The sequence below is a fragment of the Flavobacterium collinsii genome (genome assembly GCF_902804485.1).
GTDB lineage: Bacteria > Bacteroidota > Bacteroidia > Flavobacteriales > Flavobacteriaceae > Flavobacterium > Flavobacterium collinsii.
Genome location: NZ_CADCST010000082.1, coordinates 1 through 115343, shown reverse-complemented (window position 1 = coordinate 115343; position 115343 = coordinate 1). Strand labels below are relative to the sequence as shown.

109 protein-coding genes and 3 tRNA genes (1 of these 112 running past the window's edge) are annotated in these 115343 nt (G+C 35.2%); 59 read left to right on the top strand and 53 right to left on the bottom strand.

The annotated features are described in order from the left end of the window. The 13 genes from FLA105534_RS11100 to FLA105534_RS11040 form a co-directional block, all read left to right on the top strand. Positions 1–213 carry the 3' portion of a GyrI-like domain-containing protein gene (locus FLA105534_RS11100; protein ID WP_246253218.1) on the top strand. 336 nt of this gene lie to the left of the window's left edge, so only the last 213 of its 549 coding nucleotides appear in the window; the start codon falls outside the window, past its left edge; it ends in the stop codon at positions 211–213. Positions 214–402: 189 nt separating this feature from the next. Beyond that, entirely contained in the window at positions 403–1830 is a 1428-nt protein-coding gene (gene hisS / locus FLA105534_RS11095; RefSeq protein WP_173966182.1) for a histidine--tRNA ligase, read from the top strand. A 162-nt stretch (positions 1831–1992) separates the two neighbouring features. Next, positions 1993–2063 (top strand) — tRNA-Trp (locus FLA105534_RS11090). Between the two features lie 365 nt (positions 2064–2428). Beyond that, positions 2429–3007 (top strand): nucleotide exchange factor GrpE, encoded by a 579-nt coding sequence (locus tag FLA105534_RS11085; protein ID WP_173966181.1) that lies wholly within the window; start codon positions 2429–2431, stop codon positions 3005–3007. A 108-nt stretch (positions 3008–3115) separates the two neighbouring features. Further along, complete coding sequence (gene dnaJ / locus FLA105534_RS11080; protein WP_173966180.1) at positions 3116–4228, top strand: molecular chaperone DnaJ; 1113 nt, start codon at positions 3116–3118, stop codon at positions 4226–4228. A 168-nt stretch (positions 4229–4396) separates the two neighbouring features. Then, entirely contained in the window at positions 4397–5326 is a 930-nt protein-coding gene (locus tag FLA105534_RS11075; protein ID WP_173966179.1) for an ABC transporter ATP-binding protein, read from the top strand. A 77-nt stretch (positions 5327–5403) separates the two neighbouring features. Beyond that, a complete protein-coding gene (locus FLA105534_RS11070; protein WP_173966178.1) occupies positions 5404–6720 on the top strand; it encodes an ABC transporter permease in 1317 nt (438 codons plus the stop codon). 110 nt (positions 6721–6830) lie between these two features. After that, positions 6831–7994: a sigma-54-dependent transcriptional regulator gene (locus FLA105534_RS11065; RefSeq protein ID WP_173966177.1), complete on the top strand. Its 1164-nt coding sequence runs from the start codon at positions 6831–6833 to the stop codon at positions 7992–7994. 117 nt (positions 7995–8111) lie between these two features. Further along, positions 8112–8768, top strand: coding sequence for a DEAD/DEAH box helicase (locus FLA105534_RS11060; protein ID WP_173966176.1), 657 nt, complete (start codon positions 8112–8114; stop codon positions 8766–8768). A 52-nt stretch (positions 8769–8820) separates the two neighbouring features. Further along, a complete protein-coding gene (locus tag FLA105534_RS11055) occupies positions 8821–9606 on the top strand; it encodes an alpha/beta hydrolase (protein ID WP_246253217.1) in 786 nt (261 codons plus the stop codon). A gap of 29 nt (positions 9607–9635) precedes the next feature. Then, positions 9636–9854, top strand: coding sequence for a putative signal transducing protein (locus FLA105534_RS11050; RefSeq protein ID WP_173966174.1), 219 nt, complete (start codon positions 9636–9638; stop codon positions 9852–9854). Between the two features lie 162 nt (positions 9855–10016). After that, a complete protein-coding gene (locus FLA105534_RS11045) occupies positions 10017–10820 on the top strand; it encodes a Cof-type HAD-IIB family hydrolase (protein ID WP_173966173.1) in 804 nt (267 codons plus the stop codon). A 5-nt stretch (positions 10821–10825) separates the two neighbouring features. Beyond that, positions 10826–11353 (top strand): GNAT family N-acetyltransferase, encoded by a 528-nt coding sequence (locus tag FLA105534_RS11040; protein WP_173966172.1) that lies wholly within the window; start codon positions 10826–10828, stop codon positions 11351–11353. A 110-nt stretch (positions 11354–11463) separates the two neighbouring features. On the opposite strand, the gene FLA105534_RS11035 is transcribed toward FLA105534_RS11040, so the two are convergent. Next, positions 11464–11979 (bottom strand): hypothetical protein, encoded by a 516-nt coding sequence (locus tag FLA105534_RS11035; RefSeq protein ID WP_173966171.1) that lies wholly within the window; start codon positions 11977–11979, stop codon positions 11464–11466. Positions 11980–12481: 502 nt separating this feature from the next. On the opposite strand from FLA105534_RS11035, the gene mtaB reads away from it, so the two are divergent. After that, a complete protein-coding gene (mtaB, locus tag FLA105534_RS11030; RefSeq protein ID WP_173966170.1) occupies positions 12482–13816 on the top strand; it encodes a tRNA (N(6)-L-threonylcarbamoyladenosine(37)-C(2))-methylthiotransferase MtaB in 1335 nt (444 codons plus the stop codon). Positions 13817–14078: 262 nt separating this feature from the next. On the opposite strand, the gene FLA105534_RS11025 is transcribed toward mtaB, so the two are convergent. The 10 genes from FLA105534_RS11025 to FLA105534_RS10980 all read right to left on the bottom strand — a co-directional run bounded on the left by FLA105534_RS11025 (position 14079) and on the right by FLA105534_RS10980 (position 24342). Next, the gene (locus FLA105534_RS11025; RefSeq protein WP_173966211.1) at positions 14079–14588 is read right to left on the bottom strand and encodes a hypothetical protein; all 510 of its coding nucleotides are present in this window, start codon (positions 14586–14588) and stop codon (positions 14079–14081) included. Between the two features lie 113 nt (positions 14589–14701). After that, positions 14702–15418 carry a 3-ketoacyl-ACP reductase gene (locus tag FLA105534_RS11020; protein ID WP_173966169.1) on the bottom strand — a complete coding sequence of 239 codons (717 nt, stop codon included), beginning with the start codon at positions 15416–15418 and terminating at the stop codon, positions 14702–14704. Between the two features lie 111 nt (positions 15419–15529). Further along, positions 15530–16066 carry an LURP-one-related/scramblase family protein gene (locus FLA105534_RS11015; RefSeq protein WP_173966168.1) on the bottom strand — a complete coding sequence of 179 codons (537 nt, stop codon included), beginning with the start codon at positions 16064–16066 and terminating at the stop codon, positions 15530–15532. Positions 16067–16250: 184 nt separating this feature from the next. Then, positions 16251–16571, bottom strand: coding sequence for a TonB-dependent receptor plug domain-containing protein (locus FLA105534_RS11010; protein ID WP_173966167.1), 321 nt, complete (start codon positions 16569–16571; stop codon positions 16251–16253). Positions 16572–16767: 196 nt separating this feature from the next. Further along, positions 16768–18933 (bottom strand): VWA domain-containing protein, encoded by a 2166-nt coding sequence (locus tag FLA105534_RS11005; RefSeq protein ID WP_173966166.1) that lies wholly within the window; start codon positions 18931–18933, stop codon positions 16768–16770. A 92-nt stretch (positions 18934–19025) separates the two neighbouring features. Next, positions 19026–19982: a hypothetical protein gene (locus tag FLA105534_RS11000; protein ID WP_173966165.1), complete on the bottom strand. Its 957-nt coding sequence runs from the start codon at positions 19980–19982 to the stop codon at positions 19026–19028. 2 nt (positions 19983–19984) lie between these two features. Then, complete coding sequence (locus tag FLA105534_RS10995) at positions 19985–20485, bottom strand: RNA polymerase sigma factor (protein WP_140505632.1); 501 nt, start codon at positions 20483–20485, stop codon at positions 19985–19987. A gap of 198 nt (positions 20486–20683) precedes the next feature. Continuing rightward, complete coding sequence (locus tag FLA105534_RS10990) at positions 20684–22840, bottom strand: prolyl oligopeptidase family serine peptidase (protein WP_173966164.1); 2157 nt, start codon at positions 22838–22840, stop codon at positions 20684–20686. Between the two features lie 165 nt (positions 22841–23005). Next, the gene (locus tag FLA105534_RS10985) at positions 23006–23494 is read right to left on the bottom strand and encodes a hypothetical protein (RefSeq protein ID WP_173966163.1); all 489 of its coding nucleotides are present in this window, start codon (positions 23492–23494) and stop codon (positions 23006–23008) included. Between the two features lie 11 nt (positions 23495–23505). Then, positions 23506–24342, bottom strand: a complete 837-nt coding sequence (locus FLA105534_RS10980) for a DUF6929 family protein (protein WP_173966162.1) — start codon at positions 24340–24342, stop codon at positions 23506–23508. Positions 24343–24450: 108 nt separating this feature from the next. Here FLA105534_RS10980 and FLA105534_RS10975 point away from each other — a divergent pair, with 108 nt between their 5' ends. The 6 genes from FLA105534_RS10975 to FLA105534_RS10950 all read left to right on the top strand — a co-directional run bounded on the left by FLA105534_RS10975 (position 24451) and on the right by FLA105534_RS10950 (position 31660). Further along, a complete protein-coding gene (locus FLA105534_RS10975; RefSeq protein WP_173966161.1) occupies positions 24451–25332 on the top strand; it encodes a PPK2 family polyphosphate kinase in 882 nt (293 codons plus the stop codon). A gap of 194 nt (positions 25333–25526) precedes the next feature. Continuing rightward, positions 25527–26978 (top strand): PhoX family protein, encoded by a 1452-nt coding sequence (locus tag FLA105534_RS10970; protein WP_173966160.1) that lies wholly within the window; start codon positions 25527–25529, stop codon positions 26976–26978. Positions 26979–27072: 94 nt separating this feature from the next. After that, positions 27073–28845, top strand: coding sequence for a cytochrome-c peroxidase (locus FLA105534_RS10965; RefSeq protein ID WP_173966159.1), 1773 nt, complete (start codon positions 27073–27075; stop codon positions 28843–28845). Positions 28846–29021: 176 nt separating this feature from the next. Further along, the gene (locus tag FLA105534_RS10960; protein WP_173966158.1) at positions 29022–29615 is read left to right on the top strand and encodes a porin family protein; all 594 of its coding nucleotides are present in this window, start codon (positions 29022–29024) and stop codon (positions 29613–29615) included. 124 nt (positions 29616–29739) lie between these two features. Further along, positions 29740–30789, top strand: a complete 1050-nt coding sequence (locus FLA105534_RS10955; RefSeq protein ID WP_173966157.1) for a sensor histidine kinase — start codon at positions 29740–29742, stop codon at positions 30787–30789. A gap of 157 nt (positions 30790–30946) precedes the next feature. Further along, on the top strand, positions 30947–31660 hold the full coding sequence (locus tag FLA105534_RS10950) for a LytR/AlgR family response regulator transcription factor (RefSeq protein WP_173966156.1): 714 nt from the start codon (positions 30947–30949) through the stop codon (positions 31658–31660). Positions 31661–31835: 175 nt separating this feature from the next. Here the strand turns inward: FLA105534_RS10950 and FLA105534_RS10945 are convergent, their stop codons facing one another. Together FLA105534_RS10945 and FLA105534_RS10940 are read right to left on the bottom strand one after the other, a co-directional pair. Further along, positions 31836–32771: a DUF6268 family outer membrane beta-barrel protein gene (locus FLA105534_RS10945; protein ID WP_173966155.1), complete on the bottom strand. Its 936-nt coding sequence runs from the start codon at positions 32769–32771 to the stop codon at positions 31836–31838. A gap of 169 nt (positions 32772–32940) precedes the next feature. Then, positions 32941–33444, bottom strand: coding sequence for a hypothetical protein (locus tag FLA105534_RS10940; RefSeq protein WP_173966154.1), 504 nt, complete (start codon positions 33442–33444; stop codon positions 32941–32943). A 189-nt stretch (positions 33445–33633) separates the two neighbouring features. On the opposite strand from FLA105534_RS10940, the gene FLA105534_RS10935 reads away from it, so the two are divergent. From FLA105534_RS10935 to FLA105534_RS10925, 3 genes are all read left to right on the top strand, one after another. Next, positions 33634–35019, top strand: coding sequence for an MATE family efflux transporter (locus tag FLA105534_RS10935; protein WP_173966153.1), 1386 nt, complete (start codon positions 33634–33636; stop codon positions 35017–35019). A gap of 113 nt (positions 35020–35132) precedes the next feature. Continuing rightward, entirely contained in the window at positions 35133–35360 is a 228-nt protein-coding gene (locus FLA105534_RS10930) for a hypothetical protein (protein WP_017495128.1), read from the top strand. 57 nt (positions 35361–35417) lie between these two features. Then, positions 35418–37361: an LTA synthase family protein gene (locus FLA105534_RS10925; protein ID WP_173966152.1), complete on the top strand. Its 1944-nt coding sequence runs from the start codon at positions 35418–35420 to the stop codon at positions 37359–37361. A 55-nt stretch (positions 37362–37416) separates the two neighbouring features. Here the strand turns inward: FLA105534_RS10925 and meaB are convergent, their stop codons facing one another. The 5 genes from meaB to FLA105534_RS10900 form a co-directional block, all read right to left on the bottom strand. Continuing rightward, positions 37417–38511, bottom strand: coding sequence for a methylmalonyl Co-A mutase-associated GTPase MeaB (gene meaB, locus FLA105534_RS10920; protein WP_173966151.1), 1095 nt, complete (start codon positions 38509–38511; stop codon positions 37417–37419). Positions 38512–38682: 171 nt separating this feature from the next. Next, entirely contained in the window at positions 38683–39324 is a 642-nt protein-coding gene (locus FLA105534_RS10915) for an NAD(P)-dependent oxidoreductase (RefSeq protein WP_173966150.1), read from the bottom strand. A 57-nt stretch (positions 39325–39381) separates the two neighbouring features. Next, a complete protein-coding gene (locus tag FLA105534_RS10910; RefSeq protein ID WP_173966149.1) occupies positions 39382–39789 on the bottom strand; it encodes an Rrf2 family transcriptional regulator in 408 nt (135 codons plus the stop codon). A gap of 128 nt (positions 39790–39917) precedes the next feature. Beyond that, on the bottom strand, positions 39918–40397 hold the full coding sequence (locus tag FLA105534_RS10905; RefSeq protein ID WP_173966148.1) for a DoxX family protein: 480 nt from the start codon (positions 40395–40397) through the stop codon (positions 39918–39920). Between the two features lie 53 nt (positions 40398–40450). After that, positions 40451–41017, bottom strand: coding sequence for a Crp/Fnr family transcriptional regulator (locus FLA105534_RS10900; RefSeq protein ID WP_173966147.1), 567 nt, complete (start codon positions 41015–41017; stop codon positions 40451–40453). 56 nt (positions 41018–41073) lie between these two features. Here FLA105534_RS10900 and FLA105534_RS10895 point away from each other — a divergent pair, with 56 nt between their 5' ends. After that, positions 41074–42036 carry an AEC family transporter gene (locus FLA105534_RS10895; RefSeq protein WP_317168192.1) on the top strand — a complete coding sequence of 321 codons (963 nt, stop codon included), beginning with the start codon at positions 41074–41076 and terminating at the stop codon, positions 42034–42036. A 112-nt stretch (positions 42037–42148) separates the two neighbouring features. Continuing rightward, positions 42149–42787 carry a peroxiredoxin gene (locus FLA105534_RS10890; RefSeq protein WP_173966145.1) on the top strand — a complete coding sequence of 213 codons (639 nt, stop codon included), beginning with the start codon at positions 42149–42151 and terminating at the stop codon, positions 42785–42787. A gap of 167 nt (positions 42788–42954) precedes the next feature. Here FLA105534_RS10890 and FLA105534_RS10885 read toward each other — a convergent pair whose 3' ends face one another. From FLA105534_RS10885 to FLA105534_RS10875, 3 genes are all read right to left on the bottom strand, one after another. Next, positions 42955–45192, bottom strand: a complete 2238-nt coding sequence (locus FLA105534_RS10885; protein WP_173966144.1) for a cation:proton antiporter domain-containing protein — start codon at positions 45190–45192, stop codon at positions 42955–42957. 231 nt (positions 45193–45423) lie between these two features. Then, positions 45424–46770, bottom strand: coding sequence for an adenylosuccinate lyase (gene purB, locus FLA105534_RS10880; RefSeq protein WP_173966143.1), 1347 nt, complete (start codon positions 46768–46770; stop codon positions 45424–45426). A gap of 198 nt (positions 46771–46968) precedes the next feature. Then, a complete protein-coding gene (locus tag FLA105534_RS10875) occupies positions 46969–47667 on the bottom strand; it encodes an SIR2 family NAD-dependent protein deacylase (protein ID WP_173966142.1) in 699 nt (232 codons plus the stop codon). Between the two features lie 178 nt (positions 47668–47845). Between FLA105534_RS10875 and cysC the strand changes: the two genes are divergently transcribed. The 4 genes from cysC to FLA105534_RS10855 all read left to right on the top strand — a co-directional run bounded on the left by cysC (position 47846) and on the right by FLA105534_RS10855 (position 50904). Beyond that, positions 47846–48379, top strand: coding sequence for an adenylyl-sulfate kinase (gene cysC / locus FLA105534_RS10870; RefSeq protein ID WP_173966141.1), 534 nt, complete (start codon positions 47846–47848; stop codon positions 48377–48379). Between the two features lie 127 nt (positions 48380–48506). Continuing rightward, positions 48507–49190: an aspartyl/asparaginyl beta-hydroxylase domain-containing protein gene (locus FLA105534_RS10865; RefSeq protein ID WP_173966140.1), complete on the top strand. Its 684-nt coding sequence runs from the start codon at positions 48507–48509 to the stop codon at positions 49188–49190. A gap of 9 nt (positions 49191–49199) precedes the next feature. Continuing rightward, on the top strand, positions 49200–50168 hold the full coding sequence (locus FLA105534_RS10860; RefSeq protein WP_173966139.1) for a sulfotransferase family protein: 969 nt from the start codon (positions 49200–49202) through the stop codon (positions 50166–50168). Positions 50169–50232: 64 nt separating this feature from the next. Beyond that, entirely contained in the window at positions 50233–50904 is a 672-nt protein-coding gene (locus tag FLA105534_RS10855; RefSeq protein ID WP_173966138.1) for a TrmH family RNA methyltransferase, read from the top strand. 208 nt (positions 50905–51112) lie between these two features. Here the strand turns inward: FLA105534_RS10855 and FLA105534_RS10850 are convergent, their stop codons facing one another. From FLA105534_RS10850 to FLA105534_RS10800, 11 genes are all read right to left on the bottom strand, one after another. Continuing rightward, a complete protein-coding gene (locus tag FLA105534_RS10850) occupies positions 51113–52711 on the bottom strand; it encodes a PepSY-associated TM helix domain-containing protein (RefSeq protein ID WP_246253216.1) in 1599 nt (532 codons plus the stop codon). A 185-nt stretch (positions 52712–52896) separates the two neighbouring features. After that, entirely contained in the window at positions 52897–55056 is a 2160-nt protein-coding gene (locus tag FLA105534_RS10845; protein WP_173966137.1) for a TonB-dependent receptor, read from the bottom strand. 92 nt (positions 55057–55148) lie between these two features. Next, a complete protein-coding gene (locus FLA105534_RS23810) occupies positions 55149–55352 on the bottom strand; it encodes a hypothetical protein (RefSeq protein WP_246253215.1) in 204 nt (67 codons plus the stop codon). A 208-nt stretch (positions 55353–55560) separates the two neighbouring features. Then, entirely contained in the window at positions 55561–56520 is a 960-nt protein-coding gene (locus FLA105534_RS10835) for a transporter family protein (protein ID WP_173966208.1), read from the bottom strand. Between the two features lie 419 nt (positions 56521–56939). Further along, a complete protein-coding gene (locus tag FLA105534_RS10830) occupies positions 56940–57980 on the bottom strand; it encodes a cytochrome-c peroxidase (protein WP_173966136.1) in 1041 nt (346 codons plus the stop codon). A 233-nt stretch (positions 57981–58213) separates the two neighbouring features. Next, positions 58214–59014, bottom strand: coding sequence for an MbnP family protein (locus FLA105534_RS10825; protein WP_173966135.1), 801 nt, complete (start codon positions 59012–59014; stop codon positions 58214–58216). Positions 59015–59129: 115 nt separating this feature from the next. Further along, positions 59130–59474 (bottom strand): hypothetical protein, encoded by a 345-nt coding sequence (locus tag FLA105534_RS10820; RefSeq protein WP_173966134.1) that lies wholly within the window; start codon positions 59472–59474, stop codon positions 59130–59132. A gap of 197 nt (positions 59475–59671) precedes the next feature. Then, positions 59672–63013 (bottom strand): preprotein translocase subunit SecA, encoded by a 3342-nt coding sequence (secA, locus tag FLA105534_RS10815; RefSeq protein ID WP_173966133.1) that lies wholly within the window; start codon positions 63011–63013, stop codon positions 59672–59674. Positions 63014–63100: 87 nt separating this feature from the next. Further along, positions 63101–63322 (bottom strand): DUF2795 domain-containing protein, encoded by a 222-nt coding sequence (locus FLA105534_RS10810; protein ID WP_007138072.1) that lies wholly within the window; start codon positions 63320–63322, stop codon positions 63101–63103. A 150-nt stretch (positions 63323–63472) separates the two neighbouring features. Continuing rightward, positions 63473–64042 (bottom strand): cob(I)yrinic acid a,c-diamide adenosyltransferase, encoded by a 570-nt coding sequence (locus FLA105534_RS10805; RefSeq protein WP_173966132.1) that lies wholly within the window; start codon positions 64040–64042, stop codon positions 63473–63475. Between the two features lie 155 nt (positions 64043–64197). Further along, the gene (locus FLA105534_RS10800; RefSeq protein ID WP_173966131.1) at positions 64198–64884 is read right to left on the bottom strand and encodes an ABC transporter ATP-binding protein; all 687 of its coding nucleotides are present in this window, start codon (positions 64882–64884) and stop codon (positions 64198–64200) included. Between the two features lie 297 nt (positions 64885–65181). On the opposite strand from FLA105534_RS10800, the gene FLA105534_RS10795 reads away from it, so the two are divergent. Continuing rightward, on the top strand, positions 65182–65841 hold the full coding sequence (locus tag FLA105534_RS10795) for a DUF6565 domain-containing protein (RefSeq protein ID WP_173966130.1): 660 nt from the start codon (positions 65182–65184) through the stop codon (positions 65839–65841). Between the two features lie 307 nt (positions 65842–66148). Here FLA105534_RS10795 and FLA105534_RS10790 read toward each other — a convergent pair whose 3' ends face one another. The 6 genes from FLA105534_RS10790 to FLA105534_RS10765 all read right to left on the bottom strand — a co-directional run bounded on the left by FLA105534_RS10790 (position 66149) and on the right by FLA105534_RS10765 (position 71350). Next, complete coding sequence (locus tag FLA105534_RS10790; protein WP_173966129.1) at positions 66149–66547, bottom strand: helix-turn-helix domain-containing protein; 399 nt, start codon at positions 66545–66547, stop codon at positions 66149–66151. Positions 66548–66675: 128 nt separating this feature from the next. Beyond that, positions 66676–67527 (bottom strand): alpha/beta hydrolase family protein, encoded by an 852-nt coding sequence (locus FLA105534_RS10785; RefSeq protein ID WP_173966128.1) that lies wholly within the window; start codon positions 67525–67527, stop codon positions 66676–66678. A 50-nt stretch (positions 67528–67577) separates the two neighbouring features. Beyond that, complete coding sequence (locus FLA105534_RS10780; RefSeq protein WP_173966127.1) at positions 67578–68369, bottom strand: O-methyltransferase; 792 nt, start codon at positions 68367–68369, stop codon at positions 67578–67580. 81 nt (positions 68370–68450) lie between these two features. Beyond that, positions 68451–68912 carry an FKBP-type peptidyl-prolyl cis-trans isomerase gene (locus FLA105534_RS10775; protein ID WP_173966126.1) on the bottom strand — a complete coding sequence of 154 codons (462 nt, stop codon included), beginning with the start codon at positions 68910–68912 and terminating at the stop codon, positions 68451–68453. A 120-nt stretch (positions 68913–69032) separates the two neighbouring features. Further along, positions 69033–69398: a four helix bundle protein gene (locus FLA105534_RS10770; RefSeq protein WP_173966125.1), complete on the bottom strand. Its 366-nt coding sequence runs from the start codon at positions 69396–69398 to the stop codon at positions 69033–69035. An 89-nt stretch (positions 69399–69487) separates the two neighbouring features. Beyond that, positions 69488–71350: an ABC-F family ATP-binding cassette domain-containing protein gene (locus tag FLA105534_RS10765; protein ID WP_173966124.1), complete on the bottom strand. Its 1863-nt coding sequence runs from the start codon at positions 71348–71350 to the stop codon at positions 69488–69490. A gap of 159 nt (positions 71351–71509) precedes the next feature. Between FLA105534_RS10765 and FLA105534_RS10760 the strand changes: the two genes are divergently transcribed. Beyond that, on the top strand, positions 71510–72652 hold the full coding sequence (locus FLA105534_RS10760; RefSeq protein WP_173966123.1) for a helix-turn-helix domain-containing protein: 1143 nt from the start codon (positions 71510–71512) through the stop codon (positions 72650–72652). A 60-nt stretch (positions 72653–72712) separates the two neighbouring features. Next, entirely contained in the window at positions 72713–73549 is an 837-nt protein-coding gene (locus tag FLA105534_RS10755; RefSeq protein ID WP_173966122.1) for an alpha/beta fold hydrolase, read from the top strand. A 51-nt stretch (positions 73550–73600) separates the two neighbouring features. Here FLA105534_RS10755 and FLA105534_RS10750 read toward each other — a convergent pair whose 3' ends face one another. Beyond that, a complete protein-coding gene (locus FLA105534_RS10750) occupies positions 73601–74566 on the bottom strand; it encodes a T9SS C-terminal target domain-containing protein (RefSeq protein ID WP_173966121.1) in 966 nt (321 codons plus the stop codon). 160 nt (positions 74567–74726) lie between these two features. Here FLA105534_RS10750 and FLA105534_RS10745 point away from each other — a divergent pair, with 160 nt between their 5' ends. Beyond that, the gene (locus FLA105534_RS10745; protein ID WP_173966120.1) at positions 74727–76145 is read left to right on the top strand and encodes an undecaprenyl-phosphate glucose phosphotransferase; all 1419 of its coding nucleotides are present in this window, start codon (positions 74727–74729) and stop codon (positions 76143–76145) included. Between the two features lie 6 nt (positions 76146–76151). On the opposite strand, the gene FLA105534_RS10740 is transcribed toward FLA105534_RS10745, so the two are convergent. After that, positions 76152–76889 (bottom strand): tyrosine-protein phosphatase, encoded by a 738-nt coding sequence (locus FLA105534_RS10740; RefSeq protein ID WP_173966119.1) that lies wholly within the window; start codon positions 76887–76889, stop codon positions 76152–76154. Positions 76890–77004: 115 nt separating this feature from the next. On the opposite strand from FLA105534_RS10740, the gene FLA105534_RS10735 reads away from it, so the two are divergent. Continuing rightward, a complete protein-coding gene (locus tag FLA105534_RS10735) occupies positions 77005–78195 on the top strand; it encodes a DUF5009 domain-containing protein (RefSeq protein WP_173966118.1) in 1191 nt (396 codons plus the stop codon). A 60-nt stretch (positions 78196–78255) separates the two neighbouring features. Beyond that, positions 78256–78897 carry a DUF4272 domain-containing protein gene (locus FLA105534_RS10730; protein ID WP_173966117.1) on the top strand — a complete coding sequence of 214 codons (642 nt, stop codon included), beginning with the start codon at positions 78256–78258 and terminating at the stop codon, positions 78895–78897. Positions 78898–78971: 74 nt separating this feature from the next. Here the strand turns inward: FLA105534_RS10730 and FLA105534_RS10725 are convergent, their stop codons facing one another. Further along, the gene (locus FLA105534_RS10725) at positions 78972–79361 is read right to left on the bottom strand and encodes a hypothetical protein (protein WP_173966116.1); all 390 of its coding nucleotides are present in this window, start codon (positions 79359–79361) and stop codon (positions 78972–78974) included. A 12-nt stretch (positions 79362–79373) separates the two neighbouring features. Further along, complete coding sequence (locus FLA105534_RS10720) at positions 79374–79955, bottom strand: hypothetical protein (protein ID WP_173966115.1); 582 nt, start codon at positions 79953–79955, stop codon at positions 79374–79376. 232 nt (positions 79956–80187) lie between these two features. Between FLA105534_RS10720 and FLA105534_RS10715 the strand changes: the two genes are divergently transcribed. The 13 genes from FLA105534_RS10715 to FLA105534_RS10655 all read left to right on the top strand — a co-directional run bounded on the left by FLA105534_RS10715 (position 80188) and on the right by FLA105534_RS10655 (position 89674). Beyond that, positions 80188–81351: a glycosyltransferase family 2 protein gene (locus tag FLA105534_RS10715; RefSeq protein ID WP_173966114.1), complete on the top strand. Its 1164-nt coding sequence runs from the start codon at positions 80188–80190 to the stop codon at positions 81349–81351. Positions 81352–81435: 84 nt separating this feature from the next. Continuing rightward, entirely contained in the window at positions 81436–82749 is a 1314-nt protein-coding gene (locus FLA105534_RS10710; RefSeq protein WP_173966113.1) for a dihydrolipoamide acetyltransferase family protein, read from the top strand. 217 nt (positions 82750–82966) lie between these two features. Beyond that, positions 82967–83737, top strand: a complete 771-nt coding sequence (locus FLA105534_RS10705) for a 3'-5' exonuclease (protein ID WP_029272720.1) — start codon at positions 82967–82969, stop codon at positions 83735–83737. 90 nt (positions 83738–83827) lie between these two features. Further along, positions 83828–84439: a fumarylacetoacetate hydrolase family protein gene (locus FLA105534_RS10700; RefSeq protein ID WP_173966112.1), complete on the top strand. Its 612-nt coding sequence runs from the start codon at positions 83828–83830 to the stop codon at positions 84437–84439. After that, the gene (locus tag FLA105534_RS10695; protein WP_173966111.1) at positions 84439–84783 is read left to right on the top strand and encodes an Hpt domain-containing protein; all 345 of its coding nucleotides are present in this window, start codon (positions 84439–84441) and stop codon (positions 84781–84783) included. The genes FLA105534_RS10700 and FLA105534_RS10695 overlap by 1 nt, the downstream gene beginning before the upstream one ends. 205 nt (positions 84784–84988) lie before the next feature. Further along, positions 84989–86242, top strand: coding sequence for a CinA family nicotinamide mononucleotide deamidase-related protein (locus FLA105534_RS10690; protein ID WP_173966110.1), 1254 nt, complete (start codon positions 84989–84991; stop codon positions 86240–86242). Between the two features lie 71 nt (positions 86243–86313). Then, complete coding sequence (gene rpmB, locus FLA105534_RS10685) at positions 86314–86550, top strand: 50S ribosomal protein L28 (RefSeq protein WP_008468080.1); 237 nt, start codon at positions 86314–86316, stop codon at positions 86548–86550. 27 nt (positions 86551–86577) lie between these two features. Further along, a complete protein-coding gene (gene rpmG / locus FLA105534_RS10680) occupies positions 86578–86760 on the top strand; it encodes a 50S ribosomal protein L33 (RefSeq protein ID WP_008253902.1) in 183 nt (60 codons plus the stop codon). Positions 86761–86878: 118 nt separating this feature from the next. Then, positions 86879–87031 (top strand): DUF4295 domain-containing protein, encoded by a 153-nt coding sequence (locus tag FLA105534_RS10675; protein ID WP_008468081.1) that lies wholly within the window; start codon positions 86879–86881, stop codon positions 87029–87031. A gap of 167 nt (positions 87032–87198) precedes the next feature. Then, complete coding sequence (gene ftsY / locus FLA105534_RS10670; RefSeq protein ID WP_173966109.1) at positions 87199–88152, top strand: signal recognition particle-docking protein FtsY; 954 nt, start codon at positions 87199–87201, stop codon at positions 88150–88152. Between the two features lie 303 nt (positions 88153–88455). After that, positions 88456–88896 carry a hypothetical protein gene (locus FLA105534_RS10665; RefSeq protein WP_173966108.1) on the top strand — a complete coding sequence of 147 codons (441 nt, stop codon included), beginning with the start codon at positions 88456–88458 and terminating at the stop codon, positions 88894–88896. Further along, positions 88877–89173: a DUF721 domain-containing protein gene (locus FLA105534_RS10660; protein WP_173966107.1), complete on the top strand. Its 297-nt coding sequence runs from the start codon at positions 88877–88879 to the stop codon at positions 89171–89173. Before FLA105534_RS10665 ends, FLA105534_RS10660 begins: the two co-directional genes overlap by 20 nt. A 78-nt stretch (positions 89174–89251) precedes the next feature. After that, the gene (locus FLA105534_RS10655; RefSeq protein WP_173966106.1) at positions 89252–89674 is read left to right on the top strand and encodes a hypothetical protein; all 423 of its coding nucleotides are present in this window, start codon (positions 89252–89254) and stop codon (positions 89672–89674) included. An 83-nt stretch (positions 89675–89757) separates the two neighbouring features. Here the strand turns inward: FLA105534_RS10655 and FLA105534_RS10650 are convergent, their stop codons facing one another. From FLA105534_RS10650 to bshC, 3 genes are all read right to left on the bottom strand, one after another. Continuing rightward, positions 89758–90177 (bottom strand): nucleoside-diphosphate kinase, encoded by a 420-nt coding sequence (locus tag FLA105534_RS10650; protein ID WP_017495185.1) that lies wholly within the window; start codon positions 90175–90177, stop codon positions 89758–89760. A 224-nt stretch (positions 90178–90401) separates the two neighbouring features. Then, entirely contained in the window at positions 90402–91673 is a 1272-nt protein-coding gene (locus FLA105534_RS10645; protein ID WP_173966105.1) for an acyltransferase family protein, read from the bottom strand. 147 nt (positions 91674–91820) lie between these two features. Next, entirely contained in the window at positions 91821–93410 is a 1590-nt protein-coding gene (gene bshC / locus FLA105534_RS10640) for a bacillithiol biosynthesis cysteine-adding enzyme BshC (RefSeq protein ID WP_173966104.1), read from the bottom strand. 344 nt (positions 93411–93754) lie between these two features. On the opposite strand from bshC, the gene FLA105534_RS10635 reads away from it, so the two are divergent. Together FLA105534_RS10635 and FLA105534_RS10630 are read left to right on the top strand one after the other, a co-directional pair. Continuing rightward, positions 93755–95032, top strand: coding sequence for an MFS transporter (locus FLA105534_RS10635; RefSeq protein ID WP_173966103.1), 1278 nt, complete (start codon positions 93755–93757; stop codon positions 95030–95032). Between the two features lie 126 nt (positions 95033–95158). Beyond that, positions 95159–97363: a B12-binding domain-containing radical SAM protein gene (locus FLA105534_RS10630; RefSeq protein WP_173966102.1), complete on the top strand. Its 2205-nt coding sequence runs from the start codon at positions 95159–95161 to the stop codon at positions 97361–97363. Between the two features lie 15 nt (positions 97364–97378). Here FLA105534_RS10630 and FLA105534_RS10625 read toward each other — a convergent pair whose 3' ends face one another. From FLA105534_RS10625 to FLA105534_RS10615, 3 genes are read right to left on the bottom strand one after another with little or no spacing between them, the layout of a single operon-like run. Then, the gene (locus FLA105534_RS10625; protein WP_173966101.1) at positions 97379–98143 is read right to left on the bottom strand and encodes an MBL fold metallo-hydrolase; all 765 of its coding nucleotides are present in this window, start codon (positions 98141–98143) and stop codon (positions 97379–97381) included. Between the two features lie 60 nt (positions 98144–98203). Then, the gene (locus tag FLA105534_RS10620; RefSeq protein ID WP_173966100.1) at positions 98204–98887 is read right to left on the bottom strand and encodes a response regulator transcription factor; all 684 of its coding nucleotides are present in this window, start codon (positions 98885–98887) and stop codon (positions 98204–98206) included. Then, positions 98884–100146, bottom strand: coding sequence for a sensor histidine kinase (locus FLA105534_RS10615; RefSeq protein WP_173966099.1), 1263 nt, complete (start codon positions 100144–100146; stop codon positions 98884–98886). The genes FLA105534_RS10620 and FLA105534_RS10615 overlap by 4 nt, the downstream gene beginning before the upstream one ends. A 154-nt stretch (positions 100147–100300) precedes the next feature. Here FLA105534_RS10615 and FLA105534_RS10610 point away from each other — a divergent pair, with 154 nt between their 5' ends. From FLA105534_RS10610 to FLA105534_RS10590, 5 genes are all read left to right on the top strand, one after another. Continuing rightward, positions 100301–100717, top strand: a complete 417-nt coding sequence (locus FLA105534_RS10610; RefSeq protein WP_173966098.1) for a DUF1573 domain-containing protein — start codon at positions 100301–100303, stop codon at positions 100715–100717. A gap of 153 nt (positions 100718–100870) precedes the next feature. After that, entirely contained in the window at positions 100871–102451 is a 1581-nt protein-coding gene (locus FLA105534_RS10605; protein WP_173966097.1) for a L,D-transpeptidase family protein, read from the top strand. A gap of 75 nt (positions 102452–102526) precedes the next feature. After that, the gene (locus FLA105534_RS10600) at positions 102527–103855 is read left to right on the top strand and encodes a sialate O-acetylesterase (protein WP_173966096.1); all 1329 of its coding nucleotides are present in this window, start codon (positions 102527–102529) and stop codon (positions 103853–103855) included. 78 nt (positions 103856–103933) lie between these two features. Beyond that, positions 103934–104890 carry an L-glyceraldehyde 3-phosphate reductase gene (mgrA, locus tag FLA105534_RS10595; RefSeq protein ID WP_173966095.1) on the top strand — a complete coding sequence of 319 codons (957 nt, stop codon included), beginning with the start codon at positions 103934–103936 and terminating at the stop codon, positions 104888–104890. A gap of 907 nt (positions 104891–105797) precedes the next feature. Beyond that, positions 105798–106871, top strand: a complete 1074-nt coding sequence (locus FLA105534_RS10590; RefSeq protein WP_173966094.1) for an outer membrane beta-barrel protein — start codon at positions 105798–105800, stop codon at positions 106869–106871. A gap of 288 nt (positions 106872–107159) precedes the next feature. Here the strand turns inward: FLA105534_RS10590 and FLA105534_RS10585 are convergent, their stop codons facing one another. The 5 genes from FLA105534_RS10585 to FLA105534_RS10565 all read right to left on the bottom strand — a co-directional run bounded on the left by FLA105534_RS10585 (position 107160) and on the right by FLA105534_RS10565 (position 112908). Next, positions 107160–108065, bottom strand: a complete 906-nt coding sequence (locus FLA105534_RS10585; protein WP_173966093.1) for an N-acetylmuramoyl-L-alanine amidase — start codon at positions 108063–108065, stop codon at positions 107160–107162. Positions 108066–108100: 35 nt separating this feature from the next. Then, on the bottom strand, positions 108101–108673 hold the full coding sequence (locus tag FLA105534_RS10580; RefSeq protein WP_173966092.1) for a hypothetical protein: 573 nt from the start codon (positions 108671–108673) through the stop codon (positions 108101–108103). A gap of 35 nt (positions 108674–108708) precedes the next feature. Beyond that, complete coding sequence (gene rimO / locus FLA105534_RS10575) at positions 108709–110022, bottom strand: 30S ribosomal protein S12 methylthiotransferase RimO (protein WP_173966091.1); 1314 nt, start codon at positions 110020–110022, stop codon at positions 108709–108711. A 217-nt stretch (positions 110023–110239) separates the two neighbouring features. Further along, the gene (locus FLA105534_RS10570) at positions 110240–111829 is read right to left on the bottom strand and encodes an OmpP1/FadL family transporter (protein ID WP_173966090.1); all 1590 of its coding nucleotides are present in this window, start codon (positions 111827–111829) and stop codon (positions 110240–110242) included. Positions 111830–111873: 44 nt separating this feature from the next. After that, entirely contained in the window at positions 111874–112908 is a 1035-nt protein-coding gene (locus FLA105534_RS10565) for a hypothetical protein (protein WP_173966089.1), read from the bottom strand. 101 nt (positions 112909–113009) lie between these two features. Here FLA105534_RS10565 and proS point away from each other — a divergent pair, with 101 nt between their 5' ends. The 4 genes from proS (at position 113010) to rpsT (ending at position 115159) form a co-directional block, all read left to right on the top strand. Further along, complete coding sequence (gene proS / locus FLA105534_RS10560; protein ID WP_173966088.1) at positions 113010–114488, top strand: proline--tRNA ligase; 1479 nt, start codon at positions 113010–113012, stop codon at positions 114486–114488. Between the two features lie 77 nt (positions 114489–114565). Beyond that, positions 114566–114637 (top strand) — tRNA-Glu (locus tag FLA105534_RS10555). A gap of 44 nt (positions 114638–114681) precedes the next feature. After that, positions 114682–114753, top strand: a tRNA-Glu gene (locus FLA105534_RS10550). A gap of 154 nt (positions 114754–114907) precedes the next feature. After that, complete coding sequence (rpsT, locus tag FLA105534_RS10545) at positions 114908–115159, top strand: 30S ribosomal protein S20 (protein ID WP_173966087.1); 252 nt, start codon at positions 114908–114910, stop codon at positions 115157–115159. The last annotated feature ends 184 nt before the right edge of the window (positions 115160–115343 follow it).

Here is a 115343-nt window from a genome sequence, read left to right as displayed (position 1 = left end):
AAAGGTTTCGTTGGGATTACAGTTGAAACCGGCTTGTATCAAAAGTACATTTCAAAAGGTAAAATGCCTGAAGCTGTTTTTAATACCTGGCTCGAAGTGTGGCAGGATAAAAGTTTGAATAGGGCTTACAAATCAGACTTTACTATTCATGGAAAAAAGTATTATGATGGAAATAGTGCTGAGGTCGAAACGTATATTTCAATACGAGATTAGCTATTTTTAATCTTTGATGGATTTTTACTGAAAATTTATTTTAAAAAATAAGATATTTGCAGTCGTTAAGAATTTATGTAAAAATGAGTTCTGAAAATACAATAATCCATAAGAAGGGTTTTAGAATTTAAGGTTTCAAAAAAAGAAATCGAAGAATTGAAGAATCCAGAAATCTAATAATCTAAAAAAATGGCTTCAAAACCAAGCATACCACAAGGAACAAGAGATTTTTCGCCTGCAGAGGTGTCAAAACGTCAATATATTATTCAGGTTATAAAACATAATTTTGAGAAATTTGGTTTTCAGCCGATCGAAACCCCTTCCTTTGAAAATTCAGATACTCTGATGGGGAAGTATGGAGAAGAAGGCGATCGCTTGATTTTTAAAATTTTAAATTCAGGTAATTTTTTCTATAACAAAAGCAAAATAGAATTACCAAAATCTATTGAGGAGCTTCAGGCTTCTTCTGCTGATAAAATTACTATTGCAGAAAGAATCGAATTGAATTCTTTTACAAAACAAATCTCTGAAAAGGCATTGCGTTATGATTTAACAGTTCCGTTTGCGAGATATGTAGTGCAACATCAAAATGAAATTGAGTTTCCTTTTAAAAGGTATCAGATTCAGCCGGTGTGGAGAGCTGATCGTCCGCAAAAAGGACGTTTTAGAGAATTTTTTCAATGTGATGCCGATGTTGTTGGTTCAAAATCGTTGTGGCAGGAAGTAGAATTGGTGCAGTTGTACGATACTGTTTTTACGGCTTTAGGTTTAGAAGGTGTTACAATCAAAATCAATAACAGAAAAATATTATCGGGTATCGCTGAAGTTATCGGTGCTTCGGATAAGTTAATTGATTTTACGGTGGCGCTTGATAAATTGGATAAAATTGGGGAAGATGGTGTGAAAAAAGAAATGATCGAAAATGGTATTTCTGAAGAAGCATTGGTGAAAGTGCAGCCTCTGTTTAGTTTTACAGGAACCTTCGCAGATAAAATCAACCAGCTTTCAGATTTATTGGCAACGTCGGAAGAAGGAATGAAAGGAGTTGAGGAGCTTAAATTTATTTGTGACAATGTGGCAACTTTAGGGTTGTCAACGGCAACTTTAGATTTGGATGTGACGCTTGCCCGTGGATTAAATTATTATACAGGAGCAATTTTTGAAGTAGCAGCTCCAAAATCGGTTTCGATGGGTTCTATCGGAGGCGGTGGAAGATACGACGACTTGACGGGTATTTTTGGATTGAAGAACATGAGTGGTGTTGGAATTTCTTTTGGATTGGATCGTATTTATCTCGTTTTAGAAGAATTGCAATTGTTTCCTAAAGCTGTTTCGGCAACTTCAAAAGCATTGTTCATTAATTATGGAGATGCTGAGGCATTGTACGCGTCGCAGGCCATTCAGAAATTACGACAGGAAAATATAAAAGTAGAGCTTTATCCGGACAATGTGAAAGTAGGGAAGCAGTTTCAATATGCAGATAAGCGTTTAATTCCGTTTGCAGTAATTGCGGGGGATCAGGAAATTGCTACAAATTCGTACGCGCTTAAAAATTTAGTGACAGGTGATCAGGTTACGGTTGATTTTGACGGATTAAAGAATGCTTTGTTGGGTTAATGCTTAATTGTTAAGAACATAAGGATTTGTGCTAGGTTCGTAAAGATTTTGTTTCACGCAGATTCGGTAGGTTTTAGCAGGTTGATTAAAAAAAAACTTCTTAAATCTGCGTGAAATAATTGTTTTGGAAGAAAAAATACTTTTAATTTGCCGCTCTAAATTACGGGCGTAGTTCAAGGGTAGAATAGCGGTCTCCAAAACCGTTGATGGGGGTTCGAATCCCTCCGCCCGTGCAATAAAAAATAACAATCGTTATTAAATATTTATCAGGAGCTTTCAAGGAATTTAGTTAAAGGTAAAAAGCATAAAAAAAAGCTTCGTCTGAAATAGGCGAAGCTTTTTTTAATATAAGGTAAACTTGAATTAATAATTATTTATGAAGCCGAGGCCAACCCTTAAATTCAATTTTGATTAGGTAATAATTTAGTTTTCAATTGAATTTCAAATATACCATAAACTATATCGTGTTAGTCTTAAAATTATACTAAATTTTAAAAGGTTGTTTTTACTTTTTAAATGACTCAGTCTTAAGAAAGTGACAATTTGACATTTTGAAAGATTTGGCAGTACTTTTGCAATCCAAAAGAAAGAATAAAAAATGAAGTTTAAGAATATTTTTAAAAATAAAAGTAATATGACTACTGAAAATACAGAATTCGATCAGGAATTAGATGATGTAACGTTAGAGAACAATGCCAACGGTGAGCAGTTAATTGTTGAAGAATTAAGTGTTGAAGAGCAATTGGCTCAAGACTTGGCAAAAGAAAAAGATAAGTTTTTGAGACTATTTGCCGAATTCGAAAATTACAAAAAAAGAACTTCAAAAGAGCGTATCGACTTGTTTAAAACTGCAAACCAGGATGTTTTATTGGCTATGTTACCAGTTTTAGATGATTTTGACAGAGCTATAGTAGAAATCAACAAATCGGAAGATGAAACCTTGACAAAAGGAGTTGAGTTGATTCATGAAAAATTAAAAAACACTTTAGTTTCTAAAGGTTTAGAGCAAGTTGAAGTAAGAGCAGGTGATGCTTTTAATGCTGATTTTGCAGAGGCAATTACCCAAATTCCGGCTCCGTCTGAGAAGTTAAAAGGGAAAATTGTTGATGTTATTGAAAAAGGATACAAATTAGGAGACAAAATCATCCGTTTCCCTAAAGTTGTTATCGGAAACTAAAAAGAGCAAATGACATATTCTGAAAGTCAATTTTTAAAGTATTGGAATTTGGAATTTTAAATTTGGACACAAGCGCTAGCGAACTGGCGAAGCAATTTAACCTAAATTATGAAAAAAGATTTTTACGAAATACTAGGCATTTCAAAAAATGCTGATGCTGCCGAAATTAAAAAAGCTTATAGAAAAAGTGCATTGAAATATCATCCGGACAAAAATCCGGGCGACAAAGAGGCAGAAGAAAACTTTAAATTAGCGGCAGAAGCTTACGAAGTACTAAGCGATCCTAACAAAAAAGCGAAATACGATCAGTACGGACATCAGGCTTTTGATGGTTCTGGCGGATTTGGCGGCGGTCACGGTGGTATGAATATGGATGACATTTTCAGCCAGTTTGGTGATATTTTTGGTGGAGGATTTGGTGGTTTCGGTGGAGGCGGAGGCGGTGGCCCTCGTCGTGCTAAAGGAAGCAATCTTCGAATTAAAGTAAAATTAACTTTAGAAGAAATTGCAAATGGTGTTGAGAAAAAAGTAAAAGTAAAACGTAAAGTTCAGGCAAAAGGAGTTACTTACAAAACGTGTTCAACTTGTAACGGTCAAGGACAGGTAATGCGTGTAACCAACACTATTTTAGGAAGAATGCAATCTGCGTCAACTTGTCCTGCTTGTGGCGGGTCTGGCCAGATTTTAGATAAAAGACCATCTGAAGCTGATGCACAGGGAATGATTTTAGAAGATGAAACCGTTTCAATCAAAATTCCTGCAGGAGTTGTTGATGGTATGCAGTTGAAAGTTTCTAATAAAGGAAACGATGCTCCCGGAAATAGTATTCCTGGAGACTTAATTGTTGCTATTGAAGAATTAGAGCATGAGTTTCTGAAACGTGAAGGTGAAAACATTCATTATGATTTATACATCAGTTTCCCGGAAGCCGTTTTAGGAGTTTCTAAAGACATCGAAGCAATCAATGGAAAAGTTCGTATCAAATTAGAAGAAGGAATTCAATCCGGAAAAATCTTAAGATTAAAAGGAAAAGGTATTCCAAGCATCAATGGATATGGAAGTGGAGACTTGTTAGTTCATGTAAATGTATGGACTCCAAAAACGTTGAACAAAGAGCAAAAGCAATTTTTTGAAAATGCCCTTAACGACGATCACTTTATTCCAAGCCCTGAAAAATCAGAAAAATCATTTTTTGAAAAAGTAAAAGATATGTTTTCATAATCAGAACTTTTTCTAAAATGGAGTAATAGTAAATTTTAAAACCCATTCTATAGTAAATCATAGAATGGGTTTTTTGTATGAATAGTACAAAATTTCGATACTATTTATTTACTTTTACACTCATAATGCCACAATAGTCAAACTGACGCAGAAAATCTTAATTATAGCATGAGCAACTTACTCGAAGTACATAAAGTCGTAAAACAATACGGTGATTATGTAGCGCTTAACGAAGTTTCATTAAATGTACCAAAAGGTAGTATTTATGGACTATTAGGTCCGAATGGAGCCGGAAAAACTTCCCTGATCCGAATTATAAATCAAATTACATTGCCGGATAGTGGTGAAGTAATTTTGGATGGAGAAAAATTGCAGCCCAAACATGTACAGCATATTGGCTATCTTCCCGAAGAAAGAGGGTTGTATACTTCTATGAAAGTTGGAGAACAATGTTTGTATCTGGCACAGATGAAAGGACTCTCTAAAGCCGAGGCAAAATTACAATTGGAATACTGGTTCGATCGTCTGGGAATTCAGGGCTGGTGGAACAAGAAAATTCAGGAACTTTCGAAAGGAATGGCCCAAAAAATTCAGTTTGTAGTTTGTGTGTTACACAAGCCTAAATTGTTGATTTTTGATGAGCCTTTCTCCGGATTTGATCCTGTAAATGCAAATGTTATTAAAGATGAGATTCTGGCATTAAAAGAACAGGGAGCTACCATTATTTTTTCGACACACCGTATGGAAAGTGTAGAGGAACTTTGCGATCATATCGCTTTAATTCATAAATCGAACAAATTGATTGAAGGTAAGGTGAGTGATGTAAAACGTCAATTTAGAACCAATAGTTTTGAAGTGGGAATTCTGACGGATAATGTAGAAGGCCTGATGTATGATATCACGCAAAAATTTACCGTTTCGCCTGCAAATTTTAAATCCTTGAATGATGATTTGAAATTAGATATTCAAATTGGAAATGCAACGCCAAACGAGTTATTGCATCTGTTGACGCAACGAGGACAGGTTACTCATTTTGTAGAGAAAATACCAAGCGTAAACGATATTTTTATTCAAACAGTTACCGAAAACAAAAATTAAACTTCAAAAATTAAATTCCAAATTCCAATGTTAGAGTAATCAAAAGTGGAATTTGGAATTTGAAAATTAAAATATTTATGAGCATCATTTCATTAATTATAAAAAGAGAATTTATTGCAAAAGTGCGCAATAAGTCTTTTGTTGTCATGACGTTTTTGAGTCCGTTGTTATTTGTGGCAATTGCAGGTTTTATTGGTTATCTGAGTTCAATGAAAGCAGAGACGAAAAGAATCGCAATCCATGACGAAACGGGTTTGTTTGCCCAGGATTTTGTAAAACAGAATAAAGAAGAGGCCGAGTTTAAGTACCTCAATGTATCTGAGATTGATACAAAAGCACTAAAAGACAGTATTACTAATGAAAGCTTTGATGGTTTAATTGTAATTCCAAAAACCAATAATTTAGCTGATTTAGAAAGTAAAATCGAGTTTATTTCGAATAACAGTCCGAGTATTTCTTTTATCGAAAGAACACAGCGTGTTATTGCATCAAAAATTACCAAAGTAAATCTTGAAACGGCAAAACTGGATACAGTGGCCATTCAAAAAGCACAGTCAGAGGTTAATATTCATTTAGTAAAAGCATCCGGAGAGGAAAGCTTAAAAGGACTGAATGAAATAAAAATTGGAATAGGTGGTGCTTTTGGTTATCTGATCATGATGTTTATTATCATTTACGGAAATATGGTGATGCGTAGTGTGATCGAAGAAAAAACAAATAGAATCATCGAAATTATTATTTCCTCAGTAAAACCTTTTCAGCTGATGATTGGTAAAATCGTGGGAACTTCTCTTGCGGGATTGCTTCAGTTTATTATCTGGGCGATCATTGGTCTGGGATTGATGTTTGCGGCTTCGGCCTTTTTTGGTGTTAATGTTGGTCCAACGGCCAGAATTTCACCTGAATTAATGCAATCTGCTCAGCATGAAATGTCGGGGACAGCTAAAATGTATATTAGTGAATTATGGAATTTGCCTATTGCCAGTATTATCATTGGTTTTGTGGTTTATTTCATCGGAGGATACTTTTTATATAGCTCTTTTTATGCAGCCATTGGTGCAGCAGTTGACAATCAAACCGATTCGCAGCAATTTCTATTACCTATTTTAATGCCGCTTATTTTAAGTGTTTATATAGGTTTCTTTACAGTGGTCAATGATCCTCACGGAACCATTGCGGTTGTGTTTTCTATGATTCCGTTGACCTCGCCAATTGTAATGTTAATGCGACTTCCGTTTGGAGTGCCGTGGTGGCAAATTGCAATTTCGGTATCATTATTGTTTGCTACCTTTTTTCTTGTAGTATGGTTCGCTGCCAAAATTTACCGAATAGGGATTTTGATGTACGGCAAAAAACCAACCTGGAAAGAATTGTATAAATGGCTTAAATATTAATTTTTTTAAGTTGCTAAGATACTAAGGTTCTGAGTTGCTAAGCTTTTAGTTTAGGCAGAAAAGAAGAACTTAGAACCTTAGTAACTCAGAACCTTAGAACCTCAAAAAGAATGAGTAAAATACTAATTATAGAAGACGAAGCATCCATTAGAAGAGTTTTGGTGAAAATTTTATCTGAAGAAAATGATACTTATAAGGTAGATGAAGCTGAAGATGGTGCGGCGGGTCTTGAGAAAATAAAAAACAATGATTACGATTTGGTTTTGTGTGACATCAAAATGCCAAAATTGGACGGAGTTGAGGTTTTAGAAGAAGTAAAAAAAATCAAACCGGAAATTCCGATGGTGATGATCTCTGGTCATGGCGATATGGAAACCGCGATTCATACGATGCGTTTGGGAGCATTTGATTATATTTCGAAACCACCTGATTTAAACCGATTACTGAACACGGTTCGTAATGCTTTAGATAAAAAACAACTCGTGGTTGAAAATAAAATCCTAAAGAAAAAGGTAAGTAAAAACTACGAAATGGTAGGAGAAAGCGAAGCAATCAGTCATATCAAGTTAATGATTGATAAAGTTGCTCAAACCGAAGCGAGAGTTTTGATTACAGGTCCAAACGGAACTGGAAAAGAATTGGTAGCGCACCAATTGCATGAAAAAAGTGAGCGTTCTAATTTTCCATTAATAGAAGTAAACTGTGCTGCAATTCCGAGTGAATTGATCGAAAGTGAATTGTTCGGTCACGTAAAAGGAGCTTTTACATCGGCGGTGAAAGATCGTGCCGGAAAGTTTGAAGCTGCTGACAAAGGAACTATTTTCTTAGATGAAATTGGAGATATGAGTCTTTCGGCGCAAGCCAAAGTGTTACGGGCGCTACAGGAGAGTATGATTACCAGAGTGGGAGCAGAGAAAGATATCAAAGTTGATGTGCGCGTTGTAGCGGCAACAAATAAAGATTTAAAGACTGAAATTGCCGAAGGTCGTTTCCGTGAAGATTTGTACCACCGTCTGGCTGTAATTTTAATTAAAGTGCCGCCATTGAATGAAAGACGCGATGATATTCCGGCATTGATTACGCATTTTACAGAGAAAATTGCTTCAGAACAAGGAAATTCGGTAAAAGTGTTTTCGCCACAGGCGATCAAATTATTGCAGGAGTACGATTGGACAGGAAATATTCGTGAACTACGAAATGTAGTTGAAAGATTAATTATTTTGGGAGGAAATGAAATTTCTGAAACCGATGTTAAAATGTTTGCAAGCAAGTAAGGGCAATAGGCTTTAGGCTATAAGCTTTAGGCTTTAGGCTTTTTGCTGGTGTAAGCATAAGAAATAAAATGAATTTTGGCTTAAGGCTTAAGGCTTAAAGCGTAAAGCATAAAAAAAATGAAACTAAAAAAAATAAACGAGAAGTTACAAGAGGCTCTAATTGAAAACGGTTTAACAGAGGCAAATGTTTTGCAGCAGGAAACTTTTTCGACTATTAAAAGTGGGGCAGATTGTATCATTCTTTCTCCGGCAGGGAGCGGAAAATCTACAACAATTGTATTGAATGTCATTCAGCAATTGGCAGGTCAGACAGAAGAATCGCCACGTGCGTTGATTTTTGTAGAGGACAAGGCCAAAGTGTTAGAAATGGAAGCGCTTTTTGAAAAATACGGAAAATATACCAACCTTGAAGTTTACGGAGTACACGACAAAGGTGATATGGATTACGATAAAAACTATATCTCTACCGGAATTGATGTTCTGATTGGGACGCCAAACAAATTGAGCGATATGTTTACAACGGCGGGCTACAATGTAAATCGATTGAAAATGTTTATCCTGGATGATGCTGATCCTATTTTGAAATTACGTCACGAAACTAAGATTATGCGTATTTCAAACAGTATTACCAAAACACAACGTATTATTTTTGCAGAAACCTTAACAGAACGCATCGAAATTTTAGCAGATAAAATGTTGCTGGAGCCTTATCTATTTGATATGGATGAAGAAGAAGAGGAACTTGAGGATGAGGAGGATATTGAAGAAGAATAAATTTGTGAAATAATGGATTTATATGGAGATTTTCAAAACATTTAAATTTTTAATGATTACACTTTTAGTTTTTTTTATTGTAATTTATGTTTTGATCGTTTCTTACGTATATTTCAATCAGACTGAAATGGTATTCCAGAGGGCGCAGCTTCCTAAAGATTATCAATTCAATTATCAGCAAAAATTTGAGGAGCTAAACATTAAGTCTTTTGATGGAGTAGAATTGAATGGATTATTATTTAAGGCTGAGAATTCAAAAGGTTTAGTTTTTTATCTCCATGGAAATGCGGGGACACTTGAAACTTGGGGAAAAATTGCAAAAATCTATACCAGATTGGGATATGATATCTTCATATTAGATTACAGAAGTTTCGGTAAGAGTGAAGGCGAAATTAATGATGAAGAGCAATTAAACAAAGATGTATCTGCTGCATATAAAACATTATCTAAAAGATATTCTGAAAGCAATATTATTACCGCGGGCTATTCAATAGGTTCCGGACTAGCTGCTATTTTGGCTTCTGAGAATAAACCAAAAGCATTGATTCTGCAATCGCCTTATTATAGTTTTACAGAATTATCAAGTAGTAAAGTACCGTTTTTTCCGAATTTCATGAAGAAATTCCGCTTTGAAACCTATGAATATTTGCCAGAAATTAAGACACAGATTTATATTTTTCACGGAATGGAAGATCGTTTAATCCCCTATGAAAATTCGGTTCGATTGAGTAAAATGATAAAATCCAATGGGCATCTTTATCTGTTAAAAGGGCAGGGGCATATTGGTATGAATGAAAACAGTGATTTTCAAAATCAATTAAAAAGAATATTAGAGTAAAAAATAAATAACAATAAAAGTAAGATGTCATGGGATTAATGAAAGTGTATTCAGGTAGTGAAGTGTTAGCAATTGCTTTACAGGAAAGATTGGAAGAGGCAGGATTGGAAACAGTAAAGAAAGATAACATTCAATCGGCTCGTATGGCTGGTTATGGCGGTTCAGATTTGGCAGTAGAGGTATTTATTCAGGAAACCGATTTTGCAAAAGCTAATCCGATTATCGAAGAGTTTAGAATGAGTCTTTAATAATTGTAGTTGTTTTGTGAAGTGTGAGATGTGAAGTGTGAAGTGTGAGATGTAAACTGTGACTGAGCACTGAGACTGAGACTGAGTACTGAGACTGAATACTGAGACTGAGTACTGTGACTGCGACTGCACACTAATAACAGGCAGCTGAAAATAAAAAATATGCAATATAAAATGTTAGTGCTTGACATGGATGATACCCTGTTGACAGACGATCATAAAATTTCAGACCTTAATAAAAAAGTACTTCTGGAAGCACAAGCAAAAGGCGTATACGTCGTTTTGGCTTCCGGTAGGCCTACATCAGCAATGACTGCTTATGCTAAGGAGTTAGAGTTAGATTTGTATAATTCCTATATCATTTCGTTTAATGGTGCAATCATAAGTACGGTTAAAGATGATGTGATTTTGTTTGAACAAAAGTTAACGGTGGAGCAAATTCATGAATTGTATGACTACAGTGTAAAAAAGAATACTCACATCATCACTTATCTGAACGGTGAGATTATAAGTGAAACCGATTCGGAATACATTGAAGTTGAAAAAGAAATTACCGGATTACCACACAATAAAGTATATAGTTTTAAAGAAGCTGTGACTGAAGCTGCAGTAAAATGTATACTGCTGGAGGAGCCTTCTTATCTGAAAGAAGTCGAAAGTGATTTAAAAGCAACAATGCCACATTTGAGTGTTGCGATGTCAAAACCTTTTTTTCTGGAAGCAGCACAGAATGGAATTGATAAAGCAGCCAGCTTAAAACTTCTAGCCGAAAAGTTAAACATTCACCAGAGTGAGATTATTGCCGTTGGAAATGCTGGAAATGATTTGACCATGATCGAATATGCAGGACTTGGTGTTTGGGTAGATAATGTAACGCCGGAATTAAGAGATAAGGCAGATTTAATCGTGGCTTCCAATAATAATGATGGTGTAGCTGAGGTAGTGCAACGCTATATTTTAAATTAAAGTTTATGAAAGACCCAATTGAAACTGAACGACTACTTTTAAGAGAATTACTTCTTTCGGATACTGATGGAATGTTTGAATTAGATTCTAATCCAAACGTGCATCTTTTTGTGGGAAATAAACCCGTGAAAGAAATTCAGGAAAGTGTAGATATGATAAAACATATTCAGGGACAATATGAAGCTTTTGGAATAGGCCGTTGGGCAGTAATTTCAAAAGAAACCAATGAGTTTTTGGGTTGGTCCGGAATAAAGTTTATTACCACGGAAATTAATAACCATAAAGATTTTTATGAAATTGGATATCGTTTCATCGAAAAACATTGGGGGAAAGGTTATGCTACCGAAGCCGGAATAGCATTTGTTAATTATGCTTTCAATGTGATAAAAGCAGAAGCTCTTTATGCTTATGCCGATGAAGGAAATAAAGACTCAAGAAGAATATTAGAAAAACTAGGTTTTTGCTATGTCAATTCTTTCGAATATGAAGGAGAGTTGGAAGTTTGGTATGAATTAAATAATCCAAACTTGTAAGTAATCCTAAGAAATGTGTTCCAAATCTTTGCAAACTCAACTCATTTAAGATTTGCAAAGATTTGGAAAACAACTCGAAGTTCTTAATACCTAAACTAAAGTATTAAATATTATTTTTTAGCTACAGAAACAAAATACTTATTTCCGTCACCCATTGTCAGTTTTACACGTTCGTCACAAAGATCGATTGCAAAATTGGCACTTTCGTAACAAGTACAGGTTGTATTTTTGTCTTTAGACATTTCGGTTTTGCAATTGTTGTTTTTAAAAGTTGACAATTGTGGCGTGTATAAGCTTACTAAATCAGTAGAAGCGGTTACCAACGAAATGATACTTGCTGAATTATTGTTTGTAATTCTGTAAACAATTCTGTCAGTATAGTTTACTTCGTTTACAGTTACTTTACGGATATAAGTGTAGGCTGTTGAGCCTTCACCCGGTTCTTTTACTTCAAATTTAAATCCAACCGCACGAATTGCAATATCAAATTGAGTTTGAGAGTTTAAGCTCGCCCAGGTTGTCAATGTGCTGATAGATGGAAATGGATTAGCAGCTGGAGCAGTTTGTGCCTGGGCGCTAAAAAGGGTTAAGAACATCAAGCAGATTGTGGGTAAAAATGCTTTCATATGGAGTTTTAATTTTTAATTTTTGCCTACTCTTTCTGGTTTTCGGCCTTCCCATTTTTTACTGTAACAAAACAACAACATAACGATGGAAAATCAAAATTGTTACGTGCTATTTATGATTTAAATAATACAACTTTCGCTCACTATTTTTTGGAGAAGTGAAAGTACTTCTAAAAACAATTCAAACAAAGCTAAATGTAAGAAAATTTCAATTTAATGGGTGTAAAATTGTACTTAATCGATATTATTTGCGTTTAATCGATTTGTTTGTCAATTTATTCCTATCGATTTGTTGTTTTACTTTTTTAGAGACACTTTTTTTAAACCTTTATTTTGTTTGATTTGTAGTTTTTTAAAATGAATTAAAATAGAGGTTTGTTGCAAAATATTGATATATAGTGTATTATTGATTTTATTTTAAAGAATATTGTACGTAAATTTGCAAACTCTTCAAAAGAGATGTAAATATAATATCTTACTACTTAAAACGTAGTTTATTCCTATGGAAAATAGAAAAAAAGTTGCCTTTTATACGCTTGGTTGTAAACTGAATTTTTCAGAGACTTCAACTATTGCCCGAAACTTTAACGACGAAGGTTTTGATCGTGTTGATTTTGAGGAAATAGCAGATATCTATGTCATCAATACCTGTTCTGTTACAGAGAATGCCGATAAACAGTTTAAGCAGGTGGTAAAAAAAGCAATGAAGCTTAATGAAAAAGCTTTCGTAGCGGCAGTAGGCTGTTATGCCCAGTTAAAACCGGAGGAATTAGCTTCTGTGGATGGAGTTGATTTGGTTTTGGGAGCAACAGAAAAATTTAAGATTACCGATTATATTCACGATTTGAGCAAGAATGACATGGGTGAAGTACACTCCTGTGAAATTGCCGAAGCTGATTTTTATGTGGGAAGTTATTCTATTGGAGATCGTACCCGTGCTTTCCTGAAAGTTCAGGACGGTTGTGATTATAAATGTACCTATTGTACCATTCCATTAGCAAGAGGAATTTCGAGAAGTGATGCTTTGGAAAATGTATTGCAAAATGCGAAGGAAATCTCGGCTCAGAATATTAAAGAAATTGTTTTAACCGGAGTTAATATTGGTGATTACGGGAAAGGGGAGTTTGGAAATAAAAAACACGAGCATACCTTTCTTGAACTGGTTCAGGCTTTGGATAAGGTTGACGGAATTGAGCGTTTGCGAATTTCATCTATCGAGCCCAATTTGTTGAAAAATGAAACGATTGAATTTGTTTCAACAAGCCGAACTTTTGTACCGCATTTTCATATCCCGTTGCAATCCGGAAGTAATGATATTTTGAAATTGATGAAACGCCGTTATTTGCGTGAAGTTTATACTGAACGTGTCAATAAAATTCGTGAAGTAATGCCTCATGCTTGTATAGGTGTCGATGTTATTGTTGGTTTTCCGGGTGAAACAGATGAGCACTTTTTAGAAACCTATCATTTTCTTAACGAAATGGATATTTCGTATTTACACGTATTCACTTATTCGGAAAGAGATAACACAGAAGCTGCAAACATGCCAGGAATTGTTCCGGCAAATGTAAGAGCGAAACGCAGTAAAATGTTACGCGGATTATCGGTTAAAAAACGCCGTGCTTTTTATGAAAGTCAGTTAGGATCTAACAGAACTGTTTTGTTCGAAAGCGAAAATAAAGAAGGATATATTCATGGTTTTACAGAGAATTATGTAAAAGTAAAAACACCCTGGAATCCAGAATTGGTCAATACCTTACAAGAAATAAACCTGACTAAAATTGACGAAGACGGAAGTGTTCGTCTCGAGTTTTTGAATAAACTGGCAGAGGCTTAAATCTAGTTTGCCATTTCAAGAAACGAGAATCGGGCGATAGTGAACAGACGAAGTAAATCACATTAGAAATTCGACAAAGAGTAGAGTTCTAGACTAAGTAACTCCAATCTTGTTATTTCGGGGTGAGGAGAAATCACACGAGAAACTCAACAAAGATTGGCGAATTTAGGAATGGAATTACTGCTGTGATTTGTCCTTGAGTCGAAATCACAGAAAAACAGAAAAACCCTTTGTAAAAAGGGTTTTTCTGTTTTTGAAATAATTAATTCTGATTTTCCGGAACGACCAATTTCAGCGAATTGATATAATCGGTATCAAATTCAATCACTCTTATTTTTTGCGGATTAAAGCTTAATTCTCCGCCAAACTGACCTTTTGTGTCCAAGAAATCGATGGTAAGTTCTTCATCCGTCAATTCGATTAATTTTCCTAAATAAGCCGATTTTGCTGATTTTTTAGAAATCTGGAAAATACCATACTTGTTGGTAATAAAATTTATAATGGAAGTCAAATCTCTTATTGGAATGATATCTTCGGCATTTGTTTTTAGTCCTTTTAAACGGATTATTTTTTCTGTAAATGCCAGATCCTGATCCCTGTGAATGGCTTCGATGTTTTTATTTTTGAGCACTACAAAACCATCCAGAATAAAATCTGCGGGATTGTTTCGCAATAAAATCCATTCATCTGAATAGTCAATAAGAAATCCTGTAAAAAGTTCTTTCTTATCTGTAAATTCTATTGCAATTAATTGTCTTAAATATTGTTCCATCATATATTTTTTTTGAAATCACAATACTGAAATCCCAAATTCCAAAACGAGTTGAAATTTTATAAAAATGTCAAAAATTGGAATTTGGGATTTAAGTATTGGAATTTATTTTTTTAAGGATTAGTAGACCAGATGCTGCTGTTTTTAATGAAAACGCGACGGTTTAATTTCAATTGTGCAATAATCAATTCGGCTACATCTTCGGCCTGCATTACTTTTTCCGGATTTCCGTCGGTTAATTTTAAGTCAATAGCTAAATCAGTTGCTACGGTACTTGGTGTTAAGGCAGTAACCCGAATATTATGTTTTCTCATTTCGTGCATTAAAGAATCTGTTAGTCCCAAAACAGCAAATTTAGAGGCACTGTAGGCACTTGTTAAAGCATTTCCGTTTAATCCGGCCGTTGAAGAAATATTGATAATCTCACCTGTTTTTCTTTCAATCATGTTTGGAACAACAGCACGGGTTGTATAATAAGTCCCCATTAGGTTTACTTTGATAATATTTTCCCATTCTTCCGGTTCCAGTTCCAGAAAATTACCAAATTTACCAGTACCTGCATTGTTGATCAGAATATCAATATGTGTAAATTCGGCTAAGGCATTTTCTACAGCACTATTTATAGAATTAATATCAGAAACATCGGCAGTTAAAGCCAGAGATTTTACACCCAAATTATTGGTTTCAATTGCCAGTTGCTCCACATCGGCCAGTGTTCTTGAGACTAAAATTACATTAACTCCTTCTTTTGCAAGTGCAAGAGCAATTGCTTTTCCTATTCCTTTTCCCGCTCCTGTAATTAAAGCATTTTTATTTTTTAAGTCTGTCATGATTGTAATGTTAGAAATGCCAAAAGCATCATTTTAGTACAACAAAAATAAGGCTTTTGCTTCCTAAATGATGCTTTTAAGTGTTTTCTTAATCTAAGTTTAACAACTTTTTTATTCTTTCAAAACCATGTCGATACACATTACTGCTGCCATGATTAGTTGTCTTTGCGAGCTGTCAGCAGCTACAGTTTCTTCAATTTGAAGGATATAATTATCGGCACTGGTGAAGAGTTCTTTTCCCATCCCGGCCCATTTTTTACTTACTTGCGCCAGTTGTTTATTTTCATGTGTAAACTTAAAATCCCAGCCTGTCCATTTTCCCTGAAGCGTAGCAACCGGTTTTTCATTCTTGTCTAAAATCTCAAATCTGCCACCAAAAGAAAAGAATTTTTGCTTAAACGTTCCTATCAGTCTGTCTTTCTCGTCAAAAACTTCAACAGTTGATCTGAGCCAGGCAATACCACGTTTAACTGTAATTACTTTCTCGCCTGAAGCCGTTGTAATTTCAATATTAAAAGGAGTCATTCTTTTGTAATCGGTAAAACGAAATACTTTGGTAAAAAATCCCAGATTATTTTCTCTGCAATTCAGGATGATCTGATTGTTTTCGGGATTGTAAATATCATAGTTGTTTGCTGCTTTAAACATGCCAACATGTTCTTTTACAAGAAATAAATTCTGATTTAAGATAGGGGGCCTTAAATGAAGTATGAAATTGATTTGTAAATAGTCCTTTAAAGATTGTAGTTTGAATTTTCTTTAAAGAAGATCAAATGTAAAAATAATTTTGTTAATAAGCCCCTGTTAAAATAAAATCCGCATCATTAAATCTTTAATTATTTTCTTTTGTTGTAATAATTATAGCGCCATTTATTCCTTTATTTCCATAGAGTGAAGTTGCTTCAGTTTCTTTTACAATTTTTATCTCTTTGATATCATTTGGATTTACTTTAGAAAATTGTTCCGAATTTATTATAACTCCGTCAATAATTACCAAAGGTGCATTGAGAAGAGATTTTTTTGATGGTGCACATATTATGATCCGATTATTAGTATTTACTGGTTCTACAGTAGAAATGGTTTTCTCTTGTGCATGTGTTGTAAAACAGAAAGATATAGAGAGAGCCAATGAAATAAGTTTTATATTTTTCATCTTAAAATTTTAAATAAGTATTGCCATTTATCTTTGTCAAAGTTTTTAGACAGGAGATTGGCAAATTTTATTAGTAAACAGGGGTAAATATTTAGATCGAGGATTCGCTTCAAATTAATAGAATCATTGTCATTCCAATCAAACAGGAATGACAATGATATTTTTTAAGATTTTAAAAAAAAGACAGGATTAGAATTTAATTGAATTTAGCAGCTTCAATCAAACGAATAAATTCTGCTTTATATCCTTCTGCATCATTAGAAAGTCCCTGCTTGGCTAATTTCAGAATCGCATCCGAAGATTTATCTGAAATGAGTTTTGAATCTCTTAGTTTTAATCCGAACCAGGCTACCGAAGAACTGAATTTAAAATCATCAGAAGCTTTCTCTAAAGTAACAGCTTTGTTTTCAATTACCTGCATCATTTCGATACTTTTGTTACCATCCGGTTTTTTGTAACGGAATTTTATAGTTGCAAGTTCATTGTTGTAATTTACACCGTCTTTTTCAACTTTAGTATACTTCAAATCATCGGGTTGCTGTGCTAAATAGTCGCTTTTCACTCCAGCAGGAATAATTTCATACAAAGCCGTAACGGTATGGTTGCTTCCTAGTTCTCCCGCATCAATAGCATCATTCTTAAAATCTTCCGGACGTAACTTTCTGTTCTCGTATCCAATTAAACGGTAGGCCTGAACTTGTTTCGGATTGAATTCGATCTGAATTTTTACATCTTTGGCAATGGCAAACATAGAACCTTTAAATTCTTTTCCTAAAAAACGATTTGCTTCCTGAATATTATCGATATAGGCATAATTTCCATTTCCTTTATCGGCCAGAGTTTCCATTTTACTGTCTTTATAATTTCCCATTCCGTAGCCCAGGCAAGTAAGGAAAACACCGGTTTTTCTTTTGTCTTCGATTAGTTTTTCCATGTCTGAATTAGAAGTGTTGCCTACATTAAAATCTCCGTCGGTTGCCAGAATCACTCTGTTGTTCCCGTCTTTGATGAAATTTTCTGCTGCGATTTTGTAAGCCAGTTCAATTCCGGCACCTCCGGCAGTGCTTCCTCCGGCATTTAAGTTGTCGAGAGCGTCAACAATTGTTTTTTTCTCATCTCCGGAAGTCGGGGGTAAAACCAGTCCGGCTGCACCAGCATAAACCACAATGGCTACTTTGTCTTTTCTGCGTAACTCATTTACCAATATTTTCAGAGATTGTTTGAGTAAGGGTAATTTATTTAGGTCACTCATTGATCCTGAAACATCAATTAAGAAAACGAGATTGGAGGCAGGCAAATTCTCTGTTGGAATATTTTTGCCTTGTAAACCAATTTTAAGCACTTTGTTTTTCGCATTCCATGGAGAATCGCTAAGCTCTGTATGAATAGAGAAAGGATTTTGATCCTTAGGTTGTGGATAATTATATTTAAAGAAATTCACCATTTCTTCTACTCGAACGGCATCTTTGGGAACCGTCTGTCCATTATTGATAAAACGTCTTACATTGGTGTATGAAGCATTATCAACATCGATGGAAAATGTAGAAAGAGGTGTTGTTTTTGGGCTCTCAAAGGCGTTTTCTACAAAAGTATTGTAGTCTTCCTCATTAGGTTCTACCGGTTGCGGAGCAGTTATTTTTTTCAGTTTGGTATTTAATTCTTTCTCTGTAAGGTTTTTGTAAATGCCGTTCTTTGTAGCAACAATAACAACTCCGTTTGAGGCTCTGTTTCCATAAAGTGAAGTAGCTTCTGCTTCTTTTATAACTTTTACTTCTTCCACATCATTCGGATTGATTTTTGAGAATTGATCAGATTTCACAGGAACACCATCGATTATATACAAAGGTTCATTTTTAGAAGAAATAGATGCAGTTCCTCTTATAATTATGTTTTGATTGGGTGAAGGCTGAACGTAATTGCGAGTGATTTGTGGTCCGGCAACTCTTCCCTGAAGTGTTGAGGTAATAGTCTTAGCAGCCATTTTCTTGTCACGACGGCTGTAATTTGAGCTTTTATGTTCAGTATTTGAGGTTCCATAACCCACAACGACTACTTCACTCAGGGATAGATTTTCGGCAATTAATTTGACATTGATAACATTTTGATAGTCCACTGTTTTGGTTTGGGCGTGGAATCCGATATAACTAAATGTTAGTACATCTCCTTTTTGTGCCTTGATGGAGTACTTTCCGTCAAAGTCGGTTTGCGCTGTGGTTTTAGTATTTTTAACAACCAAGGTTACGCCCGGAAGCGGAATATTGGTTTCGTCGGTAACTATTCCTGTAATTGTTTTCTCCTGTGCCGATGCTACGAAACATATAAGCATAGATAGGGCTAATGAAATAAGTTTTACGTTTTTCATGGTAGTAATTTTTAGATGAATAATCGGGTTGAGCGGGGTCAGAGCTTAAAGCCCTGACAAAGATTTTTTGAAATTAAATTGGAGTTTTGCCGTTAGTCTTTTGCTGCAGGTTTTCCTTTTCGGGTTGTAATGATTACCACTCCTTTTTTTCCTTTTTCGCCATACTTTGAGGTGGCTTCAAGATCCTGAAGAACGGTAATTGTTTTGATCTCCTGTTTGTTTAAAGGAGCATACGGACTGGTTGGGTTCTGACCAAATAAGTCGCTTTCAGAATAGTAAATTCCGTCAATAATGTACAATGGAGCATCTAGTACGACAAGAGAATCCACATTTTCAGGCTGTAAATTCGGAAGTTCTGTCTGCATCATTTGATCCCTTTTGGCATCGTCTTTGTGCGAAATTGGATTTCCGTTCAAAACAATTAGAGGAGCGCTTTTTCTGGCCATTGTTGCCTGCTTTTCTGCATAAGCCATTTTAGCTGACTCTCGCTGCATTGATCCGGCGTATCCATAAGTGGCAACGGCTTTGTCTTTTGTGACGCTGCTTTCCTCTTCTTTATTTTTATAAGATTCGGATTGTACAGCTACCGGAGCAGCAATTTGATCTGCAACGGCTGGTGGAGCGACTTCTGTGATTACAGCATTGTTGGGAGAAGATTGTATTTCCTGTAATGCTACTTTTTGCTGTTGTTTGATTTGCTGGTCTAAAATTTTTACCGCTTCTGCTTTCGGAACCATTATAGAATCTGAAGAAACAATTGCGTTCTCTTTTTCCAAAGCGGGCTGCTCTGTTTCGTTAACTACAACTTTTGGGGTTGATAGTGGAGTTGTTTTATCTGATTTTAAAAATTGGGCTCCTAAAGAAATGAGCAATAAAAGAGAGGCTGCGATGGCAATTTTTTTCCATAACGAAATGGTTTTTTTATCCTCTTTTTTGTCCAGTTTATCTTCAAGGCGCGACCAGACTTTTTCCATTCCCGGGAAATCTTTAGTTTCCGAGTTCTGTGCGGCCTCTTTAAATTTATCGAATACTTTATCTTGATTGTCCATGACTATTTTGCTTTTTGGTAATACAATTTATTGACTAACTCCTTTAGTTTGGTTTTAGCGGCATTCAATTGTGATTTCGATGTGCCTTCAGAAATGTTCAGCATAGCGGCTATTTCTTTATGTCCGAAACCTTCAATAACAAAAAGGTTGAAAACCGTTTTACAGCCGTCCGGAATATGGTTTAGTAAATTCAGTAAATCTTCTTCTTCCAATGCGTTCACCTCCTCGGTAAAAGGTTGCGAAAGCAATTTGACATCATCAAGATACATATTGAAATTGGTGTTTTTCTTGATGGTTGCCAAACAATGGTTGACGGTAATTTTTCGGGCCCATGCCTCAAAAGCCAAAACTTCTTTCAGTTGTTCCAGCTTTGTAAATATGGTATAGAAAGCGTCAGCCATAGCTTCTTCAATTTCTTCTTCCTTCTTAAGGTATCGTTTGCAAACGCGATACAGTTTTGGAGCCATATGCTCATAAACCTGACGCTGAGCATCGCGGTTCATTTTTTTGCAGTTGGATATGAGAGTTTCGTTTATCACAATTGTTGTCTTTATACTAAAGAGGGCTTAAAAGATAAAAAGGTTGGGAGGGGTGTAAAAAAAAATAAAAATAATCAATTTTGCTTTGTAGTGAAAACAAAAAAAATCTGTAGAAGTAAATTAGTGCATCTACAGATTTTTTATTAAACTATATTCGAGATTTTACTTTTTAAGCTGAAACTTAGTATTTCCAACCTGCCACAATGCAAATGCCCACATGTCTGCTTCATCACCGTAAGTAACATCTAAGTCACTTGAATGGTGACCGTTGGCATAGTTAACGTGTAATAAAATGGGATTTTCGGAGCTATTATAATTTTGCAATATTGCAGCAAATTTGCCTGGCTCCCATGGCGCAACTCTAGGATCATTAATTCCTGTGCGTATGAAAGTAGCTGGATATTTTTCGCCTTTTTTCACTTTGCTTTGCGAATCCATTTCTAAAATATATTTTACATCCTCTTCATTTTTTAAAGTTCCGATCTCTGGAATTTGATTTGCCCCATTTGGAGAAGTTTCCATTCTGATTGCATTGGTACAACCTACTTCAACAAGAGCTACTTTATAAAGATCAGGACGTTCTGTAATTGCTCTTCCAATCAATATACCTCCCATGCTTACTCCATTTCCAATAAGTTTTTCTTTAGAAGTATATTTTTCTTTTATCAAATATTCTGAACAAGCAATAAAATCTTTCCAAGTATTTGACTTTTTAGCTTTCATTCCGTCAGTATGCCATTTATTGCCTTTTTCACCTCCTCCACGAGGATGCGCAAAAGCCACAATAGTATTTTGTTCTAATAAAGTCATTACGCTAGATCCTACAAAATATGGATATTGACTAATCCCATAAGCGCCGTATCCTGTAATATAACAAGGTGTAGAACCGTCAATTTTAATGTTTTTAGGATAAATTATAGATAAAGGCACCATTACTCCATCGTGACTTGGTACTTCTACTTCTTTTACAACATAATTTTTGCTAAAGTCAGGAAAAGAACCATTTGCGGTTAATTCTTTACTTTTTCCTAATTTTCCAGTTTGGGCATCATAATCATAATCAGTAGAAGGAGTAACCCAGCCATTGTTAAAAAGCATCATGTTATCGTTTTGACGTGGACTTAATGGAAATGCTGAATTAGAGCCCGCTGGAAGTGGAATTTTTTTGATTTCTAAAGTTTTGGCATTAATTTGGAAAGTTTCCTGATTGATTCCGTCGCTCAAATTATAGTAAATGAAGTTTTTAGACTTTCTTAGTCTTCGTATAACTTTATCATTTTCTGGAACAAGAATCGTTGGATTATTAAAATCTGGATTTTTTAGACTTGTATATGCCAGTTTATAATTAGGAGCATTTTTATGAGTAAGGAAAAAAAGTTTATCACCAATAATTTGACTATCCGTTATATCATCTTCATATTTCACTAATGGTTTCCAATTAATTTTTGATTTTCCTAGTTCTGAAAATGGCGCATAAAAAGAAAATTCTTCATTTTTTGTAGATCCAATATCTAAAATGATATATGAATAATCATCAGGAAATTTAACATAAGGAAATTGTGCAGCTAGAATTTCTAATTCAGGATTGTTTTCTTTTGAAGCCAATATTTTATCTGTTTTTGGATCAGTGCCAATAACATGTAAAAAAGCTTTCATATTCTTCAAAAAAATGTCACTTGTATTATCTCTCGTAGCCATTTGTGTATATGTTATGGCTTTACTGTCCGGAGTAAATTCAAAAGGAAATTCGCTCCAAACAGGAGTAAGTTTATCTGAAAGGAATTTTTTCGATTCGAGATCCATAATTTTTAGGTCGCAAACTTCTGCACCGCCTTCAGATATGGTTACAGCTAGTTTTTTGTTATCAGGACTAATATTAAAATTGGTGATAGTGGCACCTTTAGTAATTGTATTAGGATCTAACAATAAAACTTCAGCTCCATTTCTGTTTTTACGGAAATACAACTTGTATATGTTTTCTTGCTTTTTATTTTTTGTATAGTAGAAAATATCACCAACCTGTATAATAGATCCGTATTGATCTCCACCCAAAGCCTGAATCTCTTTCATTCTATTAAAAAGAACATCGCGTCCAGAAATTGTTTTCACAATAGAGTTGGTATAATCCGATTCGTCTTTGAACCATTTTTGAACTTCAGGATTGTTCATGTCTTCAAGCCATCTGTATGAATCTGTGATTTTTGTTCCAAAATAATCATCTACAACAGGACGTTCAGGAGTCGTAGGATATTTATATTGGGCTTGTGTGGCCTGACTTGTAATAAAAATTAGAAGAGCTAAAGTGGTTTTCCGGATCATTTTTTTGTGGTAGTTTATAGTTTGTTGGGTAAAGTTAATTTATAAATCTTCGTTTCGAGAACTTCTGTGTCATTATCCTCACAAAGTAAAGTTTAATTTTAAGCGTAAAAAGAAATATATCAATATGAAAAGTCCCTTTTTAATGTCATTGAGTTACTTTTTATATTATTTAACAGATGAATTGTTTTTAAAGTAGGTCGTCTTTTTAAACCATTTTTCAATTTTTACAACCGACTCTTCATCTACTTTAGGATTGCAATTTAAACCTAGATTAATTTTAGTATTTGAGATATAAGAGTTAAGAAAAATTATTGCAAAACCACCAATCTCACCATTGTCGTCAGATAGAGTAGAAGAGAATATGTTTGTATATCCGCAACATTTTTCTTTAGATCTCATGATGGAAATTAGATAAGCTACATCATTTGGTTTTACCCAATTATCAGGAAACTCACCACTCATTGTTATGCTATTTAGAGGGGTTTTATTGTATTTCTCTTTAAAAAAGAGAATAAAAGATTTTGGGCTAAAATCTTTAGGCGATAAAGTTTTATAATATTCTTTTTTTATTTTAGTTGTTTTAAAGTCATAAAATAGATAACCGCCAGTCAAAATCATAAAAACGATTAATAGCGAAAGAATTATTTTTTTCATGAAAATTCGTTTTACTTAACAGGCAAACTCAATTTATAAATTTTCGTTTCTAGAACCTCTGTATCATTATCTTCGCAAAGCAAAAACTCGATTTTATCATTTGTTTTTTGATAAAAAGTCAGACCTTCGAATTTATTGGTTGCCGTAATTTTTTGAGTAAAATCGATTTTCATGGTTTTAAGGTCGATTCTTCCTATGAAGCTTCCCAAAATTTCACCGTCGTCATAAGTTGATTTAGTGTTTTCTACTGTAGAAAGGAAATAGATTTTATCTTCCACCAAAATAGCATCTGTAAAACTGGAGCGAATCCCTTTTATTTTTGGAAGCTTATAATTGGTTGCAACCAGAGCGAATTCTTCTCCCAGACTTTTAGCATGGATAGTAAAAATGGTGTTTTTGTTCGAGATTCCATTACCACGATTGAACAGGTACCAGTTCTCACCATCAAAAATAGAACCTTCCAGATTAAAATCTTCCGGTTTTATTTCGCCAAAACTTTGCATTAGTGCATATAAATCAACCAAATTATTTTTTTGCAGTATAGTTTTGTTTTTAAGATCGAATGCAATCATCTTGTTTCGGTTTTCGGTAGAACCGGAGCCAAAAACATAAAGCGTATCATTATGGTTGGTTAAAGACTCAAAATCGGGTTTAAGATTTTTTGCAATATTCTTTGTTGGATTGTCTATTAACGCATGCTCACTCAATTGCTGATCCTGCATGTGGTATTCGTATAAGAAGCCACTATTGTCACCAATAATATAAAGCGAATTGTTATTGAAAAATAATCCTGATGCCGACCCGATTCCGATGATTTGAAATAATATTTCTAAGGTGAATTTTTCCATGAATGTTGTTTTGTAAATAAAATTGCTGTCTCCGAAAGTATTACATGGAACAGCAGGAATATGCTTTGTAAAAATAGTATATTTACTATTACGAAAAAACTCATAAATATGAAATCAATAGATCCGAATGATTTTAAAATCACAGATAAAATAAAATTATCAAAGATTCCTACTTTGCTCGACCTTGATGCAGACAGTGAGGAAAAAGAGGCTAAACTCGATAAAGTTCAGGCTAAATTGAGTAAACAGCAAGATGCCATGTATGCTCATAACAGATATGGCGTTTTGATTTGTCTGCAGGGAATGGATACTTCCGGAAAAGACAGTCTGATTCGGGAAGTTTTTAAAGAATTTAATCCGCGTGGAGTAGTGGTACATAGTTTTAAAACGCCTACTTCGGCAGAGTTGGAACACGATTATTTGTGGAGACATTATGTGGTTTTACCCGAAAAAGGGAAATATGCGATTTTTAATCGTACCCATTATGAAAATATTTTGGTTACCCGCGTGCACCCTGAGTATATATTGAATGAAAATTTACCCGGAATTGAAAAGGTAGAAGATATTCCGAAGGATTTTTGGAAAGACAGAATGGAGCAAATCAATAATTTTGAAAAGCATATTACGCAAAACGGAACAATTGTACTGAAGTTTTTCCTGCATTTGAGTAAAGAGGAACAACGTAAACGTTTGTTAAGACGATTGGAAGAAGAAAAACACAATTGGAAATTCTCGGTTGCGGATTTGAAAGAACGTGCACATTGGGAGGAATATCAACAATATTATGAAGAGGCCATAAATAAAACCTCGACAAAAGATGCTCCGTGGTATATAATTCCGGCCGATGATAAAGAAATGGCCCGTTACATTGTGGCTAAAACCATTTGGGAAGAAATGCAGAAGCATACCGACATTAAAGAGCCTGAGTTACCGGAGAGTATAAAGGCTAATATTAAAATATATAAAGAGCAATTAGAAAACGAGTCTTAAATAAGGCTCTTTTTTTTGCTTTAATGTTACTGCAAGTTTATGAGTGTTTTGTAGTACTAATTTAATGTTAACTTTTTTTTGTTTTAAAGCAGTTTTTTTGCAAACTGTTGTTTTTTTGATAATATCTAAATCATTTTAAATTAAAGAGTAGGGGATTACTTTGTAAAAAAAAATAGAAACCAATTTTTAACTAAATGAAAAGAATTATTTTACCCCTAATTATGTTAGGTTCGTTACTTACATCTTGTAATAACGATTCTAAAGACGAAGCAGAAACAACAAGTGTTGTACTGAAGGATCAATCTGTAACACCAAGTTTAATAAAAGCTCAGGCAGGATTTGAAAGTTTGAAAATTTATTCTCTTTTTAGTTCAGATGATGTTTTTGCAGACAGTCCTAAATTTGTTTTTGGAGGTTCTGCTGATGGTTCGGGGCTATTGAAAAATACCGACGGAACTTTTACTTTCTTAGTAAACAACGAAGACAATTTTGCGGTTTCGAGAATTACTTTAGACAAAACATTCAAACCTACAAAAGGAGAATATTTGTTAAACTCTAGTGGAGGAACCTGGAGATTGTGTGGGGCTACTATGGCTACTAAAGAAGAACATGGTTTTGGACCGCTTTATTTAACATGCGGAGAGTCAGGAGAAGAGTCTCGTACACATGCCTTAGATCCGTACGCTAGTGCTGGAGGAGCATCAGTATCTAAAGAATTATCAGGATTTGGACGTTTAAGCGCCGAAAATGCTTTACCATTACGTTCTTCTGCTTACAAAGGAAAAACAGTTGTAGTAATTGGTGACGATGACTCTGGAACTTACGGAGGTCAGGTTTTTATGTATGTATCAAATATTGTTGGTGATTTAACAGGTGGATCTTTGTACATGTTAAAAAGAAATGACAGCAACCAAAGAGAAAGAGACATGACTGTGGATCAAACTTATCCTGTTTCTTTCGTGAAAATTGACAACCACACTACTTTAACAGGAGCTCAGATCAACGCATCTGTAAATACTTTGAAAGCAATCAAATTTGGTCGTGTTGAAGATTTAGATTACCGCAAAGGAGGTAACAATGCTGACCGTGAATTGTATTTTAACGTAACCGGACAAGATATCACAGGAACGAATGCCGATGCTTCAAGAACGAAATACGGTAGAGTTTACAGATTAAATCTTGATGCTGCCGATCCGTTAAAAGGAACTTTAGAATTGGTTTTAGATGGAGATAACCGCAGTGGAAAAGCAGGGAAATTTCAAAACCCGGATAATATTTGTGTAACCAGTAACTATGTTTACGTTCAGGAAGATGCAAACGGATACGGTGACGAAACACACGATGCTTATATCTATCAATACAATATCGCTACAAAAGAATTGAAAGTAGTATTAGAATTAGATCACCGTCGTACTCAGGCTGATGCTGCCAAATACAACGTAGGTAAACTATCAAAATTCGGAGATTGGGAATACGGTGCTATGATCGATGTATCAGATCAGTTGGGTATTCCTGATACTTTCATGCTAAGCATCCAACCTCATACCTGGACTGGCGAAAAATATAAAGGAGTTGACGGAGGAACAAATCGTCCGAACGAGCAACAAGCAAGTCAAATTGTAGTGATTAAAGGTTTAGCGAGATAAATTTTTAAAGCATTATAAAACAGTCATCCACTATTTCAATTTGAGGTAGTGGTTTCTGTTTTTCTGAATATTTTCCTTTTAATTTTTAATACACATGAAAAAAATATACGGTTTGTTTTTCCTGCTGGCATTGGTAGCCTGTCAGAAAAAAGACAAACATCAGGAAGTAAATGAATTGTTTCAGTCTGATATTACTTTACTGATTGAGAAGGTTGCTAAGCTTAAATATTCCGTGCAGTCAGATTCTACCGAAGCACAAATTCAGAGACAATTTCTGGAAGCACATCAAGGTTATAAAAAGGTCGAAATGATAAGTGAGTATTATTCGCCGGCCGTTTCCAAAGCAATAAACGGTCCTGCAATACCTGAGTTTGAGGAAAATGATAAAGTGACAGTTCCGCCTGAGGGATTTCAGGTTATTGAGGAATTGGTTTTTCCGAAGTACAACAAAGAGAGTAAAAAAGAACTACTTCAGGAATTGGGTATTTTGTCGGCTAATTTGGTTCGTCTGGAAAAAGTTTCCAATTCAAATCAATTAACGGACGCGCATGTTTTTGACGCCATGCGATTGGAAGTATACCGAATGGTTACTTTAGGAATTACAGGATTTGATTCCCCGGTTGTACTGAATTCACTTCCCGAAGCTTTGGTTGCTTTAGAAACCATCGAAAAATATTATCAGGTTTATGTTGAAAACAATGCGGTTTCCAATTCAAATCAGGTACTCGGGATATTGAAGAAAGGGCAGCAGTATTTAAAAACAAATACCAACTTTAACGCTTTTGACCGTGCTTATTTTATCAAAGAAATTGCCAATCCGCTAAGCAAAGGATTATTTCAAACCAGATCTGAATTGGGGATTCCGCTCATGAAAGAGCAACGAGGTTTAAAAGTTACGGCACAAACATTATTCGATCCGGAGGCATTTGATCCCGAAGCTTTTTCAGGTTTTCCGGATTATAAAACAACGCCGGAGAAAATTGCGTTGGGAAAAAAACTGTTCAACGATCCTGTTTTATCGGGTAACAACACTCGTTCTTGTGCTTCGTGCCATCATGCTGATAAAGCTTTTACAGATGGATTGGAAACAGCGGTTTCATTAGACGGAAAATCAATGCTTCAGCGCAATACGCCGACACTTAACAATATTGCTTTTCAACGCGTATTTTTTGCAGATTCAAGAGTAAGTTATCTCGAAGATCAGGCAGTGGCCGTGATTAAAAATGAAAACGAAATGCACGGTTCTTTGGAGCAATCGGCTTTAGTGCTTCAAAAGGATGCGAACTATGTGAGAGATTTCAAAAAAGCTTTTCCAAAAGGAGCAATAAATGAATTTGAGATCAAAAATGCTTTGGCTTCTTATATTCGTTCGTTAAGCAAGTACGATTCGAAGTTTGATGCTTATATGCAAAACAAAGAGCGTTTTACAGCGGATGAAAAAGCAGGTTTTAATTTGTTTGCTGGGAAGGCCAAATGTGCAACCTGTCATTTTATTCCGCTCACCAATGGAACTGTTCCTCCTAATTTTGACCGATCGGAAAGCGAAATTTTGGGTGTTCCGAATAAAAGTAAAAAACTAGACGGGGATTTGGGTAAGTTTGTAATTACACAGGCCACGATTCATAAAAATTCGTTTAAAACACCAACTATCCGAAATATAACACTTACCGCTCCATACATGCACAATGGTGTTTACAAAACTCTGGAAGAGGTAGTTGATTTTTATAACGAAGGAGGAGGTTTAGGCCTGGGATTCGATGTTCCGAACCAAACGTTACCGGAAGACAAATTAAACTTATCCGATTTGGAAAAAAAGCAGCTCATCGCTTTCATGAGAACTTTGACCGATAAAAAGTATCTGAAGTAAATAGTGGGGTATATCATCTAAACCCGACTGGTTTTTGAAACCTGTCGGGTTTGTTGTTTTTAGGAAAAGTCGATTAATAACTCCGTTAGTCAAAACGTAACTGTCGTTCATCAAACTAATTTTAATAGCGTTTCAGGTTTGTGCTCCTTTGCATCAAATTAATAAACATTATTATCATGAACACGTACAAATTATTATGGTTGGGAGTTATTTTTACATTAATCTCTTTTAAATCAAATGCACAATCTCCGCTTCCTATTCATGTTGGAATAAAAGCAGGATCAAACTATTCTGAACTGCCTGTTTCAAACGGTTTTGATTCAAAGTATGCCGCTGGTTTTTTCGGTGGTGCCATGGCCCGCTTTGACTTCAAACGTTTCTATGTTCAAAATGAAATTTTGTATAGTGAGAAATCTTCTAAAATTGAAAGAACAGCCCAGTCATCTTCTAAAAATGCAACCTGGAGAAGTCTCGAAATACCGCTGTTAATTGGTTACAAAGTAATCGATCAATCTACTCTGAATGTTAGAGTTTTTGGAGGAGGAGTTTATTCTTATGTGTTGGATGAAAATTTTTCTTCGCTGAACCAATTAAAAACGAGCTATGGGAAATTTGATAAATCGAATATAGGCTATCAGATTGGGGCAGGAATCGAAATGTGGAAGTTTACTTTAGATGTTACCTATCAGGGAGGATTAAATAATCTGAGTAAAGAATTTAGCTCGAAGCCAAATTCGTTTAACGTCAGCGTTGGTTATTTTATATTTTAAAGGTTTATTTATTGGTTGAACCTAGTTAGCAGCAAAGAATCTTTTAGGTTCTTTGCTGTTTGTTTAAAAAATATAGGGCTATTTTTGAGCCTAAATTTTCTTATGAATTTTTATTCCCTATTAGATGATTACAAAAAGTAAAAACAGACATTGGATATTTTTAGTCTTTTTTTGGTGCATACTCGGAATAACGATCTGGTCGCAGATGATAGATGCTTATGGCTTTTTATCGGCTGCTTTTCAGGCTTTTTTGGTTTTATTGTGTTCATGTCTTTTGGCACATTTTTTAAGTGATGTGTTGTTGCCAAATGCCTTGCGAAAAAGAAGGATGGCTTTATTTGCTGTACAAAGCGTCATTATAGTTTTGGTACTTTCCTTTTGTCTGGCCATTATCTATGCTGTTTTTTCCAATACCTATTCTCGCGGACGCTTGTATCCGGATGAAGCAAACATGACTTCGATACAGTTTTTATGGGCAAGGTTTTTTGGAAGTACTCCCGCAGCTATTTTAATCTGTGGTACCGCCTGCGGACTCCGATTTTATCAGGAACACAATGTAATAGAAAGAAATCATGCGCAGTTGCAACAAGTGCATCTCGAGGCACAAATCAGGATTTTGCAGGATCAGATCAATCCGCATCTCATGTTTAACGTACTCAATCATATCCATATTTTAATGCAGAGCAATGTAAAACTAGCATCGGATTTACTCGTTCAGTTCTCGGATATTCTGCGGTATCAATTGTATGAATGTAACAAAGAATATGTACCACTGCATCTCGAAATAAAATATCTCAAAGATCTAATTGCGGTCGAAGAAACAAGATGGGGTAATGAACTGGAAGTAAAATGCAAATGGAATATCGAAGACACTCAGCTTCAGATTGCGCCCTTGCTTTTGGTGCCTTTAATTGAAAATGCCTTTAAACACGTTTCAAGACTTCCCAATCAAAAGGGATATGTACACTTATCCTGCAGGCAAACTTCCAAGCAATTACAATTTAAAATCGAAAACTCCTATACCGAGCAATATAAAATCCCTTCCAAAAATCAGGGACTTGGACTTGAAAATGTCAAAAAAAGGCTCGCGATTCAATACCCCGAAAAACACCAGCTAAATATCAATAAAACCGATTCGGATTTTACAGTAACGGTGGTTTTAGATTTAAAGTAAAAGGGTGTAACGTTCCCGATAGCTCAATGTCATGAAGTTAAAAGATTTTAGATTGAAGATTAACGATTGCAGATTTTTGATTGGGTAAAAAGAAAGAAAAAATCTGCCTGATCTGCTAGATCTGCGAGAGAAAAAAAATAATAAAAAACAGCAAAATATGAACATGAAATGTCTGGTTATCGACGATGAACCTATCGCAAGAAACGGAATAGTAGATTTTGTCTCTAAAATTGATTTTCTTGAAGTTGCGGGTACCTGTGCCTCTGCACTAGAAGCCACGTCCTACATTCAGGAAAAACAGATTGATTTGTTGTTTTTGGATATTAATATGCCTTATCTCTCCGGATTAGAGTTTTTGGAATCGCTGGATAATCCGCCTTTGGTCATTTTCACTACAGCTTATTCGGAATATGCTCTGGAGGGGTACCGTTTGCAGGTGGTTGATTATTTATTAAAACCCATTACGTTTCAGCGTTTTTATCAGGCAGCTCTAAAAGCAAAACAATGGCATCAGATGACAGTTTCTCCGAAGCAGAATCAATTAGATCCTTATTTGTACGTGCGTCAGGAAGAAGGCTTTCAAAAAATTTCCTGGCTTGATATTCTCTATATCGAAGGCATGCAAAACTATGCAAAACTTCATTTTAAAGACAAGGTTCTTGTTATTCATCAGACAATGATCTCTTTAGAAGAAACACTTCCAACAGAGATTTTCTTCAGAATTCATAAATCTTTCCTTGTCAATATTACCCATATTGATTCTGTTTCCGGTGGGCGATTGTTCGTAAAAGGACAAGAACTGCCCATTTCAAGAACACGCCGCGAAGCTTTATTGAAAGAGGTAGTTTATAAAAACTTACTAAGTAGATAAACCGTTGATGTAATTTCTAAAAAATGAATTTACCTTCAAGAAAGATAGGTTTATATTAAAAAAACGCAAAAAATCTCTTCTATAAACGAACAAAGCCGGTTATAGAGGAGATTTTTTTAGGTGTTAAATTGCTGTTTCTTGCTGTTTATTTATTTCCAACAGTTAGAAAATAGCTTTAGAACTTCCATTTTAAAGCGACCGCTCCATAAAAGGTGGTCGTAAATCTTGGATTAGCAATATCCTTTTCTTTAAAAATGTCTTTTATTTTTCGGCTCGTAGTAGAAAAGTTTCGCACAATAGTCGTTCCGGCAGTCGGTTCTAAAGTCCAATGTTCACCAAACTTGATCTGCGGTCTTATTCCCGCAATAATTTGCTGATATCCCAATAACGAAGATTTGTTTCCAACCCTGGTTTCTGCAGTCATACCGCTGAGTTCTCCAACCGCTTTCAAATCAAAAGTGTCAGACATTCGATACCCAAGTTCTAAACCTTCAGGAAATGCAACTTTAAAATGCAGAGCACCTCTGGATTCCCAATTAAAATAAATTCCGGGAAGCACCATTGGAACACCAAAACTATTGGTTAAAACCGGCCCCATACCAAAAGCCAGATTGGGATTGAATTGTTTGATAAAAAGAACTCCACCCTGAATTAAAACATCATCTTTATTGATTTCGACCATGTCCGTATAAACACCAACGGAGAGCATAACCATTAAAGACCAGGAGGGAGAAATAGAGCGGAGGTGTTTGACTCCAATTTGCGCATTCAGCAGTTCATTAGGGAACCCGCCCTGGAATTCTACCGGAAGAGAAGGAATTTCATAATTTTTATTTTCCATTCGGGCATAACTTCCATCCATAAAAAGAGACCAGAGTCTTGGATGATTGTATTGGTCCATTTTTAAAGAAAGAGGCACTTCGAATGCGATCTGTGCCCTTTTAAAATTACTTTCGGCGCTTGTTTTGGTACTGTCCATTGGGCGTACGTAATTAGAAAACGGAACATAATCGACTTTAAATTCTCCTGAAAATTTTGATTGTGATCGTGCAGAAATGCTGATCAGAAAAAAGATAAAAAGCTGTGATAGATAAAAAACTGTTTTGTTCATGATTGGATTAATTTTTCAGCGAATTACCGCGTTCTAAACCAATCCGGAAAAATCATTTGACTAATGGCAGTTATCTTTTGACCAATGGTAAAAGACAAAACAAAACCCGATAGAGCTTACTCTCTACCGGGTTCATACCAAAAACAAAAAAATAAATTAAACCTAACTTTTATAAATCAAAACCATAGGCTAAACGCAAAGCAACCTGATTGGTTTTGAATTTGTTATAATCTTCGTAGCGGACACTAATGTCGATGTATTTAGTGGCATACCCAATTCCCGGAGCCCATAAAAAAGTAGTGTCGTTATAACCGTTAGTTACGGCAAAACCAGCTCCCACTTCTCCCAAAATATAAAACTGATCTTCCCAGATAAATGCTTTAAAACCTGCTTTAGCAGGAATAAATCCAAGATCTTTTGCTTCGTCTTTCATAAAAAGGTTTGTAAAACCTGTAGTTAAGGTCAACGATGTTCTTTTAGATAAATCATATTGCAGACGAACATCTCCACCAAGTGACCATTTGTAGTCATTATCGGTCGGGATACCACCATTTAAACCAAAGCCTAATCTAAAGCCCTGATTATAGTTTTTAACGGCACTGTCCTGAGCGAAAGTTGTATTGGCGTATAGTAAAGCGAAAGCAGCGAGGCATAACATTTTTAAATTTCTCATGACCATCTTTTTTAAATTTCTAATACTGTAAAAATACTTTTAAGACCTCAGGGGGCTGTTATATAATTTTTAGTAATTGTTATATAATATCTGTGTTCGTTAAAAAAGCCTTAATATTTGCTTATGTTTTTAATAGTATCAAAGAATCCAAAGCTTCTGATTATCTTTGCCGACTAAAAGAGAATAGAAGTGAATTTAAAGCAGTATACCAAAGAGTTTTCATATAATTTAAGATTAGCATATCCCATTATATTAGGAATGGTCGGGCATACCTTAATTGGTATTGTCGATAACATAATGGTTGGAAAGTTAGGAAGTACAGAATTAGCGGCAGTTTCATTAGGAAACAGTATGATTTTTATCGCTATGTCGTTAGGAATTGGTTTTTCTACCGCCATTACACCAATTGTAGCGGAAGGAGATGCTGAAAAAAATGATGGTAAAATCCGTTCTGCATTTCACCACGGATTGTTTTTATGCATACTCTTAGGATTATTACTTTTCGGAATTATTGTTCTCGCAAAACCGATAATGGAGTTATTGCAACAGCCTGCTGATGTAATCGCGCTTGCAAAACCTTATCTGGATTGGGTTGCTTTCTCTTTAATTCCGTTAATTGTGTATCAGGGCTACAAGCAGTTTGCTGACGGACTTTCGATGACCAAATATTCAATGTACGCCATGATTATGGCCAACGTACTCCACGTTGGAATTAACTATGTATTGATTTACGGAATCTGGATTTTTCCAAAAATGGGAATTATTGGGGCTGCTTTGGGGACTGTAATTTCAAGAATATTTTTGGTTATGTTCATGCATATTATGCTGTCGAGAAGAGAAGATTTGAAACGTTTCTTCAAAAACTTCAGCTTTGACGAAATTAAAAAAGAAACTCTGAAAAAAATAATCAGTATCGGATTTCCATCGGCAATGCAAATGCTTTTTGAAGTAGTTTTGTTTACTGCCTCTATCTGGCTTTGCGGTAACATTGGAAAAACCAGTCAGGCAGCCAATCAAATTGCTTTAAGTCTGGCGTCAATGACTTTTATGTTTGCGATGGGATTGAGTGTGACTTCGATGATTAGAGTGAGTAACCAAAGAGGTTTAATGGATTATAAAAATTTAGTTGTGGTGGCTCGTTCGATCTTTTTACTGGCGATTATAATTGAAACTTTTTTTGCTATACTTTTTGTGGCGTTTCATGATTTTCTGCCGCATATCTTTTTGAATATGGAAAACGGAGGTCAGCTTCTGGATAATAACGAGGTAATTGGCATTGCATCAAAATTACTTTTAATAGCGGCCGTTTTTCAAATTTCTGATGGAATTCAGGTTGTTGTTCTCGGAGCTTTGCGAGGCTTGCAGGATGTGAAAATCCCAATGTACATTACCTTTGTAGCCTATTGGATCATTGGTTTTCCAATTTCATATTATCTTGCTGAATATACCGAATTAAAAGCAGAGGGAGTCTGGATCGGACTTTTGGCCGGACTTACCACAGCAGCAATATTTCTTTATATTCGTTTTCATTACCTGACCAAAAAATTAATCAGAAATTCAGTTTCAAATACTTAAATTTGAACGGCAAAAGAATCAGCCACAGATAAAAAGGATTCGCTAAGTATCCTGAAAGCTCTTTAAATCATTGCAGTCTGTAAAACAATAAATAAAATAATAAATAAATAAAAATGGAATTACCTAAATTTTTACTCGGAGACAATACTGATTTTCCAGATGATATTTTTATCATTCACCTGGATTATCCAAGATTCATAATCAATTTAAAAGATGATGAGGTAGAATTCATGGAAGAAGCCGAAGATCTTGACGAAGCAGAGCTAAATGCAGAGATGGAAGGTTTAATTGTTTTAGCGAATGAGTTTTACGATCGGGAAATAAACCGTTACGAAGAGTAAAGTCATACAGTGTGTCTTTATGATAGGCCCCAATCCAAAAACATTTAAATCTTTCTAATGAAAAAATTAAGTTTTTTAAAACCCATCATCAATTTCATCTTAATTGGATTGTTGATTACTACTTTAAGCCGATTATTTTTGTTCTTTATTTTTAAAGACAGAGTAGTAGAAACGCCAAATTTCTGGTACATTTTCCCAATCGGACTTCGAATGGATATGATCTTACTATGTTATATGTCTTTCCTGCCGGCAGTTTTAATTACTTTTTTGCCCAATAAAGCATTAAAGTTTACCAATAAATTCCTTGTAGTTTACAGCTTTTTATTCCTGTTTCTGATTCTTTTTGTGGAGTTGGCAACACCGGATTTTGTAAAACAATACGACACACGTCCGAATAAAATTTTCTTAGATTACCTGATTTACCCTAAAGAAGTAGTCGGAATGCTTTTAAAAAGTTATCTGACCTCGATCATCGTGACTTTTTTAATTTTAGGAGTAGTGCTGTATTTTGCTTTCAAGAAGGGAAAAAAATACTTCTATACCAGCAGTGCTGACTATAAATTTAAATCGATGGTTTTTCCATTATTGGCTTTTTTATTGTTTTTTGGAGCTCGTTCAAGTCTTACTTCAAAACGCCCGATTAATGCGAGTAATGCTGTATTTTCAACAGATCAGTTAACCAATACTTTGGGATTGAATTCTTTTTATACGGTAGCTTTTGCAGCTTACTCAATTAAAAATGAGGGAAATACCAAGATGTATGGTAAAATGGAAGAAGCCGAGGCAATCGCTCGTGTAAAAAAATACATGTTGGCCGGACCTGGTGATTTTACAGACGCTGAAATTCCATTTCTGCATGTACAGCAACCGGACACGCTTTTGAAGAAACCATATAATCTGGTTATTTTTCTACAGGAAAGTTTAGGGGCGGAGTACGTTGGTATTTTGGGCGGAAAACCACTAACACCTGAATTTGATAAACTATCTAAAGAAGGTTTATTGTTCACCAATTTGTACTGCACAGGAACGCGAAGTGTACGCGGAATCGAAGCGGTAGTGACTGGATTTTTACCTTCACCTTCAGAAAGTGTAGTGAAATTAGGAAACTCACAGCAAGGATTTTTTACATTGGCCGACGCGTTAAAACAAAAAGGATATGACACCAGTTTTATTTATGGTGGAATGGCAAATTTTGACAATATGGCATCCTTTTTTAACGGAAATGGATTTCAGGATATCGTAGACCAGGAAGATTTTGAATCTGATGGGAATAAATATGCTTTTAAAGGAACCTGGGGATATTCAGATGAAGATCTGGTAACCAAAGCCAATAACTATTTTAAAGCAAAAGGAGACAAACCTTTCTTTTCTTTAATGTTTTCGACCTCCAATCATGAGCCTTTTGAATATCCTGCGGGAAGAATCAAACCTTATGATGCCAAACCGGCAACCGTAAACAATGCTATGAAATATGCTGACTTCTCGATTGGGAAATTTTTTGAAATGGCTAAAAAAGAGCCTTATTTCAAAAACACGATTTTTATTGTAATCGCAGATCACAACACCAGAACGTATGGTAAAAATTTAGTGCCAATTAATAAGTTTCACATTCCCGCTCTTATAATGGGACCTGGCGTTCAAAAAGGAGCCGTTTACAGTAAATTGGCCAGTCAGATTGATATTCCACCAACCTTATTGAGTTATTTGGGACTTCCGTTTGAAACACCTATGGTTGGAAGAAATCTAAACAAACTGGATGCGAAAACACAAGGAAGAGCCATCATGCAGTTTAATGATATCAATGCTTTTAGAGTCGAAAATCAAGTCGTTATTATGCAACCTAATTTGAAACCGTTACAGTTTGAAATTAAAAATGATACCACTCTAATTCCGGTTAAATTAAATGAAGACCTAGCAAAAGATGCTTTGGCACATGTAATTACAGCAGGAAATTTATATAAGGAGAATAAGTATAAGTTAAGAGGAAAAGGGACTAAGTAGCTAAGGTGCTAAGTTTCTAAAAATAAAAAAAAAACTCAGAACTTTAGAATCTCAGTTACTTAGTATCTCTAAAATACAATTCCAACAAATTTTGAGCAGCTGCAAAAGGTGAAATTTCATCGTTTTGCACTGCTTTTTTGTTTTGTTCCAACTGAGCTATAATTTCGGGCTGATTGTAAAAATTTAGTCGCAGTTGCTCGTTTATAGTTTCCATCATCCAGAATTGATTTTGTTCTTTTCGTCTTTCCTGAAAGAAACCTGATGCCGTGGTTGCTTCTGTATAATCGGAAATCGTATTCCAAATTTCTGAAATGCCATCTTTGGTAACAGCGCTGCAAGTCGTTACTTTTGGCTGCCAGTTTGATTTTTTTGGAGGAAATAAATGCAAAGCCCTGTTGAATTCGAGTTTTGCCTGATTGGCTTTTTTGATGTTGTCGCCATCTGCTTTGTTGATTACGATGGCATCAGCCATTTCCATAATGCCGCGTTTAATACCCTGAAGTTCGTCGCCGGCACCGGAAATTTTGAGTAATAGAAAAAAGTCGACCATACTGTGAACAGCGGTTTCGCTTTGACCCACACCAACTGTTTCAATAACAATTGTGTCAAAACCTGCAGCTTCACATAAAATAATCGATTCTCTTGTTTTGCGCGCTACGCCGCCCAAAGTATCTCCGGAAGCACTAGGTCTGATAAAAGCATTTTCGTCTTTTACCAGTTCTTCCATACGGGTTTTATCTCCTAAAATACTTCCATGCGAAATCGAGCTGCTTGGGTCAACGGCCAAGACGGCTACTTTTTTTCCTAAATGTGTCAGGTAGCTTCCAAAAGTTTCAATAAAAGTACTTTTTCCAACACCAGGAACCCCCGTGATTCCAATACGAATCGATCGATTGGCATGCGGTAAACAACCGTTTACAACCTCGTTTGCTTTCGCAACATGTTCCTGATTAGTACTTTCCACCAAAGTAATTGCACGACTCAACGCGGTAATATTTCCTAATAAGACACCTTCAATCAATTCAGATGAAGAAGGTTGTTGTCTTCTGTTTTTTTTGATTTGACGAATAGCGGTAACATTGGTGATTTCTGGAGGAGAAATTCCGGCTTTTTCGTGTAAACTACCTGATCGTTTTTCTGAAGCTGACAAAATATACTTTTTGGTAGTGTAAAAGTACAGAAAACAAAAACAGTTTCAAAAAGGATTTTTTTTGCAAAGGTGCAGAGGTACAAAGGTTCAAAGCTGCAAAGGTAAAAAGGTACAGAGAGGAAAACCTTTGCAGCTTTGCCTCTCTGTACCTTTGTCCCTTAAAAAAATGTCTTAATAAGCTGCTGTAAAACGAACCTGATGGTGTTTTGGGGTTTCGGTTTCGTCAGCAATTACAACTGCTAAATCTTCTACAGATAGAATACTTCTCTGTTCGTCATTAAAAACCGGATTTTCCAAGCCTAAGCGGTATTTTCCTGTTCTTCCGGTGGTAATACCCTGGTGCATTTCGAAAGCCGGACTAAAGAATGCCCAATCAAGTTCTTTTTCTTCTTTTAGAAAGTTTAAATAATCTCTCGCGGCAGATGCTCCGGCGTGGTATTCTTTTGGGAAGTCCGGGGTGTCAACAGCTTGTAAGCCAGGAGCTACAAATAAACTTCCAGCTCCTCCTATCGTAATGAAACGTTTTACACCGGATTTTTTTACTGCTTCCTGAATTGCTTTTGATCCGGAAATAAAATCGTCGTAGATATTTGGGTTGGTCCATCCTGAGTTGTACGCATTAACAACGACGTCATTTCCTTTTAAAATTTCTGCCAGAGCGTCTACATTAAAAATGTCTGCGCTTTTCCAGATCACATTTGCGTTGTCTTTTGGGTTTCTGGCAATGGCAGTAATCTCATGATTTCTGTTTGTAAGTTCGTTTAAAATAGCAGTACCAACAAATCCGGTTGCTCCAATAATTGCGATTTTCATAATATATAAATTTAATTAGTAATAAAAAATGTTACAGTTTTGTGAAAAAAAATAGTTTTAGAATTGATTAGAAAAATCTTCCAGTGTGATTCCGTCTAATTGTAAACTAACTTTTTGATTCATTTCAGCATACAAAGAACTCAAATTTTGATTGATCTTTTTTCCAACCGGACAATCCGGATTAGGCTGATTTTTGGCATAACCCAGATTGATGGTCTCAAAAGTCATTTCAAATATTTCTTTTAATGTAATTTTCGAAGGATCGACAGCCAGTTTTGTACCGCCGTTTTTACCTTCCTTACTTTCCACAATATGATGCGCTTTTAAATTGGCAATTTCTTTTCTCACCAATACCGGATTAAGATTAATACTTCCCGCAATAAACTCCGAGGATAAAAAATCATTCGGGAATTTAGTGAGTAAAGTTAAAATGTGAATCGTTATGGCAAACTTACCTGAAATCATACTGTAATAAAATATGTTACAAATTTAAGGTGTTTTTTGAATTAAAAAAAAGTTTTAACTAAAAATTAATTTTCTACACAGAAAAAACATAACCTAACTTTAGAACAAAATGTGGTAAAGGACTTGTTTTAGTAAGCGGTAACACGTTTATTGAGCATCTGATTTCTGATAGAAGAAAAATAAACCCAACCGATAAACAAAAGCTGAAGCGGTACTCTAAACCATAAATAGGAGAGGCCTTTACCGTTGTAACTGGCCGTTTGTAGATTGATACTATGTCTGGCTGCATAGATATTCGCGGGAAGCAAAACAATAAAAAAGAGGACAAGAAGTTGAGCAGTAAGCAATCTTGTTTTTGGAATCAAGAGCCCGACTGCTGCAACCAGTTCTATAATTCCTGTTGCATAAACAATTCCGGTTGGCCAGGGTAAGAAAGAGACCATCATAGCCATTCCTTTGGTGAATACAAAATGGCTTACAGCTGTAAATGCAAGCATGGCTGCCATGGCAATTCTGGCCGCCTTTGAGATTTCAAATCTTTTTGAAGTAAGTTTTACAAAGAGCAGTGCAATTGTAAAGACACCTAGTAACACAATTAAAGTTTCCATATCTTTTTTTTACAAAGTTGCGTAGTAAAGGGATCTGAAACAATGAACCAGGGTTAAGAAATACGTTTTCTTATTCTGCTCAATGCCTGTGGAGTGATACCAATATAAGAGGCAAGGTATTTTTGAGGAATCCTTTGTATGAGTTGTGGTTGCTCGGTAAAAAGGTTGAGATAACGCTGCTCAGCCGAGTCGTTAAGCAGTGAAAGTTCTCTTTTTGCTTTTTTAAGAAACAGCCCTTCGCTTGCAATGCGTCCAATGGTATTGCCAATTTTAGTTTCGGCATAGACATCCTGTAGATCTTCATAGGATATGCGCCAAAGAACCGTTTCTGAGAGCGTTTCGATTGTATAATTTACCGGTAATCTGGTGATAAAGGAATCGTAACCACTTGTAAATTCGCCATCAAACACAAAGGTAAAAGTGAGGTCATGATCTTCACCGGGAATGTAATATCTCACCAAACCTTTTTCTACAAATGAGAGGTAGTTTTCGATTGTGCCTGTTTCAAGTACTGACGTTTTCTTTGAAAATTCCTGACGTACAAGTTTGGATGAAAAAATATTCCATTCGGTATCCGAAAGCTTGGTTATTCGCTCAAAATTGTCTCGTATTAACTGCATTTGTTTTTTGGAATTAGAACTTAAAAGTAACAAAAAACTTAGAGAAGTGATTTAAAATGTTTTATACATCAGATAATAAATGTCTATTTTTGTCAGGACTCAACGATATGAACAACTTTATTCAAATATTTCTATTTCTTGCTTTGGGCTTGTTTTTGCAGCATATTAAGCAATTTCCAACTCATATTTATAAGGTTTTAAATAAGGTTGTCCTTTACGTTTGTCTACCCGCAATAACACTGTATCATATTCCGAAAATAAGATGGAGTAATGAATTACTGTTTCCGATACTATCAGGTTGGATTAGCTTTTTACTGGCTTTTGCGTTTTTTCATTTTCTAGGCAGAAGATTGGGCTGGTCTAACAGATTAATTGGCTGTTTGATTTTAACTGCCGGATTAAGTAATTCTTCTTTTTTGGGATACCCTATTATTGAAGCTCTGTTTGGGAAGAAGGGTTTAGAAACGGCAATTCTTGTCGATCAGCCGGGCACTTTTGTGGTGGTTTCGACGCTGGGGGTTTTTGTAGCCGCTTTTTATTCTAAAGGCAGTGCGGATTCTTTTAGCATATTCAAGAAAATAATTTTATTTCCTCCGTTTGTTACTTTTGTGACAGCCTGTCTGCTGAATGTCTTCGAATACGATTTAGATTTGAATGTTCAGTCTGTTTTATTGAAAGTGGGAAGTTTTGTAACCCCTTTGGCGCTACTCTCGGTGGGATTACAGCTTACTTTTGACCGAAAAAGCCAGCATTGGCAATTTCTGCGTCTCGGACTTTTCTTTCGACTTATTGCAGTTCCGTTTGTTATTTTGGTTTTGTACGTTTTTATTCTCGGACAACATTCTGAAGCCATTAAAATTACTATTATGGAAATGGCAATGGCTCCTATGATTACAGGTGCAATCTTAGCTTCGACTTATGGATTAAAGCCAAAATTGAGCAGTATGATGATTGGTTTCGGAATCCCAATTTCGTTTATCACCCTTGCTGTCTGGTATTGCATAGTGCATTTTATTTAGCTTTAAATACTAATTAGACAGACTAAATAGAACTTTAACGTTTTTTTAGAAAAACAGTGTTTTCTTTGTTCTTTTTTTGACTAATTTTAGAGAAACTAAAAAATATACAATTATGTCAACATTAAGATTAGGAGATATTGCTCCGGATTTTCATGCAGAAACAACCGAAGGGCCAATTAATTTTCATGAATGGTTGGGAGATTCCTGGGGTGTTTTATTTTCGCATCCATCTGATTTTACTCCGGTATGTACTACCGAATTAGGAACAGTTGCCAATTATCTTCCGGAATTTACCAAAAGAAATACAAAAGTTATTGCACTGAGTGTAGATGGTTTAGAGTCCCATTTAGAGTGGATCAAAGACATCAATGAAACCCAGAATACAACGGTTAATTTTCCTATAATTGCCGACGAAGATAAAAGAATTGCAACTTTATACGATATGCTGCATCCAAATGCAAGCGATAAATTTACCGTACGTTCTGTGTTTGTAATTGGTGCCGATAAAAAAATAAAATTGACCTTAACATATCCGGCTTCAACAGGAAGAAATTTTGATGAATTGCTTCGTGTGATTGACAGTTTGCAATTAACAGCCAATTATAGTGTAGCAACTCCTGCTAATTGGAAGGACGGAGAAGACGTTGTGATTACTCCAGCTGTTCCGGATAGTGATATTCCTGCGAAATTCCCAAAAGGATATACACCAATAAAACCTTATTTACGCATAACACCGCAGCCGAATAAGTAAGGGACTAAGCTTCTAAGGCACAAGATTTTTTCTTATGGATTTTTGTAAATATTACAGTGCTGAGAGACTAAGTGTTTTCAGTAAGTAAGTTAAAAGACTAAGGTTCTAAGGTAAGAAGTTTTATAACTCCAAACCTTAGAACCTTAGTACCTCAATGCCTTAAAAACTTAGAATTTCTTCATAAGCTCAGCCATTCGTTTTTTATCGCCAACAACCCAGATAATGTCATTTTTTTCGAGAATTAAGTGAGATTCCGGGTTTAATATACGATTACCGTTTCTTTCAATTCCCACAACAAGACCACCGGTTTTTCCTCTAAACTGACCGATACTTTTTTGTACAAAATCTTCGTGAGCAATCTCCAACTGGCGAAGTACAATTTCAGATTCTTCTACATTTTTACGAGCTTCAATTTCATTTTGATTGAGATATTTGTTGAATTCAGTAACCTGAGCATCTGTACCAATAACGCAAATTTCATCACCAGGAAACAAACGTTCGTTTTTAGTCGGAATTGGGATAGTGATATCTCCTCGTTTTATGTAAGCAATATTGATTCCCATTGATTCTCTAATACGCAATTCTTCAAGGGTTTTGCCCACTAAATTTGATTCTGTTCCAATATCAAAAAACGACATGTGACCGTCCCATGGCATTAAATTAGCATAACGTCTATCAATTTTTTTGTTTTCACGATCGTTTAGATTCTTTAGGAAGTGATTTTCAATTTTATGATATTGTTCGTTTAGTTTTTTAGGGAATATTTGGTAAACTACAACGGCAACCACTAAGGCAATCAGAGCAACCAAAGGAGAGAAGAATATGTTTAGCAAGAATCCAATTAAGAACAAACCAAGACTCATCCTAATTAGAATCAACATCAATATAGCACCACGGTATTTGCGCTCTTCCCATAAAGTATCAACTTCTTCTACTGCAACTCTTCGAAGGGAGAGTGCCCATAAAAACGGAGCGATAATGACGAGTGTAATAAGTGCTGCCAGTGTATTTCCGAATCTTGTTTCTGCAACCAAAGGCGCAACAAATTTTACAGATAATAAAATAATGGCCGTGATAATGATAGTGTGTAAAACGATTTGTATGATATAAGCATTTAGTACTTTTTGCCAGACACTAACTGATTTTATGGCCTGAGCATTGACACTGTAACGGTTGATGTTTTTAACCCATTTTCGAGGAAGTTTTCGTTCCAGAAAATCAGAAAAAGGTACGGCATATTTTACCATAAATGGGGTTGTAAAAGTGGTAATAGCAGAAACGGCAACAACCACAGGGTATAAAAAAGAACTTGTTACGTTCAGAGTCATTCCTAAAGTAGCAATGATAAACGAGAACTCCCCAATTTGCGATAAACTCATTCCCGTTTGTACGGATTGTTTTAAGGGCTGACCGGCCAGTAGCGCCCCAATAGTCGAACTTACAGATTGACCAATGATAGTTACAAAAGTTAAAATAGCAACCGGCAGTGCGTGCGTGTATAACATTTTAGGGTCGATAAGCATACCAACAGATACGAAGAAAATAGCCCCAAATAAATCTTTTACAGGTTTTATAAGATGCTCAATATGTTCTGCCTGTGTAGTTTCGGCGATAATAGAGCCCATGATAAAAGCACCCAATGCTGGAGAAAAACCTACGTTTGCAGCAAAACTTACCATTGTTAAACAAAGGGCAAGCGATATAATCAGCAGCATTTCGTCAGTCAGTAAATGTTTGGCCTTTTTAAGTAAGGTTGGGATAAAAAAGATTCCCCCTAGGAACCATACCGTCAGGAAGAAAATCAGTTTTAAAACAGACATCATTAATTCGCTTCCCGAAAATTGTTGACTTACTGCAATAGTTGACAGTAATACCATCATTAAAATGGCAACAAGATCCTGTACAATTAAAGATCCGATTACGATCCCGGCAAATTTTTGAGCTTTTACACCCAGTTCATCAAAAGTCTTTAAAATAATTGTTGTAGAAGAAATAGAGAGTATAACTCCTAGAAAGATACTGTCCATTTGCGCCCATCCCATCCAGCGCCCCACCATATAACCAATTACAACCATGGTAATAATCTGAGTAATGGCTGTTATAGATGCTGTACCTCCGACTTTCATTAGTTTTTTGAAACTAAATTCGAGACCTAAGCTAAATAATAAGATGATTACACCAATTTCTGCCCAGACTTCAACACTTTTCATTTCGGTAATGGTAGGAAAGAAATCAAAATGATTTCCTGCCAGAAAACCGGCAATTAAATATCCTAAAACTAAGGGTTGTTTGATTAATCTAAATAATAAAACAGCAATTCCTGCAGTCAGCAGGATTAGACCTAAGTCGCTAATTAAGGGTTGTAAATGGTGGGTAGTTTCTGCAGCGGCATTTAAGGCGATCATAGAGTAGTGTTTTTTGTTAAGAAAATCATTCAGCTTGTTGTTTCAGTTTTTTTGCTAAAAAAAACAGTTTTCTGAAAGAACAGCTTTTCAATGTAAATTATGTTCACTCACAACTCCTTCAGAAAATAAAAGAGAGAGTGAAATCGTCCGGCTAATTTTTTAGTACGATTTGTAAATAAAAAAAGCTATCGATAAAGATAGCTTTTTTTGCGAAAATATTATAGGTTTTCTTTAGATTCCTACATAGTTGCTAGGGGTAATGGCCATTAATTCGGCTCTAACAGCGTCAGAAACTTCTAAAGTTGCAATAAAATTATGAATGGCTTTTTTGTCAATTGCTTCATTTGTTCTGGTCAAACCTTTCAAAGCTTCATACGGATTTGGATACGCCTCACGACGTAAAATTGTCTGAATTGCTTCGGCTACAACAGCCCAGTTTTTTTCTAAATCTTCAGCAAATTTAGCCTCGTTTAGTAATAGTTTGTTTAAACCTTTTAAAGAAGCTTCAAAAGCAATAATTGTGTGTCCCATAGGAACTCCAATGTTACGTAAAACAGTACTGTCTGTTAGATCGCGCTGTAATCTTGAAACCGGTAATTTTGCTGCCAAATGTTCAAAAATAGCATTGGCAATTCCTAAGTTTCCTTCTGAATTTTCAAAATCAATCGGGTTTACTTTATGTGGCATAGCAGACGAACCAATTTCTCCTGCTTTGATTTTTTGTTTAAAGTAATCCATCGAAACATACGTCCAGATATCACGATCTAAGTCGATGATAATTGTATTGATTCTTTTTAAAGCATCAAAAAATGCAGCAAAATGATCGTAATGTTCGATTTGAGTTGTTGGGAATGAATGGTGTAAGCCTAAATCAGTTTCAACAAATTTATTACCAAATTGTTTCCAGTCGATTTGTGGGTAAGCTACGTGATGCGCATTGTAATTTCCGGTTGCACCACCAAATTTAGCGGCAAACGGAATGTTAAATAACAAACGCATTTGCTCTTCTAAACGCTCTACAAAAACTAAAATTTCTTTCCCTAAACGAGTAGGAGAAGCTGGCTGTCCGTGTGTGCGGGCCAACATTGGAATGTCTCTCCATTCTACGCTTAATTCTTTTAATTTAGAAATTAAAGCAATTAGCGAAGGCATATAAACCTGCTCAAAAGCTTCTTTTGTAGAAAGCGGAATCGCAGTATTGTTAATGTCCTGAGAAGTTAATCCGAAGTGAATGAATTCTTTGTATTGAGATAAGCCCAGTTTTTCAAAAGCATCTTTGATAAAGTATTCCACAGCTTTTACATCATGGTTGGTTACTTTTTCGGTTTCCTTAATCCAAAGCGCGTCTTCAGTAGAGAAATTTTTGTAGATATTTCTCAAACTGTCAAACAAATCAGAGTTTATGCCTGCAAGCTGCGGTAAAGGCACTTCGCATAAAGCGATGAAATATTCAACTTCAACCAATACACGGTATTTGATTAGAGCTTCTTCTGAGAAAAATGGTGCTAATGAAAGGGTTTTATTTCTATATCTTCCATCAATTGGAGATATAGCATTCAATTCGTTTAAAGTAGTCATTGTTATGTTGTTTGTTCGAAAGGCACAAATATAAACAGAATTTGCGAATTAGAAGTAGTCTACACGTCAATTGAGGGCATTTAAAAGGTAAAAGAAATACAAATTTCACTAATTTATACAGATCAATTAATTTATAAATAATCAATTGGTTTGAAAGAAATCATCTTCGTGTTAATTTGTGAAATTTGTGTTCAATAATTATACGCCTGGAATTGATTTTAGTTTGTCTCTTAATTCAGCAACGCCTTCTGAAGCAATTTTAGAAATTACTTCAACTTTGTTTCGAATATTCGGGATTGCAATTGGATTTGGATCAATATAAAAAACGGGAGTAATCGAAGGGGTATATGAAATTAATCCTGCGGCTGGATATACCTGTAAAGATGTTCCAATGACTGCAAAATAATCTGCCGTTTCGGTAATTTCGATTGCTTCTTCAAGGGCCGGAACATCTTCGCCAAACCAAACAATATGAGGGCGTAACTGATGCCCGTTTTTATCTGTGTCGCCAGTAAACAAATCGTCGGTCCAATCTAGAATTACATTTCGGTTGTATGTGCTTCGGACCTTTAGCAATTCTCCATGCAAATGCAATATTTTTGTACTTCCGGCACGTTCGTGTAAATCATCTACGTTTTGAGTAATAACATACACGTCAAAATCCTGCTCTAATTCGGCCAGAATTTTATGCCCGGCATTGGGTTCTACTTCCTTAAGCTGTTGGCGCCTTTTGTTGTAAAAGTCGAGAACTAATTCCTGATTTTTTCGCCAGCCTTCAGGAGTAGCGACCTCCATTACATCATGGCCTTCCCATAAGCCATCACTGTCGCGAAAAGTTTTTATTCCGCTTTCGGCACTAATTCCGGCTCCGGTTAAAACAACTAACTTCTTTTTCATCTTGCTATAATTAAAGGATAAAAATAGTGATTTACTTATTGATTTTTGGAGAAAAGCGACGTGGTTCGTAGAATTCTTTTAGTAGTTTAGATGTGCCATAAAAGCGTATTTATACTTGTTGTTTGGGTCTTGCAAATGATTTAGTTTTAGTGAGGAATATAAAGAAAAGAGTTTTTCAATGATTTTAATACAATTTACAGGATTATCGGGTTCGGGTAAAACGACATTGGCTGAAAATGTTCGACAGCTTTTATTAGAAAAAAAATATAAAGTCGAGATAATTGATGGCGATGTCTATCGGAAAACAATTTGCAAAGATTTGGGATTCTCTAAAGAAGACCGCTGTGAGAATGTGAGACGGCTTTTTAATGTCGGGCGAAATTTTGTCGTGTCGGATACGATTGTTTTGATGTCGGTCATAAATCCCTATGAGAATCTGAGAAATGAACTTAGGAATCATGAGTTTGTCAGAACCGTTTATTTAGATTGTTCGATTAACAATTTAATAAAAAGAGATCCAAAAGGACTCTATAAAAAGGCGTTGTTACCGGACAACGATCGGGACAAAATAAATAATTTTACAGGAATAAGTGATGTCTTCGAAGTTCCTGCAAACGCTGATTTAGTATTGAAAACCGATTTTGAAACGGTCTCTTTTTCAACCCATAAACTGTATGATTTTATTATAGACAGTTTGCCTGATTTGGCTTAACTTTTAATAGCTGCAGGTTTCCTAATTGTATTTGTTTTACTTATTTCTTTGATGATAAAGCTTTTGTAAAATTTATATATTTACAGGCCCCAAAGAATACTTACTAATTTAATTTTTTATAAAGCATATGAATCCTTCCTCTAGTAAACTTCCCGTTTCTTTTTCAATAGAACAATTGCAGAAAGAATTTGCTTTATGTGAAAATGATTTATGGACGCCCCATTTTAATACTGGCCGCTACGAAGGCAATTGGACAAGTGTGTCTTTAAGATCACAGTCTGGTTTGATAAACGATATAACTTCTTTTGCTAATACAGATTATAAGAATACGGAGTTGCTGGATCGGTGTCATTATTTTAAAGAGATTATGGACTGGTTTCAATGCGAAAAGGAGGCTGTGCGATTGCTTCGGTTAGGACCTCAAAGCGAAATAAAAGAGCATACCGATAATGATACTTCTTATGAAGATGGATTTTTTAGAATTCATGTTCCGATCATAACAAATCCTGACGTGTACTTTTATGTAGATAAAAAACGGGTCCCTATGGAAATGGGAGAGTGCTGGTATGCTAATTTTCAGCTTCCACATAGCGTAGCAAACAAAAGTTCTGAAGCGCGTATCCATCTTACACTGGATTGTATCAGAAATGACTGGTCAGATAAATTATTTACAGATATGGGGTTTGATATTCATTATTCCCGAAAAAAAGAACAGTATTCTGATGAGATAAAACAACAGATTATTGCAGAACTTTCCCGAAATCCATCGGCAGCAGGAGCTCAGATTATAGCCGATTTACAATCAAAATAAGCGCTGAAAATGAAAAATACAAATCATCCTTTATTCAATTGGATTCCCTATAAGCTAGTCGAGAAAGAAAATGAGATTTATCTGGAATGGCTGTACCTGGACGACAAAAGGTATGTTGATCCTTTTTTTGATGAAACCATTTCTAAATGTAAAAGTCATGCCTATAATTCGAGTTTAATTAAAGCCGTAAGTACCGTTGAAAATTTAATAGAGTGGTCTCAGGAGCTTGTTTCGGTTGAATTAAAGGCCTTGGTGTTTCATGTCTCCCGATGCGGATCTACAATGTTAAGTCAGTCTCTGGCCACTTCTACTGAAAACATTATGATTTCGGAAGCACCTCTTATTGATGAAATTTTAAGAAGCCATAATTTTGGCTTAGAGAAAAAAAATGTGCTTTTAAAGGCGACTCTAGTCTTTTTGGGTCAGAAAAGATTTCCGGAACAAAATAATCTGATTGTAAAACTGGATGCCTGGCATATTTTTAAAGCGGGCTATCTGAGATCGATATTTCCGAAATTGCCTTTTGCTTTGCTCTATCGAAATCCCACCGAAGTTTTAAAATCTCATCAAAAAATGATGGGAATGCATATGGTGCCGAATTTGTTACCACCTGAAGTTTTTGGAATTTCTGCTAAAGAAATCAGTGAGATTAGTTTTCAGCAATACGGAGCCTTGGTACTGGAGAAATATTTTCAGGGTTTTCTGGATTTTTATGAAGCAGATCAGAATGTTGTAAAACTCAATTATAACGATGGAATGAAAGGTGTTATAGAGAAGTTTATATCTTTTATTGATATTGATTATAGTGCTAGTGAACTTCAGGGGATGTACGAACGACTTAATACACATTCTAAAAATGAAAAAGCAGTTTTTAAAGGGGATTCTTTCAATGAAGAACCTTTAGAGATCGATTTGATATTAGTAAAGAGTTTACATGAAAGGCTGGGAAATATCCTTTTGGAAGATGTAGCGCATTGAAAATAATCCTGAATTTTTCTTTGTGTTTTATTTATAATGTATTTTTGCGACAAATAAGATTGAAATGATTGATTTAGATTACCTCGCTTTCCTTGAAAATATATTAACTGATAACCGAAAAGAAAAATTTCTGAAAGTACTCGGAAACCGTACAAAGCACTTTACAATTGTGGTAGAGGACGTTTTTCAGATGCACAATACAAGTGCCGTGATGCGCAGTTGTGAGGTTTTTGGAATTCAGGAACTTAATGTGATCGAACAGCGTTACGGGAAGAAAATTGATAAAGAAATCGCTATGGGAGCCCAAAAATGGGTAGATATTCATCAGTATGATTCTGTTAGTACTTGCATTTCTACGTTAAAAGATCAAGGATATCAAATTATTGCTACAACGCCTCATGAAAATGATTGTTTGCTGGAAGATTTTGATATTACAAAACCGAGTGCATTATTCTTTGGAACGGAGAGAGACGGATTGTCACAGGAAATTTTAGACAAAGCCGATGGATTTCTTAAAATTCCAATGGTAGGTTTTACTGAGAGTCTGAATATCTCTGTTTCGGCGGCTATCATCATTCAAAACCTAACAAATCGATTGCAAAAATCAGATATTGACTGGCATTTATCCGAAGAAGAAATTCTGGAGAAACGTTTGGCCTGGGCAAAAAATTCGATTAAAGATATTAAACGAATTGAAGCAAGGTACTACGAAGAGAATCCTAAGGACAAAGTATAAGTTTTTTTGAATCTCGCAAAGGCGCGAAGTCGCAAAGTTTTTCTCATTTTATGTCATTTCGAGGGATGAGAAATCTTCGCAAGGAACTCCGTAAAGAGATTCCAAGCTTCGTAGAGCTTCTAGCGGAGATTTCTCGTCCCTCGAATGACAAACTAGGCATCTAATTATTGCCTTTTAAAAACCTTTGCGACTTTGCGAGATTTTCTTTCTATTTCTTCAAAAACAAAATAAACCCCAAAACACTAACAATTAAAATAGTTAATGCGGCTATAACCATTGTTAGATCCCTAATATTCTTTCCTGCCCAATCCATAAATAAAAATTTGTGAAGAATGGCAAAAGAATATCCTTCGATCCTATCACCATTTTTAACGACGGCAGCTAATCTTGAGGTCGAAGTCTCAATGAAATAAGTTGTTTTTTCGGGTGTGTCATAAGCTAGTTTTATAACCGGTAATCTTTTGTTGACAAAGCCATATTCGCGACTATTAAAATCAGTTAAGAGTTTAGCATCCAGTAATTTTAAGTTTTCTAGAGAGATGTGGGTTTCATCTGAACTTTGATCCATTTCGCAACAAGCGGCTTTTGGAGCTCCATCTGTAAAATAATAAGCGAGAAATTCAGCGTATTGAAAATCCAAATCTGGTATAACTTTATTGGTTGCGGTATTAATATAAACGACTTCAGATTTTGGATCTTCTTTTTTGTTCCATTTTGAATTAGAATCTGATTTCGATGTTTTGAATTTTTGTTTTTCAAGCAATTGACAACGGAAATAGGTTGTGTCATTTAAAGTAATAATGCTCGCATTCTGAAAACGGCTCCAGTCTAAATCCAGATTAGTATTGGCAATAGAAATTTCTTTGGTTTTGAAAGTTGGTTCGTAAACCATTTGCGATAAAGTATACGGATTCCATTTTGTAGTGGCATGGTAAGCACCGCTAAAAGCAAATGTCAAGGTAAAAAGCGAAATCCAAATACCAATTTGGCGATGGTATTTTCTAATGCCTTTTTTAGGTTGTAAAGAGTCTGTTTTTTTAAATTGTTTCCATAATAAACCATAAATCACGATTCCGCTTATGGCCGAAAAGCCAATGATAGATAACAAAAAAATCATCGTTATAATTCGGATACTATTGTTTGATATTACATCGATAAACGACCAATTATGAAACGTATCAAAGAACCAGATAAACGCTTGTCTCGAAGTTGGGTTATAAGTGGCGAGTTTGCCTGATGATGTTTCGACATAAACCTGCATGGCATCCGGACGATCAAAACTTAGTTTGTATACGGGTAAATAACGATTGACATATTTGTATTGCGACGTAAATTCGGTTACGACTTCGCTTTGTTTAATGGCGCTTTTTTGATCGTCCAGAAAATAGCGCGAAAGCCATTCGGCATATTTTTGATCTCCGTTTTCCAGCTTCTTTGCATTCGAAGTATCGAAATAGATCAGTTCACCAAAGATTGTTTTTACCTGATAAAAAGTAGCGTTGTTGAATGAAACGATTCGGAAATTTTTGAATTGTGTGATTTCATTTTTTTGTAAAACTTCCTGAATTGAAAAGTGCAGTTGGGTTTTATCAATTATTGGTATTTCTAGTTTATCGCGTGCAATTTCGGGTTTAAAAAAATGCGCCATAAACGGATGCATTAATCCTGATAAAGTCCAGAAAATAACCGGAACAATGGTTATTAAGCCAATTGTTCGATGCCATTTGTACATGTGCTGCTTGACTTTCTTGACAAATTTTGAATCTTTCTTTTTAGATTTTTTGTCTTTGTTTATTTCTTTGCTCATTTTTAGGTTTTTTAGCCCCGATGGAGGCGATATCCTTTTTATGTCCGCCGCGGCGGACATAAAAAGATAAAGCCGAGAGCGGGATTAGCTTCTAATAATTATTATTTTGTGCCGCAGATTAAAATGATTAGAATGATTTTTTAAAATAATCTTTTTAAATTCTTTAATCTGTGGCAAAAAGGATTCTATTTTTTTAATGAAAAATTATACTGTATTCCAAACACAAAAGTTCTTGGAGCTGCTGCTGTATAAGTGGGCTGAGCGTTTGCGGTATTGGCTCTCGAAACATTATAAGCGTATAATTTATCGGTTAAATTGAGTACGTTTCCGTAAACTTCAATGCTTTTCCATTGATAACCTATTCTGGCGTTGAATAAGTTATAACCACTATATTTTACGGTATTAATCTGATCTTGGTAATAACTCCCAACCAATTGCCATTCGACAGAAGTTCGAAAATTTGGAAGCCAGTTTGGGTAATAACTTACCTCAGAATTTCCAGACCATTTTGGTGCGGCCGGCATTTCTTTCCCGTCCAGATTTTGAACAGGATCGCTTGGTTTGTCAGAAAGTTTAAAATCGATATAGGTGTGTTGTGCGTAAGTTCCGCCAAGACGAATGTTGAATTGTTTTGAAGGACTATACGAAGCGCCAAACTCAATGCCTTTATGACGCGTTTCTCCAGCCGAACGATAATCTGTCGAATTATCAGGAAGTTTAATGTTCAAAAGTTCATTTTTTCCTTCCATATAGTATAAAGCGTAGTCAAAATTTAATTTGTTTTCAAGAAAAGAAAGCCATCCGCCAATTTCGTAATTGTTGAAAGTTGCGGGATCGAGATTATAATAAAAGTCAGCAGGAACGCCAGTTGTTCCGCCAGTTCCGGGTTTGGTTCTAAAGATTGACGTAATTCCGGGAGGCGCAAAACCCTGAGAATAATTGCCATAAAAACCAGCAAATTCAGTTGGATTGTAATTGGCACCGGCTTTAAAAGTCATTTTATCATAAACTTTACTTCCTGTAGAATTGTCAAGCGCATTGTTGTAATTGACTTTCATATTATCGTAGCGTCCGCCAACGGTAATAATTAGTTTTTCGATCGGGTTAAAACTCAATTGCGCATATCCGGCGGAGTTGAAAATATCTGCCGTATAATTGGCTAATTTTGAGTCCGGATGTTGGGCAACAATCTCGTATGAACTAACGGTTTGTTTGCCAGCTTGTCCAGGATTTAGATTGGCTTTTAGATCGATAACATACGACCAATAGGTCACGGGGGAATAATCGTATAAAGCTCCTGCAACCAATTTGGTGTTCCAAAAATTGAATTTTTGAGTATGCTGCCCAATCGCGCCATAACTTTTAAAGTTATTCGAGTTAACTTCGCCTTTTGCCGTAGTAGGATTTACCGTTGGGCTCCATCTAATTCCGTAAGAAGGATTTTGTCCCAATTTATTATCGCGCAAATATGCTGTAATATAACTGCTCGAATTGCTGTTCCAGTCGTGTTCTAATGTTAATCGTGTTCTTAATGCGTCAGATTTTCTATAAGTGAAATTAGAGGTGCTTTGGTAAGTTCTGTTATTAAAAGCAGCTTCATTAACAGTTCCGCTCATGTCCGAATAATATTTTCCGTACATCGTATTGCTGATTAATCGGGTCGAAGAGGAGATGTTGTAATCAATTCTCGCATTTAGATTGTCTTTACTATAGTCAGAATACGTCATCCAGCCGTTTTCCTGCAAACTCGAAATTCCGGCAATATGAAAACCGACTTTTCCAATTGTTGCGCCGCCAGCCGCCTGAAATCTTCGATATCCGTAATTATCAGCCTGAACGCCAAATTTAAATTCCGGATCAACAGGAGGTTTTTGCGAAATTAAATTAATCGTTCCGCCAACCGCTTCGGGTCCGTACAAAGACGAAACAGGACCTTTTACAACCTCGATACTTTGTATATTAAACTGATTAATTTCTAATAAAGCATTGTGGTTAAAGATTCCCATTGGACGAATAGGCAAACCATCTTCGAGATATAAATAATAAGCATTGGTTGTCATAGGCTGACGAATAGACATCATGTGTTGCTCGTTACCTAAATTAACCATCAAAACTCCGGGTGTTTTGTTGATGATTTCATAAACCGCTGTCGCCTTAGTTTCATTGATCGTTTTAGCGGTCAATTTGCTTATGGCAACCGGAGTTTCTTTACGCAAGGTAGCGGTACGATTTGCGGTGATAAAAATATTATCCAGTTCCTGAGATTGTGTTGTATCTTGCTTGACTTTGTTTTGTGCTAAGACACATTGCCCTACAATGAATAGAGCGAAGTATATTTTCTTCATTTTAAATGATATAAATTTTAAAAAGTACCCGACATTTTCTTGACAGAATGCCGAAAAAGCTTTTCAAAAGAATTGAAAAGCGGGACTAAAATCTATATCAAATAAGACGGTGGATGAAAAGTAGTATTCGAAACCGAAACAGGTTTTTTATCCGTGGGAGCAAAAATTTTCGCTGTCGATTCTGTTGGTGGGATTATTTTAAAATCGGCTATAATGATATTCTGAATGTAGACTACCTCTGCTTTGTCTTTCAAATTGTCGTGCATTCTTTTTTCGTTATCATCATATTTTTTCAAGCTCTTCTGAAGTTCGCATCGACCATTACAACTATTAAAAAGCATTTTGCGTTGTACACAAATAGTCTTTGATATCTCTTCCTGATTGAGCTTAAATACCGTGTAAACGCAGAAACTGCCAAATGATGGCATTAAAAGCATGAAGGAAAGAAATATGATGACAATTTTTCTCAAAGCTTGTTTCGTTGTTTTTCTTCTGTTTTAAAAATTACAGGGTATAATTTAAGTTGATGCTCCATCTGTAATTTGCCTCCATATTACCGCTTGATAAGTTTTGGTTAATAGGCAACATCGCATTAATTCCTACCGAAAATTTATCTTTTCCGGCTTCGATGCCAAATTTGCCAAACAAAATATCACCGGCTGTATTAGGTAAATTCAATCCGTGTTGTTGGTTGGTTTGGTAGACCTCGCCCGCTAAACCTGCTTGCGGAACAATTTGAATTGATTTTAAATCGAACAAATAAAAGAACGTTCCGGCATAATTAAACTGATCGCCGTATTGGTAATTTTTACTATTTTCAGTTTTAAAAATGTAGTTTAGCGTTGTGTTTAAGCCTAAGTTTTTATGCTTTACCACATATTCAGAAACTAACGGAAAATCCCAGCTTCCGGTTCCCAACTGAAAACTCTGATTAATGCTTCCTAAATTATTTGCTTCTTTAAATTTTCCGGTAGGAAGTTTTATACCGCCACCCAAATTTATTTTATGCGTAAAAAAGGTGCTGTCTTTTTTGGTTTCAAAAACCGTATACAAAGCCATCACAGTAATATCACCTAATCCTTCGATGTTTTCTGTTCCGGCAGTTAATTGTCTTTCGTTAAAATGATACGGAACTAACGCCGAAATCTGAATTTTCTCCGTCACCGGAACTCGCGTCCAAGCCTGAATCGTATTGAAGTTTTCATCGATCCAAGGTGAATTGGCAAAGATTCCGTCGCGACTTGTATAGCTTTGTTTCATATATCTCAAGCCTACAAAATTATTGTTTAGCATCGAGCCAAAACCCATACTTCCACCACTTGCTGAACATCCGCACGCATCGCAATCAAAATCTTCCATCATTGCCAAACGCTGAAAAGTAAAGGCCGAAATGCTATCTTTTGCAGTAAAACTAAAGGCCGAAAAACCAACCAAAAGCATTAATATTACTATTGTTTTTTTTATTTTCATTTTTATTGTTTTTAGGAGCTGATCCCGCTTTTCGTTTCAAGCTTTTTTCAAAATCCAATTTTTCTATGTTTTTACAAAGCTTCCGCTGGTCGCTTTATAAACCCAGGAAAAATTAGGTCTTTTTTCAAAAAGACTTTTCACTTCAAATATAATTCACTGAACTCCTATGAAAATAAAAGTTAGGTGAAGTAATCGGGGCTAGGACTCCGGTTTTTATTTTAATTTTATTTTATGCCATTAGGTACAATTAATTTTAACACATAGAAACATAGAATAAAGTCTCTTGAAAAAGGTTAAAATAAATGACACATCATTTACACATAGCTATGTTTGTTAATGTAAGTGAAGCGCCTTTTGTGATTAAACGAATCTATGTTTCTATGTATTAAAAAAAAACGGTTTAATGTCTTTCTTTAATATTCTGCAAAACGCTTATCTGTCAAATACTGATTATCTGTTAGCGTTTTTAAAAACGCTATTATTTTTGTTTTTTCGGTATCCGTAAGTTGAATTCCAAACTTTCCATTTTGCTTTAATATCGGATCCAGTGTTGGCGAAGATTCTATACCACTTGCGTAGTGCTCCAGAACACCTTCTAAAGTGCCAAATCGTCCGTCGTGCATATAAGGTCCTGAAACTTCCACATTTCGTAAACTAGGTACTTTGAATTTGTAATAGTCGCTCGCTAACTCAGTGACTTTATATCTCCCAACATCGTTCACCATTGGGTTTACCGCCAGGCCGTTGTTGCGAAAAGAATTGTCTGTCTGTAAGTCGGTGGCATGGCAGGAGGCACATTTAGATTTGAATAAATCATATCCGGCCAATTCATCAGCTGTTAAAGTTCCACCGGGTTCTTTACGTCTGTATTTGTCAAACTTTGAATTAGAAGAAGTAACCATAACCATAAACTGCGAAAGCGCTTTTAGCATATTTTCGGTTGAGATTTCCCCGTCATTAAAAGCTTGTCCAAATAATTTTTTGTACTCTTTGTCGCCTTTCATCATCTTCAGAATAGCATTCAGATCTCCATTCATTTCTATAATGCTCGTTAAGGGAACTATAGGTTGCAGGTCTAAATGGTCTGCAGCTCCATCGTACATAAATATCGGCTGGTAAGCCAGATTCTGAATCGATGGTGTATTTCGTGTTCCCTGAGCATCATTCACGCCATGACTTACGGTGTGTCCGTGATGGGTGAAGGCGTTGGCCTGTATGTGACAAAAGCCACAGGAAACTACGCCGTCAGACGCTAAACGTCCGTCATAAAATAGTTTTTTGCCCAGTTCAAATCCTTTTTCAGTCGGAGGATTCTGCGCAATGTTATACGCTAAAGCAGGAAAGTTCGAGGGAACAGTAAATTCTAAAGGAATGTTTACGTATTCTTCTTCCTGATTAGAGCAACTCCACATCAGCGGAAGCAGTAACCATAGAAAATGTTTTATTTTCAGCATGATTTTTAAAGTATAAAAAGAGTAAAGAGAATTTTTCTACCACTACTTACACGAATTGATGCAAGTAGAACAAGTAGTTTTTTTATCGGGATTACTCTTTGATTTGTAGAAGCAGCAGTGTTGTTTTTCCTTACCAATATTCTTTTATGTCCATTTTGGCGGACACAAAAGATAAGGCATGTTGGAAAACTCAGGTTTTATTTCCCCTAAGGTTTGTACTTCTTAAAAATAAATTAGTCGTTATGTACGTGATCTACTCTAAACATTGTTGAAATGTTTTTAGTGATTAACGGCAGTTTTGCACCGCCCATAATCATAGCGCCCATGCCGCCCATATTGTTGTCGGAAAGGATAATTTTGTTGGTTCCGTCGATGATTTTAGACAAGTCGGTTATAAAGTGAACTTGGGGTGTAATAGTGGTACGAACAAGTGCTTTTGTTGGTAAATTAATTGCAACTTCGGTATAGTTGTAGTCAGTTCCTGTTTTACCGGTATGGATCATAAACGGAGTTGCTTTAGTAACGGTTGCAGAGGTGAAAGTTCCTTCCAAAGCAAAGAATTTGTAACCCGCTGCCCATGACCACATCATTCCTGCTGCGTCGGCTTGAGCTAAAAAGTTACCCTGTCCGGCAGCACCAAGTTTCCACTGGTCTTCATCAACTCCAATTCCGAATTTTACTTTGACGTAATCTCCCGCAGGAATATCGGTCAGTTCAAACGCACGTCCTTCGGCAGTTGCCTCATCTGCAATGAAATAGCTTTTGCTTTTTGGATAAGTATAGGTGGTACCATCGGCTTTCGTTAAAACAATATTGCTCACGATATATTTAACCAGACTGATTTTTAATACTTCGTTATTTGAAGTTTTATTGGGTTGAGTATTGAGGATAAGATCGTTGGCGCCGTAGGAGTTGTCAAACTTCAGGATTAATTTTCCATTACCGGAAACTTCCTGGTTGTCATCGTTTGAACATGAGATTAAGGATATAGATAGTGCTACAATAGCAAGGGCTTTGTATAAAGTATTTTTCATTTTATGAATTTTATATAATTGTAATTTTAAATGTAAGGTGTGCGTAGACACGTTTTCATTGTTTTCTGGGTACAATGAAAATCATTTCAATTGATGTTGAAATGTGATTTAAAAATTATATAAAATAGGATGGAGGGTGGAAGGTAGCAATAGAAACCGAAATTGGTTTTTTGTCTAAAGAAGCATAATTTTTTGCTTTAGATGCTATTGGAGTTACCAGTTTGAAATCTGCTGTACTTGTATTTTGAATGTAAACTACTTCTGATTTGTCTTTCAGGTTGTTTTGCATTTTCTTTTCGTTGTCGGCGTATTTTTTTAAACTTTTTTGAAGTTCACAACGACCGTTACAGGTATTAAAAACCATTTTACGTTGTACACAAATTGTTTTTGATATTTCGTCCTGATTTAATTTGAAAGAGGTATAAACAACAAAACTGCCGAATGAGGGCACTAGGAGCATACAGGAAAGAAATATGGTAAATAACTTCTTCAAGAGTTGATTTCGTTGTTTCGAATGCAAAAATACATTATAATCGTTTTTTGAACGAACAAATACTGATTTTTTTATAAAAAAATATCCGTAGGTACTTTTTGTACCTACGGATATTTCCAGAATAATAAGGTCAACAGGTTTTTAAAAAACCTGTTGGCTTTACTTTATTTAACGATAACCCATTCGCCTGAGGCTACTAAAGATTCCGCTTTTTTAAATTTCATTGTTTCTGTTTTACCGGTTGCAACTTCCTGAACTGTTACAGTATCATTACGGTTGATTTTTGGCATGTCTCTCACAATTGTTTCTGTAACCTGACGTTGTTGTGTTTCTCCCGCTTCACGGTTGATTTCCTCACTGTTTACGATTTCGTCTTTGCTTAATTTGAAGTTTTCTTTTTGACGTACTTCTTTAGCTTCGTGAATTTCAGGAACGTTTTGAGCTGGTAAATCACCTTTGAATAAGAATGAAATTACCTCTTTATTAACGTTGTCTAACATTCCTCTGAACAAATTGAAAGCTTCTAATTTGTAAATAAGCAATGGATCTTTTTGCTCGTGAACGGCCAATTGAACAGATTGTTTCAATTCGTCCATTTTACGCAAGTGCTTTTTCCAAGCCTCATCAACGATAGAAAGTGTGATGTTTTTCTCGAAATCAGCAATTAACTGAGCTCCTTCACTGTCGTATGCTTTTTTCAAATCAGTTACAACATTCAGCGTTTTGATACCGTCAGTAAAAGGAACTACAATGCGCTCAAAATGATTGTTTGGCTCTTCGTAAACTCCTTTAATGATTGGGAAAGCTTCTCTGGCACTTCTTTCTGTTTTTTCAGTATAAAATGCTAAAGCTTCTTTGTACACTTTTCCAGTTACTTCAATATCTGATAATTTTGTAAAATCTGCTTCAGAAATTGGAGATGTAATTCCGAAATAACGAATTAAATCAAAATCAAATGTTTTGAAATCATTAGCTATTTTATTGTTGCTTACGATTAATTCGCAAGTATCATAAAGCATGTTTGCAATATCCAGTTTCAAACGCTCACCAAATAATGCGTGACGACGACGTTTGTATACTACTTCACGTTGAGAGTTCATTACGTCATCATATTCTAATAAACGTTTACGAACACCAAAGTTGTTTTCTTCTACTTTTTTCTGAGCACGCTCGATAGATTTAGTCATCATAGAATGTTGGATAACTTCACCTTCCTGAAGTCCCATTCTGTCCATAACTTTAGCTACTCTTTCAGAACCAAATAAACGCATTAGGTTGTCTTCAAGCGAAACATAAAATTGAGAACTTCCCGGATCTCCCTGACGACCTGCACGACCACGTAACTGTCTGTCTACACGACGTGAATCATGACGCTCAGTACCAACGATGGCTAAACCTCCGGCAGCTTTTACCTCAGGTGTTAATTTAATATCGGTACCACGACCAGCCATGTTGGTTGCAATAGTTACCACTCCGGCTTTTCCTGCTTCTTCTACGATTTGTGCCTCTTGTTTGTGCATTTTAGCATTCAAAACGTTATGCGTAACGCCTCTCATTTTTAACATTCGGCTTAATAATTCTGAAATCTCTACAGAAGTTGTTCCAATTAAAACTGGTCTTCCTGCGTTTGATAGTTCAGTAACATCTTCGATTACAGCATTGAATTTCTCACGTGTAGTTTTATAGATATAATCTTCTTTGTCTATTCTCGCGATCGGACGGTTGGTTGGAATTTCAACAACGTCTAATTTGTAAATCTGCCATAACTCTCCTGCTTCTGTAACAGCCGTACCTGTCATACCTCCTAATTTGCTGTACATTCTGAAATAATTCTGTAATGTAACTGTTGCAAAAGTTTGTGTAGCAGCTTCGATTTTTACATTCTCTTTAGCTTCGATCGCTTGGTGTAAACCGTCAGAATAACGACGACCGTCCATGATACGACCTGTTTGCTCATCGACAATCATAATTTTGTTGTCCATGATCACATATTCTACATCCTTTTCAAAAAGAGCGTATGCTTTCAAAAGCTGAGTAAGGGTGTGGATACGTTCGCTTTTTACTCCAAAATCCTGGAATAATCTTTCTTTAGCTTCTGCTTCACCGTCTTTGTCCAGTTTTTGTTTTTCGATAGCGGCAATTTCAGTTCCAATATCCGGAAGTACGAAAAAATCCGAATCAGTATCTCCTGAAAGGTATTGAATACCATTGTCAGTCAATTCAACCTGATTGTTTTTTTCTTCAATTACAAAATACAAAGCTTCATCCACTTTGTGCATTTCGCGATTGTTATCCTGCATGTATTGATTTTCGGTTTTTTGAAGTAATTGTTTGATTCCTTCTTCACTCAAAAATTTAATTAATGCTTTATTTTTAGGTAAACTTCTGTAAGCTCTTAACAATAAGAATCCACCTTCTTTAGTGTTTCCTTCCTTAATTAATTTTTTAGCTTCTGACAGGAAACCGTTCGCTAACTGACGTTGCTGTGCTACTAAGTTTTCGATTTTTGGTTTCAGTTCATTAAATTCGTGACGGTCTCCTTGTGGAACTGGTCCAGAGATAATAAGAGGAGTTCTGGCGTCATCAATTAATACAGAATCGACCTCATCGACAATAGCATAATTGTGTTTTCTTTGTACTAAATCGCTTGGCGAATGTGCCATGTTATCTCTTAAGTAGTCAAAACCAAATTCATTATTGGTTCCGTAAGTGATATCGGCGTCGTATGCTTTTTTTCTTTGTTCTGTACTTGGCTGGTGATTGTCGATACAATCAACCGTTAAACCGTGAAATTCAAATAAAGGTGCTTTCCAGGTACTATCACGTTTTGCCAGGTAATCATTCACAGTTACTAAGTGAACTCCGTTTCCGGTTAAAGCATTTAAGTAAAGTGGAAGCGTCGCAACTAAAGTTTTACCTTCACCCGTTTGCATCTCGGCAACTTTACCTTCGTGTAAAACCATACCACCAATTAACTGAACATCATAGTGAATCATGTCCCAGGTAATTTCTTTACCGGCAGCATTCCATTTGTTAGCCCAAGTCGCTTTATCGCCTTCAATGGTAACATATGTTTTTGCAGCAGAGAATTCGCGGTCTTTTGCTGTTGCAGTAACTTCAATAAACGAATTGTCTTTAAAACGACGTGCCGTTTCTTTTACTACAGAGAAAGCTTCAGGAAGGATTTCCAATAAAGTTTTTTCTGAGATTTCGTAAGCTTCTTTTTCAAGAGTATCAATAGCATCATAAAGATCTTCTCTTTTGTCGATGTCTTCGATGTTTTCTACTTCTGCTTTAAGCGAAGCAATTTTAGCATCTTTATCAGCTCTGGCTTCTTTTATTTTCTCCTTAAAAAATACGGTTCTCGCTCTTAATTCGTCGTGAGACAAACTCATTAAGCTAGTTTCGAATGTTTTAATTTTGTTTAAGTAAGGCTGTAAAGCTTTGACATCTTTCTGTGATTTATCACCTACAAAGACTTTTATAATACTGTTTATGAAACTCATGATTTATTGTATTTCTATTTTATGTAAATGTGTATTTGAACCAAAAAAAAAGCCTCGGTGATGAGACTTTTTCCTTTGGTTTATTTTTTAATATTCATCCTCATTCCAAAGATAATCTTCGTCTGTTGGATAATCAGGCCAAATTTCTTCCATTGATTCATATATCTCGCCTTCGTCTTCAATTGACTGAAGGTTTTCTACTACTTCTAATGGAGCACCAGCTCTAATAGCGTAGTCAATAAGTTCGTCTTTGTTAGCAGGCCATGGCGCATCACTTAAATAAGATGCTAATTCTAATGTCCAATACATCTGTTATCTGTTTAGTTTGTGCAAAAATAAATTTTTTACCGAAAAAGACAAGTAAAATTTGATTTATTTTAATAAAATTTAAGAACGTTTCATTTAGTTTTCAGTTTTCTGTGACAGTTTACAGTCTGAAAACTGAAAACTGCGACTGAATTACTTTCTCGGAATCCATTTTACTTCCTCCGCATGTAAGTCAGAGGTCAACTTCCGTGCCAATACAAAAAGGTAGTCAGAAAGTCGGTTTAAGTATCGGATTGCGATTTCAGGAACGGGTTCATTATGGCTTAAATGTACTGCCAAACGCTCGGCGCGACGACAAATACAACGTGCTATATGACAATGTGACACAGTGGGATGTCCTCCGGGTAAAACAAAATGAGTCATTTGTGGAAGACTTTCCTCCATTTGATCAATTTCGTTCTCTAACAATTCGATATCAGAATCAATTATTCCAAGATTCTTCAAACGTAGCTCACCATTTTTTAAGACTTCTTTTTCTTGTGGTGTTGCCAAAATGGCACCAACGGTAAATAAACGATCCTGAATCTCGATTAAAATGGTTTTATAATGGGCATCCATTTCCTGATCACGAATAAGTCCTATATAAGAGTTTAGTTCGTCGACAGTACCATAACTGTCAATTCGAATGTGATCTTTAGGAACACGTGTACCTCCAAAAAGAGCGGTTGTTCCTTTATCTCCTGTTTTTGTATATACTTTCATTTTTTTTAAAGATGCTAAGGTTCTGAGGCACTAAGATTCTAAGGTTTTTCACGTTTGAACCAATTTACAATCAGAATTTTTTTAAAGATTTTAAGATACTAAGTGACTACTAAGTTTCTTTTCCAATTAAACAATTAACCAAATAAACGATTAAACTATTTCGTGGTGTCACTTTCAATTAATCCATCTCTTAAACGAATAACTCTATGTGCATAAGCTGCAATATCTTCTTCATGGGTTACAAGGATCACTGTGTTTCCTTGCGCGTGAATGTCGCCAAAAAGCTTCATGATTTCTACAGAGGTTTTGCTGTCTAAGTTTCCGGTTGGCTCATCGGCCAAAATAATCGAAGGTTTGTTTACCAAAGCTCTTGCAATGGCAACACGTTGGCGTTGTCCTCCGGAAAGCTGATTAGGCTGATGGTCCATTCGGTCTGCGAGATTTACCTGTTTTAAAACTTCTTCAGCGCGTTTGGTGCGCTCAGATTTTGAATATCCGGCATAAATCATGGGTAATGCAACATTGTCTAAGGCAGTTGTTCTGGGCAATAGATTAAAAGTCTGAAATACAAAACCAATTTCTTTGTTTCGAATTCCTGCCAGTTCATCGTCTCCCATTTGGCTGACATCTTTTCCGTTCAGAATATAATGTCCTGAAGTTGGCGTGTCCAAACAACCTAACAGATTCATTAAAGTCGATTTTCCGGATCCTGATGGCCCCATTAAAGCCACATATTCACCTTTGTTGATTTCTAAATTGATTCCTTTCAAAACATAAACAATTTCGTTACCTAGCACAAAATCTCGTTTGATCTTGGTTATTTTAATTAATGGATTTGCCATTTCGATTTACAATTTTGGATTTAAAAGTACAAAACACTTTTCAATAAACGATAAGTAGCCTCAAATTGATTTTTGTTACAGAAGTTCTATTGCTGTATATAAATTCGGTTGTTGTTTCAACTTTTTTCGACTAAATGCTTAAAGACTAAAAAAAATGTTGTATAATTTTAAATTAAATTTATATAATTGCCATTTTTTATATTTTATTTTTATTTATAATGTTAAAATATTTGTAATTATTAATTTTACGAGTGTTTTTAGAGGTATATTTGAAATCTAACTTTAAATAATCAGATTATGAAAAATATACCATTGTTGTCCGGAATTGCGCTAATCGCATTAGGTTTTGTATCGTGTAAAGATGAAAAACAGGAACAGGCTCAAAAAACAATCGACTCTTATGTTGCTTATGTCGACTCCGTTAAAAATGTTAAGGCTGACGATTTAAAGGCTGATTGGAAAGCCGTTGAGGCAGAGTATGAAACAAGAGCTGCTAATGCTCAACTGGCACTTGCTGATATTAAAGAAAATAGTGCCGCAACAGAGAAAATAAATACGAGTAAGATTAAATACGAAGAATTTAGAAATAATATGGTAACTATTCTTGCTCCTCCAGCGCCTAGTCCAAAACAACAGTTGCGTAATGCTCTATTTGGTGAAGGAAAGATTGGAGAAGATATGAGTTTTGCCTGGGTGAATGCTAAAAACATTCATAGTGTATATCAACAGTTTGTGCATACGGTGGAAAAAAATAAAGACAGTTATTCCCGTGAAGACTGGGACGAAATTAAATTGATGTATGAAGCACTTGACAGCCGAAAAAATACAGTTGAAAAAGAAGGCTTAACAGGCGAAGACAATCGCAAAATTGCCGGTTTGAAGTTGAAATTTGCTCCAATGTACACCTTAAATAGAATGGGTGCGAAGTCTGAAGAAACGGCAGCTGCTAAAAAATAAATAATTATTTTGAATGAAACGAAAAAGGCGATCAGTTAATGATCGCCTTTTTTATGTTCTAATAATGTGGTAATTCTGAAAGTTATATGATAATTAATTTTCTAGCCTTGCCATCAATTTATCTTTCTCTTTTAGCATGCTATTTTTAAACACATAGAGACATAGATTTAACACTCTTAAAAAAGGCGTTTCACTTAATTTAAAACACACAGAGAGCACTATGTTTAAGAAACGTGTTTCTTTTTGGATTCTTCTTTACACACTTAGAATCTATGTTTCTATGTGTTAAATTATTTTTTTAGATCGTCTATTTGATTAACTTTTCAAGCCTTGCCAACATTTCATCTTTCTCTTTCAGCATACGTTCATATAGTGCAATTTTTTCTTCATGTAATTGGATAATCTTTTCAATTGGATTATAATTATTAATTACAAATCCAGTTGCATTATCATTGGTATTAAATGTATTCGCAATAACATTCACCGCCTGTTCTTCATCAAAATTTTGAAAAGCTTCAACAGGAATTTTCAGGGAATTAGAGATTTGTCTTAGTAAACTGTCTTCAATTATGTCTTTCTGTTCCAGCATAGAAATTTTTTTCTGGTTCCAGTCTTCTCCTAAATCATAAGCCAATGCTTCCTGTTTGATGCCAAGCATTTCTCTGAAGCGTTTTACATTTCTTCCCTGATGAATTTTCTGTTCCATAATGAGTGTCTTTTTTCTGAAGGTTCAAAGATAAAGCTATCTGTACTAAAAGTGTAAATTTCAAAGATAAAAAAACATCTCATAAAACATCTGTTTTTGTCAGATATTATACCTTAATTTAGAAGATGCTAGTTCTCGAATTTCCTTAAATCCTTTAAAAAGAGTTCCCAAATACTCTCTTTAAATATCTTTTTAAAAAAGCCAAAATGCCCAATATCTTTTACGCCAAATTCTTCGGCTTTTAAATGCGTTCTGGTGACTTCAGCATTTTTGAATTGTGATGCAATCCAGTTGATTGCTGGCACAGTGGCATAAAAATCATTATCGATGCTGTAGGATTTTATTTGGCATTTTATTTTGTCGTAGCTCTCTTTTACATTTTTGATGGAGTCAAAATGATAGTTCGGTTTTTTGCACCATTTAGCCCATTCGAGTGCCATTCCCTTAGGTAAATCTTCCATTCGCGTGAAGTGACTGGAAGGCAGGTAGTTGAAAATTCTGCAGAAAGAGGGGATTATTACATACCATAAAAATTTCATTTTTAATCTGTCAAATCCTTTCCAATGTACCCAGCTTCCAGATTGTGATGCAACCATTATAACGCCGTCAAATAAATTATTCGAAGGAACTAAGCCAATAAGTTGACCGCCAATACTGTGTGTTATGATGAGTAATTTGCTGTTTGGATTTTTATTTTTGACATATTTAACTACGCTTTCAAAGTCGTTTTGTGCCCAATTTGAAGCTGTTGTAGAAAACTTAGAAAGTGATTGAATTTTAGAATCGCCAATTCCTCCATAGTCAAAGGTGAAAACAGAGTAATTGTTTTTAGATAAAAACTTTGAAAAATTCTGATAATAATTTTGCTTAACTCCTGTGGCAGAAGCAATAATAACACAATTGGCATTTGGATTGTCTGAAAGAAATTCAGTTACGGCTATAGAGTATTCTAAAGGTGTATCTATTTTGATTGCATTCATATAAACTTCGTATAGTAACAAATGTAATAAAAATTGTATACTGAAATTTGTTAAGTGCGAATCACAAAATGTTCTTTTTCCTGTTCGTATCTGAAAAAGACAAATCCCCATTGAAAAGTATCAATCGTAACGGTTACTTTAGGATGATTTTTGATAATCTCCCAGGCTCCTTCCATTTCTTCTGACCAATGAATGTCGTCAAAGATCCAAACCGAATCGTTGTTGATTGTTGGTAGTAAAAGCTCAAAATATTCCAGAGTTGCTTTTTTAGAATGATTACCGTCGAAATAGATTAAATCGAAGTTTGCAGTCTCTGTTTTCAGTCTCAATTGAATATCCTGAAGATAGTTTTTAAATTCTGTTACAATCGAATTTATATTAGAACAATCAAATTTCGTAAATTGATTTTGAGCAACATTTGCCGTATTTGGACAGCCTTCTAATGTAATAACTTTTGCTTTTGTATTTCCTAAAGACAAAGCTGCAGTTGCCATACCTAACGAAGTTCCTATTTCTAACACATTTTCGGGCTTGAAATATTGGGTAACTCTAAATAACAATTCAGCTCGTTTTGGAGAAATTCCGGCTGCGGAAGCAATTTTTGAAATTTGCCTTCTGTTAGATTTGAAAACTTTTGAACCGGCACCAAAATCGGTTACTTCAATGAAAATTTTATTTTCTAAAAGTGATTTCCTGTAGTTCTTAAGGATTTTGTACTCCGGTTTGGGTTTCTTATCATAAAAACATTTCGTCAATAAATGAAACACGAAGGGCGAATGCACTCCGTGTTCATTTTTGGAATTCCAAAGAAATTTTAAATAAGACTTTATTTGAAATAACATGATGTTTTATCTTTCAATGATGCTCTGAAGTTGTGATTTGCTCTGCTTTAAAAATGGGAATGGTCATTGAGCAAGCCTGTTTTATTTGTTTACTTTGATTAACTTAATATCAAAAATAAGTACTGAACCTCCAGGGATTTTTTTATTTCCTTTGCTGCCATAGCCCAAATGCGAAGGAACAAGAAGAATTCCGCTTCCACCAGTTTTAAAATAAGGAATACCTTCTGTCCAGCCTTTTACAACTTCATCTAAATTGAAAGAGATTCCATCTGAATTACTTTGATCGAATACCGTTCCATCGATAAAAGAACCTCTGTAAGCTACGGTTACATTAGATTTTGCCGTTGGCTGAATTCCGGTTCCGGGAACGTCAATAAAGTAGTATAGTCCAGAATTGGTTTTTTGCGCTGTTAGTTTGTTTTTGGCAATATAATCGACAATTTCTTTCTCGTTTTGAGCTGTGTAATCTTTTTCTTTTTCATCTTTTGAGCAAGAAACAAAAAGCATTACAGCAAGTAGTAGTGAAGCTAATAATTTTTTCATTATGGTGTTTTTTTAAGGTCGTAAATATAAGGAATTAGTCTCAGTTTTCAGTCTCAGTCTCGGTCTCAGTCTCAGTCTCGGTCTCAGTCTCGGTTTTCAGTTTTGTAATGGTAGTTAGTTTTATCCACATCCAAACTTAGTTGGATTGTTGATCATATAATTTATTAATCGTCCAATTTCGAGATTTTTAATATTTAGTTTGTCAAATGTTTCTTTTGTAATGTATTGGCATTCTAACGAAAATTCGAGCCAAGTACTTGTTTCTGAGTTTTCGGCATCGCTATCCGTTAATTTACTTATAAAATGATTTGTATATCTTCTTTTTCTATATGATTCAGCAATATTAGCACTAACACTTCTCGAAGATCGACGTATTTGATCCGTTAAAGAAAACCTTTCTTCTTTAGGAAACGTTTTCGACAATTCAAAAATTTCCATTGCAAGTTCAAATGATTTCTTATAGGCCAATAAATCTTTAAAATCCATAACTAGTTTTTATGCTAAATTAAGATTTTTCTTTCATTATAAGCAGTGCTGAAAACTGAGACTGAAAAACTGAGACTGAAAAACTAAAATTATCCCTCGATCTTAGCCGAAAGCTCGAACCAACGTTCTTCTTTCTGATCTATTTTATTGATGATGTTTTGCAATTCGTTTGCTTTCTTTTCGATATCGGTATCGGCCACTTTTCCGTCAGAGAATAATTGTTCGATTTTGGTTTTGTCAATTTCGAGATCTTTGATTTCTCTTTCCAGTTTTTGATATTCTTTTTGCTCGTTGAAAGTTAAGTTTCCGGTTGGATTATTTTGTTTCCAGTCTTTCTTTTCGGCTTTGTTTTCTTCTTTTTGAGCCACATCGGCGCTATCTTCATAAGCTCTGAAATCTGAATAGTTTCCAGGGAAGTTTTCAATTTCGCCATTTCCTCTGAAGACAAATAAATGATCAACAATTTTATCCATGAAATAACGGTCGTGCGAAACTACAAGTAAACATCCCGGATAATCTAAAAGGAAACTTTCTAAAACGTTTAGCGTCACAATGTCTAAATCGTTCGTAGGCTCATCTAAAATTAAAAAGTTCGGATTCTGAATCAAAACGGTACATAAATACAAACGTTTTAATTCTCCTCCACTTAATTTTTCGACAAAATCATATTGTTTTTTGGCATCAAAAAGAAAACGTTCCAATAATTGTGAAGCTGAGATCATTCGGCCTTTGGCCAACGGAATAAATTCTCCGTATTCTTTAATGATATCAATTACACGTTGGTTGGGTTTTGGGTTAATTCCTGTTTGTGTATAATAGCCAATTTTGATGGTATCTCCTTTTACGACACGTCCACTGTCTAATGGGAGTGTTCCGGTAAGCAGATTCAGGAAAGTTGATTTTCCGGTTCCGTTTTTACCAATAATTCCGATACGTGCTCCACGTTGGAAATCGAAACTAAAGTTGTCCAGAATCACATGATCCTTGAATTTTTTAGAAATTTTGTGAAGTTCGATGATCTTACTTCCCATACGTTCCATATTAATTTCAAGTTCTACTTTATTTTCCTGACGACGACTTTGTGCTTTTTCTTTAATTAGATAAAAATCATCCTGACGGGATTTCGATTTTGTAGTTCTCGCTTTTGGCTGACGGCGCATCCATTCCAGTTCTTTTACAAACAAGTTTTTGGCTTTGTCAACACTGGCGTTCTCAGAGGTAATTCGCTCTTCTTTTTTTTCTAAATAGTAAGAGTAATTTCCTTTGTATTGGTATAGTTTCCCGTTGTCAAGTTCAATGATTTCGTTACAAACACGCTCTAAAAAGAAACGATCGTGCGTTACCATAAACAAGGTAATATTTTCTTTGGCAAAATAACTCTCCAGCCATTCGATCATTTCCAGATCTAAGTGGTTGGTTGGCTCATCCAGAATCAATAAATCAGGACGATTGATCAAAATGATCGCCAATGAAAGACGTTTCTTTTGTCCTCCTGAAAGATTTTTTACCTTTAGTTTAAAGTCTTCCAGTTTTAACTTGAAGAGAATTTGCTTGTATTGCGTTTCAAAATCCCAGGCGTTATGCTGATCCATTCCGTCAAAAGCTTTTTGATAGGCTTCTTCATCGTCCGGATTTTCAAGTGCTTTTTCGTAAGCCTCAATAATTTTAAGCGTTTCATTGTCTGAAGCAAAGATACTTTCTTCAATAGTCAACTCCTCTTGTAAGTTGTTATCCTGAGAAAGAAAAGCCATTCTGATTCCTTTTCTCAAAACAACCTGTCCAGTATCAGGTTCGTCCAAGCCATTGATAATGCTCATAATGGTTGTTTTCCCCGAACCATTTTTTGCGATAAAGGCAATTTTTTGATCTTTATTGATCCCGAAAGAGATGTTGTCAAACAAGGTTCTTTCGCCAAAGGACTTTGATATATTTTCTACAGATAAGTAATTCACTTTGTATATTGTAAGTTATAAATTATGAGTTATGAGTATTTTAGAAAACATAACTTTTTGCAAAAGTAAACTTTTATCTTACGATTTGCGAATTGTTAATCTTAATTTAAGTTGACTAAGACAAACTTAATTACTTAGATTTGTGATCAAAATTGTTTTATGTACTCAATATTCAATGCAATAATTTGCGGTGCAGCATTTTTACTGACATTTATAATTTTTGTAAATCAAAATAAGATCAACATAAAAGCCAATCGCTGGTTTGGATTTTTTATCGGCTGTATTTTTTTAATCTTACTTGAAAATGTTATTGTAGACTCCAAAATACTTGGAGAAGATGATATTCTGAATCAATTAATAAACATTTCCAGTTTTGTTGTTGCTCCAATATTTTATCTAAGTGTGAGCTATTATATCGAGCCAGTTAGAAAATGGAAAGCAATTGATTACTTGCATTTTAGTTTCGCTTTCCTAATCTTTATTCTTCTTGTTAGTTCCTGGGTAATAGACGACAACAATAAACCTGAAGACATAAGCCCGGAAATTGTACAGAAAACTATAGCAATATTTAATTTTGTTTTCAGCCTATACGTTTTTATTTATTGTTTTCTGGCTTACCAAAAAATTGTTAAACATGAAAAAACGATTAAACTTTTAAATTCTACTTCTGAGAATCTGGATTTAAAATGGCTGAAAAATATTATTGTCGGCGTTATTCTTATCACAATTTTTTGGATTCTTGATATTGTGTTTCAAATATCCGAAGGAAACAAAACCTTCGATGTCCTGACAAGTTTGATTTACTTTTTAAGTATTCTCTACATAACTTATTATTGGCAGAAACAAAAAGAAATTTTTCCCTATAGTTTAAGAGAGAAAGAAGAAATAGAAAATATTATTGTAGAAACTTCTCTGCCGGAAGGTAAACGAAAACAATTGCTGACTCCTGAAGAATTAGAAGAACAAAAAAGCAGATTATTACAATTAATGGAAGCCGAAAAGCCTTTTTTAGAATTTGGTTTAAGTTTGGTAAAACTGGCCGGTTTGATGAAAATTTCTACTCATATACTTTCGTACGTAATCAATAGTGGATTTGATGAAAATTTCTATCAGTTTATAAACAGGTACCGAATTGAAGAAGCTAAAAAATTAATGATTGATTTTGAAACGGATCGTTTAAGTTTACTCGGAATTGGATTTTCTGTAGGTTTTAATTCAAAAACGGTTTTTAATACCACATTTAAAAAAGTCACAGGACAAACTCCGTCAGAATATAAGAAACAAATAGGTACTACTTTATAAACCCGAACGACCAGCCTTTGTTTTTAAGGGATTTTTGCTGAAAATTTTAATCTTAAAGAAATGAAATCAGCAAAAAAAAGTATTGCAAAAATTGGACTAAGTTTATTCTTTACATTCGTTTCGTGCGATAAAGACAGTGATAATAATACTGAAGCTTTAACAGAAACAAAAGTAGAAGTTGGAACTCATAAATTGGCCGCTTACTCTATTATTCACAACTCAAAATATTTGGTAGTTTTTGAATCTGGACTCGGAGACGGACATTCTGTTTGGAACGAAAAGAAAATACCCATAGAATTAAGTACCCAATCAGATGTCTTAACATACGACAGAGCCGGTTATGAAAAATCTGAGAAAGATTCAAAACCAAGAAATATAAATCAATTAGGAAGTGAACTCGAAACGGTAATTAATAATTTTTCGAATGGTAGAAAAGTTATTCTTATCGGGCATTCGCTTGGCGGAATGGTTATTAGAGATTATGCTGTTAAAAATGCTTCTAAAGTTGCCGGATTATTATTTATAGATCCATCGCACGAATATTATAATCAGCCTTCGCAAGAGGAGGAGAATATGCTTTATAATCTTTATAAGGCCAATTTTGGAGAAAATTTTGGAGGAACACTAGAAGCCAGAGAAATAATAGAAGATTCTCAGTATATGGCGACACTTCCACATTTGCCAAATATTCCTGTAATTGTAATTTCGAGCTTAAAAGTCGATGCATCAACTTCTGAATCAGATAAACAAAAATGGTTTAAGGCTCATGAATTATTAAAAGAAGGAGTTTCTGATTTTATGCACATTACAACTACAAAATCAGGGCATTACATTATGAAGGATGAACCCAATTTGGTGATCGATAATTTTAATTTATTGCTGTCTAAAATAAAATAAAAATGTGCTTTGTGGAATTTGGTTTAATATAAAATCAAATTCCGCAAAAGTTTATTTATGGAGATAGGAATTCAATAGTGAAGTCAAATCAAAATAATGAATCTGCTGTGGTACATTGAGGATTGGTTTTCGAACTAAAGCTTCATTTGTTAAGTAATAATGCAGACCATCTAATGTTGCGATTCCTTCTATTTGATGAAAAGGGAGTTTTAAATTGATTCTTCGTTTGTTTCCCGATACAAAATCAGTGTTTTTGTAATCGTATAACAGGTACAGAAACGGTTTGCCAAATTTGGAATAACCACATAGTACAATTAGTTTTTTAGACGCTACATAAGTAGCTCCGGTTACCAGGCCTTTTGTATTTAGGCTATGTTTTAGCTGTGCAACGTGACTGCCGGATTGGTTAGGCAAAACATAAATATTTGTTTTGGATCTCTTCCATTGTTTGGTAAACAAATAGATACTGTCTTTAGATACAATAAAGGCCTCGCAGTCAAAGCGAGCTGTGTTCGGTTTTTTAGGAGAGAAATCCGTTTGATCAGCATATCGAAACGAAATGTTTTCAATCGTTGGGTTTCCTTCTAAGAATGATTTTTTTTCTATTTTTAAAATGTGTAGATCCGTTCTGTTGTCGGACAGATTGTTTCCAAAATCGCCAACATACAGATAAGAACTGTCTTGCGAGATCTCTTCCCAGTCGTGATTAACGACTTGCTCCAAAACAATTTTTTTTCGAATTTTTCCCAATGAATCTAAGCCGTAGATCGTTTTGTCATGATCGTCATTGTGTGTCCAAAGTAAATTATCGAAGGCAATTAATCCCGAGGTTTCTTTGATCGAATCATTAAGGAGTTTGGAATATATAGGTTTTAACTTGATTTTTTTATAATTACAGCTTCCGTCATTGACTGTTGCATTTGGATTATAATTTTTAGAAAGCGGATCGGTACAGTCTAAAACCTGCGCATTAGCAAAAGAGATAGTGAAGCAAAAGAATAAAATAGTCTTAATCATGATCTGCAATATTAAATTTGCATAACATAAAAGTAAACTTTTAAATATAGATTTTAAATAGTGCCAAAAAATATAATTAAAATACTATTTTGCACTACTAATTTTTAACGGATTTTTAATCAGTTTTTATTTAGTCCAGAATAAGTCATAGACCCCAGATATGGAAATTTTACAGAAACTGTCGCATTATCGTTTTTCGCGCTATTTCAAGCTTTTATTTGTTTGTGTTGATGTTGTGTTGCTGAATTTAGCAACGCTGTTGTCTGCATTGACAAGATTTGGTAGCTTAGATAAACTTTTATCAAAAGAAGAACGAACAGTTGCATTGTTGGCGATTTTAATTTGGGTAGGGTTGTTGTTTCAAAATGATTCGAACAGAAGTGTAAGGGTTGAGCCTATCGAATCGATATTGGTTAGAACAGTTAAGAAGTTAATAATTCACGCTGCCTTAATTTCAATTTTTGTGGTGTACCTCAAATACTATGAAATTTCAAGGCTCAGATTACTTTCTTTTTATTTGATTTTTTTCGGATTATTGATGATTTCCCGCTATTTATCAATGAAGCTTTTAAAGTATATCAGGGCTAAGGGTTATAATTTTAAAACATTTGTGATTGTTGGAGCCAATGAGTCTGGAGAAAGAATGCGCAAGATACTGGCAAAAGACCTGACTTACGGGTATAAGTTTTTAGGCTTTTTCGATAAGGATATAGATGCTTCAATTGTGGATTCAGCTCTTGTATTAGGCGATTTTAATGAGATTCATGAATTTGTTGTCCAAAGTAAGGTCGATGAAATGTATGTGGCACTGCACATCGATCAAATTGAAATCATAAATAGACTGACGCAGATTTGCGAGCAAAACATGGTGCGTATTAAGTTTATTCCGGATTTTCAATTGTATACAAAATCCAGTAAAGTCGAAGTTGCATTCTATGAAAATACACCTGTTTTGATGTTTCGAACCGAACCTTTGGAGTTTGCGGTAAACCGACTGGTGAAAAAAGCATTTGATATTGTTTTTTCACTTTCTGTAATCTTGCTGGTATTTCCGTGGCTGTTTCCTATAATTATGCTGATTATTAAAATTGAATCTCCGGGCCCAATATTTTTTAAGCAGGAAAGGTCAGGTCGTGATAATCGGTCGTTTATGTGTTATAAATTCAGAAGTATGTATGTCAATCGTTTGGCGCATCGAAAACAAGCCGAAAAAGGAGATAGTCGTGTAACGAAATTTGGTTCGTTTATTCGTAAAACCAGTATCGATGAGTTGCCGCAGTTTTTTAATGTTTTTTTAGGTGACATGTCAGTCGTAGGGCCAAGACCACATATGATAAATCTAGCTAAAGAATATAGCGATTTGATTAATAATTACTTGGTGCGTCAGTATGCCAAGCCTGGTATTACTGGGTGGGCACAGGTAAATGGTTACCGTGGCGAAACCAAAAAATTAGTTGATATGGAAAATAGAGTAGAATATGATATTTGGTACATCGAGAACTGGAGTCTGATGTTAGATATTAAAATCATTATAAAAACGATCATCAATATTGCAAAAGGAGAAGAAAATGCGTACTGATAAGGTTTAGAATTTAAAAAACTGATTGTTGGAAATAACTTCTTTTAGGTTAGAAATACTATTGATCTTTATTTTTTGATCAAAAGCTCTGATGTGATTCATGTGATGTGCATCGGTTCCCGTAAAATCATACATGCCTTTTTTGAGAAGTTCTTCTGCCGTTTTGCTAATTCGTTCTCCATAATACCCCACAATAGACAACAAATTTAACTGAAACAAACAGCCTGCTTTTTTTAGCTTTTCATATTCATTAAAATCTTTTCGATAATACAAATAGCGCTCCGGATGTGCCAAAACCGGAATGTATCCGGCTACCTGTAATTCAAAAAGAGTTTTGTACAGTTGGAGAGGAGCATTTTGATACGAGATTTCTACTAATACATAATTGTCTTTTAGTGTGAGAAGCTTTTCGTTTTTGAAATGATTCTCAAACCAATCGTCAATAAAATATTCTGCGGCAGCCTGAAAAGGAATCTTAATATGATTTTCTTCTAATAAAAGCTTAGTCTCCTGCTGTTTTGTTGTAATAATCGGAGCCGAATTATTCCATACATAATGATTAATGTGAGGAGTAGTGATAAATTGCGACAATCCCATTTCTCGAAAGGCATTGACAAGTTTTATTGTATCGGTTGTCGTTTTTGCACCGTCGTCAATTCCGGGCAAGATATGCGAATGAATATCAACATAATGATCCGACAGCAGGTCTTTTAAAAGAGGTTTTGATTTTAAAAAGGATAACATGTTGCAAAAGTATGTAAATAAGAAGAATTTGTGATGCTTTAATTTTAATGTATCGAATATAACTCGTCATTTCAGAATTATATTATATTTGAGATTCCTTAAAATCTAATGATTTATGAAAATAAAAGAAAATTTGTACAACAAAAGAATTATTTCGATAGACGCTTTACGCGGAATCACAATTTTTGTTATGATTTTTGTAAATGAGCTGGCCAGTATTACCAATGTGCCGCAATGGATGAAACATATGCCTGCAGATGCTGATGCCATGACTTTTGTAGACCTGGTTTTTCCGGCTTTCTTATTTATTGTGGGAATGTCTGTTCCGTTTGCTTTTAATGCCCGATTGATCAAAGGAGACAGTGTAAAAACGATTTGGACACATACTTTAAAAAGAGCTTTGGCTCTCATAATTATAGGTGTTTTTATGGTCAATGCCGCTGAAGGTTACGATGCCGCTAAGATGATTATTTCACCGACATTTTGGGGATTTTTAGCTTATTTAATGCCTATTCCAATTTGGAATAAATATGCTAAGGATTTTCCGTTGTGTTTAAAAAATAGCCTGCAATATGGTGGAATAGTGGTTTTAATAGCACTCTACTTTTTATATGTTCAGGATACCGGCAACATTGGAATGACGCCAAAATGGTGGGGAATTCTGGGATTAATTGGTTGGGCTTATCTTTTTACAGTGGTGTATTACTGGCTGGTTTGTGGAAAATTGGGGGCAATGATTGCTTTTTTAGTCCTATGCGTTGCAGCAAATTCGGTAAATCTGACTGAAGGATCCGTTTTGCATCAAATACAATGGTTGAGTTTTATTGCAGGACACTTAACTCATGCTTCCTTAGTTGCTGCCGGAGTAGTAATTTCGTTACTGTTTTTCGATCGAAAAATACCTGCTAAAATCAATTGGGGAGTATTAGGTTTTGTTGTTTTATTTTTAGTAACGGGATATTTGTTGCGACCGTATTTTGGAATTTCAAAAATAAAAGGAACTCCATCCTGGACAATGTTTTCGGCGGCAATTTGTACCGTTTTGTTCTATTTTCTGTATTGGCTTATGGAACTTAAAAAACAAACCAAATGGAGTAATTTCTTTATGCCCGCTGCTGCAAATCCGTTATTGATTTATATTCTGCCGGGTGTTATCTATTATTTCTGCAAGACTATTAATATTCATATTATTCCGGGATATTTTAGAGAAGGAGTTCCGGGGATTATCTGGTCTTTAGTTTTTTCTGTTATTATGCTTTATGTGATGAAAATCATGAATAGGTTTAAAATTCAATTGCATCTGTAACTTTTTAATAGAATATTTGAAAGAAAAGGACTATGTTTATGCTCTTGAATATTGAAAACAATGGATGATAATCAGAAAAGACATATTAAATTAGAAAACGATTCTTTTATAAAGAATAAAGGATATCGAGTTAACGATTGGTTACCCATTCTCGAAACGTTTAAAATAAGATCTCTTGAAGAAATCAAAGGCAGAATGTCTGTAATGAATGCTTTAATAAATATTGCTTTTCAAGCTCCAACTTATATTATCAAAGAATGGATTGATCGTCAAAATCTAACAAAGTATCTCTCAGATTTAGAGAAGAATATGTTAGATAAAGAAAATGAAGATTTGACAGAATTTGAAATTAATTCTCTAGAATGGTATTTAGAGTCGCTATGGGCTTTAATGTGGGGAAGTGATATGATTCAGAACTTAGATGCTGAAAAGCATGTTGGAGATAATCAAGCTTCTCTTTTGCCAGATTTGGAAAATGGAGATAATAATGATAAAATTGAAGTTTTACGAACTTTAAAGCCCGAAATTGAGATTTATAAGATGCTTGATTATTATTATCGCCTTCATTGGTATTGTGTAGATGAAAGATTGAATGGAAGAGAAGCTAAAGTGGATGAAGGATTAGTATATGAAAGACGTAAGGCCTTAGAATGGATTTTTAATCGAGCTGATGATTGGGATAGTGTTGATATGAGTACATAAGTAAATGAAAAAAAAGTATTTCAGGTTTCAGGTGTAGTTTGAACCTGAAACCTGAAACTTTTCAACATAAAAATTCAGCGTACCCTTTTAAACGAAATCGGTCCGGTTCTTTTCTTATTGTCAATAAAAGTACCTTCGAGCGTGTTGCCGTCTTCAGACAGTGTTAAAGTATGTGTGCCTTGTGTTGCCCAGCCTTCAATGGGTAATGTGACTTTTACCGTGTATACAATAGTGTTTCCGGTTCGTTTTCCTGTACCGCTTTCTACAAATTTCTGTCCTTTCCATTCCAGGTAGTGAGAGAAAATAACCTTCCCGTTTTGTTCTGATATAATTGCGACAGCATTTTGTACTCCAGGATTTATGTCTTCCCAGACGCCGTTAATATCGATTTTTTTCGATTGGCTATAGCTGTTATTTGAAAAGAATAGAACAGTAAAAAGTAAAAGACAAAGTTTTGTTTTCATATTTCTTAAAATTTAAAAAGTAACTGATTTTATTTCTAAAAAAGCTCCCGAAACCGGATGGTAGTTCACAAAGTTGAATTTGCATAAATTATGAATGTTCAGAAGTTTTCCGTTTGGAAGACCGTTCTGTCTGAAATCCGTCCATTTAATTTTGATTGTTTTGAATTTATTGGGAGAAGCTGGTAAATCAACTCTTGGGTGAGATCCGCCATGTATGCAACCGGTTCCTTCTTCGTTCCCTTCGCGTGCCTGTATTTTGATGAGGTGCGAAGATTTATAAGTGATGCTTACAAATTTAGAATCATCCGATAAATTGGTCGGAGGGCCATCATTTGAATTAGAATTTGTTATCAGGACATTTAGTTCAATTTCACCCGAAGGTTCTTCTTTTGCGGTGACTTTCACGATTCCTTTTTTCTCACGAACCTCATTAATCATGTTCTGACTTTCTACAGCGGGACCTGCAATATACCAGACAGAGGTTTTGACTAAGTCTTTATCTGGTCCCTTAAAGAAAGTAAAGCCAAAGAAGAGAAATCCAATGCTTAATAATAAAAGTATAAAAGGAGTCCCAATCTTGGTTTTGATTTTCATACAAAGGTTTTTTCAACTCAAAAATATGCTTTTTTGTCTTGTATTCAAATTAGATACCTATAATTTGAGGAAATGGAATCCTATTGTTGGAACCAAATTAAGATTAAATGAAGCAAATAAAATAACAGTAATCTGGTGCTGGATTTTGGGGTCAGTAAAAACGATTGGTCATTAAGGCTAGGTTTGGCCGAAAATTTCTAACTTTCCAAAAAAATCAATTCCCTTATTTTTCATGCAATTATCGGTAATTATTCTTAATTATAATGTACGTTACTTTTTGGAACAATGCGTTTTAAGTGTTCAGGATGCTATTTCGTCGCTTGATGCCGAAATCATTGTAGTGGATAATAATTCATCAGACGAGAGCTGTTTGATGATGAAAACGAAGTTCCCGGGAGTAAAACTAATTCAAAACGATACCAACTTTGGGTTTCCAAAAGGGAATAATATTGGAGTTGCAGCCGCTAGGGGAAAGTATATTTGTATCTTAAATCCAGATACCGTTGTTGCCGAAAATACGTTTAAGAAAATTGTAGCTTTCGCTGAAATGCAAGTCAATTTAGGAATTGTGGGTTGTAAACTAATCGATGGTACCGGAGCTTTTTTACCCGAAAGCAAACGGGGAATCCCGACACCCTGGGTGGCTTTTACTAAAATCTTCGGATTGTATAAAATTTTTCCAAAATGGAAACTTTTTAATCAGTACTACGCACAGCATTTAGGTACAAACGAAAGCGGAAAAGTTGATGTTTTGGTTGGGGCTTTTATGTTGATGACGCGTGATTTGTATTTGGAATTAGAAGGTTTTGATGAAAAATGCTTCATGTATGCCGATGATATTGATTTGTCGTATAGAGCACTACAAAGAAAGAAATGTAACTATTATTATCATGAAACAACCGTTCTGCATTACAAAGGCGAAAGCACGGTAAAAGATGAAAAGTATATGAAACGTTTTCAGGAAGCTATGAGTTTTTTCTATCAGAAGCATTTTAGAAAATCATGGTTTTTTGAATTTTTTATCCAAATCGGAATTTGGTTCTTTTCATTTGTGAAAATGTTTCAAGGAAAAACAAAATCAAAACCTTTGCCGGAAAGAGTCGTTTTTTACTCTTCAAATCGAATTTTGTCTGAAAAATTACCTAAAATTTTAAAAAATAAAGTTACCTTTTTAGATTTCAAAAAAGAAAAAATGGTAAATTCGTGCCAGGTTTTTGAGGGTAAAAGAGTTGAGATTATTTTGGATAATCAATATGTTTCGTTCGAAAAATGTATCAAAATCATAGAAACTGTTAAAGATAAGAACATTACTTTTAAGATTTTCCCCAAAAATGCAAATTTTATTATTGGGAGCAATTCGCGAAATGACAGGGGGCAAATTGTAAAAATCGAGTAAAAAATTATATTAAGTGTAATTTATATTTAAAATATTCAGTAATTTCGCAATCTGAAAATCAAAATCACCTTTTAGATTAACAATATGGCAAGATTTGAATTGAAACTTCCTAAAATGGGAGAGAGTGTCGCTGAAGCAACTATTACAAACTGGTTGAAAGAAGTGGGAGACAAAATTGAAGCTGATGAAGCAGTACTTGAAATTGCAACTGATAAGGTTGACAGTGAGGTGCCAAGCGAGGTATCAGGAGTTTTGATTGAGCAATTGTTCGGTAAAGACGATTTGGTTCAGGTAGGGCAAACTATTGCAATTATTGAGACAGAAGGTGATGCGCCGGCTGTTAAGGCATTAGAATCTGCTGCTCCGGCAGAAGTCGCTGAAATCGAAAAAACAATCGAAGTTGCGAAAGACGCTGTAACGGCGCCACAAGATTTTTCAGGATCGGATAAATTCTTTTCTCCGTTAGTAAAAAACATTGCTAAAGAAGAAGGGGTTTCTGTTGCTGAATTAGAAAGTATTGCTGGTTCAGGTAAAGACGGTCGTGTAACAAAAGAAGATATTTTAAAATATATTGAAGCTCGTAAATCGGGTGTTCAGGCTCCAAAAGCAGTTGTAGAAGCACCAAAAACGGTTCAGCCTGCGACTCCAGTTCAAAAAAGCCAGCAAGCAGTTCCGGTATCTGTAAATGGAGGTGATGAAATCATCGAAATGGACAGAATGCGTAAACTGATTTCAGGATACATGGTGGCTTCGGTACAAACTTCGGCACACGTACAATCGTTTATTGAGGTCGATGTAACGAATATTGTAAAATGGAGAGATAGAGTGAAAAGCGCTTTCGAGAAAAGAGAAGGAGAAAAGCTGACTTTTACACCAATTATGATGGAAGCAGTTGCGAAGGCTTTAAAAGATTTCCCGGGAATGAATATTTCTGTTGATGGTGATTATATCATCAAAAAGAAAAATATAAATTTAGGAATGGCAGCAGCTTTACCAAATGGAAATTTAATTGTTCCTGTAATTAAAAATGCAGATCAGTTGAATTTAGTTGGAATGGCAAAAGCAGTTAATGATTTAGGAAACCGTGCGAAAGCAGGAAAACTAAAACCGGATGATACACAAGGCGGAACTTATACGGTGACTAATGTGGGGACTTTCGGAAGTGTTTTTGGAACTCCAATTATCAATCAGCCGCAAGTTGGAATTCTGGCTTTGGGTGCTATTCGTAAAGTGCCTGCGGTTATCGAAACTCCGGAAGGTGATTTTATCGGAATCCGTCAAAAAATGTTCTTATCACACTCTTACGATCACAGGGTAGTAGATGGTGCTTTAGGAGGAAGTTTTGTAAAAAGAGTAGCTGAATATTTAGAAGCTTTTGATGTAAACAGAGATTTTTAATTCTGTTTTAAAAATAAAATCAAACCCGGGAAATTTAAACATTTCCCGGGTTTTTTGTTTTGTAAGAAAAGGTTAAGAAAGCTAACAGAAGCTCGCTTTTAGAATCAATTTAAAAGTTAAAATCGAGCAATTACAGCCCTTTTTGTTTAAAAAAGTCAAGAATAAAAGAGGAAATTCGGCTTTAAAAATTACATTTGTAATCTTATAAAAATTAAAAATGGAACTCAAACTCAACAAACCAATTTGCTTTTTTGATCTTGAAACAACCGGAATTGATATCGGTAAAGATCGAATTGTAGAAATTTCGATATTCAAAGTTTTTCCAAACGGAAATAAAGAAAGTAAAACCTGGTTGGTGAATCCTACGATTCCAATTCCGCCACAAACAACTGCTGTTCATGGTATCACGGATGAAAAAGTGGCCAATGAGCCTACTTTTGCAGAATTGGCACCACAGGTTTATAATATGATTAAAGACAGTGATTTAGGCGGTTTTAATTCAGATCGTTTTGATATTCCGTTGTTAGCGGAAGAATTGCTGCGTGCCGGAGTTGATTTTGATATGAAGAACAAAGTTTCGGTAGATGTGCAAACAATCTTTCATAAAATGGAAGAACGTACTCTAAGTGCGGCACTAAAATTCTATTGCGGAAAAAGTCTGGAGAACGCGCATTCAGCAGAAGCAGATACAATGGCGACCTACGAGATCTTAAAGGCGCAATTGGACCGTTACCCGGAATTGGAAAATGATATGAAATCATTGTCTGAATTTACAACACGTAAAAAAATCGCTGATTTCGCCGGAATGATTGCTTTTGATAAAGATAACGAAGAGATTTTTACCTTTGGAAAGCATAAAGGAGCTAAAGTGGATAAGATTTTAGAAAGTGAGCCAGGCTATTTTAGCTGGATTCAAAATGCTGATTTTCCTTTGTATACCAAAAAAGTCTTAACGGCAATTAAATTAAGAAAGTTAAACACAAAATAAGGTTCTAAGGGTTTAAGGTTCTAAGGGGCTAAGTTTTAGCATAGTTTCTTAGAACCTTAGAATCTTAGTAGCTTAGCAACTTATATAAAAATGAAGATTATCTGTATCGGTAGAAATTATACCAATCACATTGAGGAGTTAAAAAACGAGCGTCCGACTGAGCCGGTGGTTTTTATGAAACCGGATTCGGCAGTTTTATTGAAACAGCATCCGTTCGTAATTCCGGAATTTTCTGAAGAAATTCATCACGAAATAGAGATAATTGTTAAAATTAACAAAGTAGGAAAGTATATTGAGCCTAAGTTTGCGCACAAGTACTACGATGAGATTAGCGTGGGTATTGATTTTACCGCCAGAGATTTACAGGAAAAATTAAAAGCAAAAGGATTGCCTTGGGAAAAAGCAAAAGCTTTTGATGGCTCTGCGGTTATTGGAGAGTTTTTGCCAAAGACTGATTTTGTTTCGATGGAAAATCTTACATTTGAATTGACAAACAATTCTGAGACTGTTCAAAAAGGGAATACTGGTTTTATGCTTTGGAAAATTGACGAACTTGTTTCTTATGTGTCGCAGTTTTTCACGCTAAAAATTGGTGATATCATTTTTACAGGAACACCGGAAGGTGTTGCTGCGGTTAAACCAAACGACGTTTTAGAAGGCTTTTTAGAAGATAAAAAATTATTCAGAATACAAGTAAAATAATGGCTTTAAAATACAACCTTTCGAAAGTATATGCGCTTTCAGACAATGATCCGGAATTTGTAAACGAAATTCTTAAATTATTTGTTACTGAAGTTCCTGAGGATTTGAAACAAATCAAAGAAGGAATTAAAAAGAAGGATCATAAGTATGCCTATTCATATGCGCACAAAATAAAACCTACATTAGATTTAATGGGGTTGAATGTGGCTTTTGAAGAAATTCTGCAAGTTGAGGCCTGGACCAAAGCCGAAGGCAAGAAAAAAGAAATTATCGAAACTTTTAAAAGTATAAAGGTACAGGTGAAAGAGGCGATCAAGGAGATAAAGAAAGACTTTGATTTATAAGTCTTTACTGTAATCTTTTTGCTTTTTTTGTTGGTGAAGAAGAAGGGAATTGCTGTGGATTAAGGTGTTTGTTTTAAGGGTCTTAGTCAGAGTTGATTTCTTTCTTGTAAAGGCATCTCACGTCTGTTTTTTTGCGAATCTCTACAACTACATCTGTGTTTTATAATAATGACTTACGATAAGTAAGTGAAAATATTCTATAGCTATGAAAGCAACCATTATTACTATCGGGGATGAAATTTTAATAGGTCAGATAGTCGATACAAACTCAGGTTTTATTGCAAAATCACTGGATCGCATTGGTGTCGAAGTTCATGAAATGATTTCGATAAGTGATGATAAAAAGCATATTTTAGACACATTTGCTCAGTTGCAGAATAAAGTTGATGTGGTGATTGTGACTGGTGGTCTAGGGCCTACAAAAGATGATGTTACCAGAAAGACGTTCTGCGATTATTTTGATGATGAGCTGGTGATGAATCCTGAAGTTCTGGCTCATGTGACGGAATTGATCGAGGGTTTTTACAAGCGTCCAATTTCACAATTAAATAAAGATCAGGCCTTAGTTCCGTCTAAATGTACCGTTTTGCATAATAAAATGGGCACGGCTCCAGGCATGTGGATGAAGAAAGAAAATACAGTATTTGTTTCGCTTCCGGGAGTCCCATATGAAATGAAATATTTGATCGAAGAAGAGATAATTCCTAAAATAGTTCGCGAATACAAACGTCCATATATCATTCATAAAACAATTTTGACCTATGGTCAGGGCGAGAGTCTAGTTGCGGAACGTATCGAAGATTGGGAGAATAACTTGCCTGAATTTATTAAGCTGGCCTATCTGCCAAATCCGGGACGAGTACGTTTGCGTTTGTCTGCCCGTGGAACTAATAAAGAAGTGTTGGAAGCTGCAATTGAGGAGAATGTGAAATCTTTGGATGCTATAATTAATGATATTATAGTGGGCTATGAGGAAAATGAAACGATAGAATCTGTAGTCGGAAAGATTTTAACTAAACAGCATAAAACGATTTCGACGGCCGAAAGTTTTACCGGAGGGAAAATTGCTTCGCTTTTGTCGGCAATTCCGGGATCGTCTAATTATTTTAAAGGCAGTGTGGTTTCCTATGCAACAGAGGCAAAGGTCAATGTTCTCGGTGTCTCGCAGGATTTGGTTGATCGATTTTCGGTCGTAAGTGCCGAGGTTGCATCTGCTATGGCTTTGAATGTGAAAGAGATACTTAAAACCGACTATGCAATTGCCACAACCGGGAATGCCGGACCGACAAAAGGAGACTCTGATGCTGAAATTGGAGCTGTTTTTATCGCTTTGGCTACTCCGAACGGAATAATTGTCGAAGAATTTAACTTTGGCCAACCACGTGAAAAAGTGATAGATAGAGCAACTATCAAGAGTTTAGAAATATTACAGAAAGAAATTTTGAAATTTGTGCGATAATTTTTTGCTACAATGGTTTATTTTTCTTTTCTTTGCACCCTGATTTTGAATAACGATAAAAGATAAGTATAATGTCAAGAGTTTGTGACCTTACAGGTAAAAGAGCGATGGTAGGAAATAACGTTTCTCACGCTATGAACAAAACTAAGAGAAAGTTTTCTGTAAACTTAGTTAAAAAGCGTTTTTATCTTCCAGAAGAAGATAGATGGATTACTCTTAGAGTAGCAGCATCTACGATAAAAACAATTAATAAAAATGGAATCACTGCTGTTTTGAAAAAAGCACAGTCAGAAGGATTTATCAAATAATCTTTTCCTAAATAAATATATAGCAAGATGGCAAAGAAAGGTAATAGAATCCAGGTAATTTTAGAATGTACTGAGCACAAGACTTCTGGTGTTCCAGGTACTTCTAGATATATAACAACTAAGAACAAGAAAAATACTCCGGACAGATTAGAGATTAAAAAATTTAATCCAATCTTGAAACGTGTAACTGTTCATAAAGAAATTAAGTAATAATTAGAGATTTTAATACAATCTTAAGTGTTAATTATTAAGTAATACTTGAAATACTAGTAATACTGTTAATATTAAAATATTTAAAGATTTATTGAATTTCAATAACATTTAAATCATGGCAAAGAAAACCGTAGCATCGTTACAAACATCTTCTAAGAGATTATCAAAAGCCATCAAAATGGTGAAATCTCCTAAAACTGGTGCATATACATTCGTAGAATCTATTATGGCTCCTGAAGAAGTTGATGAATTCTTGAAAAAGAAATAATAACAATCACAGTATATAGAAAAGCTACTTTCATTCGGAAGTAGCTTTTTTATTTTTTATATTTGTCTAAAATTTAAAGGAACATGACTAATTTTAGGTTTCTTTAAAAATTAAAGATCATTTGGTTTGTAAAATCATATAATCTAAAAAACTAACAACCTATAAAAATGAGTTTTTTTAAAAAATTATTCTCTACTGATAAGAAAGAGACTTTAGACAAAGGTCTTGAAAAATCAAAAACTACTTTTTTCTCAAAGTTAAGCAAAGCCGTTGCTGGAAAATCTAAAGTTGATGACGACGTTCTGGATGATCTGGAAGAAATTTTGGTAGCTTCTGATGTTGGAGTAAATACAACACTAAAAGTAATCTCCAGAATCGAAAAACGTGTTGCTGCAGATAAATATTTAGGAACAGATGAGTTGAATCAAATTCTTCGTGAAGAAATTGGTGCTTTATTGTCTGAGACTAATACAGGTGAGGCAACAGAATTTGAGATTCCAAAAGATAAAAAACCATATGTTTTAATGGTTGTTGGTGTTAATGGAGTAGGTAAGACTACTACAATTGGTAAATTAGCATATCAGTTTAAAAAAGCCGGTTATAAAGTGGTTCTGGGAGCTGCCGATACTTTTCGTGCTGCTGCTATCGATCAGTTGCAGGTTTGGGCAGATCGCGTAGATGTTCCAATCGTGAGACAGAATATGGGGAGTGATCCTGCTTCTGTTGCATTTGATACGTTGCAATCTGCGGTAGCTCAAAATGCCGATGTAGTTATTATTGATACTGCCGGACGTCTGCACAATAAGATCAATTTAATGAACGAGCTTACGAAAGTAAAACGTGTGATGCAAAAAGTAGTTGCCGATGCTCCTCATGACGTACTTTTGGTTTTAGACGGTTCTACAGGTCAGAATGCTTTTGAGCAGGCTAAACAATTCACTGCTGCTACCGAAGTAACATCGCTTGCTGTAACTAAATTAGACGGAACAGCTAAAGGTGGTGTTGTGATAGGTATCTCGGATCAGTTTCAGATTCCTGTAAAATACATTGGTGTTGGAGAGGGAATTGAGGATCTACAGGTCTTTAATAAGTATGAATTTGTCGATAGTTTTTTTAAGTAATCTTTTTTAGATCATTCAATGAGTTTTTCTTCTTTAAAAAATATAACGCCGGTTACTTTTTATTTCGCGAGTGTTGTCTGTTTTGTTTTGGCGAATGTTTTGAAAGATAGCAGTTTGTCTTTTTATTACATTTTATTGGTTTTCGGGCTCGTACTTTTCTTTGCAGGCATGCTTAAAAGAATCCGAACAAAACGTTAAAAATCTCTCTGAGATTTTATTTTTACCTGTAATATTTGAAATTTGTAAAATTGCTTTATAGGCATTTTACAAATTTTTATTTTTTTTGAATTTAATACACCTATTATGAGAAACACTTTTATGATTTTGGTTTTATCGCTTTTGTTTGTAAGCTGTAAACAGGAAATTAAACCGACGGATATTGCAAAGCTGAATGGCTACTGGGAAATTGAAAAAGTGGTTTTTGATAAAGGTGAAGAGAAAGATTATGGAATGAATGAAAATTTCGATTTTTTTAATTTCAAAGGAACCAAAGGAACGCGAACAAAGGTTATGGCGCAGCTTGATGGAACTTTTCTAACAACTGATACTTTCGAGAATGTATCAATTCGATTTAAAGGAGATCAGGTTTTTCTGGATTATAAAACAGATTACGCAAAATGGAGCGAGGAATTGATTTCACTTTCGGATGAGAATTTTGTAGTGAAAAACGATCAGAATAAGGAATATCACTATAAAAAAACAGGACCGGTAAATTTATTAGACGATGGCAAAAAGACTAAATAATCAAAGTACGATTGGGGCTGTTTTGCAACAGATCATTCAGGTTAATAAATTACAGCCCGGAATGGATCAAATTGATGTAAAAGAAGCTTGGAGGCAGCTTATGGGAAATGGTGTGAATACCTATACCAAGAATGTTGTCTTAAAAGGCAGTACATTGTATGTAGAACTCGGATCGGCAGTTTTGCGGGAAGAGTTAAGTCACGGAAAATCTAAAATCGTTAAAATGATTAATGAAGAATTAGGTCGTGAAGTTGTGAAAGAGGTGGTTTTACGTTAATTTTTTTTAAGTATTTGAAAAAGAATCATGATTATTGTGAGATCCAGATTTAAATTCCTGCCAATTTTGTTAGTTTCGATGTTAAGTATTTTTCCATTTTTGGCTATTTATATGTTTATTATTTCTCCAAATGAAAGCGTGGTTTTTCCTTTGGTAGTTTTTGTCATTGTTGCTTATTTTTGGTTTGCTTTAGTGAGAACCAGAATTCACAAAGTAATAGTTGAAAAAAATAGTATAACAGTTAAACGTTATTATGGATTAGGTAGATCTATAGTTTATAGCTTTAGTGAATTAGATGGTTTTGTAGTTTTATTCGAAAGTGGAAAATTGGGTATTTCGGAGTCTCTTTTTGTTCTTGAAAAAGGAAAAAGAGTTGTTTGTATTTGTAGTTATTATCTAACTAATTTTAATAGTTTAAAATTAGTTTTAAAAGAAAATTTGACTGATTTAGGAGAAATAAAAGGACATGATAATATTTCTGACTTTTTAAAAAAATCATAAAAAAAAAACCTGTTTGTTTGACAAACAGGTTTTTTTTATGTGTTTCTGTGACTAAAAACTGCCACTGAGACTGAAAGCTTATATTAGAATTGCTCTCTACCAGCAAAGTGGAATGCACCTTCAATAGCAGCATTTTCGTCGCTATCAGAACCGTGAACTGCATTTTCTCCAATAGAAGTAGCATATGCTTTACGAATAGTTCCTTCAGCAGCTTCAGCTGGATTTGTAGCTCCAATTAAAGTTCTGAAATCTTCTACTGCATTGTCTTTTTCTAAAATTGCAGCAACAATAGGTCCGCGAGACATGAATTCAACTAATTCTCCGTAGAAAGGTCTTTCTGCGTGAACTGCGTAGAATGCTTGAGCATCAGCTACAGTTAATTGAGTTAATTTTAATGAAACGATTTTGAAACCTCCATTAGTAATCATTGCTAAGATGTTTCCGATGTGTCCGTTTTGAACAGCATCCGGCTTAATCATTGTAAAAGTTCTATTAGTTGCCATTTTATTGCTTATTTTTAATTTTGTGCAAAAGTATACTTTTTTTATGAATTGATTTTAATAAATTCATAATTAAAACTGTAGGAAATGATGTTTTGGTAAACAAAAATGAAAAGTATTAAGACAGGTAGTAATGTAAGTTCTTTTTGTAATTGTGAAAAAAAAATAGAGACACGATGTTTCATGTCTCTATTGGTAAGGATTTATGTTGTTTAGTTGATGGTTTTTTAAACTTTGAAGATCAGTTTGTTTTTGTAGAAAATCCACAATATAAAAGTCCAGATTCCAACATACACTAATGCTCCGGCCAAAGAAGCGGTCATTGGATTGTTGAAAAATGGTGCGATCCCAAAATGATACAAATAATTTAAAAGATTAATTTGTTCCTCGGGATGATCCGGATTTTTAAACTCAACCATTACTAAAGCCTGAGGGATAATTTGTGAGAAGAAAAACAATATCATCGGATTTACTCCCCAAATCAAGAACAATTTGAGCCCTTTTTTGTATTCGGCGATATCAATTATGTAGTACAGAAAGGCTAAACACGTTGTTCCTAATCCTGTAGTGTATAAAACGTAACTGCTGGTCCAGAGTGATTTGTTGATAGGAAAGACGATATTCCATAATAAGCCTGCAATAATTAACGCAATACCCGCAATTGCCATTTTTGCAGCTCTTTGTTTTTTCGAAATTTCAAGTTGTAAAACCTGACCAATTAATAAACCGATGATTCCGTTTACGATTGATGGAATGGTACTTAAAACTCCTTCAGGATCCCAGGTTATGGTTCCGCGATACATATGTCCTTCAAGTAAAACACTATCAAGCCAAGAAGCTAAGTTAGTTTCTTTGTCTAAATTGGCTGCTCCAATTCCGGGAACAGGAAGTAATGTCATTATCGCCCAATAGCCTAACAATAAAACGATGCCGGTTATGATTTGTGTTTTTTGAGTTGTTTTTAAGTACAATAAAGAAACTACAAAATAAACAATAGCAATTCGTTGTAAAACTCCTGGTAATCTCACATCGTGGTAAGCTTCGATACCGCTGTAAGCGAGAAACAGATAAATAAACAGAATGGAGAAGGCCAGAATGTTTTTAATTCTTGAGCTGAAATTACCCATTAAAGCATAGCCAACGGCAATAGTAATGATTAATCGGCCAATAAGGAGTGGGATTCCTTCAAGACCAAAAAGCTGTATTTTTCCAAAATAATTAAAGAAAATTCCAAGACAGAGCATTCGGAGTGAACGAACCAGAATTTTGTTGAAAGTGGTATTGTCCCAGGATTTCGTTGGCATTGCCAGGGGAACTGCAACCCCCATAATGAAAATAAAAAACGGAAAAACTAAGTCGGTTGGCGTGCAGCCATGCCATTCGGAGTGTAACAAAGGAGTGTAAACGTGGCCCCAGTCTCCGGGATTGTTTACAATAGTCATTAATAAAATAGTCAATCCTCTAAAGACATCTAAAGATATCAGGCGCTCTCTGGTCATAATTTTGGTAAATAGGTTAATTTTTTTTTAAAAGGTTACTATTTGGTTAGAGCCGCAATAATTTCAGAAGAGGTGGTTATTTATTCTGATGACTATTACTTTTTTGTTGCAATTTAAAGTGGAAAGCTTTAAATCTGTGATTATTTTTTATATCGTGATAATATTAAAATTAGTTTCTAAAGGTTTTAAGTTTTGTACTAAAAGCGGAATTAGTTGGTCTCCTTTTTCGAGATAAAACTCTGAGAAATTGGTTTGACGTTCTTGTAAACTCTGATTTGGAAATAGCTCGAATTGCAAATCGACAACACGTTGTATTTTCGAATCCAGTTTTCGTTTTTGTGCCTTCAGTAATCTTTTCTCAAGATTGTCTAAACCTTTTTTTTGCTTGACTTCCTGAGCTTTTACAGCTCCACTAAAGGATTTATCAGTTTGTTGCGCTAATTCGTAAAGATATTCAAATTGTTTGATCAACGTTTCTTTTTGAGGCGTTAAATCAATTGGAAAAGTGGATAGTTTATGCGTAACTGCATTGACTAAATCAGCGGGCTGAGTAAATAGATCTTTCCACTGAAGTCCAAGCTGGTCAGCCTTTTTTGCTTGCTTTTCGGTACTTAAAAGTACTGAATTACGAACCAATAGTATTGGGAAAGTAATGTTTACAGCATCAAAAAAAGATTTTAGTTCGAGCCAATAAGCAATTTCTCCGCCTCCGCCAATGTAGCATAAGTTAGGCAAAATAATTTCCTGATATAACGGACGCATAATTACATTTGGACTGAATTTCTCCGGATTACTTTCCAATAGTTTAAGAATTTCTTCTTTTGAAAATGAAATTTTAGTGTGGTTGACAACATATCTGTCTTTCTCCAGAATAATTCGTTCGCGCAGTTTGTCTTCAATATAAAATAAATTGATTTCGCGTGGATTTACCTGAATCGTGTAATCGTTTAATTTTTCTATTGTTTCCTGAACAGCTTTGAAAGCTGTTTGCTGTTCCAGTTCTTCTTTGATGTAAGGAATGAAAGCGCGCTTTAAATCGGCAGCATCAGCATCTAAAATCACTAAGCCATAAGTGTCAAATAAACGATTTGCCAGAAAACGTGTCGCATCGGCAAGATTTTCATGTTTTAAATAAGCTTCTTCAAAGAGCTTTTTTAAGAAACCGGCGTTTGTACTCGAGCCTAGTTCTTTGGAATATATTTCTAAAAAATCGTTTAAACCTTCTGTAGAAAGTCTTCCAACAGGTCCTGTGCTCTCTCTATTCCATCGAAATTTCTTTCCTTTAAAATTAAAATAATTAATCTCTTCAAAATCGTGATCTTCCGTTGCCATCCAGTAAACAGGAACAAAATTATGAGTAGGGTATTTTGATTTTAATTCTGTGGTCAGATTGATTGTCGAAATAATTTTATATAAAAAATACAGAGGACCGCTAAATAAGTTTAACTGGTGTCCGGTTGTAATTGTAAAAGTATTTGAGAGCGCTAAGAGCTCAATATTCTCTTTTGTTGAATTTGAAATTTGAATGTTTTGATATTGCTTTTTTAGCGTCTCGACAAGAGGTATGCGGTTTGCATGATCAAAATTGGCTTGTTTTTCACTTATTTGCTTTTCAAAATTTTCAAGCGTAGGGAAGTGATTGTATAGTGATTGTAATTCGGTTTTTTGACTTAAATAGTCTTGTATCAATTTAGAGAAATATCCTGAGTTTTGGTAGCTGATACAGTCGGTGGGCATAATTTTAGATTTACTTTTGATAGCTGTAAATTTAATCAAAATATATACTTAAAAGATTTTTTAACTAATGCTTAAGATTTGATTTTTTAGTTTTTGTTTAAAATACTGTAATTCAGTGTTTTAGTTTTATGTTGATTCAAAAAGAGTAGGAAATTTTTTGTGAAGCAATAAAATGTTTGATTTGTTATTTCTGTTAAAAATTTAAGAGTAATATAAAAGTATTGCGCTTATGTGTGAGTTTTTAATAATGAAACTATATTTTTGCAGACAAATGTTTGTTGCGTAAAAAAGAATTGATTCGTTTTTCGTAATACTGTTTAAAAGAAAAACGATATTAGAGCCAAATGAAAAATAACCCTAAACAAAAGAACTCTTTAAAACATGTTCTTTTTGGTTCCTTGATTGGTACCACCATTGAATTTTTTGATTTTTATATTTATGCCAACGCAGCTGTGTTGGTTTTTCCTCAATTATTTTTCCCTGGTTCAGATTCGACTACGGCGACTCTTGAATCTTTAGCTACTTTTTCAATTGCCTTTTTATCACGCCCTTTAGGTTCGGCTTTTTTTGGGCACTATGGAGATAAAATTGGACGTAAATTTACTTTAGTAGCAGCTTTATTGACGATGGGTATTTCAACAGTTGCGATTGGATTTTTGCCGGGTTATGCCAGTATTGGCGTTGCCGCTCCTTTATTATTAATGCTGTGTCGATTTGGGCAAGGCGTAGGTTTAGGTGGTGAATGGGGGGGTGCTGTTTTACTGGCGATTGAAAATGCTCCACCTGGTAAACGAGCCTGGTACGGGATGTTTCCGCAATTAGGTGCTCCCATTGGATTGTTGCTTTCGGGAGGAACTTTCTTAATTTTGACGGATACTATGACCAGCGAAAATTTTATGGATTACGGCTGGAGAATTCCGTTTATAGCAAGTTCGCTTTTAGTTGTTGTTGGATTTTATATTCGAACAAAAATTACAGAAACTCCTTCATTTGAAAATGCTAAAAAAGAACAAGAAGAAATTAAAGTTCCTTTTTTGACTTTGATTAAATCGTATCGAAATCAATTAATTTTTGGAACATTGGCGGCTGTTACCACTTTTTTGGTTTTTTATCTGATGACTGTTTTTACCTTAAGCTGGATTACTTCAGATTTAGGGATTACCAAAAGAGATGCGTTATTGGTTCAGTTATTCTCTGTTTTGTTTTTTGCATTTCTTATTCCGGTTTCGGCAGTAGTGGCAGATAAGATTGGGCGACGTAAAATACTAATTATCGCTACGATTGCTATTGCAATTTTCGGATTTTCGTTTTCATATTTTCTGAGCGCTGCAAATATGGTTTTAATTACCACATTTGCCTGTATCGGAATGGCTCTAATGGGGTTTACTTATGGACCTTTGGGAACTTTTCTTTCGGAATTGTTTCCAACAAATGTTCGTTATTCGGGAGCATCTTTAACATTTAATCTGGCCGGAATTTTAGGAGCTGCATTTGCGCCAATGATTGCCATTTGGCTGGCCAGTACTTATGGTTTAAGTTATGTAGGATTTTATCTGACCGGAGCTGCGTTGATTTCGTTGGTTTCCTTTTTGATGGTTTCTAAGAAAGTGCATCAGTTTTAATATATCATAATTTGCAATTTTTTAAAAGCCTTTTGAGACCAGTTTCCAAAAGGCTTTATTGTTAACGCAATCTTTTCCTGAAAAGTCTCTAAATATGCTGTATTTTTGCAAAAAAATAATGCCGTCTTGAAAACGAAACTCTTCATTGTTACGCCACCTTTTACGCAGCTGAATACACCGTATCCGGCAACAGCGTATATAAAAGGTTTTTTGAATACCAAAAATATCGAATCGGTTCAGGCTGATTTAGGTATCGATGTGATTCTGGAATTGTTTTCGAAGAAGGGTTTAATTGATTTGTTTGATTTTTCAAATTTCAGGTTTCAGGTTTCAGGTTCTGAAGTTTCCGATAATTCAAAACGTATTTTTGCTTTGCAGGACGAATACATCAAAACAATTGATGCTGTAATTCAGTTTTTGCAAGGGAAAAATCCAACTTTGGCCTTACAGATTTGTCAGGAAGATTTTTTACCCGAAGCTTCTCGTTTTGCACAACTGGAAGAACTCGATTGGGCTTTCGGAACAATGGGAACGCAGGATAAAGCCAAACATTTGGCTACTTTATATCTCGAGGATATTTCTGATTTTATTGTAGAATGTGTCGATGAAAATTTTGGTTTTAGCCGATATGCCGAACGTTTAGGCCGAAGCGCCAATTCGTTTGATGAATTGTACGAAGCTTTACAGCAGGAACCAACCTACATCGATTCTATTTTAATTTCCATTTTAAAAGAAAAAATGGAAGCGGTGAAGCCCACTTTTTTTCTAATATCTGTTCCTTTTCCAGGTAATTTGTACAGTGCTTTTCGCTGTGCCCAATGGATAAAGCAACATCATCCCGAAGTTAAAATTTCGATGGGTGGAGGTTTTCCGAATACCGAATTGCGTTCGCTCTCTGATGCCCGTGTTTTCGAATTCTTTGATTTTATCACTTTAGATGATGGTGAAGTTCCAATTGAAGAATTAATATTCAATTTAGAAAATCCAAATTCCAATTCATATAAAAGAACTTTTCTACTGGAAAATGGAGCAGTAGTCTACAAAAACAACTCGTTAAAACACGATTATAAACAAGCCTACGTAGGTACTCCGGATTATTCGGATTTGCCTTTGGATAAGTACATTTCGGTAATCGAAATCGTAAATCCAATGCACAGAATGTGGAGTGACGGCCGTTGGAATAAACTTACCATGGCGCACGGCTGTTATTGGGGAAAATGTACTTTTTGCGATATTTCACTTGATTATATAAAGGTTTATGAACCGGTTGCAGCCAATTTGCTGTGCGATCGTATGGAAGATTTGATGCTGCAGACCGGACAAAATGGTTTTCATTTTGTCGATGAAGCGGCTCCTCCGGCTTTGATGCGTGCTTTGGCGTTAGAAATTTTACGCCGAAAATTGGCGGTAACCTGGTGGACTAATATTCGATTCGAGAAAAGCTTTTCTAAAGATTTATGCCTGCTGTTGAAAGCTTCAGGATGTATTGCTGTTTCCGGTGGTCTGGAAGTGGCCTCTGATCGATTGCTTAAATTGATTGATAAAGGAGTTACGGTAGAGCAGGTTGCAAAAGTGACTCGAAATTTTACCGAAGCCGGAATTATGGTTCATGCCTATTTGATGTACGGATATCCTACGCAAACAGTTCAGGAAACGGTGGATAGTCTCGAAATGGTACGCCAGTTGTTTGAGGCAGGAATTTTACAGTCGGGATTTTGGCATCAATTTGCCATGACAGCCCACAGTCCGGTTGGATTGTATCCGGAGAAATTCGGCGTTATTAAAGTGACCGAAGCAATAGGAACTTTTGCTAATAATGATATTGATTATACCGATTCTACAGGAATCAATCACGATAAATTTAGTTTTGGATTAAAGAAATCACTTTTTAATTTCATGCATGGCATCTGCTTTGATTATGAATTGCAGGATTGGTTTGATTTTAAAATTCCGAAGACAAAAATTGATCCCGATTTTATTTTCAATGCACTTGAAGAAGGAAACGATTTCAATACAAAACCCAATGCAAAAGTAGTTTGGTTAGGCGGAAAACCTTTTGTGGAGGCTTTTACAAAATCTAAAAAAGGAAGAACCTGGGAAATGATGGCTTTTACTTTTCATGATAAAAAAGAAAGTTTCAACATTCAGACGAATAAAGAAGAAGGCGAGTGGCTGGTTGAAATTTTAAGTAAAATTGCCATTTCAAACAGCAAAAATTACACTTTTCAGGAAGTGAAAAATGATTATGAGATAAATTTAGATGATTTTGAATTGTTTTGGTATTCCAAACCGGTTAATACTTTACGGGAGTTCGGATTATTGGTGTTGTAATTCGAAAAAAAATCATTAATATTCGACACTCGTTCCGTCATTTGGAATCGAAACTTTGTCCAGAAGATTATTATCAGAAAGAGCTTGCTTTAACTCTGTTCTTGTTGTAGGGCAATGATTTAAAGCCTCTAAATGATTGGCGAAAACTTTTCCGGGTGCAAGTGCAGCAAATTTCAGAATGTCATTCATTCGCATCAATAGGGGCTGACCAATATCTAACCTTGCAGTTCCGCAAGCTACAATCGAAATATCGGGTTTAAACTCAATCAGTACTTTTTGTACATGTTCTGTAAAAATGGTATCAGAGCTAATGTAAACCGATTTTTGATCGGGTAATTCGATATGAAAACCCATTACATTTCCCATTAATTTTGCAATAAAACCATAACCGTGAATGGCCGGGATTCCTGTGATTTTGCCTCCAAAAAATGGCTGAGGCTCCCAATAGTTTAAGGTTTGTATGATGTTTAATCCTCTTTTTGATAAAGCATCTTCATCTTTACTGCTGCAAACAACAGGAATACTTTTTCGTCTTAAGAAAATCTCGCCTGCCTTGTCGATATGATCGGGGTGCAAATGCGTAATCAGACAAATTGTTACTTTGCTTAAAATATCTCTGCTGTTTTTAGGCAAGGCAACTAATGGGTTTCTTTTAGGTTTATAACGAAAAATGGTGAAGGGCTGGATCGTTTTTCTTTTCCCTAACATCGGATCGACCAATATGACATCGGTTTCAGTTTCTATAACTAAAGTGGCGTTGCGTAAATGATGTAATTTCATATCGGGGAAAAATTATAGATACTAAAATACAAAAAATATAAAAGAATTAAAAGGGATAAATTACATGGTAAACCGAAATCCAATTCCGTGTAAATTTTCAATAGTGATGTCTTTTTCGTTGATTAAAATCTTACGAAGACGTGAAATAAAAACGTCCAGACTGCGTCCCATAAAATAATCATCAGTGCCCCAAAGCGAGGTAAGAATCTGTTCTCTTTTTAAAACAGAATTTTTGTTGTCCAAAAATAATTTCAATAATTCAGCTTCACGTTGCGTAAGGCTAATTTTTTCGCTTTCATTGAAAAGAACAAAGTTGCTGGTGTCAAATTGATATTTTCCAATTTCATAGACTAGTTTTTCAACGGGGATATTTTTCTGCGAACGTTTTAGGAAAATTTCAATTTTTAAAAGCAATTCCTCAATGCTAAAAGGCTTTACAAGATAATCATCGGCGCCTAAACGCAATCCTTTTATGCGATCCTCTTTTAATGTTTTGGCAGAGAGAAAGATAATCGGAATATCGCTGTTGCTTTTTCTGATTTCAGTAGCCAGCTCGAAACCATCCATTTTAGGCATCATGATGTCAAGGATACAAATGTCAAAATTCTCTTTTTTAAAGTTTTGTAAACCCGTTATTCCATCACTACAATGATGTACGTCATAGTTATTTTGTTCCAGATTGTCTTTGGTCAGGAACGCGAGGGTCTCATCGTCTTCGGTATAAAGTATTTTGAATTGTTTCATTTTTTATAGGGAATTGATAAAGTTATAGTGATGCCTTTTTCCGAATTGTTTTCGGCTTTTATTTTCCAGTTATGCAAGTTGCAAATTTCTTTTACATAATACAAGCCAAGTCCAAAGCCATTTACCTCATTGCTTTTTTCGTTTGGAGCGCGATAGAATTTATCAAAGATAAAGGAAATGTTCTTAGGAGAAACTCCAATTCCATTGTCTTTAAAAGTTAGCTTTAAAACAGAATTTTCGACCGCGATTCCAATTATGACCAGAGACTTTTCAGAACAATATTTAACCGCATTATCGAGTAAATTATAGACTAAATTGGAGAAGTGAAAAACATCAGTTTCTATTTTATACTCATTGGAGAGTGTTTCAATTTTGATGTTTGCTTCAGGATATTTTAAAAGAATGTTCTGGATGATTTCTTCAATAATCGGAACAAGTGAAACCGTTTCTTTCTGTAATTCCAGAGGAGCATAATCTGACTTGGCAACATTCAGAATTTTCTCAATATGACCGTTCAGTTTGTGGCTTTGATTGATAATAATGTCAGTATAGGTATAGAGTTTTTTATCGTCTTTAATTGGTTTTTGCTCAATTAAGTATTTCGAGGCAATTAGAATAGAGGATAAGGGTGTTTTAAATTCATGGGTCATGTTGTTGATGAAATCACGCTGCAGTTCCGAGTACTTTTTGTGCTGCAAAAGCGTAAAAATAGAATACACATAAATCAGTAAAATAAGAATCAAAGCAATCGAAAGTATGAACCAAAATCGCATCGAACTAAACAAATAGGTCGTTTCATTTGGAAAACGTATGGCAAAATAATAAACCAAATTTTTATGTTTTGGAAAATAAACCGATTGCTTTACTTTAGTTTTTTCAGATAAAGAAATATAATTTCCATACACCATTTCGTCGCTTTGGCAATTGTACATAGCATACTCAAAGTCGGTGGTGATATTCATTTTTTTGAATTCGTTTTTCAGATAAAATTCTAAAATATCGGGTTCAAAATCATTGTCAATATTTACGATATAATAGTCGTTGGCAATTTTTTGAACGGGGCTTTGTGCAGGCAGCTCATGATTGGTTCCTTCGTATAATTTTTTGGCTACTTCGAGTAAAGCGATATGTGCTTTTTGATTGAGTTTTTTTTGCTCTAAAGTAAAAGCCTCTTTAGTCCAAAGCAATTGTGCCACCAGTATGCTTATAATGGCTATTAATCCTAAGATGATGATGCTATTGAGTTTGTTGAGTTTCAAGAAAAAGGTATTTTTTGATGGTGTAATATTAATCAAATTTATAGTTAAAAACACCAATTAACAAGTCGTTAACAAAGATTTGAAAGCGGTTAACAGCGTCTTGCTCAGTTCGGGAGTACTTTTGAAATATCATTAACCAATAAAATATTTAGCTATGAAAATGATTAAAATTTCGATGTTGTCTTTGGCATTATGTTTAATGTCTTTTTCGGCGATTGCACCACTAAAATCCATTACTTCAGAAACAAAAGTTACTGCAGTAGCTGCTTCAGCTGTGGTATGGAAAGCAGAAACTATAGATGTGGGTGAAATTCCTCAGGGAACTCCAAAAGTAATTGTTTACGAATTTAAAAATACGGGAAAAACGGCTGTTGTCATTACAAACGTACAAGGATCTTGTGGCTGTACAGCAACAGATTATACTAAAGAACCGGTTTTGCCAGGAAAATCAGCTAAAGTAACTGCTACTTACAACGCAGCGAACAAAGGTGGTTTTACAAAAACAGTTACTGTGACTACAAGTGCCGAAAGCACTCCAAAAATCCTTACTCTAAAAGGCACAGTGATTTAAATTTAGAGGTTAGTTATAAAGCAGGGACTCCGGATATCATATGTCTGGAGTTTTTTTTTGCTTTTATTTCAGTGATTAAAGGAGCGGTAATATTTTGTGCTGTAGGCTAATCTTCGGCAAAACTTTTCTACTTTTATTGTAAAAATAATAGTTATGAAGTTTTTGTCCCCCCTTATTGCTGTTGTCCTTCTTTTTAGCGTTGTTTCCTGTAATAAGAAATCGGAAGTAAAGGGTGAAGAATCGAAAAAAGCAACACAGCACATCGTGCCGGAACTTAAAATTAAAATTGACAGCTCAGGTATTGTAGGTTTTTATCAGGCCTACCCCAATTTGATTAAGTTTCAGGAGGACGTTCTGGCGTTGTACAAAAAACACAATTCTACTCAGTTATGGCTCGACAATAAAGGAGTTGTAGAATTTGGGAATTTATTATTCAACAAATACAAAGGACTGGATCAGGAAGGACTGAAAGCTAATTTTCCTTATAAAGAAAAGATCAGTCCAATATTTGAGCACACTGCTGACAATAAACTATCGAAAGTCGATACCGATTTGATGATTACTAATTTGTATTTCTACTACGTCAAAAAAGTATCCGGAGTAGACGAGAAGACCACAAAGTCCCTGGAATGGCTTTTACCGCGAAAAAAAGTAAACTATCAGGTGTTTTCTGATTCAATTTATAAAAAGGCCACGATTAGCGATGATAAGAAAAGCAAAATGTTCAGTCAGTACTATAAACTTCGCGATGCACTTCATCAATATAGAGAAATAGAGAAAAAAGGAGGATGGAAAACCATTGAAACAGAAGAAGGTTTTAAAAGTTTTAAAACAGGTGACTCTGTAGCCGCTATTGGACAGATAAGGGCGAGACTTTATGCAACAGGTGATTTAAAGGAAAACAATAACGGTAATGTCTGTGATTCCGTTTTAATTGCAGCGGTTAAGAATTTTGAATCACATCATGGCCTAACACCTAAAAATATAATCCTGCCAGAGCATATTGTCGAACTGAATGTGCCTGTTTCTGATAGAATCAAAACGATTATTGTCAATATGGAACGCTGTCGATGGATCGATCCGGAACTTGAAAAAGGAAAAGAATATATAGAAGTTAATATTCCTGAGTTCAGATTGTATTTAATCCGAAATGGGGAAATTGTTTTTGTGTCGCCGGTAGTGGTGGGCAAAGCGATGACACAAACCGTTATTTTTAGCGGAATGATGAACAATATTGTTTTTAGTCCGTATTGGAATGTACCCACTAGTATAATCAATAAAGAGATCAAACCCGGAATGGCTAAGAACAAGAATTATCTGAGAGAGAAAAATCTTGAATGGAATAACGGTGCGGTTCGTCAGTTACCCGGAAAGAATAATTCGCTGGGTTTGGTAAAGTTTCTGTTTCCAAACTCAAATAACATTTACCTGCATGATACACCTGCCAAAAGTTTGTTCGAAAGAGAAAATAGAGCTTTTAGTCACGGTTGCGTACGTGTAGGGAAACCTAGAGAACTTGCAATCGAACTCTTAAAGCAAGATCCTTCATGGACCCCTGCACGAATCGATAAAGCCATGCATGCCGGTAAAGAAAACTGGTATACTTTAAAAAGAAAGGTGCCTGTTTATATTGGCTACTTTACTGCCTGGGTAGATCGCAAAGGACAATTGAATTTTTATAAAGACATTTATCAGAGAGACGAAAGTCTGATAAAACTGCTGACAGAAGAATAAAAGAAGTGTTTAAATAGATAGCAAATAGGAAATAATAGATTTAAGTTTGTTTTCTTTTTTATGATTTTCCATACCATGATAACAAACCTAACACTTCCGAATATTTTTGGCGACAATATGGTATTGCAGCGCAATTCCATAGTAAAAATCTGGGGTTGGGCGAATCCAAAAGAAGAAATTACACTAGTTCCAAGTTGGGACAATATTAAGTATCAGGTGATTGTAAACCATCAGGGGCAATGGGAGATTATTATTGAAACTCCCGAAGCAGGCGGTCCTTATACAATTTTGATAAAAGGGAACAGGGAGATTGTGCTTAACAATATTCTCATAGGGGAAGTTTGGCTCTGTACCGGACAATCTAATATGGAAATGTCGGCTAGCTGGGGAATCGATAATGGAGAAGAGGAAATGAAAAATGCTGCTGACGCTGCTATTCGCTTTTTTAATGTTCCTCAATTAACATCGGCAGAACTTCAGTATACCCTTTTAGGAAGCTGGACAGAATCAACTCCGGAAACCATGAAAGATTTTAGCGCAATAGGTTATTTCTTTGCGAAACGTTTGCGTGAGGATTTGAAAAATGTTCCTGTCGGATTGATATCTTCCAATTGGGGAGGAACTACGGCAGAAATCTGGATACCAAGCGAAGTTGTTCAGAATGATCCTGTCTTACTTGAAAGTGCCAGAAAATTTAATGGGCAGGAATATGAGCCACGTAAACCCGGTCGTGCCTATAACGCAATGATTCACCCAATTGCTGGATTTAAAATAGCCGGAACTATTTGGTATCAAGGAGAGTCAAATGTGGGATCTCTGATTTATGATGAAATTCTGACTGCTTTGATCGCCTCCTGGCGGGAAGTCTGGAAAGACGAATTCCCTTTTTATTATGTTCAAATTGCTCCCTATAAAACCGGAAGTAATAATTTCTTCAATGTTATTTTAAGAGACTCACAAAGAAAATTGCTTGATAAAGTTCCTAAAACCGGGATGGTCGTAATCAGTGATGTCTCAGACGTGAAAGAGATTCATCCAAAAGATAAAAAATCAGTAGGAATCCGTCTGGCGAATTTGGCTTTGGCTGAAACCTATAAAATCAAATCGAATTTGGTAAACGGACCACTCTTTAAGGATTTTATAGTAGAAGAGAATGAAATAATAGTTTCTTTCGATGCTGCTGACGGATTGCATTTTAAGAATAAAAACTCCAGTCAGTTTGAAATGGCTGGAGCAGATGAAATTTTTTATCCAGCCGAAGCTTCTATACTAAGGGATCAGGTCATTTTGACAAGTAAAAAAGTGTCGAGCCCTGTAAAAATTCGTTTTGCTTGGGGAAATACTATTCAGTCTGATCTTTTCAATGAAGTGAATCTGCCTGCTTCTTGTTTTGTTACCGATTGAAAGTTGAAATGCCGCAAAAGGAATTTGTTTTTTTTCTACCTTTAAAATTATAAAATGTACACCCTTTAAAATATAATAATGAAATACAACAGATGTGGAAAAAGTGGATTGCTGCTGCCGCAGATTTCTTTAGGATTGTGGCATAACTTCGGATCAGTAGATAATTTTGATACTGCAGAATGCATTGCTGTGGAGGCTTTTGATAAAGGAATTACACATTATGATCTGGCTAATAATTACGGACCAGTTCCGGGATCGGCAGAAACTAATTTTGGAAAGATTCTCTGGCATAATTTTCAGGGAAATTTAAGAGACGAAATTATTATTTCAACAAAGGCCGGTTATACGATGTGGGACGGACCTTATGGAGATTGGGGCTCCCGAAAATATTTGTTATCGAGCCTGGATCAGAGTTTGAAAAGAATGAAAGTTGATTATGTGGATATTTTTTATTCGCATCGCCCTGACCCGGAAACTCCAATTGAAGAAACCATGATGGCTTTAGATTATGCGGTGAGAAGCGGAAAAGCTTTGTATGTGGGAATAAGCAACTATTCGGCAGAGCAAACCAGTGTTGCGGTTGATGTTTTAAAACACTTGGGAACACCATGTTTGATTCATCAGGCAAAATATTCCATGCTGGAGCGTTGGGTAGAAAACGGTTTGCTTGATGTTCTGGACGAAAAAGGAGTAGGGTGTATCGCCTTTTCTCCTTTGGCTCAAGGACTTCTTACGGATAAATACTTAAACGGAATTCCAGAAAACTCCAGAGCACATAATCCAAACGGGCATTTGAAAGAAGATGAGGTTACGGAAGGACGCATCCAAAAATTAGTTCGGTTGAATGAAATTGCTAAAAACAGAAACCAGTCTTTGGCTCAAATGGCTTTAGCGTGGCTCCAAAAAGACAAACGAATTACTTCGGTCTTGATCGGAGCAAGTTCTGTACGTCAATTGAATAATAATATAGAGTGTTTGCAAAATCTTGATTTTACGCAAGATGAATTAAATGCAATCGAGAAAATTTTAGCATAAGCCAATTTTTAGATTCCCGGAAAAAGACATATCCCTTCGCTACAGTCTGAACACAAATTGCACTAATTTGCACAAATTTTAATTGGTCAGCCTGGTTTGTGAAATTATTTTCACAAAAAAATTAGTGGTGATTTGTGTAATTCGTGTTATTTTTTATACTTGTGTCAACACGATAGCCCCCTGGTGCGTCTTTTTTTTGTGCCAAGCTTATCAGCATTCTTAAAAAGGATTTTCTATAGATCTTAAGCTGATCGGTTATAGAAGCTTTTATTTAGTATAGCACATTGTGATTTGATTTTTAGTTAAGCATAGTGAAGCTTTTTTGAGAAAGCCTGTTCGAAATGGAACAGGCTTTTTTTGTTTTTAGTAACAGCTGTTTTAGGGGTAAAGCGGTTGTGTTTTTAGATGTGTCCCTTGCTTTTCTGGGTTGTAATTTTTGTAGGAATTTTTACTTTTTGAAATTATCCTTTTTCGTGTTATATGTGTTTTTTGAATTTTGCCTTTATTTTTATTATTTTATTATATACCCTGTTTTTTGATGGGTGTATTGTTTTTAAGATTTAAATTTTGATGTTTTTCGGCTAATTTTTACTTGTTGTTTTGTTTTTACCTTTAATTTTTTAATGTTTTTGTTAAAATGTAGTTGTTGATTTTTTAAAAAAGAATAACTAATAATGCCAAATAACGATTATAGAGAGGCTAATTTTTGTAATCCATAATTCTTCTTTAAAAACAGTAGAAAAGTAGATTTGGATTCTTTTACTCATACAAAAGTTAATAAATTCGCTACTGAAAATGAAGGAGTTTTAGAGGGAATAAGAGGTTTTAAAAGTGGCTTATAGTATTCAATTACCTATATAAAAGATTAACTAACCAGAATCAATTAATAACCAAAACCAATTAAAACATGAAAAAAGTATTGCACATTTTAGCCGTGATGTTAACGAGTTCTTTTGCTTTTGCCCAAGAGGAAACTGAGGCTGCGACTTCACCGGCAACCACTTGGGGAGGATCAGCAGATGCGTATTATAAATATGATTTTTCAAAACAGATGAATGGATTGACAAGTTTTACAAATTCTCAGGACTCATTCGAATTAGGGATGGCCTCTGTTCAGGCTGGACATACCTTCGGAAAAGCTTCGGTTTTTGTCGATTTAGGCTTTGGGAAGAGAGCGGGGGAGTTCTCCTATAACGAAACAACAGATAAAGATATAAATGCAAAATTTTTAATTAAACAATTATTTTTCACCTATCAGGTTACCGATAAATTTAAGTTTGTTGCAGGTAGTTTCGGAACTCATATCGGGTATGAAGTACTGGATGCGATCGGGAATAAAAACTACAGCATGTCTTATGCTTTTTCTTATGGCCCTTTTTTTAATACTGGACTAAAAGCGCAATATACATCAGGCAAGTTCACCGCGATGTTTGGTATCACAAACCCAACCGACTTTAAGTCGGCAATGGATGCAGGTTCGAGTCAAAAAACATACATAGCACAAGTGGGGTATATCGGAGACACAGGCAGTGCTTATTTGAATTTTACTTCAGGTAGCAGTAATCCTGCTTCTGAGGAGAATAAAACGCAAATTGATTTTGTAGCCTCTAAAGCGATAACGGATGCCTTTTCTTTAGGATTTAATGCTACTTATGCTAAAACAAATAATGATATTGACAGTGCACTAGATGGTGATTGGTTTGCTTTGGTAGGATATGCAAATTATGCTTTTAAACCATCATTGAGCTTGGCTTACCGTATGGAATATTTCGATGCGAAAGATGCTGCGGCCAGTTTGGGTACCTTAACAGGATCGAATGTTTTTGCCAACACCGTTTCTTTAAATTACAAGGTAGGGAAACTAACAATTATCCCGGAATTACGATACGACGCTGCTTCTCAGGATATTTTTTTGGATAAAGATGCTGCTCCAACAGGAGGATCATTCTTCGGATTAGTCGCTACAACATACTCTTTCTAGAGATAAAGATTGATATTTTTTTTTTTTTTGGAGCTGTCAAAACCTATCTTGTGTTTTGGCAGCTTTTTTATGGGAGTCTTTTTGTATTGCACTATTCTCACGGTTTTCAGCTAAGTATTTTTACATTGTAATTTAGATTAGTTGTGCTATTTTTTTTGGTGTATCAAAATGCCGAAATGGATACTTAGAAAAAAATGCTTCACTTTTATAAGACGTCAGGTTTTTTACAATAAAAAAAGTGCATTTCTAAATTTTAGAAATGCACTTTTGTGCTTGATTGTTATTGTATTACTGAAGCTGTTTTTTATAAATCGAATAAATAGTATCTATTGTTTTTCGATCTAAAGTTGCAGTTGTGTCAGTTTGAATATAATGTAATTTGAATGCCATGATAGCTGCTGAAAGATTTTTGGTATTAAATCCTATAATTCTCAGTGCAGGCTCAATCTTAAAATCAAAAGGTGCTTCCTCAAGAACTTCGTCTGGCCAGATTCCAAATCCTTTTTCAGCAAGGGTTTTCCAAGGGAATAGAGCACTTGGGTCTCGTTTTCTTCCCGGAGCAATATCAGAATGTCCCAATATGTTTTGAGTAGGGATGTTATAGTCTTTTTTTAATTTTGTTAAAAGCGCTACTAAACTACTAATCTGTGCTTCTGTGAAAGGTTTAAAGCCGTTATTGTCAAGTTCAATTCCGATAGAAGAAGAGTTTAAATCTGTATTTTTTCCCCAAGTTGATGCTCCTGCATGCCAGGCTCTTAGATAATCGTTTAGCATTTGAACTACTTTTCCGTTTTCAGAGATAATATAGTGAGCACTTACCTGAGTTCGGGTCTTGGTAAAAGTATTGATCGTTTGCTGAAGAGAATCCTGAGCGGTATGATGAAGGATAATGAAACTTGGTTTTCTTAAGTTGAAGTTTACTGTTCCAATCCATTCGGTGCTTATACCATTTAGTAAAGAAGTTGATCCTGTTTTAGATAAAGTATCTTTTACTATGCCAAGTTGTTGTGCATAAGTAGTGTCGATAACTACAGGGCTTACTACTGGAATTGGTTGGGCTTCTTTACTCGTAATTTGTCCCTCTAAAGTTTTAAGCTGCTGATCGTAAACTTTTTCGGTGTTTTTATAAGGATTTGTGGAGCAAGAAGTAATAATAATTGCTAAAATCAGGTAACAAAAATGTTTTTTTGCCATGGCCAGTTGCATTTTTTTAGATGAGGTTGAAACAATTAGTCCTGTGTTTTGGTTGTTTCGGAGTCTTCTTTAACTTCTTTAACTTCTTTTGAATCTTTATCTTTTAAGTCTTTTTTCTTTTTTGATTTAGAGGTCTTTTTGATCTCTTTAAAATTATCCATGAATGCAGTATACTTTGGAATCTGATCCGGATTTAAAAAAGCAGTTATTTTTTTAGTAGTACTTTCTCTTAATGCTTTAATCTGTTCGATTTTTTGATCCTGATTACTGCTTTCATTTTTTAATAAGATGCCCTGCTCTCTCATGCTGTCTATTAAAACATTTCCAATAGCTATGGCTTGTAGTTCGTCAAGGTTTACTTCCGGTTTCATTTGCTCTACAATTTTACCAACAGTCTCTTCAACAGGTATTTCTTTTGGTTTACTGGTATTTGGCTGAGGACCTCCCATCATGCTTCTGTCCATACCCATTCCGCCGCCTCGTCCGTAGCCATTACCATAACCGCCACCACCGTAACCATTATTGTAACCATTTCCGTATTGAGCTGAAACAGAGTTAAAGCACAATAACGCGAAAAACAAAATAAATAAAGATTGTATAGGTTTCATAAAAGTGTATTTATTAAAAATTGTTTAGCGTAAATTTAAGCAGGTTCTCCGTATAAATCAAATTCTGTTGCTTCTATTATTCTTATATTAACAAATTCTCCCGTTTTTACATAATGTTTAGACGCATCAATCAAAACCTCATTATCAACATCCGGGCTGTCAAATTCTGTTCTGCCTACAAAGTGAGCTCCTTCTTTTCTGTCAATAATACATTTGAAAACCTGTCCAATTTTTTCCTGGTTTAAATCCCATGAAATTTGTGACTGTAATTCCATTATTTCATTTGCTCGTGCTTGTTTTACATCATCCGGAACATTGTCTTCCAATAAGTAAGCGTGGGTGTTTTCTTCGTGAGAATAAGCGAAACAACCCATTCTGTCAAATTTCATTTCCTGAACAAAATCTTTCAAAATCTCAAAATCTTCTTGAGTTTCACCAGGATACCCAACAATTAAGGTAGTTCTAATAGCCATTCCCGGAACCGCAGCACGGAAATCTTTCAATAATTGTGTTGTTTTTGCCTGAGTAGTACCGCGGCGCATTGATTTTAAAATCGAATCAGAAATATGTTGTAACGGTATGTCTATATAATTACAGATTTTAGGCTCGCGTTTCATTAATTCTAAAACATCCATTGGAAAACCAGTAGGATAAGCATAATGAAGACGAATCCATTCGATACCTTCAACATTGGCTAATGCTTCCAGAAGCTCGGCAAGATTTCGTTTTTTATAGAGATCAAGACCGTAATATGTTAAATCCTGAGCAATTAAGATTAATTCTTTAACGCCATTTTTAGCTAAACCTTGAGCTTCTTTAACCAATTTTTCAATAGGTTGCGAAATATGTGAACCTCTCATTAACGGAATAGCACAGAAACTGCAAGGTCTGTCGCAGCCTTCCGCAATTTTTAAATAAGCATAATTCTTTGGAGTTGTAGTTAAACGCTCTCCAAGTAGCTCGTGTTTATAGTCAGCACCAAGAGCTTTAAGCAGCTGAGGCAATTCAGTTGTGCCAAAATATTGATCGACATTTGGGATTTCCTTTTCTAAATCCGGTCTGTAACGTTCAGACAAACATCCGGTAACGAAAACTTTATCTACTAATCCTTTGTCTTTTTTATCAGCATATTCCAAAATCATGTTTACCGACTCTGCTTTGGCGTTGTCAATAAAACCGCAAGTGTTGATCACAATAATGTTTCCTTCTTCTTTAGCAGGTGCCTCATGCTGTACTTCTTTGCCATTAGCACGAAGTTGTCCCATTAGCACTTCGCTGTCATATACATTTTTCGAACACCCAAGAGTGATTACGTTAATTTTGTTCTTTTTTAAAGACTTGGTTCTCATACTTTTATAAATTGGAGTGCAAAATTACACTTTTTTATTCAAACACCGCTTGTTTCCGTTTCTTTTAGGTGATTTTTATGAAGCTTATCCTGCTGTTTGTTATATCTTTTGTGTCGGCCAAGGCGGACACAAAAGGATGTTGCTTCCATCCGGGCTAAAAAAAAATCCGTCAAGTAAGGGCCTGACGGAAATTTTAATTTATTCTATTTATTTTTAATTACAATTCAAATAATAAAGTAAGCGTAACGTTGTTTAGTTTTGAGGTAACATTTGCTCCATCTTTAAATCCGGTTGCAAAAAATCCCTGGTTCGATTTTCTTTCTAAATAGGAATAAGCTAAATCGACTTTAGTGCTTCCAAAATTATACCCTAAACCACCTGAGTAACTGTTTAAGTCTCCAATTGTAGTTCCGTCTTTGTATGGGCTCTCTTCAAAACGATATCCACCGCGCAGGCTTAATTGTTTTATTTTATATTCGGCACCTACTCTTAATTCACCTGCATTGGTCAATTGATTGCTTAGTTGATTGTTGATTCCTGTAAAATCACGGCCAGGTTTGTATTTGGTATTGCTATAGTCTTTTATGGCATAGTCAATACTGATTAATGCGGATTTTCCAAAAACATAAGCGGCACTGAAAGTGGTTTTTCCCGGAGTTTGTAAGGTGTAGCGTTCGTAAATATTAACTACATCAGGATTAACGGACTTATTAATAGGTTGTCCGCCAGTTGCTCGCATGGTTGTGTATAAACTTTGTGAAAGTTCATCGTAAAGTTCGTACCAAGTGTTGGATTCGTAAGCCAGTCCAAGTCGGAATTCTTTAGTAACTTTGGCGATAGCTCCAAGTTGAAAAGAGAAGCCATTTCCGTAGGTGTAAAGGTTGTTATTGAAGCGTAAACTTGATATCGTTGGGGTTGATATCGTTGGGTTGTCATTGTCTTCGTAAAAACTACTTGATCTTCTATAATCCGTGATATGCACATTTAGATTAGCACCTAAATAAAGTCTGTCTTTGTAGGAAGTTGCTATGTTGAAGCTTAATTTACTATTGTATCCGCTCGTGAAAATTTCATTTTCTTGGTAATAATCTCCTTTTCCCGGGGTATTTCCTGCAGGTACATTTGTGGTGTATGTACTGTTCGGGTTATTCGGGTCAGAAGCGTTTATGACGAATCCCTGATAACCCAGCATGGCTTGTTGAGCAGAGAATCCCGATAGATTTCGGTATTGACCATTTGGTAAGTTCGAGCCTAAATAGCGATAAAGGTCGCTAATTGATTCGTTATTGGCCAGGTTTACAAATTCTTGTGGCACTGGTGCTCCTCCGTTTCCGTTATTAGCATAAGATAAAAAATAACCGTCAATAGAATTTGTTGGGTTTGTTCCTACTGAAACAATTCTGTTGTTGAAGTTATTAGTGTTTTCGTAAGAAGCTCCAATAGCAATCTTTTTCCAGTTGTTGCTTGGGTTGTGATCGTGAAAAACAAAAACAGCACCCGCCTGATTTAGGGTAAAAGAATTTTTGCTATCGCTAATTTCTGTTCCAAAATAGTTTGAATTGTTTTTGATGTTTTGATTGCTAAAACTTACTCCAACCTGATTATTAGAGAATATTGCCGATCCTGCAGGGTTTACGGAAATGGCTGAAAAATCTCCTCCAACAGCTCCAAAAGCGCCACTCATGGCTCTAAATCTTGCAGTTCCGGTTAAATTGTCTTGCGCATAACGTACAGCATCTGATACATCCTGAGAATGTGAGACGCTGGCAGTTAGTCCTGTAATAAGTAGGAATAATATTTTTTTCATTTGGATAGTTTTTAGTATGATTTTGTGATTAACGAAAGAGGCGATTATCTTCTTCCGCCTCCTCCGCCACTGTATGATCTTCCGCCGCCACCACCGCCACCACCGCTATATGATCTTCCTCCACCGCTGCCGCCGCTATTCATAGAACGGGATGGGCTAGGAGAGTAGCTTCTTGTTGGTGCAGAATTGTTATTGTTGTAGTTGTAACTTCTGTTAGTGTTGTTGTAGTAATTACTTGATGATCTTCTGTTGCTGTAATCGGCGCTATTATATTGAGTTGTGTTTCCTCTGTTGGTAAAGGTAGGTGAGGAGTTGTTGTATGTTCTTCCGTTTACAGATGCATTTCTTCTTGAATCAGAGAAATCACTTCTGTTTGTGCTATAGGTTCTATTGCTGTTATAGCTGCGGTTAGTGTTGGTGTAGTCTCTGTTAGAGCTGTAAGTTCTATTGGTGCTGTAGCCTCTGTTTGTGATATAGTTTCCGGAAGAATAGTTTCTTCCTCCATAATAAGCTGCTGAACCTCTTCTTCCATAGTTATAAGAATAGTTGTTGTATCCATATCTGTGACCAGATCCCCAATAGCCAGGGTAGCCCCATCCTGGATATCCCCATCCTGGGTATCCCCATCCGCCTCCCCAGTAGCCAGGGTATCCCCAATAGTTGTCCCAGTATCCTCCATAACCCCAACCATAGTAAGGGGATCCGTAGCCAAAACCAAATCCTAACGACCATGTAGGGTTAGAATATACGTTTACAGAAACATCAGTGGTTGCACTTCCCCAGGCAGGGTAGTTGCTAACGGTTTTTGTGCTGTCATTTACAGCATAATTGCCATAGCTGTCAACATCTGTGAAAATTTCCGTTGGCTGATTGTCGTCTTGTAAGGATCTAAAGTAATCTTTATATTGATTATTTGTGGTATTTGCTTGAGCATACGTTCTTGGTGAACCTCCGTAAATTCCATCGTTGTCATGATAGGAAGTGTTTTGGTAAGAACCACACGATGCTAGTAGAAAACTCAATAATCCAATTAAGTAAAAATGACTTGAGTTTTGGCGGAAAGAAATAGAAGTTTTCATATCTGTGGTGTTTTTTATTGTTGCACATTACAAAAATAGTTAGTTTTGTCAAACTATTTAGTTAAAATTATTAAAACAAAATTTGTGCCAAACTATTCGATATGAGTAAGAACCTCACTACAAGATCAGAAGATTATTCAAAATGGTATAACGAGCTGGTTGTAAAAGCGGATCTAGCTGAAAATTCAGGAGTTAGAGGCTGTATGGTTATTAAGCCGTACGGATACGCTATTTGGGAAAAAATGCAGGCGGAATTGGATCGAATGTTTAAAGAAACAGGACATCAAAATGCATACTTTCCTTTATTTGTGCCTAAAAGCATGTTTGAAGCAGAAGAAAAAAATGCTGAAGGATTTGCAAAAGAATGTGCTATTGTAACGCACTATAGATTAAAAAATGATCCGGATAAACCCGGAAAGCTAATGGTGGATCCGAACGCTAAATTAGAGGAAGAGCTTATTGTTCGTCCAACAAGTGAGGCGATTATTTGGTCTACTTATAAAGGATGGGTTCAGTCTTATAGAGACTTACCTTTGTTAATTAATCAGTGGGCCAATGTGGTGCGCTGGGAAATGCGTACGCGTTTGTTTTTAAGAACTGCTGAGTTTTTATGGCAGGAAGGGCATACCGCGCATGCAACAAAAGCAGAAGCATTAGAAGAGTCTGAAAAAATGATGCATGTTTATGCTGATTTCGCACAGAACTTTATGGCGATTCCGGTTGTGAAAGGTTTTAAAACCGAAACGGAGCGTTTTGCTGGTGCTGATGAAACCTATTGTATTGAGGCTTTAATGCAGGATGGAAAAGCATTGCAGGCTGGAACGTCTCACTTTTTAGGTCAGAATTTTGCAAAAGCATTCGATGTTAAGTTTGCGAATGCTGAAGGAAAACAAGAACATGTTTGGGGAACTTCCTGGGGAGTTTCGACCCGTTTGATGGGGGCGTTGATCATGACGCATTCAGATGATCAGGGATTGGTATTGCCTCCAAATTTGGCGCCAATACAAGTTGTGATTGTTCCAATTTATAAAACGGATGAGCAGTTGGCTGAAATTACCGCTGCGGTTAATGAGCTAACGGCTAAATTGAGAAAATTGAAAATCTCCGTTAAGTATGATGACCGAACCACTCAAAAACCAGGATTCAAATTTGCGGAATGGGAATTGAAAGGGGTGCCGGTTAGAATTGCTGTTGGTCCAAAAGATTTAGAAAATGGAACTTTTGAAGTTGCCAGACGTGATACATTGACAAAAGAGACGGTTTCTGGTGAAGGAATTGTGAATTATGTAAATGATCTTTTAGAGCAGATTCAGACTGATTTATACAATCGTGCCTTAAACTACCGAGATACTCATATTACGGAAGTGAATAGTTTTGAGGAATTTAAAGAGGTTTTAGACGGTAAAGCAGGATTTGTATCAGCTCACTGGGATGGTACTGCTGCGACTGAAGAAAAAATAAAAGACTTGACAAAAGCGACAATTCGTTGTATTCCTTTAGATAGTAAAGAAGAGGCGGGAACCTGTGTGTTTACTGGTAATCCTTCCTCAAAAAGAGTGTTGTTTGCAAAGGCATATTAATTTTTTTTAATTTTTTTTGCATCAGGTATTGTACATCTTAAAAATAGTTGTATTTTTGCATCCGCATTAGAGAAGCAGGCCCGTTCGTCTATCGGTTAGGACGCATGGTTTTCATCCATGTAAGAGCGGTTCGATTCCGCTACGGGCTACAATAATACCTCTATTTAAGTATAGAAAAACTTAGAACGATAATGGTCTGTTCGTCTAGGGGTTAGGACTCCAGGCTTTCGTCCTGGTAACAGGGGTTCGATTCCCTTACAGACTACAAAATTAGTTGTAAATAAGTTTTGTAAAATGAAAATTGGTGTCTCGGTTTTTGTTTTATTAGTTAAAACCAAAGTGATTGTTTTGCAATTGTGGGAGGTTTTTCTTTTTTAACTAGTATTTATAATAATTATTACATCTAAAATTAAAACAAAATGGCAAATCATAAGTCAGCATTAAAAAGAATCAGAAGTAACGAAAAAAGAAGAGTTCTTAACAGATACCAACATAAAACTACTCGTAACGCTATTAAAGCATTAAGATTAGCTACTGATAAATCTGATGCGTCTTCTAAATTATCAACTGTAATTTCTATGATTGATAAATTGGCTAAAAAGAATATCATTCATGATAATAAAGCTTCTAACTTGAAGTCTAAATTAACTAAACATGTTGCTAAATTGTAATTAATTGCAATTTCCTAAAAATATAAAAGTCCTCTTTGAGGACTTTTTTTTGTTTGTAATATTCAGGTAATTTTTAAAGTAAAAATGGATCAGGTTCAAAAGTTGGGGATTAGGCAAAAAGATTAGATAATCTGAACAAGAAAAAATCTATATTCCTCACTCCTCTGAATTGACTTCTAAAAGC

Bases quoted from the DNA above. Each gene is read 5' to 3' on its own strand.
- FLA105534_RS10675 (WP_008468081.1), top strand. From the start codon at position 86,879: ATGGCAAAGAAAACCGTAGCATCGTTACAAACATCTTCTAAGAGATTA.
- FLA105534_RS10805 (WP_173966132.1), bottom strand. From the start codon at position 64,042: ATGAAAGTATATACAAAAACAGGAGATAAAGGAACAACCGCTCTTTTT.
- hisS (WP_173966182.1), top strand. From the start codon at position 403: ATGGCTTCAAAACCAAGCATACCACAAGGAACAAGAGATTTTTCGCCT.
- FLA105534_RS10625 (WP_173966101.1), bottom strand. From the start codon at position 98,143: ATGAAATTACATCATTTACGCAACGCCACTTTAGTTATAGAAACTGAA.
- FLA105534_RS10720 (WP_173966115.1), bottom strand. From the start codon at position 79,955: ATGAAAATCAAAACCAAGATTGGGACTCCTTTTATACTTTTATTATTA.
- FLA105534_RS11005 (WP_173966166.1), bottom strand. From the start codon at position 18,933: ATGAAAAACGTAAAACTTATTTCATTAGCCCTATCTATGCTTATATGT.
- secA (WP_173966133.1), bottom strand. From the start codon at position 63,013: ATGAGTTTCATAAACAGTATTATAAAAGTCTTTGTAGGTGATAAATCA.
- FLA105534_RS10740 (WP_173966119.1), bottom strand. From the start codon at position 76,889: ATGTTATCCTTTTTAAAATCAAAACCTCTTTTAAAAGACCTGCTGTCG.
- FLA105534_RS10705 (WP_029272720.1), top strand. From the start codon at position 82,967: ATGGAACTCAAACTCAACAAACCAATTTGCTTTTTTGATCTTGAAACA.
- FLA105534_RS10930 (WP_017495128.1), top strand. From the start codon at position 35,133: ATGGAATTACCTAAATTTTTACTCGGAGACAATACTGATTTTCCAGAT.
- FLA105534_RS11020 (WP_173966169.1), bottom strand. From the start codon at position 15,418: ATGACAGACTTAAAAAATAAAAATGCTTTAATTACAGGAGCGGGAAAA.
- purB (WP_173966143.1), bottom strand. From the start codon at position 46,770: ATGACTACTTTAAACGAATTGAATGCTATATCTCCAATTGATGGAAGA.
- FLA105534_RS10945 (WP_173966155.1), bottom strand. From the start codon at position 32,771: ATGAACAAAACAGTTTTTTATCTATCACAGCTTTTTATCTTTTTTCTG.
- FLA105534_RS10690 (WP_173966110.1), top strand. From the start codon at position 84,989: ATGAAAGCAACCATTATTACTATCGGGGATGAAATTTTAATAGGTCAG.
- FLA105534_RS10850 (WP_246253216.1), bottom strand. From the start codon at position 52,711: ATGAGCAAAGAAATAAACAAAGACAAAAAATCTAAAAAGAAAGATTCA.
- FLA105534_RS10655 (WP_173966106.1), top strand. From the start codon at position 89,252: ATGTTAAGTATTTTTCCATTTTTGGCTATTTATATGTTTATTATTTCT.
- dnaJ (WP_173966180.1), top strand. From the start codon at position 3,116: ATGAAAAAAGATTTTTACGAAATACTAGGCATTTCAAAAAATGCTGAT.
- FLA105534_RS10620 (WP_173966100.1), bottom strand. From the start codon at position 98,887: ATGAAACAATTCAAAATACTTTATACCGAAGACGATGAGACCCTCGCG.
- FLA105534_RS10745 (WP_173966120.1), top strand. From the start codon at position 74,727: ATGGAAATTTTACAGAAACTGTCGCATTATCGTTTTTCGCGCTATTTC.
- FLA105534_RS10890 (WP_173966145.1), top strand. From the start codon at position 42,149: ATGTCAACATTAAGATTAGGAGATATTGCTCCGGATTTTCATGCAGAA.
- FLA105534_RS10570 (WP_173966090.1), bottom strand. From the start codon at position 111,829: ATGAAAAAAATATTATTCCTACTTATTACAGGACTAACTGCCAGCGTC.
- FLA105534_RS11085 (WP_173966181.1), top strand. From the start codon at position 2,429: ATGAAGTTTAAGAATATTTTTAAAAATAAAAGTAATATGACTACTGAA.
- FLA105534_RS10895 (WP_317168192.1), top strand. From the start codon at position 41,074: ATGTTTTATACATCAGATAATAAATGTCTATTTTTGTCAGGACTCAAC.
- FLA105534_RS10660 (WP_173966107.1), top strand. From the start codon at position 88,877: ATGGCAAAAAGACTAAATAATCAAAGTACGATTGGGGCTGTTTTGCAA.
- FLA105534_RS10955 (WP_173966157.1), top strand. From the start codon at position 29,740: ATGATTACAAAAAGTAAAAACAGACATTGGATATTTTTAGTCTTTTTT.
- rpsT (WP_173966087.1), top strand. From the start codon at position 114,908: ATGGCAAATCATAAGTCAGCATTAAAAAGAATCAGAAGTAACGAAAAA.
- proS (WP_173966088.1), top strand. From the start codon at position 113,010: ATGAGTAAGAACCTCACTACAAGATCAGAAGATTATTCAAAATGGTAT.
- FLA105534_RS10975 (WP_173966161.1), top strand. From the start codon at position 24,451: ATGAAATCAATAGATCCGAATGATTTTAAAATCACAGATAAAATAAAA.
- FLA105534_RS10645 (WP_173966105.1), bottom strand. From the start codon at position 91,673: ATGACCAGAGAGCGCCTGATATCTTTAGATGTCTTTAGAGGATTGACT.
- cysC (WP_173966141.1), top strand. From the start codon at position 47,846: ATGATTTTAATACAATTTACAGGATTATCGGGTTCGGGTAAAACGACA.
- FLA105534_RS11050 (WP_173966174.1), top strand. From the start codon at position 9,636: ATGGGATTAATGAAAGTGTATTCAGGTAGTGAAGTGTTAGCAATTGCT.
- FLA105534_RS10650 (WP_017495185.1), bottom strand. From the start codon at position 90,177: ATGGCAACTAATAGAACTTTTACAATGATTAAGCCGGATGCTGTTCAA.
- FLA105534_RS10665 (WP_173966108.1), top strand. From the start codon at position 88,456: ATGAGAAACACTTTTATGATTTTGGTTTTATCGCTTTTGTTTGTAAGC.
- FLA105534_RS10915 (WP_173966150.1), bottom strand. From the start codon at position 39,324: ATGAAAATCGCAATTATTGGAGCAACCGGATTTGTTGGTACTGCTATT.
- FLA105534_RS11000 (WP_173966165.1), bottom strand. From the start codon at position 19,982: ATGGACAATCAAGATAAAGTATTCGATAAATTTAAAGAGGCCGCACAG.
- FLA105534_RS10610 (WP_173966098.1), top strand. From the start codon at position 100,301: ATGAAAATGATTAAAATTTCGATGTTGTCTTTGGCATTATGTTTAATG.
- FLA105534_RS10910 (WP_173966149.1), bottom strand. From the start codon at position 39,789: ATGATTTCAGGTAAGTTTGCCATAACGATTCACATTTTAACTTTACTC.
- FLA105534_RS10600 (WP_173966096.1), top strand. From the start codon at position 102,527: ATGATAACAAACCTAACACTTCCGAATATTTTTGGCGACAATATGGTA.
- FLA105534_RS10865 (WP_173966140.1), top strand. From the start codon at position 48,507: ATGAATCCTTCCTCTAGTAAACTTCCCGTTTCTTTTTCAATAGAACAA.
- rpmB (WP_008468080.1), top strand. From the start codon at position 86,314: ATGTCAAGAGTTTGTGACCTTACAGGTAAAAGAGCGATGGTAGGAAAT.
- FLA105534_RS11015 (WP_173966168.1), bottom strand. From the start codon at position 16,066: ATGTTTAAAGCAGCAAACAACTATGATATTTACAATCCCGAAAACAAT.
- FLA105534_RS10795 (WP_173966130.1), top strand. From the start codon at position 65,182: ATGAAAAATATACCATTGTTGTCCGGAATTGCGCTAATCGCATTAGGT.
- FLA105534_RS10985 (WP_173966163.1), bottom strand. From the start codon at position 23,494: ATGAAAAAAATAATTCTTTCGCTATTAATCGTTTTTATGATTTTGACT.
- FLA105534_RS10730 (WP_173966117.1), top strand. From the start codon at position 78,256: ATGGATGATAATCAGAAAAGACATATTAAATTAGAAAACGATTCTTTT.
- FLA105534_RS10960 (WP_173966158.1), top strand. From the start codon at position 29,022: ATGAACACGTACAAATTATTATGGTTGGGAGTTATTTTTACATTAATC.
- FLA105534_RS10710 (WP_173966113.1), top strand. From the start codon at position 81,436: ATGGCAAGATTTGAATTGAAACTTCCTAAAATGGGAGAGAGTGTCGCT.
- FLA105534_RS10725 (WP_173966116.1), bottom strand. From the start codon at position 79,361: ATGAAAACAAAACTTTGTCTTTTACTTTTTACTGTTCTATTCTTTTCA.
- rimO (WP_173966091.1), bottom strand. From the start codon at position 110,022: ATGAGAACCAAGTCTTTAAAAAAGAACAAAATTAACGTAATCACTCTT.
- FLA105534_RS10735 (WP_173966118.1), top strand. From the start codon at position 77,005: ATGAAAATAAAAGAAAATTTGTACAACAAAAGAATTATTTCGATAGAC.
- FLA105534_RS10605 (WP_173966097.1), top strand. From the start codon at position 100,871: ATGAAGTTTTTGTCCCCCCTTATTGCTGTTGTCCTTCTTTTTAGCGTT.
- FLA105534_RS11055 (WP_246253217.1), top strand. From the start codon at position 8,821: ATGATTACACTTTTAGTTTTTTTTATTGTAATTTATGTTTTGATCGTT.
- FLA105534_RS10580 (WP_173966092.1), bottom strand. From the start codon at position 108,673: ATGAAACCTATACAATCTTTATTTATTTTGTTTTTCGCGTTATTGTGC.
- FLA105534_RS10925 (WP_173966152.1), top strand. From the start codon at position 35,418: ATGAAAAAATTAAGTTTTTTAAAACCCATCATCAATTTCATCTTAATT.
- ftsY (WP_173966109.1), top strand. From the start codon at position 87,199: ATGAGTTTTTTTAAAAAATTATTCTCTACTGATAAGAAAGAGACTTTA.
- bshC (WP_173966104.1), bottom strand. From the start codon at position 93,410: ATGCCCACCGACTGTATCAGCTACCAAAACTCAGGATATTTCTCTAAA.
- FLA105534_RS10700 (WP_173966112.1), top strand. From the start codon at position 83,828: ATGAAGATTATCTGTATCGGTAGAAATTATACCAATCACATTGAGGAG.
- FLA105534_RS11010 (WP_173966167.1), bottom strand. From the start codon at position 16,571: ATGAAAAATATAAAACTTATTTCATTGGCTCTCTCTATATCTTTCTGT.
- FLA105534_RS10885 (WP_173966144.1), bottom strand. From the start codon at position 45,192: ATGATCGCCTTAAATGCCGCTGCAGAAACTACCCACCATTTACAACCC.
- FLA105534_RS10770 (WP_173966125.1), bottom strand. From the start codon at position 69,398: ATGGATTTTAAAGATTTATTGGCCTATAAGAAATCATTTGAACTTGCA.
- FLA105534_RS10855 (WP_173966138.1), top strand. From the start codon at position 50,233: ATGATTGATTTAGATTACCTCGCTTTCCTTGAAAATATATTAACTGAT.
- FLA105534_RS11045 (WP_173966173.1), top strand. From the start codon at position 10,017: ATGCAATATAAAATGTTAGTGCTTGACATGGATGATACCCTGTTGACA.
- FLA105534_RS10760 (WP_173966123.1), top strand. From the start codon at position 71,510: ATGTACTCAATATTCAATGCAATAATTTGCGGTGCAGCATTTTTACTG.
- FLA105534_RS10875 (WP_173966142.1), bottom strand. From the start codon at position 47,667: ATGAAAAAGAAGTTAGTTGTTTTAACCGGAGCCGGAATTAGTGCCGAA.
- FLA105534_RS10585 (WP_173966093.1), bottom strand. From the start codon at position 108,065: ATGGCAAAAAAACATTTTTGTTACCTGATTTTAGCAATTATTATTACT.
- FLA105534_RS10900 (WP_173966147.1), bottom strand. From the start codon at position 41,017: ATGCAGTTAATACGAGACAATTTTGAGCGAATAACCAAGCTTTCGGAT.
- FLA105534_RS10695 (WP_173966111.1), top strand. From the start codon at position 84,439: ATGGCTTTAAAATACAACCTTTCGAAAGTATATGCGCTTTCAGACAAT.
- FLA105534_RS10845 (WP_173966137.1), bottom strand. From the start codon at position 55,056: ATGAAGAAAATATACTTCGCTCTATTCATTGTAGGGCAATGTGTCTTA.
- FLA105534_RS10830 (WP_173966136.1), bottom strand. From the start codon at position 57,980: ATGCTGAAAATAAAACATTTTCTATGGTTACTGCTTCCGCTGATGTGG.
- FLA105534_RS10905 (WP_173966148.1), bottom strand. From the start codon at position 40,397: ATGGAAACTTTAATTGTGTTACTAGGTGTCTTTACAATTGCACTGCTC.
- FLA105534_RS10940 (WP_173966154.1), bottom strand. From the start codon at position 33,444: ATGAGAAATTTAAAAATGTTATGCCTCGCTGCTTTCGCTTTACTATAC.
- FLA105534_RS10820 (WP_173966134.1), bottom strand. From the start codon at position 59,474: ATGCTCCTAGTGCCCTCATTCGGCAGTTTTGTTGTTTATACCTCTTTC.
- FLA105534_RS10780 (WP_173966127.1), bottom strand. From the start codon at position 68,369: ATGTTATTTCAAATAAAGTCTTATTTAAAATTTCTTTGGAATTCCAAA.
- FLA105534_RS10755 (WP_173966122.1), top strand. From the start codon at position 72,713: ATGAAATCAGCAAAAAAAAGTATTGCAAAAATTGGACTAAGTTTATTC.
- rpmG (WP_008253902.1), top strand. From the start codon at position 86,578: ATGGCAAAGAAAGGTAATAGAATCCAGGTAATTTTAGAATGTACTGAG.
- FLA105534_RS11025 (WP_173966211.1), bottom strand. From the start codon at position 14,588: ATGGAACAATATTTAAGACAATTAATTGCAATAGAATTTACAGATAAG.
- FLA105534_RS10965 (WP_173966159.1), top strand. From the start codon at position 27,073: ATGAAAAAAATATACGGTTTGTTTTTCCTGCTGGCATTGGTAGCCTGT.
- FLA105534_RS10810 (WP_007138072.1), bottom strand. From the start codon at position 63,322: ATGTATTGGACATTAGAATTAGCATCTTATTTAAGTGATGCGCCATGG.
- FLA105534_RS10800 (WP_173966131.1), bottom strand. From the start codon at position 64,884: ATGGCAAATCCATTAATTAAAATAACCAAGATCAAACGAGATTTTGTG.
- FLA105534_RS11065 (WP_173966177.1), top strand. From the start codon at position 6,831: ATGAGTAAAATACTAATTATAGAAGACGAAGCATCCATTAGAAGAGTT.
- FLA105534_RS10750 (WP_173966121.1), bottom strand. From the start codon at position 74,566: ATGATTAAGACTATTTTATTCTTTTGCTTCACTATCTCTTTTGCTAAT.
- FLA105534_RS10635 (WP_173966103.1), top strand. From the start codon at position 93,755: ATGAAAAATAACCCTAAACAAAAGAACTCTTTAAAACATGTTCTTTTT.
- FLA105534_RS11075 (WP_173966179.1), top strand. From the start codon at position 4,397: ATGAGCAACTTACTCGAAGTACATAAAGTCGTAAAACAATACGGTGAT.
- FLA105534_RS10980 (WP_173966162.1), bottom strand. From the start codon at position 24,342: ATGGAAAAATTCACCTTAGAAATATTATTTCAAATCATCGGAATCGGG.
- FLA105534_RS10950 (WP_173966156.1), top strand. From the start codon at position 30,947: ATGAACATGAAATGTCTGGTTATCGACGATGAACCTATCGCAAGAAAC.
- FLA105534_RS10715 (WP_173966114.1), top strand. From the start codon at position 80,188: ATGCAATTATCGGTAATTATTCTTAATTATAATGTACGTTACTTTTTG.
- FLA105534_RS10825 (WP_173966135.1), bottom strand. From the start codon at position 59,014: ATGAAAAATACTTTATACAAAGCCCTTGCTATTGTAGCACTATCTATA.
- FLA105534_RS11060 (WP_173966176.1), top strand. From the start codon at position 8,112: ATGAAACTAAAAAAAATAAACGAGAAGTTACAAGAGGCTCTAATTGAA.
- mtaB (WP_173966170.1), top strand. From the start codon at position 12,482: ATGGAAAATAGAAAAAAAGTTGCCTTTTATACGCTTGGTTGTAAACTG.
- FLA105534_RS10990 (WP_173966164.1), bottom strand. From the start codon at position 22,840: ATGATCCGGAAAACCACTTTAGCTCTTCTAATTTTTATTACAAGTCAG.
- FLA105534_RS10590 (WP_173966094.1), top strand. From the start codon at position 105,798: ATGAAAAAAGTATTGCACATTTTAGCCGTGATGTTAACGAGTTCTTTT.
- FLA105534_RS10970 (WP_173966160.1), top strand. From the start codon at position 25,527: ATGAAAAGAATTATTTTACCCCTAATTATGTTAGGTTCGTTACTTACA.
- FLA105534_RS10565 (WP_173966089.1), bottom strand. From the start codon at position 112,908: ATGAAAACTTCTATTTCTTTCCGCCAAAACTCAAGTCATTTTTACTTA.
- FLA105534_RS10790 (WP_173966129.1), bottom strand. From the start codon at position 66,547: ATGGAACAGAAAATTCATCAGGGAAGAAATGTAAAACGCTTCAGAGAA.
- FLA105534_RS11070 (WP_173966178.1), top strand. From the start codon at position 5,404: ATGAGCATCATTTCATTAATTATAAAAAGAGAATTTATTGCAAAAGTG.
- FLA105534_RS11040 (WP_173966172.1), top strand. From the start codon at position 10,826: ATGAAAGACCCAATTGAAACTGAACGACTACTTTTAAGAGAATTACTT.
- FLA105534_RS10775 (WP_173966126.1), bottom strand. From the start codon at position 68,912: ATGAAAAAATTATTAGCTTCACTACTACTTGCTGTAATGCTTTTTGTT.
- FLA105534_RS10860 (WP_173966139.1), top strand. From the start codon at position 49,200: ATGAAAAATACAAATCATCCTTTATTCAATTGGATTCCCTATAAGCTA.
- FLA105534_RS10995 (WP_140505632.1), bottom strand. From the start codon at position 20,485: ATGAACCGCGATGCTCAGCGTCAGGTTTATGAGCATATGGCTCCAAAA.
- FLA105534_RS11035 (WP_173966171.1), bottom strand. From the start codon at position 11,979: ATGAAAGCATTTTTACCCACAATCTGCTTGATGTTCTTAACCCTTTTT.
- FLA105534_RS10785 (WP_173966128.1), bottom strand. From the start codon at position 67,527: ATGAATGCAATCAAAATAGATACACCTTTAGAATACTCTATAGCCGTA.
- mgrA (WP_173966095.1), top strand. From the start codon at position 103,934: ATGAAATACAACAGATGTGGAAAAAGTGGATTGCTGCTGCCGCAGATT.